This window comes from Paenibacillus sp. FSL K6-1330, assembly GCF_037976825.1.
GTDB lineage: Bacteria > Bacillota > Bacilli > Paenibacillales > Paenibacillaceae > Paenibacillus_AQ.
The window spans coordinates 145,001-260,343 of record NZ_CP150269.1; the positions used below are offsets into that span (position 1 = coordinate 145,001).

At 50.2% G+C, this 115,343-nt stretch carries 103 protein-coding genes, 9 tRNA genes, 1 rRNA gene and 1 pseudogene (2 of these 114 running past the window's edge); 89 read left to right on the forward strand and 25 right to left on the reverse strand.

The genetic code is table 11. From position 1 onward, the window contains the following. From NYE54_RS00685 to trxB, 28 genes are all read left to right on the forward strand, one after another. A 23S ribosomal RNA gene (locus tag NYE54_RS00685) occupies window positions 1-1,519 on the forward strand; it begins 1,410 nt to the left of the window's first position. An 81-nt stretch (window positions 1,520-1,600) separates the two neighbouring features. Beyond that, a tRNA-Ser gene (locus NYE54_RS00690) sits at window positions 1,601-1,692 on the forward strand. Between the two features lie 32 nt (window positions 1,693-1,724). Continuing rightward, a tRNA-Met gene (locus NYE54_RS00695) sits at window positions 1,725-1,801 on the forward strand. A 9-nt stretch (window positions 1,802-1,810) separates the two neighbouring features. Beyond that, window positions 1,811-1,886 (forward strand) — tRNA-Val (locus NYE54_RS00700). 26 nt (window positions 1,887-1,912) lie between these two features. After that, window positions 1,913-1,988 (forward strand) — tRNA-Thr (locus tag NYE54_RS00705). A gap of 13 nt (window positions 1,989-2,001) precedes the next feature. Next, window positions 2,002-2,078, forward strand: a tRNA-Asp gene (locus NYE54_RS00710). A gap of 93 nt (window positions 2,079-2,171) precedes the next feature. Next, window positions 2,172-2,244: transfer RNA gene (locus tag NYE54_RS00715), tRNA-Phe, on the forward strand. A 12-nt stretch (window positions 2,245-2,256) separates the two neighbouring features. Continuing rightward, window positions 2,257-2,342: transfer RNA gene (locus tag NYE54_RS00720), tRNA-Tyr, on the forward strand. Window positions 2,343-2,350: 8 nt separating this feature from the next. Then, window positions 2,351-2,423 (forward strand) — tRNA-Lys (locus NYE54_RS00725). A 151-nt stretch (window positions 2,424-2,574) separates the two neighbouring features. Then, window positions 2,575-3,789 carry a helix-turn-helix domain-containing protein gene (locus tag NYE54_RS00730; protein ID WP_339269298.1) on the forward strand — a complete coding sequence of 405 codons (1,215 nt, stop codon included), beginning with the start codon at window positions 2,575-2,577 and terminating at the stop codon, window positions 3,787-3,789. 108 nt (window positions 3,790-3,897) lie between these two features. Then, window positions 3,898-5,022 carry a sn-glycerol-3-phosphate ABC transporter ATP-binding protein UgpC gene (gene ugpC / locus NYE54_RS00735; RefSeq protein ID WP_076326126.1) on the forward strand — a complete coding sequence of 375 codons (1,125 nt, stop codon included), beginning with the start codon at window positions 3,898-3,900 and terminating at the stop codon, window positions 5,020-5,022. A 540-nt stretch (window positions 5,023-5,562) separates the two neighbouring features. Continuing rightward, window positions 5,563-6,501 carry an HPr(Ser) kinase/phosphatase gene (hprK, locus tag NYE54_RS00740; protein ID WP_076326127.1) on the forward strand — a complete coding sequence of 313 codons (939 nt, stop codon included), beginning with the start codon at window positions 5,563-5,565 and terminating at the stop codon, window positions 6,499-6,501. Between the two features lie 20 nt (window positions 6,502-6,521). Then, window positions 6,522-7,655: a prolipoprotein diacylglyceryl transferase gene (gene lgt / locus NYE54_RS00745; protein WP_339269301.1), complete on the forward strand. Its 1,134-nt coding sequence runs from the start codon at window positions 6,522-6,524 to the stop codon at window positions 7,653-7,655. Between the two features lie 7 nt (window positions 7,656-7,662). Next, window positions 7,663-8,313, forward strand: coding sequence for a pyrophosphatase PpaX (ppaX, locus tag NYE54_RS00750; RefSeq protein WP_339269303.1), 651 nt, complete (start codon window positions 7,663-7,665; stop codon window positions 8,311-8,313). A 13-nt stretch (window positions 8,314-8,326) separates the two neighbouring features. Continuing rightward, complete coding sequence (locus NYE54_RS00755; RefSeq protein WP_076326130.1) at window positions 8,327-8,833, forward strand: acyltransferase; 507 nt, start codon at window positions 8,327-8,329, stop codon at window positions 8,831-8,833. A 180-nt stretch (window positions 8,834-9,013) separates the two neighbouring features. Then, a complete protein-coding gene (locus tag NYE54_RS00760; RefSeq protein ID WP_339269305.1) occupies window positions 9,014-10,240 on the forward strand; it encodes an acyltransferase in 1,227 nt (408 codons plus the stop codon). A 342-nt stretch (window positions 10,241-10,582) separates the two neighbouring features. Beyond that, window positions 10,583-11,776: an ATP phosphoribosyltransferase regulatory subunit gene (locus tag NYE54_RS00765; protein ID WP_339269307.1), complete on the forward strand. Its 1,194-nt coding sequence runs from the start codon at window positions 10,583-10,585 to the stop codon at window positions 11,774-11,776. A gap of 53 nt (window positions 11,777-11,829) precedes the next feature. Next, a complete protein-coding gene (hisG, locus tag NYE54_RS00770) occupies window positions 11,830-12,477 on the forward strand; it encodes an ATP phosphoribosyltransferase (protein ID WP_076326133.1) in 648 nt (215 codons plus the stop codon). A gap of 123 nt (window positions 12,478-12,600) precedes the next feature. Beyond that, on the forward strand, window positions 12,601-13,884 hold the full coding sequence (gene hisD, locus NYE54_RS00775) for a histidinol dehydrogenase (protein ID WP_339273345.1): 1,284 nt from the start codon (window positions 12,601-12,603) through the stop codon (window positions 13,882-13,884). Window positions 13,885-13,945: 61 nt separating this feature from the next. Then, window positions 13,946-14,551, forward strand: a complete 606-nt coding sequence (gene hisB, locus NYE54_RS00780; protein WP_076326198.1) for an imidazoleglycerol-phosphate dehydratase HisB — start codon at window positions 13,946-13,948, stop codon at window positions 14,549-14,551. A 3-nt stretch (window positions 14,552-14,554) separates the two neighbouring features. Further along, a complete protein-coding gene (hisH, locus tag NYE54_RS00785) occupies window positions 14,555-15,163 on the forward strand; it encodes an imidazole glycerol phosphate synthase subunit HisH (RefSeq protein ID WP_076326134.1) in 609 nt (202 codons plus the stop codon). Between the two features lie 42 nt (window positions 15,164-15,205). Then, window positions 15,206-15,937, forward strand: coding sequence for a 1-(5-phosphoribosyl)-5-[(5-phosphoribosylamino)methylideneamino]imidazole-4-carboxamide isomerase (gene hisA, locus NYE54_RS00790; protein WP_339269310.1), 732 nt, complete (start codon window positions 15,206-15,208; stop codon window positions 15,935-15,937). A gap of 67 nt (window positions 15,938-16,004) precedes the next feature. After that, a complete protein-coding gene (gene hisF, locus NYE54_RS00795) occupies window positions 16,005-16,763 on the forward strand; it encodes an imidazole glycerol phosphate synthase subunit HisF (RefSeq protein WP_076326136.1) in 759 nt (252 codons plus the stop codon). Further along, window positions 16,760-17,461, forward strand: a complete 702-nt coding sequence (hisIE, locus tag NYE54_RS00800) for a bifunctional phosphoribosyl-AMP cyclohydrolase/phosphoribosyl-ATP diphosphatase HisIE (RefSeq protein ID WP_076326137.1) — start codon at window positions 16,760-16,762, stop codon at window positions 17,459-17,461. The genes hisF and hisIE overlap by 4 nt, the downstream gene beginning before the upstream one ends. Before the next feature lie 11 nt (window positions 17,462-17,472). Then, window positions 17,473-18,312, forward strand: coding sequence for a histidinol-phosphatase HisJ (hisJ, locus tag NYE54_RS00805; protein ID WP_339269313.1), 840 nt, complete (start codon window positions 17,473-17,475; stop codon window positions 18,310-18,312). A 170-nt stretch (window positions 18,313-18,482) separates the two neighbouring features. Beyond that, complete coding sequence (locus tag NYE54_RS00810; RefSeq protein ID WP_076326139.1) at window positions 18,483-19,433, forward strand: ribose-phosphate pyrophosphokinase; 951 nt, start codon at window positions 18,483-18,485, stop codon at window positions 19,431-19,433. 143 nt (window positions 19,434-19,576) lie between these two features. Next, window positions 19,577-21,259 (forward strand): tetratricopeptide repeat protein, encoded by a 1,683-nt coding sequence (locus NYE54_RS00815; protein ID WP_179090737.1) that lies wholly within the window; start codon window positions 19,577-19,579, stop codon window positions 21,257-21,259. Between the two features lie 111 nt (window positions 21,260-21,370). Next, window positions 21,371-22,324: a thioredoxin-disulfide reductase gene (gene trxB / locus NYE54_RS00820; protein WP_076326141.1), complete on the forward strand. Its 954-nt coding sequence runs from the start codon at window positions 21,371-21,373 to the stop codon at window positions 22,322-22,324. A gap of 126 nt (window positions 22,325-22,450) precedes the next feature. Here the strand turns inward: trxB and NYE54_RS00825 are convergent. Both NYE54_RS00825 and NYE54_RS00830 read right to left on the reverse strand, forming a co-directional pair. After that, a pseudogene (locus NYE54_RS00825) lies at window positions 22,451-22,567 on the reverse strand (spore coat protein); the annotation flags it as partial. 41 nt (window positions 22,568-22,608) lie between these two features. Further along, window positions 22,609-23,061, reverse strand: coding sequence for a GNAT family N-acetyltransferase (locus tag NYE54_RS00830; RefSeq protein ID WP_339269315.1), 453 nt, complete (start codon window positions 23,059-23,061; stop codon window positions 22,609-22,611). A 181-nt stretch (window positions 23,062-23,242) separates the two neighbouring features. Here NYE54_RS00830 and NYE54_RS00835 point away from each other — a divergent pair, with 181 nt between their 5' ends. From NYE54_RS00835 to NYE54_RS00900, 14 genes are all read left to right on the forward strand, one after another. Further along, entirely contained in the window at window positions 23,243-24,061 is an 819-nt protein-coding gene (locus NYE54_RS00835) for a helix-turn-helix domain-containing protein (RefSeq protein ID WP_339269317.1), read from the forward strand. A 119-nt stretch (window positions 24,062-24,180) separates the two neighbouring features. Further along, a complete protein-coding gene (locus NYE54_RS00840; RefSeq protein WP_339269318.1) occupies window positions 24,181-24,519 on the forward strand; it encodes a DUF2642 domain-containing protein in 339 nt (112 codons plus the stop codon). A 169-nt stretch (window positions 24,520-24,688) separates the two neighbouring features. Beyond that, window positions 24,689-25,465: an aminoglycoside 3'-phosphotransferase gene (locus NYE54_RS00845; RefSeq protein WP_339269320.1), complete on the forward strand. Its 777-nt coding sequence runs from the start codon at window positions 24,689-24,691 to the stop codon at window positions 25,463-25,465. A gap of 19 nt (window positions 25,466-25,484) precedes the next feature. Further along, complete coding sequence (locus NYE54_RS00850; protein WP_339269322.1) at window positions 25,485-25,979, forward strand: GNAT family N-acetyltransferase; 495 nt, start codon at window positions 25,485-25,487, stop codon at window positions 25,977-25,979. 43 nt (window positions 25,980-26,022) lie between these two features. Then, window positions 26,023-26,574: a GNAT family N-acetyltransferase gene (locus tag NYE54_RS00855; protein WP_339269324.1), complete on the forward strand. Its 552-nt coding sequence runs from the start codon at window positions 26,023-26,025 to the stop codon at window positions 26,572-26,574. Window positions 26,575-26,801: 227 nt separating this feature from the next. Beyond that, window positions 26,802-27,710 (forward strand): sugar ABC transporter permease, encoded by a 909-nt coding sequence (locus NYE54_RS00860; RefSeq protein ID WP_076326148.1) that lies wholly within the window; start codon window positions 26,802-26,804, stop codon window positions 27,708-27,710. 99 nt (window positions 27,711-27,809) lie between these two features. Continuing rightward, the gene (locus NYE54_RS00865; RefSeq protein WP_339269326.1) at window positions 27,810-28,631 is read left to right on the forward strand and encodes a carbohydrate ABC transporter permease; all 822 of its coding nucleotides are present in this window, start codon (window positions 27,810-27,812) and stop codon (window positions 28,629-28,631) included. 130 nt (window positions 28,632-28,761) lie between these two features. Further along, complete coding sequence (locus NYE54_RS00870) at window positions 28,762-30,123, forward strand: extracellular solute-binding protein (RefSeq protein WP_339269328.1); 1,362 nt, start codon at window positions 28,762-28,764, stop codon at window positions 30,121-30,123. A 116-nt stretch (window positions 30,124-30,239) separates the two neighbouring features. Next, a complete protein-coding gene (locus tag NYE54_RS00875; protein ID WP_339273347.1) occupies window positions 30,240-32,057 on the forward strand; it encodes a sensor histidine kinase in 1,818 nt (605 codons plus the stop codon). Then, window positions 32,026-33,630, forward strand: a complete 1,605-nt coding sequence (locus NYE54_RS00880) for a helix-turn-helix domain-containing protein (protein ID WP_339273348.1) — start codon at window positions 32,026-32,028, stop codon at window positions 33,628-33,630. The genes NYE54_RS00875 and NYE54_RS00880 overlap by 32 nt, the downstream gene beginning before the upstream one ends. 25 nt (window positions 33,631-33,655) lie before the next feature. Next, window positions 33,656-35,521, forward strand: coding sequence for a DUF2264 domain-containing protein (locus tag NYE54_RS00885; protein WP_339269330.1), 1,866 nt, complete (start codon window positions 33,656-33,658; stop codon window positions 35,519-35,521). Between the two features lie 30 nt (window positions 35,522-35,551). Next, on the forward strand, window positions 35,552-36,676 hold the full coding sequence (locus NYE54_RS00890; RefSeq protein ID WP_339273350.1) for a glycoside hydrolase family 88 protein: 1,125 nt from the start codon (window positions 35,552-35,554) through the stop codon (window positions 36,674-36,676). Window positions 36,677-36,883: 207 nt separating this feature from the next. Next, window positions 36,884-37,933: a peptidylprolyl isomerase gene (locus NYE54_RS00895; protein WP_339269331.1), complete on the forward strand. Its 1,050-nt coding sequence runs from the start codon at window positions 36,884-36,886 to the stop codon at window positions 37,931-37,933. Between the two features lie 38 nt (window positions 37,934-37,971). After that, window positions 37,972-42,306, forward strand: a complete 4,335-nt coding sequence (locus NYE54_RS00900; RefSeq protein ID WP_339269332.1) for an S-layer homology domain-containing protein — start codon at window positions 37,972-37,974, stop codon at window positions 42,304-42,306. 122 nt (window positions 42,307-42,428) lie between these two features. On the opposite strand, the gene NYE54_RS00905 is transcribed toward NYE54_RS00900, so the two are convergent. The 5 genes from NYE54_RS00905 to NYE54_RS00925 all read right to left on the reverse strand — a co-directional run bounded on the left by NYE54_RS00905 (window position 42,429) and on the right by NYE54_RS00925 (window position 47,253). After that, a complete protein-coding gene (locus tag NYE54_RS00905) occupies window positions 42,429-42,680 on the reverse strand; it encodes an HPr family phosphocarrier protein (protein WP_076326153.1) in 252 nt (83 codons plus the stop codon). Window positions 42,681-42,721: 41 nt separating this feature from the next. Further along, the gene (locus NYE54_RS00910; RefSeq protein WP_339269335.1) at window positions 42,722-44,143 is read right to left on the reverse strand and encodes an NAD-dependent malic enzyme; all 1,422 of its coding nucleotides are present in this window, start codon (window positions 44,141-44,143) and stop codon (window positions 42,722-42,724) included. A 36-nt stretch (window positions 44,144-44,179) separates the two neighbouring features. Further along, complete coding sequence (locus NYE54_RS00915) at window positions 44,180-45,706, reverse strand: tripartite tricarboxylate transporter permease (protein WP_339269337.1); 1,527 nt, start codon at window positions 45,704-45,706, stop codon at window positions 44,180-44,182. A gap of 18 nt (window positions 45,707-45,724) precedes the next feature. After that, window positions 45,725-46,180, reverse strand: coding sequence for a tripartite tricarboxylate transporter TctB family protein (locus NYE54_RS00920; RefSeq protein WP_339269339.1), 456 nt, complete (start codon window positions 46,178-46,180; stop codon window positions 45,725-45,727). Window positions 46,181-46,245: 65 nt separating this feature from the next. After that, window positions 46,246-47,253, reverse strand: a complete 1,008-nt coding sequence (locus tag NYE54_RS00925) for a tripartite tricarboxylate transporter substrate binding protein (protein WP_339269341.1) — start codon at window positions 47,251-47,253, stop codon at window positions 46,246-46,248. 258 nt (window positions 47,254-47,511) lie between these two features. Here NYE54_RS00925 and NYE54_RS00930 point away from each other — a divergent pair, with 258 nt between their 5' ends. From NYE54_RS00930 to NYE54_RS00995, 14 genes are all read left to right on the forward strand, one after another. After that, window positions 47,512-49,122, forward strand: coding sequence for a sensor histidine kinase (locus tag NYE54_RS00930; protein WP_339269343.1), 1,611 nt, complete (start codon window positions 47,512-47,514; stop codon window positions 49,120-49,122). Then, window positions 49,100-49,792, forward strand: a complete 693-nt coding sequence (locus tag NYE54_RS00935; protein WP_339269345.1) for a response regulator — start codon at window positions 49,100-49,102, stop codon at window positions 49,790-49,792. Before NYE54_RS00930 ends, NYE54_RS00935 begins: the two co-directional genes overlap by 23 nt. Before the next feature lie 103 nt (window positions 49,793-49,895). Further along, entirely contained in the window at window positions 49,896-50,555 is a 660-nt protein-coding gene (locus NYE54_RS00940; RefSeq protein ID WP_339269347.1) for an HAD family hydrolase, read from the forward strand. Window positions 50,556-50,639: 84 nt separating this feature from the next. Then, window positions 50,640-51,053 carry a hypothetical protein gene (locus NYE54_RS00945; RefSeq protein ID WP_076326161.1) on the forward strand — a complete coding sequence of 138 codons (414 nt, stop codon included), beginning with the start codon at window positions 50,640-50,642 and terminating at the stop codon, window positions 51,051-51,053. Window positions 51,054-51,368: 315 nt separating this feature from the next. Next, the gene (locus NYE54_RS00950; RefSeq protein ID WP_339269349.1) at window positions 51,369-52,475 is read left to right on the forward strand and encodes a VanZ family protein; all 1,107 of its coding nucleotides are present in this window, start codon (window positions 51,369-51,371) and stop codon (window positions 52,473-52,475) included. Further along, window positions 52,475-53,197 carry a hypothetical protein gene (locus NYE54_RS00955; RefSeq protein ID WP_339269351.1) on the forward strand — a complete coding sequence of 241 codons (723 nt, stop codon included), beginning with the start codon at window positions 52,475-52,477 and terminating at the stop codon, window positions 53,195-53,197. The genes NYE54_RS00950 and NYE54_RS00955 overlap by 1 nt, the downstream gene beginning before the upstream one ends. 45 nt (window positions 53,198-53,242) lie before the next feature. Next, window positions 53,243-53,719 carry a hypothetical protein gene (locus NYE54_RS00960; protein WP_339269352.1) on the forward strand — a complete coding sequence of 159 codons (477 nt, stop codon included), beginning with the start codon at window positions 53,243-53,245 and terminating at the stop codon, window positions 53,717-53,719. Between the two features lie 186 nt (window positions 53,720-53,905). After that, the gene (locus tag NYE54_RS00965; RefSeq protein ID WP_076326164.1) at window positions 53,906-54,367 is read left to right on the forward strand and encodes an NUDIX domain-containing protein; all 462 of its coding nucleotides are present in this window, start codon (window positions 53,906-53,908) and stop codon (window positions 54,365-54,367) included. Between the two features lie 66 nt (window positions 54,368-54,433). Further along, window positions 54,434-54,637, forward strand: coding sequence for a DUF4177 domain-containing protein (locus NYE54_RS00970; RefSeq protein ID WP_006207549.1), 204 nt, complete (start codon window positions 54,434-54,436; stop codon window positions 54,635-54,637). Between the two features lie 26 nt (window positions 54,638-54,663). Next, a complete protein-coding gene (locus tag NYE54_RS00975) occupies window positions 54,664-55,413 on the forward strand; it encodes a DUF3891 family protein (RefSeq protein ID WP_076326166.1) in 750 nt (249 codons plus the stop codon). Window positions 55,414-55,521: 108 nt separating this feature from the next. Beyond that, the gene (locus NYE54_RS00980) at window positions 55,522-55,698 is read left to right on the forward strand and encodes a hypothetical protein (protein ID WP_009595674.1); all 177 of its coding nucleotides are present in this window, start codon (window positions 55,522-55,524) and stop codon (window positions 55,696-55,698) included. Window positions 55,699-55,761: 63 nt separating this feature from the next. Beyond that, window positions 55,762-56,571: a DUF368 domain-containing protein gene (locus NYE54_RS00985; protein ID WP_076326167.1), complete on the forward strand. Its 810-nt coding sequence runs from the start codon at window positions 55,762-55,764 to the stop codon at window positions 56,569-56,571. Window positions 56,572-56,839: 268 nt separating this feature from the next. Further along, a complete protein-coding gene (locus tag NYE54_RS00990) occupies window positions 56,840-57,034 on the forward strand; it encodes a hypothetical protein (protein WP_098741325.1) in 195 nt (64 codons plus the stop codon). A gap of 261 nt (window positions 57,035-57,295) precedes the next feature. After that, window positions 57,296-58,291, forward strand: coding sequence for a serine hydrolase domain-containing protein (locus NYE54_RS00995; RefSeq protein WP_339269356.1), 996 nt, complete (start codon window positions 57,296-57,298; stop codon window positions 58,289-58,291). An 88-nt stretch (window positions 58,292-58,379) separates the two neighbouring features. On the opposite strand, the gene NYE54_RS01000 is transcribed toward NYE54_RS00995, so the two are convergent. The 8 genes from NYE54_RS01000 to NYE54_RS01035 form a co-directional block, all read right to left on the reverse strand. Further along, window positions 58,380-58,832, reverse strand: coding sequence for a hypothetical protein (locus tag NYE54_RS01000; protein WP_076326170.1), 453 nt, complete (start codon window positions 58,830-58,832; stop codon window positions 58,380-58,382). A gap of 59 nt (window positions 58,833-58,891) precedes the next feature. Next, window positions 58,892-59,581, reverse strand: coding sequence for a hypothetical protein (locus tag NYE54_RS01005; RefSeq protein WP_339269359.1), 690 nt, complete (start codon window positions 59,579-59,581; stop codon window positions 58,892-58,894). Further along, window positions 59,574-60,452 (reverse strand): ABC transporter ATP-binding protein, encoded by an 879-nt coding sequence (locus NYE54_RS01010; RefSeq protein WP_339269361.1) that lies wholly within the window; start codon window positions 60,450-60,452, stop codon window positions 59,574-59,576. The genes NYE54_RS01005 and NYE54_RS01010 overlap by 8 nt, the downstream gene beginning before the upstream one ends. Window positions 60,453-60,464: 12 nt before the next feature. Further along, window positions 60,465-60,827, reverse strand: a complete 363-nt coding sequence (locus NYE54_RS01015; protein ID WP_076326172.1) for a GntR family transcriptional regulator — start codon at window positions 60,825-60,827, stop codon at window positions 60,465-60,467. A gap of 172 nt (window positions 60,828-60,999) precedes the next feature. Continuing rightward, a complete protein-coding gene (locus NYE54_RS01020; RefSeq protein WP_339269364.1) occupies window positions 61,000-61,611 on the reverse strand; it encodes a response regulator transcription factor in 612 nt (203 codons plus the stop codon). Next, window positions 61,544-62,776 (reverse strand): sensor histidine kinase, encoded by a 1,233-nt coding sequence (locus tag NYE54_RS01025; protein ID WP_339269366.1) that lies wholly within the window; start codon window positions 62,774-62,776, stop codon window positions 61,544-61,546. The genes NYE54_RS01020 and NYE54_RS01025 overlap by 68 nt, the downstream gene beginning before the upstream one ends. A 20-nt stretch (window positions 62,777-62,796) precedes the next feature. Next, on the reverse strand, window positions 62,797-63,543 hold the full coding sequence (locus NYE54_RS01030) for an ABC transporter permease (protein ID WP_339269368.1): 747 nt from the start codon (window positions 63,541-63,543) through the stop codon (window positions 62,797-62,799). Between the two features lie 2 nt (window positions 63,544-63,545). Continuing rightward, window positions 63,546-64,469, reverse strand: a complete 924-nt coding sequence (locus NYE54_RS01035; protein WP_339269370.1) for an ABC transporter ATP-binding protein — start codon at window positions 64,467-64,469, stop codon at window positions 63,546-63,548. A gap of 311 nt (window positions 64,470-64,780) precedes the next feature. On the opposite strand from NYE54_RS01035, the gene NYE54_RS01040 reads away from it, so the two are divergent. The 8 genes from NYE54_RS01040 to NYE54_RS01075 all read left to right on the forward strand — a co-directional run bounded on the left by NYE54_RS01040 (window position 64,781) and on the right by NYE54_RS01075 (window position 72,921). Then, window positions 64,781-65,731 (forward strand): ROK family glucokinase, encoded by a 951-nt coding sequence (locus NYE54_RS01040; protein ID WP_076326177.1) that lies wholly within the window; start codon window positions 64,781-64,783, stop codon window positions 65,729-65,731. A 52-nt stretch (window positions 65,732-65,783) separates the two neighbouring features. After that, window positions 65,784-66,692 carry an RNase adapter RapZ gene (rapZ, locus tag NYE54_RS01045; protein WP_076326178.1) on the forward strand — a complete coding sequence of 303 codons (909 nt, stop codon included), beginning with the start codon at window positions 65,784-65,786 and terminating at the stop codon, window positions 66,690-66,692. 57 nt (window positions 66,693-66,749) lie between these two features. After that, window positions 66,750-67,691 carry a YvcK family protein gene (locus NYE54_RS01050; protein ID WP_174819264.1) on the forward strand — a complete coding sequence of 314 codons (942 nt, stop codon included), beginning with the start codon at window positions 66,750-66,752 and terminating at the stop codon, window positions 67,689-67,691. Between the two features lie 5 nt (window positions 67,692-67,696). Then, window positions 67,697-68,626 carry a DNA-binding protein WhiA gene (gene whiA / locus NYE54_RS01055; protein WP_076326180.1) on the forward strand — a complete coding sequence of 310 codons (930 nt, stop codon included), beginning with the start codon at window positions 67,697-67,699 and terminating at the stop codon, window positions 68,624-68,626. Window positions 68,627-68,728: 102 nt separating this feature from the next. Continuing rightward, window positions 68,729-68,998: an HPr family phosphocarrier protein gene (locus tag NYE54_RS01060; protein WP_006207570.1), complete on the forward strand. Its 270-nt coding sequence runs from the start codon at window positions 68,729-68,731 to the stop codon at window positions 68,996-68,998. Window positions 68,999-69,351: 353 nt separating this feature from the next. Then, window positions 69,352-71,118: an ABC transporter ATP-binding protein gene (locus tag NYE54_RS01065; RefSeq protein WP_339273352.1), complete on the forward strand. Its 1,767-nt coding sequence runs from the start codon at window positions 69,352-69,354 to the stop codon at window positions 71,116-71,118. Window positions 71,119-71,164: 46 nt separating this feature from the next. Continuing rightward, a complete protein-coding gene (locus NYE54_RS01070) occupies window positions 71,165-71,845 on the forward strand; it encodes a response regulator transcription factor (protein WP_339269372.1) in 681 nt (226 codons plus the stop codon). After that, on the forward strand, window positions 71,845-72,921 hold the full coding sequence (locus NYE54_RS01075; RefSeq protein WP_339269374.1) for a HAMP domain-containing sensor histidine kinase: 1,077 nt from the start codon (window positions 71,845-71,847) through the stop codon (window positions 72,919-72,921). The genes NYE54_RS01070 and NYE54_RS01075 overlap by 1 nt, the downstream gene beginning before the upstream one ends. A 1,124-nt stretch (window positions 72,922-74,045) precedes the next feature. Here the strand turns inward: NYE54_RS01075 and NYE54_RS01080 are convergent. Beyond that, on the reverse strand, window positions 74,046-74,774 hold the full coding sequence (locus NYE54_RS01080; RefSeq protein WP_076326183.1) for an amino acid ABC transporter ATP-binding protein: 729 nt from the start codon (window positions 74,772-74,774) through the stop codon (window positions 74,046-74,048). Next, a complete protein-coding gene (locus NYE54_RS01085) occupies window positions 74,767-76,155 on the reverse strand; it encodes an amino acid ABC transporter substrate-binding protein/permease (protein WP_339273354.1) in 1,389 nt (462 codons plus the stop codon). Before NYE54_RS01085 ends, NYE54_RS01080 begins: the two co-directional genes overlap by 8 nt. A gap of 322 nt (window positions 76,156-76,477) precedes the next feature. Here NYE54_RS01085 and NYE54_RS01090 point away from each other — a divergent pair, with 322 nt between their 5' ends. The 7 genes from NYE54_RS01090 to NYE54_RS01120 all read left to right on the forward strand — a co-directional run bounded on the left by NYE54_RS01090 (window position 76,478) and on the right by NYE54_RS01120 (window position 83,076). After that, window positions 76,478-77,239: an SIMPL domain-containing protein gene (locus NYE54_RS01090; RefSeq protein WP_076326185.1), complete on the forward strand. Its 762-nt coding sequence runs from the start codon at window positions 76,478-76,480 to the stop codon at window positions 77,237-77,239. A 404-nt stretch (window positions 77,240-77,643) separates the two neighbouring features. Beyond that, on the forward strand, window positions 77,644-78,615 hold the full coding sequence (locus tag NYE54_RS01095) for an ABC transporter ATP-binding protein (RefSeq protein WP_076326186.1): 972 nt from the start codon (window positions 77,644-77,646) through the stop codon (window positions 78,613-78,615). Next, on the forward strand, window positions 78,612-79,460 hold the full coding sequence (locus NYE54_RS01100; protein WP_339269376.1) for an ABC transporter permease: 849 nt from the start codon (window positions 78,612-78,614) through the stop codon (window positions 79,458-79,460). The genes NYE54_RS01095 and NYE54_RS01100 overlap by 4 nt, the downstream gene beginning before the upstream one ends. 45 nt (window positions 79,461-79,505) lie before the next feature. After that, window positions 79,506-80,267: an ABC transporter permease gene (locus NYE54_RS01105; RefSeq protein WP_179090738.1), complete on the forward strand. Its 762-nt coding sequence runs from the start codon at window positions 79,506-79,508 to the stop codon at window positions 80,265-80,267. Window positions 80,268-80,327: 60 nt separating this feature from the next. Continuing rightward, the gene (locus NYE54_RS01110; RefSeq protein WP_339269377.1) at window positions 80,328-81,380 is read left to right on the forward strand and encodes a spermidine/putrescine ABC transporter substrate-binding protein; all 1,053 of its coding nucleotides are present in this window, start codon (window positions 80,328-80,330) and stop codon (window positions 81,378-81,380) included. A 229-nt stretch (window positions 81,381-81,609) separates the two neighbouring features. Then, window positions 81,610-81,807 carry a hypothetical protein gene (locus NYE54_RS01115; RefSeq protein ID WP_339269378.1) on the forward strand — a complete coding sequence of 66 codons (198 nt, stop codon included), beginning with the start codon at window positions 81,610-81,612 and terminating at the stop codon, window positions 81,805-81,807. Window positions 81,808-82,002: 195 nt separating this feature from the next. Beyond that, window positions 82,003-83,076, forward strand: a complete 1,074-nt coding sequence (locus NYE54_RS01120) for a DUF4163 domain-containing protein (protein WP_339269380.1) — start codon at window positions 82,003-82,005, stop codon at window positions 83,074-83,076. Window positions 83,077-83,236: 160 nt separating this feature from the next. Here NYE54_RS01120 and NYE54_RS01125 read toward each other — a convergent pair whose 3' ends face one another. The 3 genes from NYE54_RS01125 to NYE54_RS01135 all read right to left on the reverse strand — a co-directional run bounded on the left by NYE54_RS01125 (window position 83,237) and on the right by NYE54_RS01135 (window position 84,454). Further along, window positions 83,237-83,482, reverse strand: coding sequence for a hypothetical protein (locus NYE54_RS01125; protein ID WP_339269382.1), 246 nt, complete (start codon window positions 83,480-83,482; stop codon window positions 83,237-83,239). A gap of 139 nt (window positions 83,483-83,621) precedes the next feature. Beyond that, window positions 83,622-84,218 carry an ATP-dependent Clp endopeptidase proteolytic subunit ClpP gene (clpP, locus tag NYE54_RS01130; protein ID WP_006207581.1) on the reverse strand — a complete coding sequence of 199 codons (597 nt, stop codon included), beginning with the start codon at window positions 84,216-84,218 and terminating at the stop codon, window positions 83,622-83,624. A 161-nt stretch (window positions 84,219-84,379) separates the two neighbouring features. Further along, window positions 84,380-84,454: transfer RNA gene (locus NYE54_RS01135), tRNA-Arg, on the reverse strand. Window positions 84,455-84,824: 370 nt separating this feature from the next. Here NYE54_RS01135 and NYE54_RS01140 point away from each other — a divergent pair. The 13 genes from NYE54_RS01140 (at window position 84,825) to NYE54_RS01200 (ending at window position 103,247) form a co-directional block, all read left to right on the forward strand. After that, window positions 84,825-85,868: a sugar-binding domain-containing protein gene (locus NYE54_RS01140; RefSeq protein WP_339269384.1), complete on the forward strand. Its 1,044-nt coding sequence runs from the start codon at window positions 84,825-84,827 to the stop codon at window positions 85,866-85,868. Window positions 85,869-85,967: 99 nt separating this feature from the next. Continuing rightward, on the forward strand, window positions 85,968-86,972 hold the full coding sequence (gap, locus tag NYE54_RS01145) for a type I glyceraldehyde-3-phosphate dehydrogenase (RefSeq protein WP_098741346.1): 1,005 nt from the start codon (window positions 85,968-85,970) through the stop codon (window positions 86,970-86,972). A 194-nt stretch (window positions 86,973-87,166) separates the two neighbouring features. Next, window positions 87,167-88,348 carry a phosphoglycerate kinase gene (locus tag NYE54_RS01150; protein ID WP_339269386.1) on the forward strand — a complete coding sequence of 394 codons (1,182 nt, stop codon included), beginning with the start codon at window positions 87,167-87,169 and terminating at the stop codon, window positions 88,346-88,348. Window positions 88,349-88,424: 76 nt separating this feature from the next. Continuing rightward, on the forward strand, window positions 88,425-89,177 hold the full coding sequence (gene tpiA, locus NYE54_RS01155) for a triose-phosphate isomerase (protein WP_213646118.1): 753 nt from the start codon (window positions 88,425-88,427) through the stop codon (window positions 89,175-89,177). Then, window positions 89,178-90,722, forward strand: coding sequence for a 2,3-bisphosphoglycerate-independent phosphoglycerate mutase (gpmI, locus tag NYE54_RS01160; protein WP_100539594.1), 1,545 nt, complete (start codon window positions 89,178-89,180; stop codon window positions 90,720-90,722). A gap of 48 nt (window positions 90,723-90,770) precedes the next feature. Next, window positions 90,771-92,060: a phosphopyruvate hydratase gene (eno, locus tag NYE54_RS01165; protein ID WP_071219501.1), complete on the forward strand. Its 1,290-nt coding sequence runs from the start codon at window positions 90,771-90,773 to the stop codon at window positions 92,058-92,060. Between the two features lie 641 nt (window positions 92,061-92,701). Continuing rightward, window positions 92,702-94,552, forward strand: a complete 1,851-nt coding sequence (locus NYE54_RS01170; RefSeq protein WP_339269389.1) for an S-layer homology domain-containing protein — start codon at window positions 92,702-92,704, stop codon at window positions 94,550-94,552. A 301-nt stretch (window positions 94,553-94,853) separates the two neighbouring features. Continuing rightward, window positions 94,854-96,638, forward strand: coding sequence for a histidine kinase (locus tag NYE54_RS01175; protein ID WP_339269391.1), 1,785 nt, complete (start codon window positions 94,854-94,856; stop codon window positions 96,636-96,638). A gap of 73 nt (window positions 96,639-96,711) precedes the next feature. Next, window positions 96,712-97,518, forward strand: a complete 807-nt coding sequence (locus NYE54_RS01180; RefSeq protein ID WP_339269393.1) for a response regulator — start codon at window positions 96,712-96,714, stop codon at window positions 97,516-97,518. Between the two features lie 156 nt (window positions 97,519-97,674). After that, window positions 97,675-99,006, forward strand: coding sequence for an extracellular solute-binding protein (locus NYE54_RS01185; RefSeq protein WP_339269395.1), 1,332 nt, complete (start codon window positions 97,675-97,677; stop codon window positions 99,004-99,006). A gap of 211 nt (window positions 99,007-99,217) precedes the next feature. Further along, a complete protein-coding gene (locus NYE54_RS01190) occupies window positions 99,218-100,099 on the forward strand; it encodes a sugar ABC transporter permease (protein ID WP_009593631.1) in 882 nt (293 codons plus the stop codon). A 12-nt stretch (window positions 100,100-100,111) separates the two neighbouring features. Beyond that, a complete protein-coding gene (locus NYE54_RS01195; RefSeq protein ID WP_076322663.1) occupies window positions 100,112-100,939 on the forward strand; it encodes a carbohydrate ABC transporter permease in 828 nt (275 codons plus the stop codon). 52 nt (window positions 100,940-100,991) lie between these two features. Beyond that, a complete protein-coding gene (locus NYE54_RS01200; RefSeq protein WP_339269398.1) occupies window positions 100,992-103,247 on the forward strand; it encodes an FAD-dependent oxidoreductase in 2,256 nt (751 codons plus the stop codon). Window positions 103,248-103,474: 227 nt separating this feature from the next. Here NYE54_RS01200 and NYE54_RS01205 read toward each other — a convergent pair whose 3' ends face one another. Beyond that, window positions 103,475-104,359, reverse strand: a complete 885-nt coding sequence (locus NYE54_RS01205; RefSeq protein WP_339269400.1) for a LysR family transcriptional regulator — start codon at window positions 104,357-104,359, stop codon at window positions 103,475-103,477. A gap of 109 nt (window positions 104,360-104,468) precedes the next feature. Between NYE54_RS01205 and aroC the strand changes: the two genes are divergently transcribed. Beyond that, window positions 104,469-105,527, forward strand: a complete 1,059-nt coding sequence (gene aroC / locus NYE54_RS01210; protein WP_076322659.1) for a chorismate synthase — start codon at window positions 104,469-104,471, stop codon at window positions 105,525-105,527. A 506-nt stretch (window positions 105,528-106,033) separates the two neighbouring features. Here the strand turns inward: aroC and NYE54_RS01215 are convergent. From NYE54_RS01215 to NYE54_RS01225, 3 genes are all read right to left on the reverse strand, one after another. Then, window positions 106,034-107,158: an NADH:flavin oxidoreductase gene (locus NYE54_RS01215; protein ID WP_339269403.1), complete on the reverse strand. Its 1,125-nt coding sequence runs from the start codon at window positions 107,156-107,158 to the stop codon at window positions 106,034-106,036. Window positions 107,159-107,275: 117 nt separating this feature from the next. Next, window positions 107,276-107,587: a helix-turn-helix transcriptional regulator gene (locus NYE54_RS01220; RefSeq protein WP_076322657.1), complete on the reverse strand. Its 312-nt coding sequence runs from the start codon at window positions 107,585-107,587 to the stop codon at window positions 107,276-107,278. A gap of 120 nt (window positions 107,588-107,707) precedes the next feature. Beyond that, a complete protein-coding gene (locus tag NYE54_RS01225; RefSeq protein ID WP_339269405.1) occupies window positions 107,708-109,228 on the reverse strand; it encodes a flavocytochrome c in 1,521 nt (506 codons plus the stop codon). 403 nt (window positions 109,229-109,631) lie between these two features. Here NYE54_RS01225 and NYE54_RS01230 point away from each other — a divergent pair, with 403 nt between their 5' ends. Both NYE54_RS01230 and NYE54_RS01235 read left to right on the forward strand, forming a co-directional pair. Next, window positions 109,632-110,198 (forward strand): TetR-like C-terminal domain-containing protein, encoded by a 567-nt coding sequence (locus NYE54_RS01230; protein WP_339269407.1) that lies wholly within the window; start codon window positions 109,632-109,634, stop codon window positions 110,196-110,198. Between the two features lie 112 nt (window positions 110,199-110,310). Beyond that, window positions 110,311-112,080: an oleate hydratase gene (locus NYE54_RS01235; RefSeq protein ID WP_339269409.1), complete on the forward strand. Its 1,770-nt coding sequence runs from the start codon at window positions 110,311-110,313 to the stop codon at window positions 112,078-112,080. A gap of 132 nt (window positions 112,081-112,212) precedes the next feature. On the opposite strand, the gene NYE54_RS01240 is transcribed toward NYE54_RS01235, so the two are convergent. After that, on the reverse strand, window positions 112,213-112,431 hold the full coding sequence (locus NYE54_RS01240) for a helix-hairpin-helix domain-containing protein (protein ID WP_339269411.1): 219 nt from the start codon (window positions 112,429-112,431) through the stop codon (window positions 112,213-112,215). A gap of 313 nt (window positions 112,432-112,744) precedes the next feature. Here NYE54_RS01240 and NYE54_RS01245 point away from each other — a divergent pair, with 313 nt between their 5' ends. Then, window positions 112,745-113,779 carry an iron-siderophore ABC transporter substrate-binding protein gene (locus NYE54_RS01245; RefSeq protein WP_339269413.1) on the forward strand — a complete coding sequence of 345 codons (1,035 nt, stop codon included), beginning with the start codon at window positions 112,745-112,747 and terminating at the stop codon, window positions 113,777-113,779. Window positions 113,780-113,889: 110 nt separating this feature from the next. Continuing rightward, a protein-coding gene (gene fhuB, locus NYE54_RS01250) for a Fe(3+)-hydroxamate ABC transporter permease FhuB (RefSeq protein WP_339269415.1) crosses the window boundary here: on the forward strand, window positions 113,890-115,343 show its 5' portion. 538 nt of this gene lie beyond the right edge of the window; the window shows 1,454 of its 1,992 coding nt (coding positions 1-1,454); it begins with the start codon at window positions 113,890-113,892; the stop codon falls past the right edge of the window.

Sequence of the window (115,343 nt, forward strand, 5' to 3'; positions counted from 1 at the left end):
AGGCGTAATCGAAGGACAACAGGTTGAAATTCCTGTACCACCGTAAACCGTTATGAACGATGGGGTGACGCAGGAGGGTAGTGACGCGGACTGATGGATGTCCGTCCAAGCAGTGAGGCTGATGTGTAGGCAAATCCGCACATCAATAAGGCTGGGCTGTGATGGGGAGTGAAAATTATAGTAGCGAAGGTCATGATCTCACACTGCCAAGAAAAGCCTCTAGTCAGGTGAAGGTGCCCGTACCGCAAACCGACACAGGTAGGCGAGAAGAGAATTCTAAGGCGCGCGGAAGAACTCTCGTTAAGGAACTCGGCAAAATGACCCCGTAACTTCGGGAGAAGGGGTGCCTCGGTAGGGTGAATAGCCCGAGGGGGCCGCAGTGAAAAGGCCCAAGCGACTGTTTAGCAAAAACACAGGTCTGTGCGAAGCCGTAAGGCGAAGTATACGGGCTGACGCCTGCCCGGTGCTGGAAGGTTAAGGGGAGCGGTTAGGGAGTAATCCCGAAGCTGTGAACCGAAGCCCCAGTAAACGGCGGCCGTAACTATAACGGTCCTAAGGTAGCGAAATTCCTTGTCAGGTAAATTCTGACCCGCACGAATGGCGTAACGACTTGGGCGCTGTCTCAACGAGAGATCCGGTGAAATTTTAATACCTGTGAAGATGCAGGTTACCCGCGACAAGACGGAAAGACCCCATGGAGCTTTACTGCAGCTTGATATTGGATTTGGGTACGATCTGTACAGGATAGGTGGGAGCCTTTGAAGCATGAGCGCCAGCTTGTGTGGAGGCGACGTTGGGATACCACCCTGATCGTATCTAGGTTCTAACCTGGTACCGTAATCCGGTGCGGGGACAGTGTCAGGCGGGCAGTTTGACTGGGGCGGTCGCCTCCTAAAGAGTAACGGAGGCGCCCCAAGGTTCCCTCAGAATGGTTGGAAATCATTCGAAGAGTGCAAAGGCATAAGGGAGCTTGACTGCGAGACCTACAAGTCGAGCAGGGACGAAAGTCGGGCTTAGTGATCCGGTGGTACCGCATGGAAGGGCCATCGCTCAACGGATAAAAGCTACCCTGGGGATAACAGGCTTATCTCCCCCAAGAGTCCACATCGACGGGGAGGTTTGGCACCTCGATGTCGGCTCATCGCATCCTGGGGCTGAAGTAGGTCCCAAGGGTTGGGCTGTTCGCCCATTAAAGCGGTACGCGAGCTGGGTTCAGAACGTCGTGAGACAGTTCGGTCCCTATCTGTCGTGGGCGTAGGAAATTTGAGAGGAGCTGTCCTTAGTACGAGAGGACCGGGATGGACGTACCGCTGGTGCACCAGTTGTTCCGCCAGGAGCATGGCTGGGTAGCTACGTACGGAAGGGATAAGCGCTGAAAGCATCTAAGCGTGAAGCCCCCCTCAAGATGAGATTTCCCAACTAGTAAGACCCCTTGAAGACCACGAGGTAGATAGGTTGGAGGTGGAAGTGCAGCAATGCATGGAGCTGACCAATACTAATCGGTCGAGGGCTTATCCAAAACATATTTCAATGTGTTGCAAATTCGTTTCGTATCTAGTTTTCAGGGAATCAATCTCTGTAACTGCATACAAGTTATGATGGAGAGATACCCAAGTGGCTATAAGGGGACCCTCTGCTAAGGGGTTAGACTGCGTAAGCGGTGCGAGGGTTCGAATCCCTCTCTCTCCGCCATTTGAATAACTTGAACGCAAATAGGTTTATATGGCGGTGTAGCTCAGCTGGCTAGAGCGTACGGTTCATACCCGTGAGGTCGGGGGTTCGATCCCCTCCGCCGCTACCATACATACCTGGAGGCTTAGCTCAGCTGGGAGAGCATCTGCCTTACAAGCAGAGGGTCGGGGGTTCGAACCCCTCAGCCTCCACCATGTACTTATTTTTATTACCTTACCATGCCGGTGTAGCTCAATTGGTAGAGCAACTGACTTGTAATCAGTAGGTTGGGGGTTCAAGTCCTCTCGCCGGCACCATCTTTAATAATGTGGAACTGTGGTGTAGAGGCCTAACATGCCTGCCTGTCACGCAGGAGATCGCGGGTTCGAATCCCGTCAGTTCCGCCATTATTAATCTTAAGGAATAAAAATGGTCGGTTTTCCACAGATTAAAGTGGGCAGGATTGCATTCCGCACTTTATTTTTATGTCATTTATGTAAGGCTCGGTAGCTCAGTCGGTAGAGCAGAGGACTGAAAATCCTCGTGTCGGCGGTTCGATTCCGTCCCGAGCCACCTTTATATCCTGGAGGATTAGCGAAGTGGCCAAACGCAGCAGACTGTAAATCTGTTCTCGTCCGAGTTCGGTGGTTCGAATCCATCATCCTCCACCAGTAAATAAGAGCCATTAGCTCAGTTGGTAGAGCACCTGACTTTTAATCAGGGTGTCGAAGGTTCGAGTCCTTCATGGCTCATCCGAAGAGTCGTCAACGTTGTTGACGGCTCTTTTTGTGTTGTTTTTAAGCAGTTTTTCTCCAATGTAACTGGACTTAGAGAGAAGGCATTGTCGCTTGCACTGGGTGTTATGCTAAAATAAGAAAAAACGATAAAGTGGTGGAGTCATCAATGGTGGAGATGGAGCACATCGTTCAGAAACTAGAGCAGACCTTGGGTACCTCACTCGGTTTAAAAACATTGAATGCTCAGGAAGCAGCATGGTTAACAAAACTAATAGCGACCTCACCGCCATTCGGTGATCGGATGGGTCATGAGGAAAGAGCCCAGGGGACTAGTAGCCGTGAAGAAAACAGAACCTCACACCAATCACGAAGGGTTCACGGCGCCTATGTGCACAAGGACCTTGGTGAGATTTGGATTCCTGTGAATCAACAGGATCCTAGTCGGGTAATTGTAGCGAATCAGAGTGCTTTGACGGAGTCCGAGATTGGGCTTATAACTCTACTATTGTCGAGCCTTCAGGATACGACACCAGGGGTAGTGTCCAAGAGTGCCGGTAAGGTTGAAGAAGAACGACGCGCCCAACAGTTGGGTGGTTGGTTAAAGGAACGCCTGCAAGCCGGTGAACTGCTTGCTGAATTACCAGAGGAAATGTGGATTCGGACAAGCTTGACGGAGGACATGGTTCCCTTTCTTCTTATTCATGAGAGCGAGCACGCCCCTACTCCAAGTTATAAGGCACTGCATCGGTTATTGCGCAGCTATTTTGGCGGGGACATCATTCTGGTGCCACTGCTTGATAAGGAATGGATTATCCTAGCGAACCAGGAATTGCTGGACGGTATAACGACGGATGATAAAGATGATGCTTCGGTGGAAGGCGATCAAGATTTACTCTCCTTATTCTGCATGGGGCTCTACGAGCTGATTTCAACGGAATGGGTGGGGGATTTCCATATCTCGGCGATACCGGCAGTTAATGCCCTGCATGCTCTGCCACAGACCGTTAGCATGTTAAGAGAGACCATGACCATCGGCCGTACATTCCAGGTAAAGGAACATATCCATCTGTCGACCGGGCTTCATCTGGAGCGCCTGGTCTATAGCATTCCCGAGTACCAACGCAATCAATTTCTGCGAGAGTACGCTGCCGGACATACCGATTTATTCGAGGATAGTGAGACCTTGTCAACGCTGGAGTCTTTTTTCGAATTGGATTGTAACGTGAGCGAGACGGCCAAGCACCTATATATTCACCGTAACACGCTGCTATACCGCCTGGATAAGATCAAACAGGAGACGGGGCTTGATGTTCGCAGCTTCAGTGATGCGGTTTTAGTGAAAATAACGCTTCTATTGTATAAAGTGACGAAAAGGAAATAGGTTTTTTGTGCAGATTGTGTATAGCAAGTCAGGTGCCTATGGGGTAATATAAGATTATAAATTAATTGTATTCGATTTCATAACATTCATATGAGGGGGCAAATGCACATGGCTGGTGTACGCTTAGAGCATATTTACAAAAAGTATGCAGGTGCGGATAAAGCAACTGTAATTGACGTTAATTTGGATATTAAAGATAAAGAATTCTTGGTACTGGTAGGTCCTTCCGGTTGCGGTAAGTCCACGACACTGCGTATGATCGCAGGTCTTGAGGAAATTTCTGAGGGTAAACTTTACATTGGCGACCGCGTTGTTAACGATGTAGCACCTAAAGATCGTGACATCGCGATGGTATTCCAATCCTACGCCTTGTATCCACATATGAACGTATATCAGAACATGGCATTCGGTTTGAAACTCCGTAAAGTGAAGAAAGACGAAATCGATAAACGTGTACGTGAAGCAGCAAAAATCCTGGATATCGAGCATTTGCTCGAGCGTAAACCAAAGGCTCTGTCCGGTGGTCAGCGTCAGCGTGTTGCCTTGGGTCGTGCGATTGTCCGTGATCCACAAGTCTTCTTGATGGATGAGCCACTTTCCAACTTGGATGCGAAACTCCGCGGTCAGATGCGTGCCGAAATTACAAAGCTGGTTAAGCGCCTTGAAACCACTTGTATCTATGTAACGCATGACCAAACAGAAGCTATGACGATGGGTGACCGTATCGTTGTTATGCAAGACGGCATTATTCAACAAGCGGATTCCCCAGAGCAACTGTACAACAATCCGAACAACCTGTTCGTTGCTGGTTTCATCGGTTCCCCAACCATGAACTTCATCAACGGTAAATTGTCCGAGCAAAACGGTGGCGTATACTTCACTTCCCAGGGCTTGAACGTTCAAGTACCAGGTGGTAAAGCGCAATTGCTCAAAAACAAATCCATGATTGGCAAAGAAGTAATCATGGGTGTTCGTCCGGAAGATATTCATGAAGAGCCCGTCTTCCTGGAAGCTTCCCCGAACACAATCTTCACTGCAAAAGTTGACGTAACCGAGAACCTTGGTCACGAAATGCTCTTGTACCTGAGCGGCTTGGGCACCGATACGGTTATCGGCCGTGTAGACGGGCGTTCGACTACTCGCGAAAGCGACAATGTGAAATTGGCACTCGACATGAACAAAGTTCATATCTTTGATAAAGAGTCTGAATTGAACGTATTGCTCGAAGACTAATCTTCAGCAATCGGGATCTCTTGAAAACCGCCCTCTCAAGGGGCGGTTTTTTTAGGAGAAAAATACATAAATCCAGGTAGTATTCACTCCTAGAGAGGGTTTAAGGTGTTTCTCGCAGAAGGTAGTAGATGCATTCAAAGGAATAGCAGATATATAAAGCAGTAAACCCAGATACTGGAGAAGAATGGAGTTTATAATGCCTTTCGTGATAAAACATTACATTTATATTATTCAAGTTATAGTACGTAATCGTAGTGTCGGTTCACCCCAATATAAGCCTAATGTCGCGATTGAATAGCCGGTTAGAATTGCATTCATTGGTTTTTTTCGATAAGATAAGCACAAAGCAAGGCATACATAAGTATGGGACATACGGGATGTTGAAGCATATTTCATGTGAATTGCCAGATCGCTGATAAGGCTTATACAGATTATCTACTTTAGATAATATCGAATATGGAATATATCATCCAATACGGGCCGCGTACATGACGGTTGCGTTGTGATGTCAACATACAATGGAAGAAGAGGGGTAAGACCATGGCCAAGAAAGTGAAGGTATCCGAGCTGGTCCAGCAGTTTCAGCTGGAGGTCATCGCAGGTGAGGAAGGCTTAAAACGTCAGATTACAACGGACGATCTGAATCGCCCGGGATTGGAAATGGCCGGTTATTTTGAATACCATCCGCGGGAACGGGTCCAGCTACTGGGCCGCACGGAGTTGGCTTTCTTCGGAATGCTGAAGCCGGAAGAGCGTAAAGAGCGGATGCGCAGCCTGTGTACGGAAGAAACACCTTGCATTGTAGTTACTCGTTCCTTGGAAGTGCCGGAGGAACTGGTGGAACTCGGGAACGAAAGAGGTTTGCCTGTACTGCGCAGCAGTATGGCGACAACCATTCTGACAAGCCGATTCACAAGCTTCCTGGAGCGTAAACTTGCACCAACTACAACCATCCACGGGGTATTGTGCGATGTTTATGGCGTGGGGATGCTGATCACAGGTTCAAGCGGTATCGGGAAGAGTGAGACGGCATTGGAGCTCGTCAAACGCGGACACCGGTTGATTGCGGATGATGCGGTGGAGATACGTCAGACATCGGATTTTCAGCTTCACGGAACGGCGCCGGAGTTGATTCGCCATCTTCTGGAGATTCGCGGAGTTGGTATTATTAATGTCATGACGTTATTCGGTGCAGGAGCCGTTCGGAACAATAAACGGATTACGCTTGTTGTTCGATTGGAAGCTTGGCAGCAGGATAAACAGTATGATCGTCTGGGATTAGATGAAGAAACAACACGAATTATTGAGACAGACATCCCTCTGGTCACCATTCCGGTTCGTCCAGGACGTAACCTTGCGGTTATTATTGAGGTAGCAGCTATGAACTACAGATTGAAACAAATGGGACTGAATGCTGCGCTGCAGTTTACGAACAAACTGACAGCTACGATCGCTGAAGATATGGACGATTTGGACTAGGACTAGGGAGGTTATAAAAGATGCAAACATTGCTCATCGATCCGGTGGCGTTCTCCATCGGATCGCTGCGTGTTCATTGGTATGGCTTGATTTTGGGGTTGGGAGCTTTAGCGGGGCTGTTACTGGCCATTCGCGAGGGGAAGCGTTTTGGCATTCCGCAGGAATTTTTTATGGATTTGCTCTTGCTTGGTGTTCCTTCCGCAATCATTGGTGCGCGTATTTATTATGTAGCTTTTAAATGGGAAGATTATAAAGACAACTTCCTGGATGTGTTCAAAATATGGAACGGCGGGATTGCCATATTCGGTGCCCTTATTGGTGCCATTATCTGTGCGTTAATCTTTGTTCGCCGGAAAGGCTATTCATTCTGGCGGATTGCCGATATCTGCGCTCCGTCCCTGTTGGCTGGTCAGATCATTGGACGCTGGGGGAACTTCGTTAACCAGGAGGCCTATGGCGGTCCTGTAAGTGAATCCTTTTTACGCGGACAGCTGCACCTGCCTGATTTCATCGTGAATCAAATGAATGTACAAGGTGTATTCCATCATCCTACCTTCTTATATGAATCGCTATGGAACTTGGTGGGTATTGTCATATTGCTTATCCTCCGCAGACAGAAATTCCTGCGCGCAGGCGAACTCTTCATCGGATATTTCATCTGGTATTCCATCGGCCGATTCTTCATTGAAGCGGTGCGTACGGACAGCTTGGCGTTCCAAGGCGCAACCGGACTTGCCGACTTCATTAACAATACGCTGTGGGCACCGATGACTTGGATGGGCTTTGAACTGGGCCATCTGGATCCGGCTTACGGCAATATTCGGATTTCTCAGCTGCTGTCGGTGTTCTTCGTCATTGCAGGCATCGTATTGATCGTTGTACGCCGCGTAACAGGCCGCGCCAATGTGCGTTATTTGGACCCCATCGTGTCAACGAAGATCGGAGCAGGGCCAACGCCTGAAGCTGACCTTCAGACGGATAAAGCCGTGAAGTCATCTGCGCAGGCACCTGTTAAGCAGGATAAACTGGCAGCAGATCCAGTAGAGAAGGATGATACAAGCTCTCTAATCCAAACCCAGGAGACGGAAGTCAAATCGTCCCGAGTAGAAGATACTCCGGCAATAAAACCAGATACGGAGGACAAAAAGGAGTAGTTGCAGCATGATAGAAACCGTACTGTTTGATTTAGACGGAACCATTATTGATACGAATGAATTGATTATCTCGTCGTTTCTGCATGTCTTCGAGGCTCAAGCACCGGGACCGTTAACCAGGGAGCAGATCATTCCACATATGGGAACCACGCTGGAACAGCAGCTGCAGGCTTTCTCGGGAGGCGTTGAGGATGTTAGTCCGTTTGTCAAAGCCTACCGTTCCTTCAACACGCTTCATCATGATGAGATGGTTAGACCGTTCCCTCATGTAAATGAGGTCGTGGAGCGCCTTCATCGTCACGGGCTTTCGCTTGGGATTGTAACAACTAAGATTCGTCCTTCTACGATGATGACTTTGGAAAAGTACGATCTCGAGCGATTCATGTCGACGATTGTTACGGTGAACGACGTCGAGCATCCGAAACCGCATCCTGAGCCCGTTCTGACAGCAATTGAGCGGCTGGGCGCCAATCCGGCTACGACATTGATGATCGGGGACAGTCCGGTCGACATTCAGTCCGCCAAGGCGGCGGGTGTGAAGGCCGCAGCTGTAGCTTGGTCCCTGAAGGGTGAGCAGAAGCTGATGGAGTATGGTCCGGATTATGTTTTAAAGGATATGAAAGACCTGTATGAAATCGTAGGACTTCAAGAGGAATAGGAGTTTTGGCAGCATGGCCAGAAAGGTTACCCGTTATCCTGTAGAAGGGCCCAACGCGCTATGGCAAATCTACCGCACCGTGAGCCCGTTTAAGGGCGTCAAGAACTTCATCTTTATCCAGTTGGCCCGCTATTGCCCTATCCTGCCCTTGAAGAACTGGATATACCGCCATATGCTCGGGATGAAGGTGGGAAGACATACTGCGTTTGGATTGATGGTCATGGTGGATGTGTTTTTTCCGGAGAAAATATCTATCGGCGAGAATTCGGTGATCGGCTACAATACAACGATTCTTGCCCATGAGTATCTAATAAAGGAATATCGTCTGGGTGAAGTGCGGATCGGGGAGAATGTGCTCATCGGCGCGAACACCACGATTTTGCCTGGCGTAACGATCGGAGATGGAGCGGTTGTTGCTGCAGGGTCTGTCGTACATAAAGATGTGGCACCGGGTGTTTTTGTAGGCGGCAATCCATTGCGAGAGCTGAAGAGGACATCGACGGAAAGTGAGTCAATTTGAGGTAATGTGACAAGTTAGGTTCTCAAGCTACCTGAATTATTGTAGAATGAGTATAGGATAACATGACACAAAGCGATTCCATAGTCCCCGGGGTATGATGGCCTTGAGGGACTTTTTTGCCCGCCCATCCCTTTTCATTGACTCTATGAAAATACTTGAATCAAGGAGGCGACGCCTGACATGAGTGCAACGCTGAACAAGAAGGAAAGGCTGCCGCAGCTCGATATTTATCGTGCGCTGGCCATCCTGGGCGTGCTTCACGTTCATGCGACTTCATTTGCAACAGTGGATGCGATTGATTCGCGATTCTATTATATTATTAATTTTTTGAATATTTTCTTTAAATACGGTACACCCTCGTTTATATTCCTAAGCAGCTTCGTGCTGTTCTATAACTATGCGGACCGGCCGCTGACCAAAGATCTAATCAAAAACTTCTACAAACGGCGGCTCTTGTACATTTTGCTGCCTTATGTGTTGTTCTCGATCATCTATTTCTTTGTGCGGATGTATCAGAACGGGCTGCTCAACAGCTCATTTGATCTATGGGCACAGATGCCTCTTTTCTTTGAACGTTTAATTCGGGGGCAGAACTATACGCACTTATATTTTGTATTTATCAGTTTGCAGTTCTATATCTTGTTCCCGATCTTCCTTAAGCTGTTCAAATCGTCACGGTTTCTCGTACGGTGGGCGGTTCCCATCGGGTTCCTGCTTCAATGGGGCTTTATCATATGGAATAAATACGAGCTGCACTACACGTTTAAAGGAAGCCTGGCCATCTCGTATTTAGCCTATTATATGCTGGGTGCTTATCTGGCGATGAATTACGACAAATTCAAGGGCTGGCTTACGTCATCCTGGAAAAAGCAGACTTCAGGTCAAAGAGCAGGTACGGTCGTGTTATGGGCCGGTTGGCTTGCGATGGCACTGACACATGTGCAGATTTGGTACAATCAGAGATTGCACGGTGCCAAATACGACTCCCTGTTGTACGAGCTGTTATGGAATCTGCACACGGTTTTCTCCGCGATTGTGCTGATGCAGCTGGCCAGCTGGCTGTATAACAGCGGTTGGAAACTCATCGTGAAGGTGCTGACGCGGATTGGCGAGTTGTCCTTCGCGATCTATCTGGTGCATCCGCTCTGGCTGTTCCTATACCGGGAGTACGATCTCAAGCTGAATCCGGTAACCGATGATTATCTCATCTGGATTTATGGTGGCATGGTTACTGCGCTGATTGTCAGTGCACTGGTGGTACAAACGGTGTTCCGGTGGATTCCAGGCTCCTGGATGCTGCTTGGCAGCGTTCCGCGATCATTGAAGCCATCATCCAAAGCACCGAAAGCACCAACGCAGAGAAAAGATACCGTTACAGGCGACAGCAAAAAATCGGTGGATCTATAACCATAGCAGGCATACTTTTTTCTTATTTATCATTATGAAGCAAAGCCGTCCGGCAATCGGACGGTTTTTTTGTATTATGCGTGGCTCTGGACATAGCAGAGATTCACCCCTAGATAAGCAAGCCACTCCAGCATGTTCTTGTGTTACAATTATACCCAGAAGTTAAGCAGATTCTTTGGCGGCTAAGGCGGATTACAACGGAGAACGATACATAGCAGGACGCATTTATGATGCATTGACGATCAGGCAGGGTTCATGGTAATATAGCCAATATCCTTTAATTTATTAGCAAGGTACTACTTTACCATAGTAAAGACTTTTCTGAATTTGAGGTGGAGCGTCATGTCTAAACCGAAAGGCTTCGAAAAACCGGCAGGTGTTCGTGATTACCTCCCTCATGCGGTCACCAAGCTGCGCCGGATTGAACGTGAAGTGCTGGCATGTATGGACCGCTGGGGATACCGGCAGATTATGACACCAACGATGGAATATTACGATACGGTAGGCGTGGCAAGCTCTACGTCGGACCAAAAACTGTTTAAATTATTGAATAAGCGCGGAACGACGATGGTGCTGCGGTCCGATCTGACTGCTCCCATAGCACGGGTTATGTCGTCGCTGCTGAAGGATGAGCCATTACCGGTGCGTTTGTCTTACCATGCGAATGTGTTTCGCGCAATCGAAGAAGAGGCGGGCCGGGAGGCTGAATTCTTCCAGACGGGTGTAGAGCTTGTAGGCGACGATACGCCGGAGGCTGATGCTGAAGTGATTGCACTGGCCATCGAGTCTCTGAAGGCGGCAGGCGTGGAGAAATTCAAAATCGCGATGGGGCATATGGGTTACCTTAATGGCCTGCTCCAGGAGGTGCTGCCTGAGCGGACGGAGGATCAAGAGAGCCTAAAGCAGGACCTGCTAAACCGCGACTATGTCGGATACCGAAATACCATTGCCAGTCTGCGGCTTACGGAGACACAGCAGGATCAGCTGGAAGGAATCCTGAAGCTGCGCGGGGGGCGGGAGATTGCCGGGCAGGCACTTGAGATTAGCAGCAATGATCTCGCAAGAGCTTCTATTGAGCACCTGTGCAGAGTATGGGAGGTGCTGGAGGCATACGACGTCTCCAGGCATGTTCTGTTTGATCTGACGATGCTCGGAGACTTCTCCTATTACACCGGCATGACGTTTGAAGGCTATGCTGCTGAGCTAGGTTCACCCGTTGCGAGCGGCGGTCGTTATGACAAGCTGCTGCAGCAGTTTGGCCGTGCCGTTCCGGCAACCGGCTTTGCGCTTAAGACCAATCGCATATTGGATGGGGTGCAGGGAGAAGAGATTACGGAGGAGCTGCCCGTTCTGATCCGTTACACGGCTTCCTATCGCAAAGAAGGTTTGGCGAAAGCGTCAGAATTGCGGGCACAGGGTCATACCGTCATCACCTCGATTATGCCGGACTCGGCGAATGTCCGAGATGAGGGGGTACCCGTTGTATCCGGCAGTTTGCTTAATAGAGGCTATCGGGAGATCATTACCCTTCGATAGAACGCTGATATATCACTCTATTTTATTTAGGTTAAGGTCAGGAGGAGTTGAACGTGGCGGAAACGTTGAAAGTAGCGATGCCCAAAGGGCGTATATATAAAAAAGCATCCGCGCTGTTTCGTTCAGCCGGACTTCCGATTCCCCTCGATGTGGATGAGACGCGCAAGCTGGTCATTCCCTTGCCGGAGGCAGGAATGGAATTTATTCTGGCGAAGCCGGTGGATGTGCCGACTTATGTGGAATACGGTGTCGCGGATATCGGAATCGTTGGCAAAGATGTGCTGATGGAAGAGAACAAAGACGTCTATGAGCTGCTCGATCTCGGTATCGCAAGGTGCCGGATGTCGGTTATCGGCTTACCGGACTGGAAGCCGGGCATACGTCAGCGGGTTGCCACCAAATATCCGAATGTAGCTTCGCAGTATTTCCGTGAACAAGGCCAGCAGGTTGAAGTTGTTAAGCTGAACGGTTCCATCGAGCTTGCACCGCTTATCGGCTTAGCCGACCGGATCGTGGATATGGTGGAAACGGGCCAAACGCTCAAGGAGAACGGACTTATAGAGATGACCAGCATTTTTGAAATTACAAGTCGCCTGATTGCCAATCGCGTCAGCTATCGGATGAAGAATGATGAAATTCAGGCATTGTGTGATCGGCTGCAAATGGTCATTATGTCTGAGGGAGCGAATATACAGCGCTAAGAAACGAAGTATAAACAAAGATGAGCATGGATAGATCGGACATATAGATTGTCGATTCGTAAGAAACGCTATGCATGTATGAGGTCAAATGTGATGCAAGCAGCGGGATTGGGGGAGATGAAGGTGAAGGTTGTATCAGCACGGGACTTTCAGCTGAAACGGGAAAATGATTATGGCACACCAGAGCAGAATGAAGTCGTGAAGGCGATTGTGCGGGATATTCGGTCTGAAGGAGATGTTGCCTTATTGCGGCATACCGAGCAATTGGACCGCGTCCGTCTTAAGGCAGATCAGCTTCGCGTAACGGATGAAGAGCTCCAGGAGGCTTATCATCATGTGGAGTCTTCGTTCGTGAAGGCGATTCAGGCCGCGGCGAATAATATTCGCGCTTTCCATGTGAAGCAGAAGCGTAATTCCTGGATGGATCTTCAAGCCGACGGCAGCATCTTGGGACAGATCATTCGTCCGTTGAAGCGTGTGGGTGTATATGTGCCCGGCGGGAAGGCAGCCTATCCTTCGTCCGTGCTGATGAACGTCATCCCGGCGCAGGTGGCAGGCGTGCCCGAGATTGTCATGGTCACCCCCCCGGCTACCGGCGGGAAGGATGGGATTAATCCCTATATCCTGGTCGCCGCAGCCGAGGCTGGCGTTACGGAGATCTACCGCGTAGGAGGAGCTCAGGCGATTGCGGCGTTGGCCTACGGTACGGAGAGCATCTCCCCCGTTGATAAAATCTGCGGTCCCGGCAATATTTACGTTGCGCTGGCCAAGCGAGAAGTGTACGGGGCGGTCAATATTGACAGCCTGGCCGGTCCGAGCGAGATTGCGGTATTGGCCGATGACAGCGCAGATGCTTCGTATATTGCGGCGGATTTGCTCTCCCAAGCAGAGCATGACGAGATGGCATCCGCCATTCTCGTGACGCCTTCACGCAAGCTGGGCGAGGCCGTTGCCACTGAAGTGCAGCGGCAGCTTGAACTTCTGCCGCGGCGTGACATCGCCCGCGCCTCCGTGGACACTTACGGCGCGGTGATCATCACGGAATCCCTTAGAGAAGGGATTGAAGTTATTAACCGTTTGGCGCCGGAGCATCTGGAAATCGTGACGGAGGAGCCGATGGCGATTGTGGGCCAGATCGAGAACGCGGGTGCGATCTTCCTCGGGCCATATAGCTCAGAGCCGGTAGGTGATTATTTTGCAGGACCGAATCATATCATCCCGACGAATGGGACGGCTCGGTTCGCATCGCCGGTTGATCTGGACGATTTCATTAAGAAATCAAGCTTGATCTACTACAGCAAGGAAGCCCTGCTGCGCGATGGCGAGCAGATTATGGAGCTGGCTCGGCGCGAAGGGCTTGAAGGCCATGCCCGGGCGATCGAGATTCGGCTTGAACAGGAGCGTTAAGCATCAAAGAGGAACATGAATGATTCGTTCATACTAGATACGTTTAGAGGAGGCAATCAACGTGAGCAGTTTGGATGCAGCAGCAAGATCAGCCGGCGTGAGCCGTAAAACCAATGAGACCGATATTGCCCTGGATTTCAATGTCGATGGAACCGGGATCTCGGAATTGGAAACCGATGTGCCGTTTCTGAATCATATGCTTGATTTGTTTACGAAGCATGGGCAATTTGATCTTCGCGTCAAGGCGAAGGGAGATATTGAGATCGATGACCACCACACGGTGGAGGATATCGGGATTTGCCTGGGGCAGACGTTCCGCGAGGCGCTGGGCGATAAAAAAGGGATTAAGCGGTACGCCAGCGTGTTTGTACCGATGGATGAGGCGCTTGCTCAAGTCGTTGTAGATATCAGCAACCGTCCGCATTTTGAGTATCGGGCCGAGTATCCTTCGCAGCAGGTAGGCTCTTTTGATACTGAGCTTGTCCATGAATTTCTGTGGAAGTTGGCGCTGGAGGCGCGGATCACGCTGCATGTCATCGTTCATTACGGACACAATACCCACCATATGGTTGAAGCGGTATTTAAGGCGCTCGGCCGTGCATTGGATGAGGCGACTACCGTGGATCCGCGGGTGACCGGCGTGCCATCCACGAAGGGAGTGCTCTAATCGATGGCGATTGCAATCGTGGATTACGGCATGGGCAATCTGCACAGCGTCAGCAAAGCAGTGGAGCGGCTTGGATATAAGCCGCTCGTCACCGGGGAGCGAGAGGAGATTCTGGCGGCGGATGGCATCATTCTGCCTGGGGTCGGCGCGTTCGGCGATGCTATGGAGCAGCTGCGCGAAACCTCGCTGGACTCGGTCATGAAGGAAGCAGCGGAATCGGGGAAGCCGCTGCTGGGGATTTGCCTCGGCATGCAGCTCCTGTTCAGCCGGAGCGAGGAGCATGGCAAGTTTGAAGGGTTGGATATTTTGCCCGGATCGGTTGTACGGTTTACGGGTGGTGACTACAAGGTGCCGCATATGGGCTGGAATTCATTGCAGTTCGAGAAGCGGGAGCATCCGCTGTTTGCGGGACTTGAGGAAGGTCATGTGTATTTTGTCCACTCGTATCATGTTCTTCCTGAGGTTCAGGCTGACTTGCTGGCGGTTACCGATTACGGTCAGCCAGTGACAGCCATCGTGGGCCGCGATTCGGTGTATGGCATGCAGTTCCATCCCGAGAAGAGCGGGGAGCTTGGGATGAGCCTGCTTCGCAATTTCTTGGCTTTAACGTAATGTAAGGTGATCAAATAGACCAGAAGGAAAGTGGGAATGGGGATGTCCTCTTTTATCATATATCCGGCGATCGATATTCGCGGCGGCAAATGCGTCAGGCTCGTGCAAGGCGATTATAATCAAGAAACGGTATACAATGACAATCCGCTCGAGGTAGCCAAATCGTGGGAAGAGCAGGGCGGCACCTTTATTCATCTCGTGGATTTGGACGGAGCGAAGACAGGCCATCCGGTGAATGACGATATCATCGGGAAGATCGCAGCAAGCGTTCAGGTTCCGGTTCAGGTAGGCGGAGGTTTGCGCACGCTGGCGGATGTGGAGCGGCTGCTGTCGCTTGGCGTCAGCCGGGTTATCATCGGTACGGCAGCGATTGAAGATCGTGTCTTTACGGAAGAGGTGCTGGGCAAGTACGGGGATAAGGTGGCCATTGGGATCGACGCGCGCAACGGATACGTCGCAACTAGGGGCTGGTTGGAAACGTCGGAGGTTCAAGCCGAGGTGTTGGCTAAGGAGCTGGCAGCCAAAGGAGCGGAAACCTTTATCTTTACCGATATTTCCCGGGACGGGATGATGCAGGGGCCTAATGTGGAGGGGATTGTCTCGCTGGCGAAAGCCAGCGGCCGCTCGGTCATCGCTTCGGGCGGCGTGACGAAGCTGGACGATTTGCTGGCGCTCAGCGCGCACAGCGGCGAAGGTGTAGGCGGAGCGATCGTAGGCAAGGCGCTGTATACAGGCAATATTGACCTGAACGAGGCAATTACGAGAATCAAATAGGTCTGACTTAGGGTCCGTTCAAATAAGCGGTTGATCGATAGAGTTCATAGGGGAAGAGGGGAAAGGTATGCTGGCAAAACGGATCATACCTTGCCTGGACGTGAAGGACGGCCGGGTGGTGAAGGGTGTAAATTTTGTGAATCTCCGCGATGCGGGCGATCCCGTGGAATTGGCGGCGCTCTATGACCGGGAAGGCGCAGACGAGTTAGTCTTTCTGGATATTTCAGCATCGGTCGAAGGGCGGGCGACGATGGAGGAAGTCGTGCGGAAAACGGCAGGGGAAATTGCCATCCCTTTTACCGTGGGTGGAGGCATTTCGTCCGTTGAGGATATGAAGCGGATTCTGCGGGCAGGCGCGGATAAGATCGGGATGAATACGGCAGCGGTCAAGCAGCCGGAGCTGATCTCAGCCGGGGCACGCAAATTCGGCTCCCAATGCATCGTTGTGGCCATCGATGCCAAGTACAACGAAGCGTGGGGGGAATGGGAAGTATACACGCACGGCGGACGTACGCCTTCCGGCATCAAAGCGCTGGATTGGGTGAAGCAGGCGGAAAGCCTGGGTGCAGGCGAGATTCTGTTGACCAGCATGGATGCGGACGGGACGAAGGATGGGTTCGATCTATCACTTACCTCTGCCGTATCTTCAATGGTGCAGATCCCGGTCATCGCGTCCGGCGGTGCTGGCAAAGAGGATCACTTCTATGACGTGTTCACCACAGGCAAGGCGGATGCGGGTCTTGCCGCAACGATTTTCCATTATAAAGAGATCTCGATTCCTCATCTGAAGTTGCATCTTAGTCAAAAAGGAGTGGATATACGATGAGCGAAGATATGTTGAAGGATTTATCCCTGGAGCAGGTCAGCGAGCATATCCGTTGGGATGCCTCGGGCCTGGTGCCGGCGATTGTACAGGATGCACAGAGCAAGCAGGTGCTGATGATGGCTTATATGAATCGGGAGTCTCTTCGCTTGACGCTGGAAAGCGGCGAAACTTGGTTCTGGAGCCGTTCGCGCGAGGAGCTGTGGCATAAGGGGGCAACTTCCGGGAACGTCCAGACGGTCGTATCCATGACGTACGACTGTGATGGAGACACCCTCTTGCTGCTGGTGGATCCGAAGGGACCTGCTTGTCATACCGGACAAACAACCTGCTTCTACAATGAGATTACGGTTCAGGGGCAGAAGAGCGGGACTGCGAATAACCGTGCAGCTGCAGAGAGCGGGCGGTTTGCGGTTCTTGCCGAGCTGGAAGAAGTCATTGCCCAGCGTGAAGTGGAGCGGCCTGAAGGGGCTTATACGACTTACCTCTTTGATAAAGGGGTAGACAAAATTCTGAAGAAGGTGGGCGAAGAAGCTTCGGAAACGATCATCGCCGCCAAAAATAAAGACAACGCCGAGCTTAAGCTTGAAATCAGCGATCTGATCTATCACCTACTGGTACTTCTCCAGGAGCGCAAGCTCCCACTGGATGAGATCATGGATGAGCTGAGTCGCCGCCACGAACGGCCACGCCGCGATTAGGAGGTCTACCGATGCATATTGATTACCATACCCACCATGCCCGGTGCGGACATGCCGAGGGGCAGCTGGAGGAGTATGTACGGCGCGCCATTGAACTCGGGATGGATCAATTGGGCTTGTCGGATCATATGCCTTTGATTCACGTCAACCCGGAAACCTATTATCCGGAAATGGCCATGCCGATGGACGAGCTGCCGCGTTACGTGGAAGAGTGCCTGCAGCTGAAGGAACGCTACAAAGGACAGATTGACATTCGGATCGGTCTCGAAGGCGATTATATCGAGGGATACGAAGAACAGATTGAGCGGATTGTGAAGGACTATCCGTGGGATTATGTTATCGGCTCCGTACACTTTCTGGGTGAGTGGGATATTACGGATTACCGTCAGACCCAAGGCTGGGAGGACAAGGATCCGCTTGAGGTTTATCAGCAATATTATGATGCAGTGCAGAAAGCCGCCGCGACCGGCTTCTATGATATCATGGGCCATCTGGACGTGATCAAGCGGTTCGGTTATGGACCAGGCCCCGAACAGAAGCCGGACGTGATCGCTCTGGAACAAGCCGCGCTTGCGGCTGTGGCCCAAAGCGGGAAAGCCATGGAGCTGAATGCCTCCGGATTATCAAAGGCCTGTGAGGAAATGTTTCCGAGCCGCCGCATGCTGGAGGAAGCGATTAAGCTTGGCGTTCCGTTGACTTTAGGGTCGGATGCCCATCAGCCGAGGAAGCTGGGCGAGCATCTGGACCAGGCCAGAACACTGCTATCGGAGCTTGGCGTTCGGGAGATCGCGACCTTCCGTAACCGGAAGCGGGAGATGGTGCTTTTGAATGTTGAGGGAAACAATGTATAATAAAGATAAGCACTAATTGCAAACAGGTTTATTGCAGACGGCTGTTTTCTACTTCTAGAGACCCTTCTTCGAAGAGGTTGATGGAGGCGGGAACGGCCTGATTTGACGATAACGCTTTCAACGAGATCGTTGCATCAGCCATTATCAACCACTCTCGTCAGGAGGTCCTCATGTATCGTTCATTACGATTGTTCGCCGGAACTTCCAATCCGGCGCTTGCTGCAAATATCAGTAAGCAGTTGGGAGTTGAACCGGGAAAGATCAAGATTTCCCGCTTTCAGAGTGGCGAAGTTTATGTGCACTTTGAAGAGAGCATCCGCAATTGCGATGTTTTTCTGCTGCAGTCCTTTTCTCACCCTATCAATGAAATGTTCGTAGAGCTGCTGGTGATGATTGATGCCGCGAAGCGTGCTTCCGCCAGAACGATCAATATCATTGTGCCTTATTACGGTTATGCCAGACAGGAACGAAAGGCAGCACCGCGTGAGCCGATTTCGGCCAAAATGGTAGCCGATGTGCTGACCACAGCCGGGGCCAACCGCGTGATAACGATTGATCTGCATGCCCCTGCTATTCAGGGTTTCTTCAATATACCGGTGGATCATCTGACTGCGCTCGATCTGATTACGGAATATTTGAAGACCAAGAAAATTGAGAACCCGGTCATCGTATCCCCCGATGCCGGGCGGGCGAAGACAGCCGAGAAACTTGCGAGCCGCCTAGGATCGCCGTTTGCCATGATGATCAAGCAGCGTCCTGCCCATAACGAAGCCGTTATCACCCATGTCATTGGGGACGTGGCGGGGCGTACGCCGATTATTATCGAGGACTTGATTGATACAGGAACCACCATCGTACAAGTGGTCGAAGGTCTGAAGGAACGGGGAGCTAATGATGCCATTGTTTGTGCAACCCATGGGCTCTTCTCCGGTGAAGCACTAAGCCGTCTGGACCATGCTCATATCGAGGAAATCGTGGTCACAGACTCCATCGTGCTCCCGGATCATCACTGCAAGATGCGGCTTAAGGTGTTGTCTGTTGCGCCCATGTTGGCCCAGGCAACCCACATTATTACCGAGGGCGGCTCGATCGCCACTTTATTCAAAGACGCCGGTGTGTAAACTGGTGTCTTTTTTCTGCAAATGACGTTGAAACTTGTGTTATACTGTTGTGGATAGAGGAGCAAGTTAAAGGAGGTGCCTTGCTTTTCGTGAATGGTTATCCATATGGGTCAAGTGACCCCCACAATGTTATATCTATCGAGATGAATGCCAATTTCTTCTTCGATCGCGCGGTTCGTTCGCTTGATCGTTTCCAATATGACAGGGCTCTGAAATATTTTCGCAAAGCTGTTGAATATGAACCGGATAATCCGGTGAATCATTGCAATATGGCGGGTATATTATCAGAGACGGGAGATTATAAAGCTTCCAACGATGTGCTGGCTCACATTTTGGAGCAAGTTGACCCGTTGATGACGGAGTGCTACTTCTACATGGCGAACAATTACGCCAATATGGAACAGTTCGAGCAGGCGGAAGAAGCGCTTGTTACTTATCTGGAGGAAGACCCCAGTGGTCAGTTTCTGGATGAGGCCGAGGAGATGATGGAGCTGCTTCATTATGAGCTGAATCGTCCTGCCAAGCTGAACCGGATCAAGAGTCGTGAAGGCGTGGTTGAGCATGAGCATGCCCGGGCACTGCTTGAGGAAGGAAAATTCGCACAAGCGGTCAAGCTGTTGGAGGAAATCGTCAAGGATTATCCGGATTTTCTGGCTGCGCGCAACAATCTGGCTTTGGCCTATTATTATATGGGGCGCTTTGATACTGCGAAGCGTACCATTGGCGAGGTGTTGGATCAGGAACCAGGCAATCTGCACGGTTTATGCAATCTGGCTATCTTCTTTCAGCATGAAGGAAATCAGGAGCAGCGTGACCGATTGATGGACATGCTAACGGTGACGGTTCCTTTTCATCAGGAGCATGTGTTTAAGCTGGCGACAACGATGGGAATACTGGGGCAGCACGAAATTGCCTACGGTCATTTTCGCCGGTTGTTGAAGGAAGAGGAGTTTAGCGGAGATCCTAGTCTGTATCATTATACGGCCGTTGCGGCATGCAACAGCGGTTATTATGACAGGGCCGAGAAATATTGGCGGCAAGCATTGAAGCTGGACGGAGATTCGGTGATTCCGAATTTCTATCTGGCGCAGCTGCAGAAGCGTAAAGAGACCGGTACGGACCAGATGAAGGTGAGTTACCACTATCACCTTCCGTTTGAAGAGCAGTTCAAACGCTGGGAGCATGACGGCGACAAATTGACGGAGGAAGCGAAACAGAATCCGCTGATTCGTTCTTCGTTCTTCTGGGCGCTCCGGCATGGCGATCCCCATACCAAGCTGCAGGTGATCCGGACGCTGGAATTGATTGCCGATGAAGAGGTGCAGCATGCGTTGCAATCGTTCCTACAGGAACCGGGAGAGGATGCGGAGCTGAAAGATGCCGCCCGCCTGGTACTCCAGCAGATGGAGGCCGCAAGCAATCGGCTGAAGGAACGCCGCGACGATCGCGATCTATCCAGTAGCAAGACCCGTGAGGTGCTGCCGGATTGGCTGCCTTCCTGGAAGGCGGTGCTGGAGAAGGCAGAGCAGACCATGGACATGCGGGTAGACCCTTTTTGGAAAAAAGAGATGGAGAATCTCTGGTCCGAGTTCCTGAGCCGGCTGTACCCTGATATTCCGAACATTCGGAATGTGGAGGGCTGGGCAGCGGCATTGGAATATCTGACGGCCAAGAAGCGTGGACGAACCCTAACCTATGAACAGGTGGCTGTCCGTTACGGTATTTCGCCATCAACGGTGAGTCGTTACGCACGTCAAATGGATAGCGTATGTGAAACGAAAGCACAGCCGGATGATAATTTCCGGCCATTTACGGAAAACATTTAAGTAAGAACCCATATTCGGATACTTAGGAGACCTTGGTACATGAAGATTCCATAAGTCCTGAATAGGATGTAACACGTAACAGAAATCGACACCTTAAAGGAGGCCGTATCTATGTACAAATCAATCGTAATCGGAACAGGACCTGCCGGATTGACGGCAGCCATCTACTTGGCACGCGCGAACTTGAAGCCGCTCGTTATCGAGGGAATGCAGCCGGGCGGTCAGCTTACGACAACGACGGAGGTTGAGAACTTCCCTGGATTTCCGCAAGGAATCATGGGTCCCGAGCTGATGGATAATATGCGTCAACAAGCGGAGCGCTTCGGTGCAGAGTTCAAGAGTGCCTGGGTCGAATCCGTTGATTTCTCCGAGCGTCCGTTCAAGGTGAATGTCGAGGGCATGGGCGAGCTTCTGGCTGAGTCCGTTATTATATCGACGGGAGCTTCCGCGAAGTATCTCGGAATTCCGGGAGAGCAGGAGAACGTTGGTCGCGGCGTAAGTACATGCGCCACATGCGACGGGTTCTTCTTCCGCGGGAAAAAGATCATTGTCATCGGCGGCGGCGACTCCGCGATGGAGGAAGCCAGCTTCTTGACGCGTTTTGCTTCCAGCGTAACGGTAGTGAACCGCCGGACCGAGCTGCGTGCATCCAAGATCATGCAGGATCGTGCACGTGAGAATGAGAAGATCCAGTGGGCTCTGGACCGTACGCCGGTTGAGGTGGTTACCAGCGAAACCGGTGTTAAAGGCCTGAAGGTCCGCAACAACGAGACCGGAGAAGACGAACTGATTGAAGCGGAAGGCGTATTCGTGGCTATCGGCCATACACCGAACACGGGCTTCCTTGGCAATCAGATTACGACCGATCCGACTGGTTACATCCTGGTTAAACCGGGAACGACGGAGACGAACATTCCGGGCGTATTCGCTTGCGGCGATGTCCAGGATACCCGTTACCGCCAAGCTATTACGGCTGCAGGCACAGGCTGTATGGCCGCTATGGACTGCGAGAAATATCTCGAGGGTCATATGGTGCATGACTGGAGCGAAACGCTGAATAAATAATCCCCGATTTTTTGAGGGATGATATGTAAAATAGAAAAAGCCTCTGGGCTATACGGCTGACGGTTTTGCGAGACTATCTCGTAAAAACCTGTGCTTGTGTAGCCCGGGGCTTTTTTTGCTGGGAGGTTACAGGCTCAATGCCTTGTTGGCATTGTTCATATCATTCTCCAGCAGCTGCTCCAAATTGTAAGACGGATACAGACCGCGTACATACATGAAATAGAAGATCTTCCCGTGCAGCTCTCACCGGATGGAGGAAGGGTGCATCTGCCCAGCCCCGAGCCTTATAAATCTTGCGCCAACCGCACCATGTCACGCAGTCGCATGCCGTTCTCATAGATTTCCTCATCATAATGGCGAACAAAAAAGTCCCGATCGATGCTTGTCATCCGAAATCCGCATTTCTGATACAGCGCCAGCTGCGCCACGCCAGTGCTTCCTGTGCCCACTTCAATTGTTGCATATCCGAGTTCCCGTGCCTGCCCGATGGCATGATTCACAAGCTGTTTGCCATAGCCCTGGCCGTGCAGATTCTCTCTTACCGCAACGTTAACCAGCTCGATCGTATCGGGCCTTGTAGGCAGCAGGACGTAGACCCCGATCTGATGCGAGTCCTCTTCAGCCACATAGCAATGACCGCGCTTTACATAGTCATCAACCAGCCTTAACGATGGATCCGCAAGCAGCAGCAGGTCCATAGGGGGTTTTTCATGAGTATTCAGCTTTCTAATGTTCACGAGCGTTCTCCTTATATCTATAGTGATTTTAAAACAGGTTTATTGTAACATGCCTGGGCACGGAATTCCTGGATTTGGATGATTTCAACTGACGGTTGAATTCTTCCGGGATTCAAAAACCAGGTTATTGTATGCCTTACGCAACGCCCCTACAATGAAGTTATATAGGAGCGTGATCCATATGAGAGACATGTTAGCCAAAAATATTAATCGTTACCGCAAAGAAAGGGGGCTCACCCAGGAGGGATTGGCTCACAAACTGGGCGTTACCTTCCAGGCGGTATCCAAATGGGAAACGGGACAGACCATGCCCGATATCGCGCTGCTTCCGGAGCTGTCCCGGCTGCTGAACGTCAGCATCGATAAGTTGTTTGGTTATTCTGGGGCGGGCAAGCCAATCAGCATATATGAAGAGGAGTACAAAACACCGGAGTACTATTGGGGCACGGAGCCGAACGCGGCCTGTTACCAGGTGCTTGAAATGATCCCGCCCACAAGAAGGGTAAAGCTGCTGGATATCGGGTGCGGGGAAGGGAAGGATGCCGTGTTTTTTGCCCGTAACGGCTATGAGGTCACAGCATTCGACATATCGGATGCGGGGATCGAGAAAACGAAGCGATTGGCTGATAACATCGGAGTACACGTGAATGTATTCAAGGCGGATATTTCGGACTACCGTCTAGACTCGGAGTTTGACGTGTTGTATTCCAGCGGCGTTCTGCATTATATCAGACCCGAATATCGTGAAGAGATCTTTACTAATTATAAAAAATTCACGTCGGCAGGGGGATTTCATTGCCTGAATGTGTTCGTACAAAAGCCGTTCATAACGCCTCCTCCCGAGGATGAGCCGTACGCTTACGACTGGAAATCCGGGGAGCTTATGATGCATTATCACGATTGGTTGATTCACAGCTGCCCGGAGGTCATTTTTGATTGCAATTCGTCAGGTATACCGCACCGGCATGCGATGAGTAAGTTGATTGCACAGAAGGCGTAAAGGAAAGCGAGTTAGGCTGCTTTCTAACTTTTTCGTACAAATATGAGGATGGTTAACATAGCGGCCCCTTCCCAAACATACATAAGGGTGTAGATTAATATTGGCATGGGAGGTTTTTCATGAACAACCATAACCATTTTGGTTATCCAGCGCCGCCTGCGGGTTATGCACCGGGTTACTATGCTTATCCCCCGCCCCAACCGATACCACTGTATTACGCGCCTCGTACCTCGGCAATTCCGCAGCCAGCCCATTACGCAACGTTGGTTGAACCGGTATTTATTGAACATCTGCTCCGGCATAAAGGAGCCAAGGTAGTCATCGTGACTACCGCGGGGAAAGTCGATGGGATTTTGTCCGCAGTTGCGGTGGACCATCTCCAATTGACGGTTGGGGATAATAAGGCACTGCACATTCGTCTGGCCGAGGTGGTGTACTTCGAGGGAGTTCCGTTCTGATAAATAGGTGGGCAAAAATAGTTTAAATAAAAAATTACCGGCTGGAAGGGAAGGATTAGGCCAGCAAATCGCCAATTCATACAGTACAGATCCGAAGGCGTTCCGATGGGGACGTCTTTATTCTATTGAACTGAGACCGACCGATTGGACGGGTCGGTATGGAGGAACGATGAAAAAAGTACGCATTCCATTCGACATAAAAACGCTGCCTGTTAGCTTGCAGCCCTATATCCAGACAGCTGCCGTCTATGACAGCAGCTCCTCGGAACAGGCTAAAACCCTGTACATCGAGGGAGCGAACCAACCGATGTTTTTGAAGATAACGAAACGAGATGAACTTAAGAGAGAAGGGTTGATGTCGGATTATTTACACGGAAAAGGCCTGGCTCCCAAGGTGCTGGCCTATGAGCAGCATGGCGATAACGATTACCTGCTGACCGTCGCCCTGCAAGGGGATGATGGGGTGTCCAGGGGACATCTGGAAGATCCGAAGAGACTGGCTGCCGTGTTCGGGGAGAGTTTGCGTTATCTCCATTCTATATCTGCTGCCGATTGTCCCTTTCCGAATCGAACAGCTGAACTTGTCCAGGAGTATCAGGAAGGCATCATGAACAAAATGGGAGATATCAAAGGGTTTCCGGGCGGAAGAGAACAGGCTCTATTATGCCTTGAGAAGCTGCAGGGAACGGCTGATCATGATGTGCTGCTCCACGGCGATTATTGTCTGCCGAATTTGATTATGAGAGATTTCCAGCTTGAAGGTTTTATCGATCTGGGTTATGGCGGGATCGGAGACCTTCATTACGACCTCTATTGGGGAATTTGGACGCTTCGATATAACCTGGGAAGCGATGACTACCAGGATATTTTTCTCGACCATTACGGCCGCAACGATTTTGATCGGGAGAGATTGGCGCTATGGACCGCATTGACGGATAGTATCTAGGGTGGGAAGGAAGATGCACATGAATTTATACCATATTCGAGTCGCTGGCCGGGAGGATGAATCCTTTTTGCGGGAGATGCTGTATGAGTCTCTGTATGTGCCCGAGGGAGAGGAGCCTTTTAGCCGAGACATACTCGAAGAGCCGTTCATGAAAAAATACGTGGACGACTGGGGGCGAGCGGGCGATTTAGGCTATATTGCCGTGAATGCCACAGGGAAGCCGATAGGCTCGATTACGATCCGTCATTTTGATGAAGAGAACAAAGGGTTCGGTTATGTGAGTGATGACATTCCCGAGCTGGGCATGGCGCTGCTGCCGGAATCCCGCAGGCAAGGGCTTGGAACGGCCCTGATGAAGGAATTGTTCAGAGGAATGAAGGAGCAGGGGATTCAGAAGGTATCGTTAAGCGTCGCTCCCGAGAACACGGCCGCTATGAAATTATATGAGCGTTTCGGATTTCAGGAGGTAGGCGTAAGCGGAACATCTATCACGATGGTTGCGGATGTAATCTGAAACACGAGAATTGGTGATTTAATAATGAAGATGGGGGATCACGATGCTGGTGTACGGGGCTGGACCGATTACGGTTCGTGAGCTGGAGGAGAAAGATGAATTATCTTTAGTTTCTTGGTTGTCGAATCCGGATGTGCTGCAGTATTATGAGGGACGGGATAATCCTCATGACGTGGAGCGGGTGCGGGAGCATTTCTATGTCGATGATGATGAGACCCGCTGTATTATTGAGTATGAGGGGAAACCGATCGGGTATATCCAGTTTTATCTTTTGGATGAGGAGACGTTAGGCGAGTATGGGTATAACGGGAGTGATGCAGACTGCAGAACATTCGCCACGGATCAATTTATCGGGGAGCCGGATTATTGGAATCGAGGCATCGGTACGAGGCTCGTGACTTCCATGGTGGAGTATCTCGTGTTTCAGAGGCAGGCTGACCGGATCGTGATGGACCCGCAGGCTTGGAATGAACGGGCGATTGCTTGTTACGAGAAGTGCGGCTTTCGGAAGATCAGGCTGCTGGAGAAGCATGAACAGCATGAAGGAGAACTGCGGGACTGCTGGATTATTGAGTATCGGGCTGAGCGTAATTAAATATATTTGGATATAGAGGGATGGGCCAGCCTGGCTCATCCTTTTTTGTTCCGCGCAAACGCGCAAAAAGTAAAATTCGTTCCAAAATGCACATTTCTCTTTCTTATAAGCGGCAGGCGACTTTTTTACAATGGAGGTATCCAGATTCTACGTTCAACAGCATCGGTCTCAAATAGAGATACAAGTGAAATGTGGTGCTAAGCAAAAATGCCCAGGAGGAGAGACGTATGAAACGAACAAACAAATCTGCCCATCTTAGCATGGCAGCGAAGGAGCAAATTGCCGGATATTTATTTGTTGCTCCTTTAATGCTTGGGCTGTTTATTTTGACATTAATCCCTGTCATTGGGTCTTTGCTGCTAAGTTTCACGAATTGGAACTTCGTAGCCGGGATGGGTGCAATCAAATTTGCAGGACTGAGTAATTTCGTCACCCTATTCAAGGACAGTGCTTTTATGCAAAGTTTGGTTAACAATCTGGTCTTCATTATTACCGTTCCTGTTACCATGATTTTGGCCTTGGTACTTTCGGTACTGATTGACCGGCAGGTCTATCTTAAGGGTGCCTTTAAGGTTATTTACTTTCTTCCCTATATTTCAAGCATTGTTGCTGTCGCCATGGTGTGGCAGGTTCTATTCCACCCATCTCTTGGCCCGGTGAATAAGTCGCTGATGTCCCTGGGTATAGATAATCCGCCGAAATGGCTTGCGGATATCGATTTTGCGCTGCCGTCCCTGATGATGATTCAGGTGTGGATCCTATTAGGGTACAACATCATCATCTATATTGCCGGATTACAGTCCATCCCAAGAGACCTGTATGAAGCTGCCGAGATTGATGGAGCGAATGCATGGGTGAAATTCCGCAGTATTACGCTGCCGTGCATATCGCCGACCACCTTTTTCTTATTAGTGACCGGGATCATCGGCACCTTCAAGATTTTTGATCTGATCCAAGTTCTAACACAGGGCGGACCGGCTAATTCGACAACCGTCATCGTATATGAATTATACGATACAGCCTTCAATCAGCTGAAGACAGGTTATGCCTCCAGTATGGCTTTGATCCTGTTCCTGATCTGTCTGCTGATCACGGGTGCACAGATGCTAGCTCAGAAGAAGTGGGTCAACTATTAGAGGTTGTTCAAAAAGTCATCCTTTGATCACGAAGCAGCACATGAAGCTTAATCGATATCGAATATTGAATTTAGCCGGGCATGAGAGGAGAGGTATCCCATGAAATTAAATATATCCAAATTGATTTGGACGATCGTTATGGCCTTCATCGGTATTCTGTTTATTCTTCCGTTTGTATGGATGTTGTCAACCTCCTTTAAACCGGAGATGGATGTGTTCAAATTTCCGATTGAATGGATTCCGAAAAATTGGAATGCCGTAGAGAACTACCAGACGGTATGGAGCGGACAGTTCGTACGTTATTATTGGAACTCCATTTATATCACGATCGCTACGACCGTCATTAATGTGTTTGTATGCGCACTTGCAGCCTATGGCTTCTCCAAGCTGCGTTTTCGCGGCAGAGATGCCATGTTTGTGCTTGTTCTGGCTTTGTACATGGTTCCGCCGCAGGCTTCGCTGGTACCGCAGTTCTTATTGTTCAATTGGATGAATCTGATTGATACTCATGCGGGTCTGATCCTGTTGAACAGCTTCAGTATTATTGGGGCATTCATGTTGAAACAATTTTTCATGGGCGTAAACAATGAATATATCGAGTCCGGCAAAATGGATGGGGCGGGTCACTTCCGAACCTTCTGGCAGATTGCTCTTCCGCTTATCCGTCCGGGTGTCGCTACTTATGCGATTCTCCGGTTCATCTGGACATGGAACGACTATCAGTATCCATTAATTTTCTTGAAGTCCAAAGATCTGTTTACGATCCAGCTCGGCATCCGACTCTTTGGGGACCAATACGGGGATGTATATTCCCTCATGATGGCTGGCGCCGTATCGGCCATATTGCCTCTGCTTATCATTTTTGCGATTGGTCAGAAGCAGGTTATCGAGGGCATTTCGCTTGGCGGAGTCAAGGGCTGATAAAAAGTCAAAATAGTTTGGCTTCCGTAAAAATAGGGAACTACGCTAAAAGATCGATCATGATAGGATGATTTTGTAAGCACTTACTTCTATGAATAACGGGAAGCAGTTACTTTCGAGGAGGGTCAATATGAAAATCAAGAGATTATCGGCGATGTTGTTGAGCTTATCCTTTGCGCTTGTTGTTTCGGCTTGCGGAGGTGGAGGCAGCACGACGTCTGATTCGGCCGCTCAAGGCAGCGCGGACGCAGGCAAGGAAGCAGCACCTGATCAAATTGTGTTGAAACTAAGCACGTGGCAGACAGATGCAAAAGCGCAATGGAGCAAGATTATACCCGAGTTTGAGAAGAAGCATCCAAACATCAAGGTGGAGCTAGATCTCCTGAACGAGAAGGGCGATTCGCTGGCATCCATGCAAAAACTGGACCTGATGGCCGCTTCAAATGACCGGTTGGATATCGTCGAGCTTCCTTATACGAATTATTCGCAGCGGGCAGACATCGGACTTTTTGAACCGCTCGAGAGCTACATAGAACAAGATGGCTACCAATACGATGATGAATACTTGGTGGATACCAGAGTCAACGGCAAAATTTACGCACTGCCATCCTCCATGCAGCGCTGGTTCGTCATTATGAACAAAGCGATGTTGGAGGAAGCGGGTCTGCCGATCCCAACGGACTGGACGTGGAAAGAGTTTGAGGGTTACGCGAAGAAGCTGACCAAGGGGGACGGTGTCGAGAAACGATATGGCGCTTACCTGCACAATTGGCCGGATTACTTCCAGCTGCAATTGATGAGCAAGCCGTCTGATAATACGTTTCTTAAAGGCGATGGAACATCCAATGCCAAGGACCCACTGCTGAAAGCTAATCTGGAAATGATGAAGCGAATGATGTATGAGGATAAGAGTGCGAACCCGTACGAAGATATTATTTCGCAAAAGCTGGCTTACCGTAATCAATATTTCAACGGGCTTGCTGCTATGCTCCCTATGGGCGATTGGATGGTGGCGGAGTCTGGGGGAACGGACGCCATTCCGGCTACCTTCGAAACCGTATTTGCACCTCTGCCTAAACTGGAAGGGGAAAGCAAACATTACTCCCCGGTACAACCGACATATATGGCAGTGGCAGCAAAATCCGAAAATAAGGAGGCCGCTTATCAATTCGTCAGATGGTATACGTCCGAAGGTCTCGAAATCGGGGGAAGAGTATTCTCCGGCTGGGCCAAGTCGGATACGGATAAGCTGATCGATACAATTGTAGGCTCCTCGAAAGATCCATCGAAGATCGATGTGGAGTCACTGAAATATACGATTAATAACACGGTGCCAGGATCAGCTCCCGTGCCTGTAAAATATGCCGAGGAAGCAAAGAATGTTGTGATTCCAGAAGCAGAGCTGTATATTCTGAATAAGCATGATCTGGACAAAACGATCGACAGCATCGATCAGAAGATTACCGAGGTTGTGAATAGTAATAAAAATTAGGCTGAGTTCGCAAGAACGTGATATGCCTAATGCATTAACAGGATACGAGGATGGTTAAGGGGAAAACTCAGGTTTTCCCTATTCCAATTCATTAAGATTTGAGGACTGCATCTGTGATGATTCCCAAATTTTCATTGCGAAAAAAATTAATCTGGTCAGCACTGTTATGTTTTCTGCTCCCCCTGGGCGGAATATATTGGGTTACCAATTATTTAACCAAGGATCTTCTGCTGGATAGGGCCATTGTGAGCTCTGAGGATGCACTAAAAGCGGTTCAATCCGATGTGAATAGCGTTCTGGATCAAACATTGGAGCTGTCCAACATGGTGCTGACGAACTCGGAGATCAGACAGCAAATTATGTCCAGGCAGAAGCAGGGCACGCAGGAATACAAGAATGAGATCCTTGTAAACTACAGCCGCTTGATCCGGCTGCTCGATGAGCTCTTTAGGCAGCATGATGATTATTATGTCACCATCCTTGGAAAGAACGATTTTACATATACCAATTATTCTCACAACGACTTTAATCCAGCCATTTTATACAAGCAGCCGTGGTTTGCGGAGCTAAACCAAATTCCCTCGTTCTCAACCTATTGGGTGGGATTGCAGGACAATTATTTTCATACTGCCGATAAGGATGGTTCTTATCTGGTTACGATCGGGCGACCGATAAGAACCTCCTCCAATAGCATCATCGGTTATGTCATCATCAGCGTGAATGAACGTAAAATCCGCAACCATCTTCAGAGCGGCTCTAATTCAGACCAGGATATGATGCTGTTGGATGAGGAGGGCGTGGTCATCTCTCACTCCGATCCGTCCCTAATCGGAAGCAGAATGACCTGGTGGAATCAGGATGAACGTGCAAGAACGATTGAAATGGACGGCCAGGAATATGTATACGCCGAGCAGTCCATTCGCCCGAATACTTGGAATCTGGTCAGCTTAATCCCATTATCATCGGCCGTCTCCAAGTATAAACAGATTTTATTAATCAGTTTTGGGCTGCAGGTGCTTTTCTTTACCTTATTCTGTATCCTTTTGATGGTGTTGATTTCGGCCTTTACGAAGCCGATGAGGGAACTGAGCGGCTTCATAACCCGCATTGGCCGGGGACAGCTGGATATCCGCTCGGGGATACGCGGCAACAATGAGGTGACTCAGCTTGCACGGACGATTGATCATATGCTGGACAGGATCGAATCCAATATTGAGCAAATTACCGTGGAACAGGCCAAGAAGCGAAAGGCCGAGCTGGAGATGCTGCAGGCTCAGATCAACCCGCACTTTATGTTTAATCTTCTGAATTCCATCCGGCTTAACATACTGATCAAAGGGGATAAAGAGAACGCCGAATTGATTGCTTCCTTGTCTTCCCTGCTGCGAATGACGATTAACCGCGATAATGAATTTATTCCACTTCATGAAGAGGTGCAGACGGTTCATCACTATATCCGGCTCATGAATTTCCGGCATGCCAACCAGGTGAGACTAGAGGTGAATTACGAGGCAGGCTGCGAGCAAGCGTTAGTTCCGCGCTTCATGATTCAACCAATAATTGAAAACGCTATTATTCATGGCTATGAGCAGTTTGCCGGGGTCATCTTCATTGAGGCGGTCCATATCACTGAAAAAGGAGCTAACGACATCAGCATCACGGTCCGTGACAACGGGATCGGTATGAGTGAGGCTGCGCTTCAAGAGCTGCGTGCCAATGTGGACTCGGTTCAGGGAGCAGCAGCACCTGCCAAAAAGGGATTTTCCGGCATTGGTGTCAAGAATGTATTTCAGCGCCTTCGTCTGATCTACGGAACGAACGCCCAACTGGAGATTCACAGTGAGCAGGACATTGGAACAAACATCACGTTAAAGTTTCCATTCGAGGTGGAGAGAGGTGAGCATGGTGTTGACAGCGATTCTGGTGGACGATGATTATCCTGTTGTACGCTATTTGTCACAAAGCATTGCGTGGAGAGAGCTGGGTGTTGAATTGATCGGTTGTTACTCGAACGGCTTGGAGGCTTGGGAGGATGCACAGCTTAAGCAGCCTGACATTATTATTACGGATATCGGAATGCCCAAGATGAATGGCCTGGAGATGCTTGAAAAGTTCAACTCAGTGAATCCCTTGTTTCGAGCTGTCATTTTATCCTGTCATAACGAGTTCCATTATGCGCAACAAGCTATGAAGCTGAAAGTGAGTGATTATATTCTAAAAGAGAGTTTGGATGTAGAGCAGCTGCAGCAGCTGCTGCATAACATCGCCGTTGATCTGAGCAAGGAGAAGCACAAAGCGGCAGAAGTGATGATGTATATGCAGAAGGAATCGCTCAATCGGTCCGCGCTAAAAGATCAATTGCTGAAGGATACCCTGTACCAGTTATCCTGGACAAAGGAAGCATGGATTAAGCATGCCCGGTTAAATGGTGTCGACCTTCAGGCCAGATATTACTTGCCTTTCGTTGTCTCTATCGACCGCATGCCCGAAGTTTCAAAGACCCGCAAAATGAACGATTATACGATTGCATTCGCGGTCGAAAATGTGCTGCAGGAAGTGCTCGATTCAATGCACCGCAGCGTTATTTTTCATTACAGCAACAAAGAACTGGTTGTTTTCATCTGTTGCGAGGACCCTGTTAAGGAACAGCAGATACTCTACTATTCCCTGCAGCGGGCGATAACGGCCATGAAACAATATTTGAAAATATCAGTTACCTGCCTATTGGGACGGGAAGCCGCAGCACCTGAAGAGCTTCGGCTTATATTAATGCCCATGCTCAAGGAATGGAGCCATCGCTTCTATCTGGAGGAATCCAGCATCTGCCGGTACGAGAAGGCGTCCTTCACCAGCGGAGATATGTATGGAGAGTATGCCGTATTCTTCTCGCGGATCAATGACATGCTGGCCTTGAATCGGCCTGAGCACGTAGAGGAGATTGTAAAGGAATGGGCGGCATGGGTGGAGACAAACCGGTTCCCTCCTGCAGATGTGAAAGAATGGGTGCTGCAGCTGCTCATGGATTTACAGATGAAAACGAAAGTGACATTACAGGTTCAGGACAGCATAACCGAAGAGAAGCTGTATGACGCGATCAACGATATTCATTCCATGGAGCATCTGCGGAGCTGGATCATGGCATATCTGACGGAGCTCTCCCGCAGATTAAGCGTATTATCCATCCGCTCTAAGCGTTCTGAGATCATCCAGGCACAGAAATATGTGATTCAGCACGTGACCGAGAAATTGACGCTTGAAGAGATGGCGGGTTATTTAAATTTGAACTCAAGCTATTTCAGCCGCTTGTTTAAACGTGAAACGAACCAGAATTTTATCGAATATGTCAATATGGTCAAACTCCAGAAGGCGAAGCAGCTGCTTCAACAGTCTAATAAGACTGTCGAGGAGATATCGGACTATCTGGGTTATGCCAACAAGAGCTATTTTATCAAATTGTTCAAACGGGAAATAGGCATGACGCCGAGCGAGTTTACGTCTTGGAGTTAATAATCGATAGGAGGAGAGTGAGATCATGGAACAGATACAAGGATCGCTACAAGGCCTTCCACTTCGCACCAAAGCTGATCTGCAGAAGGCCGTCCTGGACACGCTGGAGCCTTTGAAGCAGCGATTCACATCGGGATATGCTGGACTAACGCTTGGATCTACAGCAGCCCTATATAGTGACGCCATTGCACTTATGGAGGCTTTTGCCAGGCCCTTATGGGGATTAATTCCTCATGCCAGTGGAGGCGGCGAATCGGATTTATGGCCCCTGTATCTGAAAGGCATCGTGAATGGTACGGACCCGAAGCATGCCGAATATTGGGGAGAGTTTACGACACAGGATCAGCGTATGGTCGAGCAGGCGGTATTCGGATTTGGACTGGCGCTTGCTCCGCATAAGCTGTGGGAGCCATTGCAGGAGCAGGAGAAGCAGCAGTTGTACCGGTGGCTCAATCAGATCAATCTCGTGGATCATTCCAATCCGAACAATTGGCTGATGTTTACGGTGCTTGTAAATATGGGCTTCAAGAAGGTGGGCATGCCTTACAATCAAGCCATTATGGATGAGTATCTCGATATGATCGATACTTACTATTTAGGCGATGGATGGTATTCGGACGGCAAGACAGATCAGCGGGATTATTATATTCCGTTTGGGATGCACTTCTATACGCTGATCTACGCGAAGCTGATGGAGCAGGATGATCCTGAGCGTGCACGGATTTATAGGGAGCGGGCGAAGACGTTTGCCGAGCAATTCATTTATTGGTTCGCCGAGGATGGAAGCAGTCTGCCCTTTGGTCGAAGCCAAACCTATCGCTTCGCGCAGGTCTCCTTCTGGTGCGCGCTCGTATACGCTGGCGTGGAGCCCTTCTCCCTTGGCGTAATCAAAGGAATCATTATGAGGCATTTGCGGTGGTGGTTCGCCCAGCCTATCTTTACGTCAGATGGCTTGCTAAGTATCGGATACGCGTACCCCAATTTGATCATGGGGGAGAGCTACAATGCGCCGGGATCACCATACTGGGCGTTTAAGTCATTTCTCATATTGGATTTGCCGGATGATCATCCGTTCTGGATGGTGGAAGAGGAACCCCTGCCAAGCTTGAAATCAGTGTCAGCCCAGCCTCATGCCAGAATGTTGATTTGCAAACCGGAGGATGATGGACATATAACAGCCCTGGCTTCCGGTCAGATGGCTAACTTTGATATGGCGCACAGTGCAGCCAAATATGCAAAATTCGCCTATTCTACGCGATTTGGTTTCAGTGTTCCCAAAGGGTATTATGGCCTCGGACAGGGGGCTTACGATTCGATGCTTGCTCTAAGCGAATGCGATGAGCATTATCGTGTACGCCGCTTTTGCGAGGAGTTCCGCATCGAAGAACAGCATGTTTACTCCAGATGGCTTCCTTGGCATGATGTCGAAGTGCGGACATGGCTGGTTCCTGCCGGACTGTGGCATGTACGGATTCACCATATTCGTTCCAACCGCTGTCTGACTGCGGCTGAGGGCGGATTTGCCGTGGGAAGGATGACGAATTTTGCCCTCAGCGAGACCGAAGCGGTCAAAGCGGAACCTGAGCGGGTGGCTGCGATGATGCCGGGCGGAATCAGTGGAATCGTCAATGTGCAAGGATACGGCGGTGCGGTCATGGTTTACCCGGAAGCCAATACCAACCTGCTTAAGCCAAGAACAATGATTCCAACGCTAACCGTCCAGCTGGAGCCGGGCGAACATGTTTTGATATCAGCCGTATACGGAGCTTCAAACCGCGAGGAGAATCGGAGGCGCTACGACCTCCCTCCGATTGTAGAGTACACACTCGAAGGAAACATCGTGGTTACGGATGCCGAGAACGGAAGCGTCCTTTTTCGTTTGGACATATAGCACAAGAACAGGAGCAAGAGGAGGATGAACATGTGGAAGGGTGCAATTGAAGATGCCATTCAGAAAATCAAGCAAAACATTAGGAAGCATCCGGGGAAATTGCCGCACATTATCGAGGGCCAGCGATACGAGTGGGGCGATAATAACGACTGGATCGAAGGATTCTATGTAGGGATGATGTGGCTTGCATACGAGTATGGGCACGATCCCTACTATAAGGAGGCGGCCGAGTCTTATTTGACCAATTTCAAAGATCGGCTGGATCGGCACGTGGCATTGGATCATCATGACATCGGCTTTCTATATTCACTGTCTGCGGTAGCGCAGTGGCGTGTAACGGAGAGCGAAACTGCTCGTATGACGGCACTCCAGGCGGCGGACACCTTGCTGGCACGGTGGCGCCCCCAAATGGAAATCATACAGGCATGGGGGGCAGCGAATGATCCGGAGAACGGGGGACGGATCATCATCGATTGTCTGCTGAATCTCCCGTTATTATTTTGGGCTCATGAGCAGACAGGGGAAACAAAGTATTATGATGTTGCCATGAAGCATGCCTTGCAGAGCCAGAAATTTCTGGTGCGTGGGGACGGGTCCTCCTACCATACGTTCTATTTTGACGTTAACAATGGAAATGCGCTTCGGGGCGGTACGCATCAAGGGTACCAAGACGGATCGACCTGGACACGGGGTCAGGCTTGGGGGATATACGGTTTTGCACTGGCTTACAGATATACGAAGCATGAGGCATTTTTGGATACGGCCAAGCGTCTTGCCCGATATTTTATCGAACGTTTGGCTGAGGATGGGGTTGTCTATTGGGACTTCGATGTGCCAATTGATGAGGGCACACCGCGCGACAGCTCCGCATCGGCTGTCGCAGCGTGCGGATTGCTAGAACTTTTGGAACTTATGGAAGACCGTGATCCGGACAGGATGCTGTTCGAGAGTGCCTTGAACCGCAGCATGAGCGCATTGGTGGAGCATTATTCAACGATGGACCTGCCCGATGCGGAGGGGCTGTTGAAGCACGGATCCTATCATGTCAGGGGGGACCGGGCACCGGATGATTATATGATCTGGGGAGATTATTTTTATTTGGAGGCGCTGGTCCGGCTTGAACAAGGAATTAAAGGCTATTGGTACGAATCTTAAAGCGAGATATGTAACGGGTATAGACCTCTGTCGGCGATCTGCTGGCAGAGGTTTTTTGTGTATCTGACGAACGGGACGAGGCAGCGGAATCAAAGAGGTAAAAATCGTGTGGCATCCGTCAAATTTGTTCATTATATCTGTTTTTTAACTTTCCTATAATAAGGTTGATCTAAAATGTAAGTGCTTACAAAAGAACGGAGGGAGATTATGTTTGGGAAAAGGCCTATAGCCCGCACGTTAATACTCCTATTGTTTAGCCTTGTTGTGGGAACCGCGATTATTGCCGTTGTCCTAAACATGGAGATGCGGGCTTCAGCGGATGAAGTCGTTCTCACCATTGATGATGAGCCCGTTACGGTTCAGGAGTTCCAATTTTTTTTACGGCAAAATAAAGCATGGACTACTAGCTACTTCAAGCAGAAACACAATGCCGATTATAATGAAGACTTTTGGACTTCTGCTTATAAGGGAGAAACACCGCTTGATTATGCCAGGCAAAAAACGGTGCAGGATGTAACACGCATAAAAACCGAACAGAGCCTGATGAAGCAGCACGGGATCATCCAGGATGTATCCTATGCGTCCTTCTTAAGGCATCTGGCAGCGGAGAATGAAACCAGGCAACAGAAAATTCGGGAAGGGCAGCCGATATATGGTCCTCAGCAGTATGGTGCCGATTCGTTTTACTCCTATACGCAGAGCATGAATTATCAAAGATTAATCGATACGTTGGTTAAGCAAACAAGGAATTCGCTTGGCGATAAGGAGCTGAAGGCCCTTTATGAAGAGGTCAAACCCGAATATTTTCATCTGGGGCATGCGTTCGTTTATGAAAAAGTAACGGCCTCAGGCACGGAGTCCTCCCGTACCCTAAATACCCTTCAGGAGCTTGTACTCTCTGAGAAGTTTAGTGTCGAGGAAGCTATCGCAAGGTTGAGCCCCTCAGGCGTTGAGGTGCAGAAAGACACGCTGGATATAGACACCAAATCCAAAGACGATGATGCAGCGCGTTATCTACACGATGTGCTGACGTCTACTCAGCCGGGTGAGTTTACCGCTATTCAACAAGATGCGGAAGGCTCTATGATGTTCAGGCTTCTCGATACCAGGGATAAAGGCTATGCGCCGTATGAGCAGGTTAAAGCTTCCCTGGTTCAACTATACATTCAGAAGCAGCTGGAACAGCAGGTAAGTCAGAAGTTACACAATGCTAACATTCGGATCAACGAGGAGGTGCTGAGGTCGATTTCGTTCTAATTCTGATAACCAAAAGATTGTGTCAGGAGGATGATGTAATGAATCATGGGAAAAGAAACAGCAAGCGAAGGTTGCTCACCGTTTGTCTTAGCATGATATTGGCGGTTTCCCTGGGAATTCCCGATCTGCACGGGAATCGGGTAAGTGCGGCTGAATCCTTGGAGGCAGCGGCTTCTGCCCGAGCTGCATCGGGAACGGTCTACTATGTCAGCGCGGACGGGGATGATGCCAATGATGGAAAGTCAGAGAGCCAGTCCTGGAGAACGCTCGAGAAAGTGAATAACATGAGCTATGCGCCCGGTGATCGAATTTTATTTAAAGCCGGGGATGTGTGGAATGGATCACTCAAGCTTCGGGGAATATCCGGTACGGCGGATGCACCGATCGTATTCAGCAGTTATGGCAATATTAAGGGGCTTGGCCGACCGGTTATTAACGGGAATGGCACAACCACCACCGAGAGATCTGCGATTATAGAGAACTACAAGGGCGTTACGGATAAGACGATGTCGGCCACCATCGATGTAGTGGACGGCAGCTATCTGGAGTTCTCCAATTTTGAGCTGACCAACTACCATCCGGATATCATCTCGCAACGAGCGGGCATCAATATCCGCACAGCCTCTACCACGGTATCGGAATGGGAAGCGAATCCTCACATGGGGATTGTCGTCAAGAATAATTATATTCATGACGTGAACGGCAATCCAAAGGGCTGGAAAATCGGAAGTGGCGGAATCCTGATTCTCGGTAATATTACGGACGTTCTCGTTGAGGGCAACATCGTGAAGCGGGTGGATATTGAAGGGATACGTAACGCCGGACTTTATAAAGAAGGCGATATTAAAGCCAATTTCCCAAGAGTCTTCAAAGATATTATTTTCAGAAACAATTATGTAGAAGAAGTCCAGGGCGATGGCTTTGTGATGAGCAACGTCGGCGAGAATGGCCGAATGGAATATAACACCGTAGTCAAACACTCAGCCAAAGACGTGGGGAATGTCAACTACGCGGGACTTTGGGTCATCGCTGTCAAGGATATGGTCATGCAGTATAACGAAGTGTACGGCGGGGTGTACGGGTATAACGACGGCCAGGCCTTTGACGTGGACATGTTCTCGGAAGGAGCGCTATACCAGTACAACTACAGTCACAGCAATCGCGGGGGCTTTATGCTCTTTATGGACGGTTCAACGAATTCCGTGGCCCGGTACAATATCAGCGTGAATGACGGAGACGGCAGATATCTGCTGCATTATTTGCCGAAACAGGCACAGTATGCACCTCTAATTCATAACAATACATTTTTTACAGACGAGAATATCTCCACCAAAATCTTTAACACTTCGGGCAAGTATGCACGGCTCTATAACAACATCTTCTATTCCAAGGCAGATACGCCTATGGGTGCCATCTCCTTCTCCGGCGGGGAGATCAAGAACAATATTTTCTATCCGGGAACGGGGATTAAGGGTACTGCATTCCCGGGTGCAGTCGTAGAGGACAATATCTTTGAAAGCCCGAAGCTCGCCAGACCGGGTGAAGAACCGAAAGATATCATTCAGGCAGATGCGAGCCTCTTCGATGCGGAGAAGCTAAATGGTTATAAGCTGTTATCGGATTCGCCTGCCATTAATGCAGGACTGGATGTGAGCGTACACACCCCTTCGGTATGGGGCAAGGCAGATAAAGACTTTTACGATAATCCCCTGACTGACGGTAAAGCGGATATCGGTGCGCATGAATATTCGGGTGATGCACCAGCTAATCGGGTACCTGAAGTACTGCCCATGGCGATGAAACTGAATCAGGACAAGCTGGACTTGTATGCCCAGCAGGCGGGCCAAACGTTAGCAGTTGAATTCACACCCAAGGACGCATGGTTCAAGGGGATAAAGTGGTCCAGCAGCAATCCGCGAGTCGCGGCAGTAGATGCGAAGGGTTTCATCACTCCACTGAGCCCGGGGAAAGCGAGCATCAGGGCCGAAAGCACGTTCAATACTGCCATTTATGCGGAGACGCAGGTTACGGTTCATCCGCCATCCATGCTGAAGTCGTATCAAGTCGGGGCAGATCAAGCGGAGATATCGGAGTCTCATCCTTCCGTACAGCTTCGAGTCGACGGCGTGACAGAGGAAGGCATTACTCTGAAACATGCGCCTTATTACAAAGTTCAATTCAGGACGGACCAGGATCGGGTCACCTTGGATCAGGAAACCGGAATTCTAACGGCAAATGGTGATGTCTCCGGTATGGATGCGATAGAAGTCACGGCTGATGTCGAAGAATACAGCGACATTCAGTATTCACAGAGTTTTGAAGCGGGCTGGGGAGACTTCGTGTCGGAGACCGGAACGCCAATTGAGACAGGGGTCATCTCTGATCAAGTAGCGTATCAAGGAGAACGAAGCGCCTTATTTGTAAAAGGGAATGGCAGCAATGCGATACAGAAGCTGTTCGGATCACCGCAGCAAGGCATTGTTACCATGATGTTGTATGACGATGGCTCCAAATCGGGGAATACCCGAGTTGTTGCCCATGTCGGAAACGCAAGAAGCCAGCTGCTTGCCGGTATGGGCGTGCTGTATGATGGGAACCCGAACTATGGTTCCCAGGACTATTATTCCGTGAGGGCAAGCGGTGTTTCAACGGCTTGGGAAAAAACGAGCATTAAGCGTAGTAAAGGCTGGCATGAACTGAAATGGGACTATACCTCGGGAACCGAATTAAACATGTACATCGATGGTCATCTGGTGAAAACGACAAACGTGATCACCCATTTCGACCGGATTGTGCTTGGCTTCCTGTGGGACAGCGCGAACGGCCGTACCTTTGCCTTTGACAATATCAAGTATGCTTCGACGGATGACAAGGTGACGAAACCGGCTGAGAAACTCACGCTGTCTGTACATCAGAAAGTGGATAGAGCTGCCTTGAACCAGGCGATTACCGTCGCCCAAAGCGTATATGATCCGGCCGTGGAAGGAACTGAGCCCGGACAATATCCAGCAGGTTCGAAACTCCAGTTATTCGATGCCATCGAAGCTGCTGAGGCAGTGCTTAACCAAGCAAATGCGCTGCAGGATGAAATCGACGCTGCCGTCACTGTACTTCAAGCGGCTGTGGCAGCATTCCAGTCCTTAGTGATCGTGGACCCGGGAGCTCCAGTGGATAAAAGTCGTTTAAACGAAGCGATTACCGTGGCCAAATCGGTGTACGCCGAGGCTGTGGAGGGAGTAGAGCCTGGACAATATCCGCCGGAGGCCATGCTGCTGTTCCATCATGCGATTCAGGCGGCAGAAGACGTGATGATGAATGAGGATGTGACGCAAGCGGACGTCCAGGCGGCCATCAGCGCCATAGACGGGGCCCTTGCAGAGTTTAAAGGGAGCATGATTCCAGGAAGTAAAGTCCCTTCTTGGTTAGGAGGCATACTCACAGCGGAAAATGTCTCTGCCACCAGTATTCATCTTCATTGGTCAGGTGAGGTTCAGGCAGATCAAGTTGAAGGCTATACAATTTCTCGGAATGGGGTCGAATTAGCCAATGTAACCGGGTCAGTATACCGTTATCATGTCACAGGGCTAAGTCCTGACAGCATATACAGCTTCAAGGTTGAAGCAGGCAGTAAGGATAAGTGGAGCCATGACGGGCCAAGTATTACCGTCAGAACAGCCGCACTCGTAACGGAGCCTGGCGGCGGTTCATCGGATGGAGGGACATCGTCAATCACCCCATCCCCAACCGTTCCGAAGACCGGGAACCCGGAGGAGGAGTCCAAGGAAGCTGAAGAAGATAATAAGGGAGAGGTTGAGAAACCGAGCCCTCCGAAGCTGGAGGTGCATCTTCAGGATATTGATAAACACTGGGCTTCAAAGGCGATTGAGAAGGCCGTTGAGCTTGGTTGGGTACAGGGATATAAAGATCATACCTTCCGTCCCAACGCCAAGATTACACGTGCCGAGTTTGCAGTGTTGTTAGGAAGGGCGCTGGGATTGGGCCAGGGCCAGCAGGGGACAATAAGCTTCGAAGATGCGGACGGGATTCCTGCTTGGGCGAAAGCATTTGTTACAGGGGTTGTTAAAGCCGGAATCATGAATGGTTATGAGGATCAGACCTTCAGGCCGGCCCAAGAGCTGACCCGGCTGGAGATGACTGTCATGATCGCCAGAGCAAAGAAGCTTCCATTAGACCCTCAAGCGAAAATTTCCTTTGCCGATGCAGATCAAATCCCTGCGTGGGCTCAGCCTTACGTAGCAGCAGCTGTTGAAGCGAAACTGATCCAAGGCAGAGGCCAGGGGGTGTTCGCTCCACAGGCTCATGCTACCCGCGCTGAATCTGTCAGTTTGATTGTTGCAATCCTCGGTGAGTAAGCCATAGCCGAGCGAACATGCAAAGAGCAAGAGAGTACGGTTCCTGTTAGGACCGTGCACTCCTGCTCTTTTTCTTCGGACTCATATCGTACGGCCTAAGCTCGATTTCGGTTGCTCGACTCTTAGGGAGCCTCTTTCAGCTGCAGCTGCAGATGGTGCTTGGCGAATACTTCCCGCATGGCAGCTTTCGCCTCCATTTGGTCCGGACCATAAACGTAGAGAAGGTATGTTTGGTTGCGGTACAGTGTCATGCTTAGACCCAGTATGCTTTTTGCGTCGATATATTGATCCGGCCCAAGGACGAGTACGATGCTTGATGAGAAATCATTCGCCCTCATATTAATGTCCACGATGGCTCGTATGCTGCTCCCCATTCCTGAACCCTCCCCGTTTCATGGAATCGTAATCGTCATCTTTAGCGGTATTCCCTTGGAATACGGCGCGCGACCCCGGTTCGGATGGCTGCCTGGATGACAAGGTCCCGGATGCCGTTGACGACTTGCTGGTTGAATACGCTCGGGATGATGTAATGCCGGCTCCGTTCCTTGTCCGTGACCGTCGAAGCGATCGCTTCGGCTGCGGCGAGTTTCATCTCCTCATTGATGGCGGAGGCTCTGCAGTCCAGGGCGCCGCGGAAAATACCGGGAAAACATAACACGTTGTTAATCTGGTTCGGATAATCCGATCTTCCCGTTGCAATGACGCCCGCGATATCCTCGGCCTCCTCCGGCAGAATCTCCGGGATCGGATTGGCCATCGCGAAGACGATAGGATGCTCTGCCATCGCCTGAACATCCTCTCTCTTCAGGATTCCGCCGGCAGACAAACCAATAAACACGTCGGCGCCATGGATGACGTCTTGAAGTGATCCGGAACGCCGTTCGGGGTTGGTGTTGCTGGCGTACCATTGCCACATGGGATGGTCATACGTCTGATCGGCGGTCAGCGAGCCGAGGCGATCGACGCCGATGATGTTCTTCACGCCAGCCGACATCAGGATCTTGCTGCAGGCAACGCCCGCGGCGCCAATGCCGCAGACGACAACCTTCAGATTCTCCACGGATTTACCGACGACCTTCAGCGCATTGATCAAGGCTGCATACAAGACGACAGCCGTTCCGTGCTGGTCGTCATGGAACACCGGGATGTCCAATTCCTCGCGCAGGCGCTGCTCAATCTCAAAGCATCGCGGCGAGGAGATATCCTCCAGATTGATACCGCCAAACGCGGGAGCGATCGCTTTGATCGCCGTAATGATGCCCTCGGTATCCTGCGTATCCAGGCAGATCGGGAAGGAGTCTACGTCCGCCAGCTGCTTGAAGAGCATCGACTTGCCTTCCATCACCGGCATGGCCGCATAAGGGCCGATATTGCCAAGTCCCAGGACGGCGCTGCCATCGGAGATAACGGCCACGGTGTTACGTTTGACGGTGAGCGTAAAGGCTTTACGCGGTTCTTCGTGGATCGCCATGCATACGCGAGCAACATCCGGCGTATACACGCGGGAGAGGTCGTCGCGGTTCTGGATCGGCGCTTTCAGCTTGGTTTCAATCTTTCCTCCAAGATGTAGCAGGAAGGTGCGATCAGATAGATGCAGCAGCTGAACGCCGGACATGCTGCGAATGCGCTCGGCAATAATGTCGATGTCGATAGTGTCGATCACGGTGATGGTGACGTCGCGAATCGTGGTATGCTTGCTCGTCTGAATGACGTCAATGGCCACGATGTCGCCGCCAGCCTCAAAGATGGCGGCCGTTACTTGACCGAAGCTGGCTTCTTCCGTATTCATTTCAATTCTAGCGATGACACTTTTCCCGCCTAGTTTGCTGGTATTCATGACTGCCTCCTTGAGCTATCGATATACGTATGATGGTTAGCCTTCTTCGTTCACGACAACTTCCTTGCCTCTTCGCTTGAGCAGAATCGGAACGACAATCCAGAGCAGGGCGATGATGAGAAATGCCAGTGACATCGGCTTCTGCAGGAAGATCATAAAGTCGCCGTTGGACGTGGTCAGCGCCCGGCGCATATTGTTCTCGATCATGGGACCCAGCACGAGTCCGAGCACCAGTGGCGCGAGCGGAAAGTCATTGCGGGCCAGCAGGAAGCCGGCAATGCCGCAGATGAGCAGCAGGACCAGGTCGAAGATCTGCGCTTGCACGGCGTAAACGCCGAAGATGGAGATGGCAATGATGATTGGAATGAGATATTTGGCCGGGATCTGGATGACCTTGGCAAATACTTTGACCAGCGGCATGTTCAGTATGAGCAGAAGCAGGTTGCCGATGAGCATACTCGCAATCAGTCCCCACGCAACTTGAGGATGCTCCTCGAACAGCAGCGGGCCTGGCTGGATGTTGTACATGATGAGCGCCCCCATCAGGATGGCCGTTGTCCCGGAACCGGGAATACCCAGCGTCAGCAACGGGATCATGGCGCCTCCGGAAGCCGCGTTGTTAGCCGACTCGGGAGCAGCAACGCCAGCGATGTTGCCTTTGCCGAAGGATTCTGGATGCTTGCTGACCTTTTTCTCAACGATATAACTGAAGAAGGAAGCAAGCGTTGCGCCGGCGCCCGGCAAAATACCGATAAAGAAGCCGAGGATCGAGCCTCGGGCAATCGGTCCCGCGCTATCCTTCAGGTCTTTACGTGTCGGCAGGATGCGACCGATCTTGGAAGTTGGACCTGCTGCGTAGTCTCTCTCCAAGATGGATTTAAACACTTCGCCAAGGGCAAACAAACCGACGGCGATCGTTAGAAATTCCAGTCCGGAGTACAGGATAGGGATATCAAAGGTGAACCGGGCAACGCCGGATACGGTATCCATGCCGATGGTAGCGAGCAGCAGACCGAATACGGTCATGATGAGTGCCTTGGTGATCGATTTGCCTGCAAGCCCGCTTACTGCACAGAGTCCCAGCAGCATGAGCGAGAAATAATCGGCCGGGCCGAATTTAATCGCTACATTGGATAAAGGCTCCGCCAGCGCGATCAATGCCACAAGCGCGAAGAGCCCGGCTGCGAAAGAGCCGATCGCAGCGATGGACAAGGCCGGGCCTGCTCTGCCTTGCTTCGCCATCTGGTAGCCGTCCAGCGTCGTCACGACAGACGAGGACTCTCCGGGCGTATTGAGCAGGATCGAAGTTGTAGATCCGCCATACATGGCTCCATAATAGACGCCTGCAAGCAGAATGATTGAACTGGTTGCTGCCGCTTCCGCCGGCAAGCCGCTAGTCATGGAGGCGGTGACGGGAATCAGAAGCGCGACGCCGCTCATCGGACCGATGCCGGGCAGTACGCCGACCGAAGTGCCGATCAGCACGCCTATAAAGGCGAAGAGCAGATTATGCCACTGCAAGGCGGTCATAAAGCCATCCGCCAAATAATCCAGAACGTTCATAGTAGATTCCTCCCATGCTCATGATAGCCAAGACGGGAAGCCCGGCATGGAGCCTTCCAGCAAGACAACAAAGATGACGTACACGCCGCCGGAGAACAGTGCGGAGATTAGAATGGATTTCAGCCACTTGCCTCGTTCCAGCGTCTGAAACGCAAACAGGAGGAACAGGAAGGTGCCGATGATATATCCGATGAATTCCAGGAAATAGGCATAGAGAAAGGCTGCCGCAAAAATCATGAAGAAGCGTTTATAGTCCAGCCTCTCCACATGGTTCTCCGTCGGCTTGGCTTTCAGGGCTTCATAAAACAAACGAATGCTCAGTAGCACAAGCGCTAACCCAAGACCGAACGGGAATATGTTAGGGCCGACGGTGCTCCCGTATGCGGATGCGCTGATCTTGGCGCTCTGCCACATAAAGCCGACGCCAAGGAGCAGAAATACGATACTGGCATAGCGGTCAAACGTTCTGTTCAAAGTTGACACCTCCTCAAGGATGAAAAGGGAGAGGGGAGCTGCACTGTTCCCTCAAATTCCAAGGCTTACTTCTGCATGCCTAGCGCTGTGAGCAGCTCCTGCACGTCTTGCTCCTGTTCTTCAAGGAATGCCTTGAAGTCAGCGGCGTTTCGGTATTCGCTTGCCCAGTCGTTGGCAACCAGCTCTTTTTGCCACACTTCGTTCTCGGAGAGCCCCTTCAGCGTTTTGTCCCAGAAGGCCAGCTGCTCTTCCGACAGTTCCTTCGGACCGAATACACCACGCCAGATGGTGAATTCGGCATCCAGACCCAGCTCCTTCAGAGTCGGTACATCTGCAAAGTCTCCGCCCAGGCGTTCGCTTGAGGTAACGGCCAGGATTTTGATCTTGCCTGCTTTCAGGTAGCTCCCGAGCGAAGAAATGTCCGTGCCGATCGCGTCGGCATTGTTGCCGAGGAGGGCCGCGATGGCCTCGCCGCCGCCATCATAGGATAAATACTTCACGGTTCTCGGATCCACACCGGATTTGAATGCAGGCAGAACGCTGATCAAGTGGTCCATCGAACCCGGAGCGGAACCACCCGCAAGTGTGACGGAAGTCGGATCGGCTTTGATCGCGTCGACCAGCGATTGCAGGTCGGTGAATTTGGAGTTTGCCGGTACGGCAATCGCTCCGAAGTCTTTGGTCATCTGGGCGAGCGGCGTCACGTCCTTGTAGCCGAACGGGCTGTTCCCTTCTTTTTTCAAGTTGTTGATGAGGATTGGCGGAGAGCTGACGAACAGCTTGTAGGGATCTTTGTTGTCTTTTGCCACGTATTCTGCGAGAAACACGGTCCCGCCGCCGCCGGGCTTGTTCTCAACCGTCATGGTTTGTTCGATGAGCTTTGTTTCCGTAAGTACTTTGGTGAGGGAACGTGCGGTTTTGTCCCATCCACCGCCGGCGCCAGAAGGCGCGGTCACGATAAATGGTTTTTTCGGATATTCGCCGGCGCTGCTTCCGGTGCTGTTGCAGGCTGTCAGGCTCATGGCCAGGACAAGTGCAGCGGTTATGATTTTTATGCCGTTTCGTTTAAGCATGGATAAGTTCCTCCTTATCGTTGTGCGAGAGTTCGCAATACTTGTAAGCGCTTACCTGATTGAAGTTCCTTCATATTATCATCGAGCGTCTGGCTTGAACAGAATTGCGACATAAGTTGAAAAAACATCATTTCGCTAATTTTGTTCATAAAATTTACGACCGATTTTTTCCAGAGACTATTGTCACATGTGTGATCTAGAATACAATAGGAAAATCAGAGCTGCGCTTATGGCGACAATGTGTATGGAGGAATATGAATGCGTTTACAGACGAGATTGATTCTGCTTATAGGCACCCTGTTGTTCGCCGTCATTGTCGCCCTCACCTTCAGTTTTGAGCGGTTGCTCATCACAACGCTGGAGAAGAGTATCGGCGCTTCGGCATTAAAGCTGGCGAAGGCCGTGGCGGAAATGGACGTTATTCAGAATGCGTTCGAGGAAGAGAACCCGTCAGCCATCATTCAGCCTGTGGTAGAGGAAATTCGGTTGGAGACGGATGCGGAATATATCGTCATCGGTAACCGTGAAGGAATTCGGTATGCGCATCCTCTCGCCGATCGGATCGGCAAAGAGATGGTCGGTGGCGACAACGGCCCGGTATTGAAGGGCATGAGCATCATATCGAAGGCGATTGGCTCCATGGGACCCTCGCTCCGGGGGAAGACGCCGATCTACAATGATAAGAACGAAATTATTGGTATCGTATCGGTTGGCATTCTAATGAAAGATATCGAGATATCAGCACAATCGTACCGAAATCGTGTCCTGTTCTTTGCAGGAATTTCGTTAATCCTGGGATGCGGCGGCGCTATATGGATATCGTCCAGTGTCAAGCGATCCATTCACGGGCTGGAGCCCAAGGAAATCGGTTTATTGTATCAAGAGAAACGCGCGATTCTGGAAACGATTCATGAAGGCATTATTGCCGTCAATCGAGAGGGCATCGTAACCTTGGCCAATCATACAGCCATGATGCTGATCGATCCAAAGGAGCGTAGGGTGATCACCGGGCAGTATGTTCAGGATGTCATCCCGGGCACCAGGCTGCTGGAGGTGATGCAGTCCGGGGTAGCAGAGAAGGATCAAGAGATGGTCATTAACGATCACGCGGTTGTGGTCAACCGGCTGCCTATCTATGATCATGAGCATCGGATTGTGGGGGCGGTCTCCAGTTTTCGGAACAAATCCGAGCTGCTGCGCCTGACCGAAGAGCTTACGCAGGTGAAGAGGTATACGGAAGCGCTGCGCGCGCAGACGCATGAATATTCCAATAAGCTGTATACGATTTACGGACTGATTCAGCTGGAATCGTATCAGGAGGCCATGGATCTGATTACGCATGAGACGGATGTGCATCAGAACCTGATACAATTCCTGCTGCAGGAAATTCCCGATCCGATCATTGGCGGCATTCTCATTGGAAAGTTCAATCGAGGAAGCGAGTTAAAGGTGAAGGTTGAGATTGACCGGAGCAGTTCTTTTAAAGACATTCCCGGTCATATTAGCCGAAACCAGCTAGTTGCCATTATTGGAAATTTGATCGACAACGCCATGGAGGCGGCATTGGGGTCCAAACCGGAGAACAGATGGGTAAGCGTAAAGTTACATGACAAGGGCAATCAATTAATGATCGAAGTATCCGACAGCGGGTCCGGTATAGCCGAGGCTGGAACGGATCGTCTGTTTGAGCGGGGCTATTCCACCAAGGGGGAACGCAATCGAGGATTTGGCCTATCGATCGTCAACGGGACAGTACAGCAATTACACGGTACGATTGTGTGCCATAACTCGCCTGCGGGCGGTGCGGTGTTTACGGTCAAGATTCCAAAAACAGGGGGGAATATCCATGATACGGGTCGTAATCATTGAAGATGATGTGCGCATTGCCAGCATTAATCAACGGTTCGTAGAGAAGGTAGAGGGCTTTGAGGTCGTCGGCATTGCAACGGATCGGGTCCAGGCGCATGAGCAGCTGGATATTCTGGCGCCTGATCTGGTGCTGCTGGATTTGTATTTTCCCGATATGTCGGGATTGGATCTGCTGCAGCATATACAGCGGGGATACCCGAATACCGATGTTATTATCATAACGGCAGCCAAGGAATTCGATACGGTGCGGGAGGCGATTCGCGGCGGAGTGTACGATTTTATGATCAAGCCGGTGGTCTTCGACCGTTTCCAGGAGAAGCTGAAAGCCTACCGGAAATATTACGAGCAGATGAAGCAGCTCGGCGGAGCAAATAAGCAGATTGATCAACAGGGCATCGACCAGCTGTTATGGCGTGCCGGTGAACGGATGGAGAGGGAAGCGTATTTTCCAAAAGGCATCGATAAATTGACGAGCGAGAAAATCCTGTCCTACATCGAGGAGTCCGAGGACGTGTGGACCGCGGAGGAGCTTGGAAAACGTGGCGGCTTCAGCCGAACGACGGCCAGAAGATACCTGGAGTACTTCGTGGAGAAGGGCGTCCTCGTGGCGGATATTTCATATGGCACGGTAGGCAGGCCGGAACGGGTATACCGGAAAGCGGAGGATTAGATAACCGGATGCGAGACTGGGATATTCCGCCTAGACTTGCAGCTGCATATCGCTTGGATCCTTTCCTTGGATTCGAAATTCATAGAAAGGAGGGAGTGACGCGATGATTACCACCGTTGTTTTTGATTTGGACGGGACGCTGCTTGACCGCGACACGTCATTGGTACATTTCGTTCAAGATCAGTATGATCGTCTAGCGCTCCATGGAGGTTTAGTTGTGGGCAGAGATGAGTACGTAAGACGGTTTGTCGAGCTTGATCGTAGAGGTTATGTATGGAAGGATGAGGTGTATCGGCAGCTAACCAAGGAGTTTGCGCTCCCCGTGGGTTGGGAAGCTCTGCTGCGGGATTACATGTCGGGGTTTCAACAACATTGCGTCGGTTTCCCCCATTTGCATGAAATGTTAGCTTACTTGAGGAGTAAAGGGATAAAGCTCGGACTGATCTCCAATGGGTACGGCGATTTTCAATACAGCAATATCAGGGGACTTGGCATTGAGCCTTATTTTGATATTATCGCGTTTTCGGAGTGGGAAGGTTTACGTAAGCCGGATCCTAGGATTTTTCTCCATACATTACATCGGCTTGAATCAAAGGCCGAAGAATCGATCTATGTTGGAGACCATCCGGACAATGACGTAACCGCAAGCCGGCGTATCGGCATGAAGGGCATCTGGAAGCGGGATCCCTATTATGATCAGGACTTCGCCAAGGATGGGGAGATTACCGATTTGCTTGAGATTATCGATTATTTGAAAAATTGAACAACCATTTCATTCTTTTACTCGTTATCATTTATATAAGCCGAATCGAGATAACCGGTTGTTCTGCGTGAGGAGGGTGTCCCCGTGAATCGAAATAAAACCATGACCTTTATAGGCAAGGGTGAGAAGTGGAAAGCGACTTATGCTATTACCCATCAGGATAAGGTCAATACGAAGTTTACCGTGTTTCAGGATTCGCTTGGCGGAAAGTTGAAGCTGCAGTACTTAGGAAAGGAACTCCTCGACCATGGCAAGGTAGACTATCGGCTAGAAGATATGACGGGCCACTCCATGGAGGGCAGAATTGTCGTGGGGATCGATCATGCTGCCATGAAGGAAACCAAGGGGAAGCTGGATTTTGAGCATCTGCTCGATATGATGAACCCAAACAAGGTTCTAACCCTAAAGATTGAGTGGAACGGGCACCGTGAAGAGTTTACGCTGGAGCTTCCCCGGAAGATCGGCTTTGGAAAAGTGGTCCGTAAGCGGAAGGAATAGCGGGACTTCATGGAAGCAGGACAGGGGCCGACTCTCCCATCATCACTTACGCGTAAGGCGGGTATGACAACCATATTACTCCAATGATATTGCATCAAATGCTTTTTTTTGCATATGGTGATCCTGCCCACACTGCTGGTGTGGGTTATTCGGTTTTCGGTTTTGGAGTATAGCTATAACCCCCAGGTTAACAGCAGGGCCGATTATGACGCGGGGGTGCCTTTTTTAAACGCATTTTAAACGAAGGAATCCCCGTCATTTAAACTTGATCCTGTAACCTATAAGTAGAACATCACAGAGGGAGTGAACGAAAGCATGCTGGAATCCTACCTGTTTCCAATATCTTATGCATTTTTAACCTTTCCCATAGCGGCTTTGCTGTGCGCAGTTCCCTTTCTGATTGTGCAGTATCGCAAATATGGTTATTTTAATAAATTCCGGGGATTTCTGCTGTATTTATTTCTGCTCTACATGATGAACGCAGTGTATCTGGTGCTCCTTCCTTTGCCTGCCTCGCGGCATAATGCTCCAATGAATGTTGCCTCGGTCATGCAGTGGATTCCTCTGAACTTTATCCAAGACATATTGAAGGAGACCAAGGTGGTATGGGGCGAGCCTTCGACTTACATGCATCTATTCAAGGAAAGAGCCTTCTTGCAGGTCGTATTTAACGTATTTCTCGTGGTTCCGTTCGGCATGTTCCTGCGTTATTATGCTCGGGCATCTTGGGTTACGTGTTTGGTGGCCTCATTCGGATTATCGCTGTTCTTTGAGGTGACCCAGGTGACCGGTATTTACGGCATCTATGATCACCCTTACCGGTTGTTTGATGTGGATGATCTGCTGTTGAATACCATGGGTGGAATGATCGGATTCGTGCTCGCGGATTGGATGAAAAATCACCTGCCTCGCCTCGATCGGCTGGATGAGAAGGTGGATCTGTCGCAGAAACGGGTCAGTTATACGCGCCGGGCGATCGCTTTCGGTATTGATGCAGGGGTCGTGCTGCCGATGATTGGCGTGTTGACGGTGCTGAATGTGAAGGGTGCGTATTTTATTGTCGTGATTTTATATCATATCGTGCTGCCGTATATGATGCAGGGACAGACGCTGGGCAAGTGGATTGTCCGGGTCCAGATTCGTGGAGCAGAGGAACATCTGAAGTTGAAGGAAGTGATCATCCGTAACGGACTGCTGTATGTGGTCTGGGGTGGATTTCATGCCTTGCTTATTCCCGTTAATATTTTGGGTTCGCAAATCCTGGCTGCCATGTATGCGCTGGGGGTATTGCTTCTGGATGGTGTTGTGTTTATCCATGTGCTGTTATGTCTCATCTATCGTGATCGAGTGCTGCTGCATGAAGCCAAGAGCGGAACGAGGCTGGCTATCGTAGAGAATAAACCATTAAATAAGACTGATTAATGTTGGTTACCACAGGGTTTATTATTTGTTATAATGTGGAAAACGGGTTCGTCGAGGGGGAGATACAACTGAAAGGCAAAATCCTCTCCATTTCCGCAATCATCGTAGGGTTGCTGTTTATTTCCAACCAACATCTGGGCTATTCATTCGGAGATGATCTGTTCCGCTGGGCAGGGATCTCACCATGGACTCAGGAAGGTAATTATGGTCTTCATCTGCCTGTTATAGCAGGTCTTATTTTGTTGGTAGCTGGCATCCTATGGGTGGCACGGATTTATCGTCCACGTTATCCGAAGATTATGAGCCGATTATTAATCGGCTGTATCGCATGGATCGTTATTTTTCCATTTATATCAGAGTTTGTTATGTATGTGGTGAATTATAATTCGAGCGGAACATCTACCGTGTCCTATTCCAGGAAAGACAGCAAGTGTGATTATCGCACAGAGAACGATGCTATTCGGGCGCACTGCCAGCTTCATATTTACAGCTATGGTAACGAGCAGCAGGTTATAGTACGGCCGTTAAGCGTTGATATTGGCGGGAGGATGGTTGATTTCGAGTCTAAGGAGGTTACGGTTCGGCCACGAGGTCGGATACAGATTAGCGAAACCTTTGAGGGTTTCTTGGAACAGCCTGACTCTTCCTACAGTATGTCGGGGGGAACCAACGAGCCGGGCATCGAGCTGATCGTGGATGGCAGAAGCAAACAGGTGAAATAGCCATCCGGTTCTTCAGAATAATGACTCTGAATTGTGGGGTTAACCATGGTCGATATTCATCGTGCGGGTCGGCTTATGAAAATACCGCTGATCACGCTGCTGTTGCTGGTGATGTGTTCATCGCCAGCTGCAGTTGCTTCCTGGGCATACTCATTTGTCGTCAATGATGGGAAGGTTTTTGTCGTGTCAGAGAACCGCGTGGATGAGTCCACGCTTGGAGACGTGGTGGGGAAGGTCACCTACCATACGGATCAGGAAGGGACCTACGGCGGCAACTTCTCTAATATTTACCCAAAGGGAACGAAATACTATGCCATCCAAGGAATCGCTCCTGAATCCGCCATCGCGGTTGAGACGCAGGAAGGTTATGTCATGGCTCGTTATGAGGGTGAGTATGGCGGATCCCGTGTTCCGTGGGAAGTCATCAAGAATTGGATTGCGGCGGGGCTGATCCTGCTAGTCGTTGTGTGGGTGGCGGCCGTTGTTCGAAAGAAGCGGGCAAGTGGCTCATATAGGCGCTAGCTGCTTCGGGAGCTAAGCAGACTTATTCACGATGTGCAATAACAGCCGGTATTCTTTGAGCATGCTCATTGGACACCGGCTTGTTATATTCATGTATCATTGCGGATTGCAGGTTGACCTATGGAGGATTTATATTTGCTACAATAGAAAATAGAACTAGAAACCGATACGATAAGGAGACAGCTCATGAAACCGATACGAAACTCGGCCAAGGCCGTTATTATGCGGAATCATCAAATCCTTCTAACGAAAAACGTAGACCATTTGGGGGATTTCTATCTGTTCCCAGGCGGTGGACAAGAAAAGGGGGAAACCTTGGTGCAGGCGGTGATCAGAGAGTGCCAGGAGGAAATCGGGCGTAAGGTGGAAGTTCGTGATCTCCTGCATGTCCGTGAATACATAGGGTCCAATCATGAATTTGCGGAATGGGATTCCGATGTGCACCAAGTGGAGTTTTATTTTGAGTGCAGCTTGGCGGATGCAGGGGATAGCTTTCTTGGCCATAACCCGGATGAATACCAGGTGGGTGTGGAATGGATCGATCTGTCCGCATTGGATGAGATTCGAGTATACCCTCGATCCCTGGTCAAGCCACTTCAGGATAAGGCTGCACACCCCGTAGTTTGCTATGTTGGCGATACGAACTGATTTTATCTACAGAAAATCTTGAAGTTTGTGGTCAAAAATTCAATGGGATGATGGAGGATGCCGAATATGGATCAATGGGAATACAAAACGCTGAAATACAAAACCGGAGGATTCCTTGGAGGCAAGGTGAACGAAGAGGAATTTGAGGATTTATTAAACAGTTACGGAATTGACGGCTGGGAATTGATCTCGTGCTTTGATACGAGTGTGCATCAAGGCCAGTCCAGAGACATCATTGCCGTAATGAAGCGAAGAGCTTATCTGGGGTGAGGGATAAATAAAGGGGAGACGATATTATGATCATTCGCGAGACAGAGGATGCTTTTGTGATGACGGCCCAGGACGACCATGGCCGATTCTCGGGCGATGTAGCCCGGGGCTTCCGGCGAGAGCTGTTTATGGATGAGTCTGTATTGAAAGAAGTACTGCTGGCTATAACCGAGCATGACCGCGCTTGGCTTCGGATGGATGACACGCCGATCTGGAATGACGAGAGCCGGACTCCATACACTTTTATCGATTATCCGGTCCTGCCGAAAATGCTAATGTATACAAAGGGTGTTGATGAGATCGAAGCGATGAGTCCTTATGCAGGGTATCTCTGCAGCCTTCATTTTGCGTCATTTATGAAAGAGGCGACGGAAGCGCCGCTGGTGGAATTCTACCATGAGGAGTTGGCTCGGCAAAAACGACTAAGTGATCAGTTTCAATTTCCCGATGAAGATGTCGTTAACAGACAGTTTGGCCTGCTGCAGCTGTGCGATGATATCTCGCTCTATGTAAACATGAATGCACCTGGTGTTTCCAAGGATCAGGAGCATCCTTGGTTCAAAGAGGGCTTCGATATGTCGATCGATGGGGAAAGGGTCATAGCGGCCTGGGCAAGCGAGCATGAGATTCGATTGCGACCGTTTCTGTTCGAACAGGCATGGTCGGCTTCGGTGAAGTGGAAATATGTGCTGAAGGCGAAGATTGATGAACTTGGAGTGGCCAAGGCATTTGATGGTGCGGCGTGGACGGAGCAGACGGTTACTTTTGTACCGTAAGTTCATTCATATAAACGATCATACTTCATCAGCAAAAATATGATATGATCACCACAGTAGGCTGCAGACTGGATAGATTTGATTCTGTAGGAATGTAGAGGATGAACAATGAAGAAAAAGGAATTTTTGATCGTTGCGCTGCTTAATTTTTTGGCTGCGATAGCGTTCTTGGTGGTCGTTTTCATTACGGATCGAAGCTCTTGGCAATGGGGATTTGGAATCGTTTCACTGTTGTTTGCGATTGGTGGAGTAGGGAATTTGGTATTGCATGCCAAGAACAAGTAAAACCTCCTTCGCAGGGCTATCACGATAAGATTCACTTTGTAAGGTAGGAGGATTATGATTTTGATGGAATGGAAGAACCTTTATCGGGGTGTGCTGATGGGAGTCAGTGACCTAATTCCAGGTATAAGCGGCGGCACTATTGCTGTCGTGCTGGGTATCTATGATCGTTTGCTGGCGGCTATCAGTGGATTTTTCAGCAGGGAATGGAAGAAGCAGCTGGGCTTTTTGATTCCACTTGGCGTTGGAATTGGAGCAGCTCTATTGTTGCTGAGCCGCGTGATTGAATACCTGCTGGCAAGCTATTATGAGCCTACCCAGTTTTTCTTTACAGGATTGATTTTAGGGGTGTTGCCTCTTATTCTGCGTAAAGCGGAGGCGAGAACCAAATTCAAAGCCGTGCATGTGGTCGTGTTGATTGTGGCAGCCGGTTTATTGGCTTCGACGGCCTTTCTCAGAACGGATGCCACATCCGATCCGATAACCGTCCTGACCTGGTCCAACGGGATCGGACTGTTCTTATCCGGCTGGTTGGCCAGCATGGCGATGCTGCTGCCTGGCATTAGCGGGTCGTTTGTACTTCTCCTTCTGGGTGTGTATTCTACTGCCATTTCAGCTCTATCCTCATTAAATTTAGGGATTATAGCTGTTATTGGGGCGGGAGTGGTGATTGGCTTCGTGGTTAGCAGCCGGTTGATTCGGTACCTGCTGGACCGTTTCCCACATATGACGTATGCCGTTATTATTGGATTGATATTAGGATCTATTGTTATCGTGTTTCCGGGTATTCCATCCGGAACGGGTATGATGGCTACCAGTATAGGAACCTTGCTGCTGGGGCTGATCGTAGCGGTGTTCATGGGTAGAAAAGAATAAGAATGAAATATAAAACAGGGAGCCGAGGCTTCCTGTTTTTAGGTTGCACTGAGCAACTTTGCTCTGAAGGAGCGAAGGGGTGAGATGGCATATGAATGATTTATGCCTTTACTTGTTATCGCATTTATGTGACAATATTCACAAATGGTTTAACATTAAAAAAGTATTCATGAATAGGATCCGTGAGGATTCCGTTCATAAGATATGTTAAATGATAAAGCAATGCATAGATGTCGATGTTGTCTTTCCAAGTAAAGGAGCGTTATTCATGAGGAATAATGGGATTTGTGTCAGCTGCGGCGGCGAGGTATACCCTGCCTCTAACAGATGCGCTCAATGCGGAATGCTGCAGACGTCCGGTCCAACCAAGCACACATTCATGCTGCAGGTCGCTTCGATGATTGGGGCCGGCTTGCTTATTTTTGCGGTCCCGGTGATCCTGCTGCTGATGTGGAGACATTAGGGTAGAAGCGAATATACATTTTACAATCCCCCCACATAAAGACTGTGATCGAAGCGTTCATCAAGTGATGAAATTCGACATGGTTGGCAGGAAGGGGTTTTTGTGCTTGGAGCAGCGAAAGACCTAAATGGGCTTCCCCCTGGAGCTTCAACCGGCATTCCGGACATAAGGGGGAATATTTTATTATACTGGTTGTGTACCGAGACCCTCATCCAGAATGATGTTAAAATACCCCTAATCAGATAAAGGGTGGGATTCGTGATGATACATAAAATGAAGGAATTTGCTGCTGGCATTCGTTTTTCGGGAGCTGTGCTCGTAACAGATGAAAATGACAACGTCGTATGGGATGGTGCCTTCGGTTATTCCAACCGGGCCGATCACATCCCGAATCAAACAGACACCAGGTTTGGCATTGCCTCAGGCTGTAAGCTGTTCACCGCTATTGCGGTTTGTCAGCTTATCGAACAGGGCAAGCTGTCGCTGGACAGCAAGCTAAGCGATTGTTTGGATATCCCACTGCCTAATTTTAGCCCGGAGATTACCGTTTTTCATTTGTTGAGCCACAGCTCGGGTATTCCGGATTATTTTGATGAAGAGGTCATGGATGATTTTGAGGATCTGTGGAAAACGGTTCCCATGTATACACTCCGGAACGGAAGGGACTTTCTACCGCTATTCCAGAGTGAACGAATGAAATTTCAGCCCGGCGAGAGATTTCATTATAACAATGCAGGCTTTGTATTACTCGGTCTGATCGTTGAACAACATGCTGGAATACCGTTTCGCGACTATGTCCAGCAGTTTGTATTTGAGCCGTGCGGCATGCAGGATTCGGGATATTTCCCGCTGGATCGTCTGCCCGCGAATACGGCTTACGGGTATATTGATGAGGAAGACGGCACGTGGAGAACGAACCAGTATGCTATCCCGATTCAGGGTTATGCCGATGGCGGGGCGTATGTGACGGCATCGGACATGATCAAGTTATGGAGGTCGCTTATGAACAATACGCTGCTCACCGCATCCATGACGGAGAAGCTGCTGGCTTCACATAACTTGAATTATGGGCTTGGCGTGTGGATTACCAAGAAAAATGAGGATGTGTTTAAATACCATGTCATGGGCTATGATCCGGGTGTGAATTTTCGGTCTGCTTATTACCCGGCCACCGGTCATACCCTTGTAGTGGCTTCCAATGCCGGTGGTGGCGCTTTTGAAATGATGCAGTTTATCGAGGAAGAATGGTTGAAGTGATCATAATCTACATGAAACAGCCCCGGGCCTTAAATAGGCCAGGGGTTGTTGTTCTGTTGATCCCAAATCAAGCGGGTGCTGAGTTGACTTACGATTCAGCTTTGAAGTACCGATTCGCCGCGGGTCTGAACATAAATATCAAGGCCGCAACAACGGCGATCATATGAAGGGTACGGCTGGAGGCAAATAGTATGGAAATATTGTCTGCTTGAGCAAAGGCGTCCCTAAGGGAACCGCCTGTAATGAGCCATTTGATAGGGTCAATGATTAGGGAGAGAGTGCCAAACCCGCCTAAAAACAAAGCTAATGCGATACGCGCCCAATTCTTTCCCCGAAGCATTCTGATCATGATGTAGACAAGGACAGCGAACATCGTCGTTCGTGCGGCAACTTGAATGAGAATACCGACAATTCCAGCACTCGTTAGGCTGGATATCGAATCGATGACAGCCAGGATCATTTCAAATACCCCTGCACCGATAGCAATTATCCATAACAGAAAGGACTGGAACACCTCAAGGGGGGCAGCATCCTTTTTCAAGATCCATCATTCCTTTCGAGCTAGAGTGATCCAATAACTCGTTGTTAGGGGAAACAATATTAAGCGATGGTGCGTCTGACCGTGAACCACCAGCCTCCTGCAAGCAGAACGAGGGAGATGATCAGCGTGAGTCCGAGTCCTTGCAGCAGCGAATCGTTGAAGAGAAGGGCCAGCAAGCCATCAGCCAGCGTATGCCGGAGTGAAGGAATGGATGTAAAGATAGGGATTGCCGCAATAAATACCACCCAGACCACCCAGCCCATTACATGACGCAGACCGGAAAACAGCAGATTCAGTAATGAAATAAGAAGCAGGTAAACACCGAATTGATAGAAGAACATGCCAACGATGCCAAATTGATTCCATCCAAAGATTTCAAGGATGTTGAAGGTATCCTCATATTGTCGTATAAATCCGTTCTCCACCTGAAGCCAGATGATATTGAGGACAGCAAAGATGGCGGACCATATGGAGTAAACCAGAAGCATACCAATATAATATTCTTTTCGTGTAGCTCCTAAATTCATTACCCGCCGGAACAAGCCTGCCGGGAGCACACTGCCTACAAATATCAGGAACACGGTGAGGATGTTAGCCGCAGACACCTGCGTATTCTCCGAACTGTCTCCAAGAGACAGGCTTATGATCACATTTGCAATCAAACTAATCGCAACGGTGCCGAGCATCACCAAGAGATAAGGTCGAAGCTGAAGAAATGAAGCCCTCATGAGTGCGGTGGTCTTATTCAATGGATTGCCCTCCTTCGATTAAATAGGAGAAAAACTTTTGCAGTGGTAAACCGTCAATAGCAATACCAAGCTTGTTGGCTTGTGAACGGTCTGCCTCATGAATGGCTCCATATATCGCGGTTAAGGAACCTTTACCGTAAGATTCTTTATATATCACGTGACGATCCTTCGTAAATTGTTCGATTTGTTCCTGGTTCCCTGTCAACAGATGAGAATTGGCGCGGATATGGTCAACATCGTCATGCAATAACATAGCGCCGGAATCCATGATATAGACTCTCTCAACGACGGTTGCGATCTCATCAATCAGATGGGTCGAGAGCAGGATGGTCCGGGGATGATTGGCATAATCCTCAACCAGAACGCGATAAAATCTCTCTCGCATGAGCACATCCAATCCCAGCACCGGTTCATCAAATACGGTGATCGGGGCCCGGCTAGCCAAACCGATGATGTTTCCGACCAGGGATTCCATTCCCCGTGAAAGCTGGCGGATTTTTTTGTCCGGGTTTAGCTTGAATGTCTTTAGCAGGCTCTGGGCATAGTCCCAGTCCCAGTCCTCGTGAAAGGCCGATGCCAAGCGCAGCACTTCAATCACCTTGGCACCGCCGAAGAACAAATTTTTCTCTCTTACGTAGCAAATTCCCTTTGGGGTTTCTCCACTCTTAAGCGTTACCCCCGAAACCTGAATACTGCCATAGTCGGGAAAAGATCCGCCGGTCATCATATTAAGCAGTGTGGTCTTTCCGGCGCCATTGCGGCCCAGCAAGCCGTAGATCGTATTCTCTTCCAGCTGGAGCTCCAGATTTCGGACCGCTTCCGTACGCCCGTAACTCTTGCTCAGGTTGGAACAGGTAAGTATTGCGTTCATCCTGCTCATCTCCTATCTCTTTTGTTTGATCATTTCAATAACATCCTCGGTGGTCAATTCAAGCTTTTCTGCCTCATCAAGCAGCTTCAATACGAGTTCGTTGTAAAACCGATCCTGTCGCTTGGTCAATATGATCTGTTTGGCATCTGCAGCAACAAACATGCCCAGCCCCCTTTTCTTGTACAAAATCCCTTCATTGACAAGTAGGGCAATGCCTTTTACAGCTGTTGCGGGATTGACCTGAAAAGTACTCGCGAACTGCGACATTGAGATAATCTGATCATCCGCTTGGTATGTCCCGTTCAATATGTCATCTTCAATCATATCTGCGATTTGCTGAAAAATCGGCTGTCCTTCGTCAAACCTGGAATTCATGATATCACCCTGTCGGTATGTTAGTCTTGTAACATACTATAATGCCTGATGGAAGGATGTGTCAATCAAAAAGAAAAAAACAGACCCAAATGGGCCTGTTTGTGCTGTGAAATACAAAGGACCCCGTCTCTTCAAGACGAGGGTAAGGGGTGTGATCAAGCTGCAAGGAATGCTATATCCAGCCCTTCTCTTCGGCCATCGAGATGGCCTCAATCCGGTTCTTGGCACTGAGCTTGCTTAAAATCTCAGACATATAGTTGCGGACAGTCCCATAGGACAAGTGAAGCTTCGACGCAATTTCATTGGAGCTGTTGCCGTCTGCAGCCAACCGCAGCACTTCCCGTTCGCGTTCGGTCAGCGGATTGGCACCTGCACCTGAAAGCGTACCGAATACGAGCTCAGGGGAGACCTCCCGCCGCCCATCCATTACCCGGCGGATGGCTTCTGCCAGCCGTTCACTGGGCTCGTCCTTAAGCAGGTATCCCTGAACTCCCGCCTGCACGGCCCGCTCGAAATAACCGGGTCTAGCAAAGGTCGTAAGTATGATGACTCGGCTGGCATAACCACGCAGCTTAACTTCCTCCGCTACTTCGAGACCGCTGCGCGCAGGCATTTCGATATCGAGCAGGCATACATCGGGTTGATGCAAGCCAATCAGGGATAGAGCTTCATCGCCGTCGCCGGCTTGACCAATCACATCAATATCGTCTTCAAAATCAAGCAAGGAAGCCAGAGCGCCTCGCAGCATTCGTTGATCCTCGGCGATCAGCACTTTGATGCTCATGGGTTGTGTCCTCCTTCCGGTTCTTGATGATGATCGGAACACGAATTTCTATTATCGTGCCTTGCTGGTCGGAGCTGGCCTCTACGGTGCCCCCGATAAGGGAAAGCCGCTCCACCATGCCTTTCAGGCCATTACTGTTGGATGAAGAAGATGAATCTTCTTCTTTGCATTGAAGACCAACTCCATTGTCGGCCACCTCAAGACGCCACTCATTGTCAAGCGACTCGAGGGCAATCCGGCACTGGCTTGCCTGACTATGCTTCACCACATTGGTCACGGCTTCCCGCAAGCAGAGGCTCAGAATATTGTGGGCCAGGTCGGATATTCCCTCCAGCTTCGGGTTACCGGTGCAGATAAACCGGATATCGGCACTCTCCAGAATGATCTGGGCCTCTACCAATTCCTCGGGCAAGGTGGCGGTCCGCATATCGGACACCAGCTCACGTACTTGGCGCAGCGCGGCACGAGAGGTGTTCTGAATCTCCCGGGCTTCCAATTGGGCCTTCTCTGGATTCTTCATTGCCAGCTTCTCGACAAGCTGGCTCTTCAACGTGATGAGGGAGAGGGTATGGCCTAAGGTGTCATGAAGATCCCTGGCGATACGCATCCGCTCTTCGCCTTTAATCAGATTGCGAATCTGCTCGTTAGCCTGCGCGAGCTCCTTCTCCAACTCCTGCCGCCGGTTCAATGAGCGGATACCGAAGGGTGAAAATAGCATGATGAGAAAGAAAGGAATCATAAATACCAGATCCCTCCAGCCCAGCAAGCTCGCATTTTTGATTAAAGGAACGGTCTCGATGATGCCGAACAATACGAGGGAGATCGTGAAATTACGCCGATCGGTATACCAGCCGATGAAATTGGCCGTAAAGAAGCCCATGTACATGTAGGTTGGGTGGTACCACATGCAGAGAATGAAAATGATGGACATCTGAACGCCCAGCCACGCAAAGAAACGAGGGGTTCCCGCGGCGAAGTAGAGCTGGCGGTACGTGACGAGAAACAAGGCAATAAGCGTAAAGCCGATCCCCATCTTCCATCCTTGTTCGCTCATCATGTTGATCACGGGCAGGCATATATAAATGAGCCATAAATAGGGGAAAAGCCCCAATTGCGTTGGAAACACCTCAAACCCTGCAGATTTCGCGTCGTTCAATTTTTTCATGAAGCCATCATCCTATCCCCTTAATCGGCTTGTTGTTTTTTCCGAATATAGGTGGATAGTAACATAAATACTACCAAATATCCTGCCAAAACCATGAAATTATCCAAGCCCGGCGCTTCTCCGCGCACGATCGACCAGGCACCTCCGCCAAAATGGTAGGAGGGCATCCACTTGCCGATAGCTTGCATGATAGAAGGCATCGCCTCGATCGGGAACCACATCCCGCCCGTTACGGCCAGGCCTAAGTAGATGCCGTTGCTGACGCCACTTGCTGTATCGACCCGTTTCATGGAGCCAATCAGGGTGCCGATAGCCAGGAACGGGACGGACGCGATCAGAATCCACAATCCGCTGAGCAGCCATTGTCCGAGGGTGAGGGAGACGCCGTTAATCAGGTAGCCGGCTACGAATATCACGATGATACAGAGCAGATGCATGACTGTCTGCACAAACATTTTGCCAAAGAAATACACGCTGCCGGGAAGTGGCGTTACCCGCATATATACAGCCCAGCCCTGGACTCGCTCTTGCACGAGGCGAATGCCGAGCGACATGATGGCGGTGCCCATGACACTGAAGGATGCCATCGACATCAGATAATGCGCCTGCCATTGTCCCGTATCGGCGGCCCCCGTATTCACGACCCGGGTAAAGATGAAATAGAACAGAATCGGCATAGCGAGCGACCAGAAAATATAATACGGATTGCGCACCATCCGGAGCAGCTCCATCTTGCACTGTATAGCCAGCAGTTTCCAGGTTGTCATGATTATACGGCCTCCCCTTGATTCATCGTTAATTGCTCAAATGCTTCATCCAGGCTTCCTTGATCGATGCGGATATCACGTACGGCCAGCCCGGCCCGAAACAGAACTGCTAGTGCCGTGTCCGTATTATCCGTTACGGCGTTCAGCCGACCGTTCAGTTCATATACATCCGTTACGCCGGGGACCTCATGAAGCAGCTCCTTGACCTGCTGGTGATCCGCATCGACGATAAAGGAGAGCGACCTTCGGGTCAGCTTAGCCTTAATAGCTTCTGGCGTGCCGTCTGCAGCAACCTGACCCTGGTGGAACAGCAGAATGCGGTCAGCCATATCGTCCGCCTCTTGCAGGTAGTGGGTGGTGAACAGAATCGTCTTGCCCTGATCGGCAAGCTTGCGTACCGTCTGCCAGAATAACCGGCGTGCCGATGTATCCAGGCCGACCGTTGGTTCATCGAAGAATAACAGCTCGGGGTTCCCCGCAATCGCCAGTGCAAAGCTGAGCTTGCGTTTTTGGCCTCCGGACATTTTGATAGCCCATTTGTTAAGTTCCTCTGTTGTGAGCCCGCTAAGCAGGGCGATGTCTGGAAGCGCCAGCGCATTCGGATAATAGCCGCGAATGAGATTGATGATTTCACGCGTGCGGAGCCCGTCCATGACGCTCACCTCTTGAAGCATGGCGCCGATCTTCTCGCGGACCTTCAAGTCCTTCGGGCTTTGACCGAACAAGAGGACCTCGCCTTCGCTGGCGTCTTTAAGACCAAGCATCATGGAGATGGCGGTTGATTTACCTGCTCCGTTTGGCCCGAGAATGGCCGTGATAGATCCTTTTTCTATAGTAAACGACACTTGGTTGACTGCTTTTTTGCTTCCGAACATTTTGGTTACCTGCCGTAGTTCCGCAATAGGTTCATGGATTGGTTTTGACATGGTATTGCTCCTTTCGTAATCGAAATGATCTGAATTCATCATACGAAAGCGAGGGAATGCCCGTTAGTAAAGGATGTCATCACTTCGGAGTGACATTTGTCATGTGCGAACTGCTAAAGATTAGAGGAGGTTTGATTATGAACAAATAAGGGCGGTTTCAAGCTTAGTTGTATGCGCTTACATACGCGCGATTAAAGGACTGCTTACGGCTTTCTGTTACGTTGTCTTCTCTTGACCGCAGGAGTGCCTTCAATTATAGTGGGTACAGTAGGAGCAATCTATAATATAGAAGGAAAAAGGTGGCTTGAAACATGTCTGAGAACATCTACGTCGGTGTCGATCTGGGCGGAACAGCAATTAAAGTTGGAATTTGCAATGAAGAAGGGCATCTTCTGCATAAGTATGAGGGGCCGACGGAAACAGCCAAAGGCGTTGACACGGTTATTGACAACATTGAGAAATATGTGCGTCACATTGTAGAAGAATCGCCATACAGCTGGGATCAACTTGCTGGCGTGGGAGCTGGATTCGCCGGATTTACGAATATTCGTGAAGGCATCATAATTTTGGCACCGAATGTAGGATTTAAAGATGTACCGATTCGCGCACTGCTTGAAGAGCGTCTCGGCAAGCCCGTCAAAATAGACAACGACGCCAATGTAGCTGCATTGGGTGAAGCTTGGAGCGGCTCAGGCCGCGGCGTTGAGAACTGCGTATGCTATACATTGGGTACCGGTGTCGGCGGAGGCATTATTATTAACGGCAAAATTTATCAGGGGTTTGGCGGCATGGCTGGCGAGCTTGGACATATCTCGGTTGTGCCGGACTTGGAAGCGATTCAATGCGGATGCGGTGAAATGGGCTGTCTCGAGACGGTTTCGTCGGCAACCGGCATTATCCGCATGGCGAAGGATGCCGTAGAGCGTGGCGACCGTACTTCCCTTGCCCATGTAGAGAGCATTGCGGCGAAGGAAGTGTTTGACGCTGCAAAGGCAGGCGATGAAGTTGCCGTTCGGATCGTGAATCGCGCAGCTTATTACCTGGGCAAATCCATGGCTGCCGTTGCGGCCGTGTTGAATCCCGAAGCCTTTATTATCGGCGGCGGCGTATCCAAAGCCGGCGACATTCTGTTTAATGAAGTTCGTGCTGTATTTGCGAAGCTGACACCAGAGCCGCTTCAACGAGGTGTACGCATCGTTCCGGCTGAGCTCGGCAATGATGCCGGCGTTGTAGGCGCTGCTGGTCTGCATTTGCGTTCGTAGTCATTAATCACCATACATCGTCTGATCTAAACTTATAAGGGAGGGAAAGCTGATGCTGGAAGCAGCCAACCGCGGCAGCAACACATCATCCATGGCCACCCTGATCATCATCACCGGGATGTCGGGAGCAGGTAAGACCTTGGCCGTACAAAGTCTGGAGGATCTTGGATTCTTTTGCGTCGATAACCTGCCTCCGGTGCTCATTCCCAAATTCGCGGAGCTGATCGAACAATCCAAGGGGAAGATCGGCAAGGTTGCATTGGTCATCGACCTGCGTGGCCGCGAATTTTTCACGGCTCTATCAGAGTCTCTGAGTTACATCAAGGATCACTTTACCATCCATTGCGAGATTCTGTTCCTGGATGCAACGGATTCCGTGCTTGTTCAACGCTATAAGGAAAGCCGTCGTCGCCATCCCCTCGCTCCGGAAGGCATGCCGCTTGACGGTATAAGGTTGGAGCGCAAAATGCTGGATGAGCTGAAGAATTCGGCCACTCAGGTGATCGATACCAGCAATATGAAGCCTGTGCGATTGAAGGAGAAGATTATCTCACGCTTCACACATCTGGAGAGCAGCACGTTATCGGTAAATATTACATCCTTTGGGTTTAAATACGGTATTCCGATTGACGCTGATCTGGTGTTTGATGTGCGCTTTCTGCCCAACCCGCACTATATTGAGCAGCTGCGTCCAAATACCGGCCAGAACAGTGATGTATATGAATATGTGATGAAATGGCCGGAGACACAGGCTTTCTTAACCAAACTGCTCGATATGCTGCATTTCTTGATCCCGCAGTATCGGAAGGAAGGAAAAAGCCAGGTTATTATCGGCATTGGCTGTACCGGCGGGAAGCATCGCTCCGTTGCGATAGCGGAATACCTTGGCAAAATGCTGGGCGTTAGCGAAACGGAGACGGTATCGGTGAGTCACCGTGATTCTGATCGGGATCGGCATTAATTAAGGGAAGTGATAAATGTGGCTGTGCAAGCTAAAAAGCGTCCCCGTATCGTGGTGATGGGTGGAGGAACCGGGCTGTCCGTCATGCTGCGGGGACTCAAGGAAAAGCCGCTTGATATTACGGCCATCGTTACCGTCGCTGATGATGGGGGAAGCTCCGGCATACTGCGTAGCGAATTGCAGATGCCGCCCCCGGGAGATATTCGAAATGTACTTACAGCGCTTGCCGATGTGGAGCCGCTGTTATCCGATATATTGAAATACCGTTTTAAGAATGGCTCGGGACTGGCCGGGCACAGCCTCGGCAATTTAATCTTGGCTGCCATGACGGATTTGCACGGTGATTTTGTCACGGCAGTCAAGGAGATGAGCCGGGTTTTTGTTGTTCGTGGACAAGTGCTGCCTGCGGCGGGTGAAGCTGTTATTTTGCATGCGGAGATGGAGGACGGTTCCATTGTGACCGGTGAATCCAAAATCCCGGAGGCTGGACAGCGCATTAAGCGGATCTTTCTGGAGCCGGAGCATGTCGAGCCGCTGCCGGAGGCGCTGGAGGCAATTCAGCAGGCCGATGCAATTCTGATCGGTCCGGGAAGCCTGTATACCAGTATTTTGCCCAATTTGCTTGTTCCCAAGCTTGCTGAGGCTATCGTATCCTCTGAGGCGATCAAAATGTTCGTGTGCAATGTGATGACGCAGCCTGGAGAAACCGATAATTATACAGTCAGTGATCATTTGCAGGCCGTTTACGACCATATTGGTCTTCATCTGTTCGATTATGTTATTGTAAATGATGGAGAAATCCCGCCTCAGGTTCAGGATAAGTACGCCCAGAAGGGTGCTAAGCCCGTGTTCCTGGATCGTGATGAGGTGACGAGCAGAGGGTACAAACTCATTGCAGATAAGCTTGTGCTATTTAGAACATACTTAAGGCATGACGCTGACAAGCTGAGCAACCATATTTTTCAGCTGGTACAGGATTGGATTACACGAAAGGGGTGAGTACCTTGTCCTTTGCGGCACAGACGAAGAAAGAACTGACAATGATCGAAAGCCAGAACTGCTGTGAAAAAGCCGAGCTGTCCGCGCTCATTCGGATGAATGGTTCTGTTCAACTTTCGAACAAAAAGGTAATCCTGGATATTTCAACGGAAAATGCCGCGATTGCAAGACGTATTTATTCCTTAATTAAGAGGCATTTCCAGGCGCATACTGAACTTTTGGTGCGTAAAAAAATGCGTTTGAAGAAGAATAACGTATATATCGTTCGTATTCCCGCCCAGGTTCAGGAGATACTTAAAGAACTGTGCATCGTTTCCGAAGGCTTTCTGTTTCAATCGCGGATTGATAAACAAATCGTTCGCAAAAATTGCTGTAAACGCGCCTATTTGCGCGGTGCCTTTATGGCTGGCGGATCCGTGAACAATCCGGAGGGGTCTTCGTACCATCTCGAAATTGCCTCAATGTATGAAGAGCACTGCCAGTCCCTGGTGGATCTGGCGAATGAATTTCATCTGAACGCACGTTGTATCGAGCGGAAGAAAGGATTTATCTTCTACATTAAGGAAGGCGAGAAAATTATCGAATTCCTTAATCTAATCGGTGCCCACCAGGCATTGTTCAAGTTCGAGGATGTTCGTATTATGCGGGACATGCGTAACTCGGTAAACCGGATCGTGAACTGCGAGACCGCCAACCTGAACAAAACGATCGGCGCTGCCGTCCGTCAAATTGAGAACATCAAGCTGCTCCAAAAGGAAATGGGTCTTGAGAATTTGCCTGATAAACTTCGGGAAGTGGCGGAAATAAGGCTAGCTCATCCGGACATGAATCTCAAGGAAGTCGGCGAGCTTCTTAAAGGAACCGTCAGCAAATCCGGCGTCAATCACCGTCTGCGCAAAATCGACGAATTGGCCGAAAAGATTCGGAATGGGTAAGAATTTTTTCTTCTAGTGTCCTGTATGGTAAAATGGTATAATATTATAAAATGTCAATCGCGCTTTCAATGCAGCAGATTTATTAGATAGGGGGTAATTTTCATGACAAAGCACCCGGTAGTCGTTCGGTTAAAGACGGGTCTTCACGCCAGACCGGCCGCGCTGTTCGTTCAGGAAGCGAATAAATATTCATCTGAAATCTTCGTTGAAAAAGATGATAAAAAAGTAAATGCCAAAAGTATCATGGGAATTATGAGCCTTGCGATCAGCTCTGGTACGGAAGTTTACATTAGTGCTGAGGGAGCCGACGCTGAGCAAGCGGTTACTTCACTCGTGAACTTGGTGAGCAAAGAGGAACTCGAGAACCAATAAGGGCAACCGTGATTGAAGTTTAAGAAAAGTCTTGTTACTGCAAGGCTTTTTTTGCTATCAAGCTCTGGTATTGCTGGGATTCTCGCTTGATTCTACGTACATAAGAATAGGTTTTAAGAGTAGGGGCGGAGACATCCGCCTTTTTCAATTTTGGGGCCCCCAACAAAGGATTTGGAATAAACATCGTAGCATAAGCTCCACTTTGTGGGGTTATTTTACGTTGTTTTCATAAAATTAAGCCTTCGTTTAACTTCAGTTTAACTTGTTGATATATTCTTTCCTTACAGATGGTAAATAGGGATGGAAGGGAAGAGAAACCGATGAGAGAAACGGATCATACTTCTATACAAGAAATGACGCAGGAAAAGTCGGCCGGCAGCAATAAAGCAGGTTCGCAGGCCTTCTTCCGGCTGTTGAAAGAAACGAAACCTCCGATGCTGCTGCTGATTGGAGCGATCCTGCTGAGTGTGGTATCAACCCTGATCGGACTAGTCATTCCGATGTTTACAAAGAGCCTGGTGGATGGCTTTTCCTTAACGGATATGAATCGTTCCCATATCATCGGGCTTGGCATTGCGTTTGTGTTGCAGACGATTGCCTCGGGGGTCTCGATTTTCCTGCTGAGTTATACGGGACAGAAGATGGTGGCTGCCCTTAGGGATCGGCTGTGGAAAAAGCTGCTTGTGCTGCCGATTCGCTACTTCGATCATAACCGTTCAGGGGAATCGGTTAGCCGGATGACGAATGATACAGGAGTGATCAAAAGTCTCATATCGGACCATGTGGCCGGATTCTTCAGCGGGATCATTTCTATTGTCGGTTCCATTGGGGTGCTCCTCTATTTAAACTGGAAGATGACGCTGACGATGTTTATCGTCATTCCGATTGCAGCGCTGATTCTTGTGCCGCTTGGCAAGAAAATGTATAAAATATCGCTTGGCATGCAAGATGAGACAGCTACGTTTACCGCGAATATCAGTCAGGTGTTGTCCGAGATTCGCTTGGTTAAAGCTTCTAATGCTGAGGACAGAGAGTATGAGAATGGGCATAAAGGGATTACCAATCTGCTGAATTTCGGGATCAAGGAAGGTGTGGTATCCGCCTGGATCGCGCCGCTGATGTCCTTCGTGCTGATGATGCTGCTGGTGGTGGTCATCGGGTATGGCGGACTTCAGGTATCCACAGGGGCGCTGACCGCTGGGGAGCTGGTTGCGTTTATCCTGTATCTGATTCAGATCGTGATGCCGATGACGCAGTTAACGACGTTTTTTACCCAGTTTCAGAAGGCTAAAGGAGCAACGGAGCGAATATTGGAAACGCTGGATGCAGAGGAAGAGTCCATTTCGGCCGGTACTGATGTGGTGAACGCGAATCAGCGGATGTCCATCGAGAATCTTTCGTTTGGTTACAAGCCGGATGAGCTGGTGCTGCATGATATCAGCTTTAAGATGGAGCCGGGCACGGTCACGGCCGTGGTTGGACCGAGTGGCGGAGGCAAAACGACGCTGTTCTCCATGCTGGAGCGTTTTTACCTTCCGCAAAAAGGGCAGATCCGATTGGGCAAGACGGCGATCGATACGTTCTCTTTACGCTCATGGCGCGGATTGATCGGCTATGTTTCACAGGATAGTCCAATGATTGCGGGAACCATTCGTGACAACTTATGTTATGGGATGGACCGGGAGGTTAGCGATGGTGAGATCCGAAGAGCGGCAGAAATGGCCTATGCGGATGGATTTATCGACGAGCTGCCTCATGGCTTTGATACGGATGTGGGCGAACGGGGCGTGAAGCTTTCGGGCGGACAGCGGCAGCGGGTTGCCATCGCCAGAGCCCTGCTGCGGGATCCCAAGATTCTGATGCTGGACGAAGCCACTTCCAGTCTGGATAGTCGTTCCGAGATTGAAGTGCAGAAGGCGCTCAAGAACCTCATGGCTGGACGGACGACGATTATTATCGCGCACCGGTTATCCACGGTGGTGGGAGCGAATCAGATTATTTTCATTGAAAAAGGAACGGTAACCGGACGGGGAACGCATGATGAATTGATTGAGCAGCATGATATGTATAGGGAATTTGCCGTGCAGCAGCTGCAAATGAATGAAACGATCGAGGCCTAAGGCCTAAGGGCGCCTTGAAGATGCTGGGGAAGAAGGGATGGCAACCATGGCAAAAATATTGGTAGTGGACGATGACCCGAACATCCGCGAACTCATAAAGGTGTTCCTGGAGGAAGCGGGAATGGAAGAGGTGTTCGAAGCTTCGGATGGCGTCGAGGCCTTGTCCGTCATGGACCAGACATCCGTCGATCTGGTCGTGATGGATATCATGATGCCGAATATGGACGGATGGGAGTTATGCCGGGAGATCCGGAGGAACACCGGTATTCCGGTGCTGATGCTGACGGCCAAAGGGGAGACGAGACAGATCGTGAAGGGCTTTGAGCTGGGCACCGACGATTATCTGGTGAAGCCCTTCGAGCCCGCAGAGCTCGTCGTGCGCGTCAAAGCGCTGCTGAAGCGGTATCAGGTAGCCGCATCGCAGACGGTGACCGTCGGCAAGCTGCAGATGAACCGCAGAACCTATGAGGTCAAGGCGGGTGATGAGGTTTTTACCCTGCCGCTGAAGGAGTTTGAGCTTCTCTTCAAGCTGGCCAGCTACCCGGGGAGCACGTTGATGCGTGATCGGTTGATCGAAGAGATATGGGGCTATGACTTTGAAGGGAACGAACGGACGCTGGACGTCCACGTGAATCGGCTGCGGGAGCGGTTCCCGGAGGAGAAGTACCGGTTCAGGATTCGGACGGTGCGCGGGCTGGGATATCGCCTGGAAGCAGGTGAGGGCTGATGAAAAAAACGCCTAAAATCTTGTGGAAGATCGTTCGAGAAACGCTTCAGACGATTTTGGTTTTCGCGGTCTTGGGAGCGTCATGGACGGCGGCGACTTATGTGACTCGGTTTGTTTACACCTGGACGGGAACCCCGCCGTGGGATTATGCCATCCAACTGATCGACTTGTTTGTCGGCGTGATCATTTTCTTCCTGTGCATGCTGGTCGTGGGCATGTTCTTCAAGCACCGGCAAATGGCCATGCTGAATTCCATTACGGATGCCATGCGACGGATATCGCAGGGGGACTTCAATGTAAAGATGAACGAAAATGAATGGCGCGGGGAGTTCAAGATGATCGCGAGCAGCATTAACGACATGGCCGGCGAATTGGGGCGGATGGAGACCATGCGTCAGGATTTCATCTCTAATGTGTCCCATGAAATCCAATCCCCACTTACTTCGATTCGGGGGTTTGCCCGAGCGCTCCGAAGTCCCCGCCTCACGGAGGAGAAGAGAGCCCGTTATCTGGAGATCATCGAAGGAGAGAGCCGCCGCTTGTCGCAGTTGAGTGACAATCTGTTGAAGCTGTCGTCCCTGGAAGGAGAGCAGCCGGCATTCGAAAGGGCCCGCTACCGGCTCGACGGGCAGCTGCGTGCGGTCGTCTTGGCGAATGAACCGCAATGGCTGGCGAAGCGGATTCAGGTGGATCTGGACCTAGCTGAGGTAGAGATTGAGGCAACGGAGGATCTCCTGAGTCAAGTATGGAACAATTTGCTGCACAACAGCATTAAATTCACGCCCGAAGACGGCATGATCACGATCGTGCTGAAAGCAGGAGAAGACGGGGCCGAGGTTACGATGACGGATTCGGGAGTCGGGATGTCGGAGTCGGATCAGCTGCATATATTCGAACGCTTTTACAAAGCGGACAAATCGCGCAATCGCGCCGCTGGCGGCAGTGGGCTGGGATTATCCATCGTGAAGCGGATCGTCGATATTCATCAAGGGAAGATAACGGTCCAATCCGAGCTTGGGAAGGGATCGAAATTTACGGTGATGGTACCCTATAAGCGATCTCTGGATACGAAGTAATGATTGTGCAGTGAAGGTTTGACATTAAAATTGTACGTGAAGCTGTGACATGAAGTTGGATATGAAGTTTAGATGGGCTTGGATATGAAGAATAGATGGGTTTAATGAAGTACGTGGGGAGCTGACATAAAAAGGACGCTGATCGTGTGACTCTCCTCTAGGAAGGCGGGAAGGTATAGAGGATTAGGACTGTTTCGGGGATGTTCTCAAGAAGATACTAAAGGTGTGAGGAGATGGCTGCTTACCCGCCATATCTGGAACAACTTGAACCGGATATGTCCATAGAACAGTAGAACAGGAGTAAGGGCTATGGTCGCCCCTACTCCTGTTTAAGCTGTGCGTGATGCGATATGGACAAACTCACCGAGTCGGGTTAAAGCAGGTGAATTAGCTAAAACGGTTGCGAATTTGGCGGACACCAAGGACCTTATTTGCCGAATTAAGCGCCGTATCCTAAAATAACGGACTCCAGATCCGTTATTTTAGGATTTGTTTAGGTAAATGCCACCTTTTGGAAGGAATAACGGATCCTTGGTCCGGAAGTTTCCGGAAAACCGCCATTTTCCCTCAAATAAGGTACTCTCGGTCCGTTAGCTCCACTAAAGCACCGTGCAGCCATCGCACGACCACCGCAGTCGACTCTAATTTTAATGCACATGCCATTATTAGCCGTATGATAACCGGTTAGTCTCACCCTAACGGGCTATCCTGAAGGGTCGCTGGTTACTGCATGAATCTAGTCGACAGCCCTCCAAGCCTGCCCCGGACCACACACCGTGCGCACAGGGAGCAGTGAGCACAGGGAGCAGTACGCCAGGGAGCAGTACGCACACAGGGAGCAGTACGCACAGAGAGCAGTACACACAGGGAGCAGGACAGACAGAGAGCAGTGAGCACAGGGAGCAGAACGCACAGAGAGCAGTGAGCACAGGGAGCAGTACGCCAGGGAGCAGAACGCACAGGGAACAGTACGCACAGAGAGCAGTACGCACACAAAGAGCAGAACGCACAGAGAGCAGTGAGCACAGGGAGCAGCGAGCACAGGGAGCAGAACGCCAGGGAGCAGCCCCAAGGTACATGTAGCTACACGGCAGCGGTTTGTTAAAGAAAGGTTAGCTGCGTGATTACAGCACCTTTTCCAAAAAGCTAATCGTCCGCTCATGCTTCGGTCTGCCGAACACTTCCTCTGGCGGGCCTTCCTCTACGATGTATCCGCCATCCATGAAGATCACCCGGTCCGCAACCTCGCGGGCAAAACCCATCTCGTGCGTGACAATCATCATCGTCATGCCTTCGCGCGCCAGATCCTTCATGACGCCGAGCACTTCGCCGACCATCTCGGGGTCCAGCGCCGATGTCGGCTCGTCAAACAGCATGATGTCCGGATTCATCGCCAGCGCCCGGGCGATCGCCACACGCTGCTTCTGACCGCCCGACAGCTGGCTCGGGAAGGCCTCCGCTTTATCGGAGAGGCCTACTTGCTCCAGAAGCTTTAGCCCCGTGGCACGAGCCTCGGATGCGTTCTGCTTGCCCAGCTCGACCGGGGCAAATGTAATGTTCTTCAGCACGTTGAAGTGGGGGAACAGATTAAAATGCTGGAACACCATGCCGATGTTCTGGCGCGCCTTGTTGATGTCTGTTTTAGGGTCATTGATATCCTTGTCATGCACGAATACCCTGCCTGCCGTAATGTCCTCCAGACGATTGATGCAGCGTAGGAAGGTGCTTTTACCGGAGCCCGAAGGCCCGATGACACAGACAACTTCGCCTTCCTGGACCTGCATGTTAATGCCCTTCAGCACCTCATTCGTGCCAAAGTTCTTCTTCAGTCCTTCTACGCGGATTTTATCCATGACGCACCTTCCCTTCCAGACGGCCCGAAATTTTGGTCAGAATCGTGATCACGACCAGATACATGATGGCGACCACGAGCCAGATATCAAACGAAGCGAACGTTCTTGCAATGATGATTTTCCCGGATTGGGTCAGTTCGACCAGACCGATTACCGACAGGATCGATGTATCCTTGAGCGTGATCACGAGCTGGTTAATAAAGGTCGGAATCATTACTTTGATCGCTTGGGGAATGATGATTTTCATCATGGCTTTGCGGTATGGCAGACCGAGCGAGCGGGCAGCCTCCAGCTGTCCAGGGTCAATGGATTGGATACCGCCCCGGATAATTTCCGTTACATAAGCACCGGCATTCAGGCTAAGTGTCAGGACCGCTGCCACGACCGGCGACATCGTGAAGCCGAGTGCCTGCGGAATACCAAAGTAGATGAAGAAGGCAAGGACTAGCAGCGGTATGCCGCGGAAAATGTCCACGAATACGGTTGCGATGCCTCGGAGCCATTTATTGCGTCCGACCTTCATAAAGCCGAATATCAACCCTAAGAAAAACGCGAAGAACAGCGATACGAGGGTCAGCAGCAGCGTATTGCCAAGGCCCTTCAGCAGCGAAGGCAGCGACTCCACGATCAGCCCCCAACGGCTTTGAGTCGCCGCGCTTACGGCATTTTCGCCAATGTATTTTGCCTTAATGCGATCGTACTCACCACTGGCCCTCAGGTTGATCAAGCCGGCATTGAATTTCTCCAGAAGCTCTTGGTTCTTCCCCTTGGCAACGGCAAATCCGTAGGAGGCGCCAGGCACCATATCCGTGACGATCTTCAGTCCATTGTTCTGTTCGACTCCATAAGCCAGCACAGGGAAATCGTCAAAACAGGCAACGGAATTACCGGTCCTGACATCGTCATACATCTGGGCCGAATCGTCAAAAGGCACGATGGTGAATCCGTACTTGGAGGAGATAGATTCAGCAAAGCTGTAACCCTCCGTACCCGTTTTGACGGCGACTTTTTTCCCTTTTAAATCCTCATACCCTTTGATGGACTCCTGATCCTGGCGAATGGCCATGACCACACCTGAGTCAAAATAAGGATCGGAGAAGTCGAATTTCTGCTTCCGCTCATCCGTGATGCTCATGCCGGCAATGACTCCGTCCACCTGGTTGGCTTCCAGCGCCTGAACCGCCGCATTGAAACCGAGCGGCTTGACTTCATATTTGAAGTTCTGATCTTTCGCGATCGCATCCAGAAGATCCATGTCGATACCGACAAAATTGCCGCTAGCATCCTGGAATTCAAACGGGGCAAACGTAATGTCTGTTCCGATCTGATAGGTTTTACCGGAGGCTGGCTCTGCCGCGGCGCTTGCCGCCCCGTATGGCATGCCCGCTGCCATGAGTATCAGCAGTGACATGAACGCGTATAACATCCGGAATGATTTCATAGTGACCTCCTCTTTTTAACACCGATGTAGTTAGTTACCCATGAAGGCTTCCTTATTAAACAGTTGCCGTCATCTTCATTGGGTATCTTATTGTGCTGATCCACCAATCATGCCTAGATATACCAATTAACAGGGGCGTATCAACAAAGTTAAAGAAAAATCTCAAAACACTTCGTTCCGGATGCAACATTTACCAATGCCCTCACGTTAGAAGGGTAAGGCAAGCATGGCAGCGATGCCAATATAAAGGAGGCTGACAATAATGAAAAGATGGGTCAAACAAGTAGGTTCCATCATGATTGCAGGTGCACTGTTGACTGGCAGTACGGCAGTAGTAGGATTGAGCGGGGCAACCGAGGTGCATGCGGCGGAGGCAGCACAGCAAAACCTTCTTACCGTACTCGGTAAAGGCGAGATCTCGGTGAAGCCAGATATCGTATATCTTTCCATTGGGGCTGAATCGTATGCGGAAACCGCAAAATCCGCACAGAAGAGCAATGCGCAGAAAATGGATAAGATTACGAAGATGCTGAAAGAAACATGGAAGATCGATGACAAGGATATCAAAACCGAACAGTTCTATGTACAGCCTAACTATACGTACTCTGATGATAATGGACGTAAAGTGAAGAATTACAGTGCTTATCATTCCCTGGAAGTCACTCTTCGCGACTTGAGCAAAGTCGGCGATCTGCTCGATGCAGCCTCTGATGCCGGTGCCAATTCCATTGGCAACGCCCGTTTCTCGGTCGAAAACCGTGATGCTTTTGAAGCCCAAGTGATAGATAAAGCCGTGGCAAATGCGGACCTGAAAGCTCAAGCGATGGCAAAAGCCTCCAAGCGTCAGCTGGGTATCGTGCTTAACATTGTGGAAGGTTCTGTGGGTATAGATAACATCTACGGCCTCGAAAAAATGGCGATGGAAGCACAGTCCGTTGCAGCGGACGCGGGTGCCAACACATCCGTGAAGCCGGGCGAGATCAAAATCTCGACGCAGCTGTACGTGCAATATGAGCTGAAATAGTAACTGTTTTCGACTCAGAATACTAAAAACCGTTCATCCGGGTCTTTATCGGTGGACGGTTTTTTGTGCATCCCTTTTCGAAAAATGAAATACCATTATCCGGTCCTGTATCCGTGCCTTCCCTAGATGAAATACACAGAAAAGTGTTGTGTATGGGGGGAAAACGAGGTATAGTGAATATGCGAAAAACTGAACTTTATTTAAACGTTAAAGCCATACCCATGGATATGGCTTTTTTTTTTCTTAGTAGAGATTTCTAGACGCTTCCACCCTTAAGAAACGGATTCTGCCAACCTGAGAACGATAGGCAGTATGACCGTTTCTTCTTAGTGGGGAACGTTTTTGTGCATACTGGTTAGCAGGAATGTACACATGGAATAGGTCACATTTTGAAGAAGGGGTTGATGCATGTGATTGAACTTGTCCAGATCGAGAAGCATTTTCAGGGACAAGCGGTCGTGCATCCGCTGTCGCTCTCCATTAAAGAGGGGGAATTCCTGACTTTGCTGGGCCCCAGCGGCTGCGGCAAAACGACGATTCTCCGAATGATAGCAGGATTCGAACAGCCGACCGAAGGACAGGTCTGGCTGGCGGGTCAGAATGTGACGGAAATGCCTGCGAACAAGCGGGACTTGAATCTGGTATTCCAACACTATGCTCTGTTTCCGCATATGACCGTAGAAGATAATATTGCTTTTGGGTTGAAAATGAAAAAAATGCCGCGTCAGCTCATCAAAGAGCGGGTGGACGAGGCCGTTGCCATGACACAGCTGACCGCCCTGCGGGAACGCTTTCCGCACCAACTGTCCGGCGGACAGCAGCAACGCGTGGCCATCGCCCGCGCCATCGCTAACAAGCCGAAGGTGCTGCTGCTGGATGAACCACTGGGCGCATTGGATCTGCAGCTCCGCAAAAATCTGCAGTCTGAGCTCAAGCATTTGCAGCGGACGCTCGGGATTACGTTTGTCTATGTAACGCACGACCAAGAGGAAGCCATGATGCTCTCCGACCGGATCGTTATCATGAACCACGGACGGGTAGAACAAATCGGTACGCCGCGCGAGATCTATGCGAAACCGCAAACGCTGTTTGCTGCCACGTTTGTAGGGGAGAATAACGTCTTTTCCTCGCCCGAAGGTCTTTTTGCAGTGCGGCCGGAGAAACTCATTCCGCAGCGGGAGTCGGGTGCCAGGAAGAACGGCGTGATTGAGGATGTACAGTACCTCGGCAGTGTTCATAAGCTTCTGGTCCAATTGGATGATGAACCGATGAAGGTCACGATTGCCCTGGATATCTCGGATGACCATCCTTGGGAGGTTGGTGAACGAGTCGGGGTGAACTGGAACACCAAGGATGAGGTGATCATCGGGCCATGAGGAAATCAAGGTTCCTATTGACTCCGGTGCTGCTGTGGCTATCCCTGTTCCTGATCGTTCCGATGCTAATTGTGGTCGGCATCTCCCTGCTCTCGCGGGATTCGCTGGGGAATATCGTTTTTTCCTTCAGTCTCGAAGGCTATAAAACCTTTTTTGATCCATTATATTTGGGAATTTACTGGGATACCCTGGTATTGTCGCTGCTGACTACGGTGATTTGCTTGTTAGTCAGCTATCCTTTGGCCTATTATATAGCCAACGCTTCCCCGCGTATCCAAACCTGGGGATTAATTCTAATCACCGTCCCGTTCTGGATTAACTTTCTGATCCGCACTTATGCCTGGGTTCTGCTGCTACGAACGCAAGGCGTGGTGAACAGCCTGCTGCTGTGGATGGGTTGGATCGACGAGCCGATTCAGATGCTGTATACGTATGGCGCCGTACTTCTCGGCATGGTCTATAATTTCATTCCCTTCATGGTGCTGCCGATTTACGTGGCCCTGGAGCAGATGGATAAGCGTCTGATAGATGCGGCCAGCGATCTGGGCGCTTCTAGATGGAAGGCATTCCGCCACATTACCTTGCCGCAGAGCAAATCCGGTATCATGACGGGAGCGGTTTTGGTCTATGTCTCGACTTCCGGGATGTTTGTAGTTACGGATATTTTGGGAGGCGCGAAGTCCTCCATGATCAGTAATGTTATTCAACAGCAGTTCCTGGGTGCGCGCAACTGGCCCTTTGGAGCGGCGTTGTCGGTGATCTTTGTGATCACGTCCCTGGTGCTGATCCTGCTCTTTAACCGGGCGATGCAAGCCCGCCATCAACGCGTAGGGGAGGGGAGATAAGTGAAGAAGAAGAATCACCCGCTGCTCGGGATTCACTCTTTCCTTATGATGGCTTTCATCTATGTACCGATCATCATGATCATCATCTATTCCTTTAACAACACGCGGCTTAGCGGCAACTGGGAAGGATTTACGTTAGATTGGTATGTGTCGCTATTCGAGAACCGGCACGTGATGGAAGCGCTGATGAACAGTTTGACGGTGGCGGTCATATCAACGATCGTTTCCACCCTGCTTGGAACCGCAGCGGCGCTCTCGCTTCGGAGTATGGGGCGCAGAGGTCGCAGCGGCATGAATGGGCTGCTGTATCTGCCCGTCATTATCCCGGATATTATTATGGGGCTGTCGCTGCTGGTGCTGTTCAGTCAACTGAACATGCCGCTTGGCAAGACGACGGTGATTATCGCACATATAACGTTCAGCCTATCGTATGTGTATGTCGTTGTGACAGCCAGACTGTCGGGCATGGGCAAACAGCTGGATGAGGCGGCCCAGGATTTGGGGGCTACGCCTTGGCAGACGTTCCGGCATGTTACATTGCCGCAGATTGCTCCGGGCATTATCTCCGGCGCCTTGATTGCTTTTACGCTGTCATTGGATGATTTTATGGTCAGTTTTTTTGTCGCCGGCCCAAGCTCAACGACGCTGCCGATCTATATTTACGCTCAGGTGAAGCGCGGCATCTCGCCAGAGATTAACGCGCTGTGTACGCTGCTCATTCTAGTCAGCATCACGCTGATTCTGTTAGCCCAATATATTCTTAACCGCGGCAATGGGCAAAAGAAACATAAAACATTACCGATCTAAGCTGAGATGAACGCTTTTTTCGAAATAAAACATGCAAGTGGAAAGAGAGGAGATATTGAATTGAAAAAATCAAGATGGACCCGCCTGCTGACGGCAGGCATGGTTGCGGTATTGTCTGTGGGACTCTTGGCCGGTTGCGGATCGGATAAGGAGACGCTCCACATTTACAGCTGGGCGGATAACTTTGATCCTGAGGTGCTGAAGGACTTCGAAGCGAAGTTCGACGTGAAGGTAACCTACGACAATTACGCAAACAATGAAGACCTGCTGGCTAAAATCAATGCTGGTGGCAGTGGATATGACCTCATTCAGCCGTCCGATTATATGGTGAAAACGATGATTGAATCGGAGCTGCTTGAGCCGCTTGATATGAATAATATCCCGAACTTCGTCAATCTTACGGATACTTTCAAAGACCCTTCCTATGACCCGGGCAATAAATATTCGATCGTCTACACGTCCGGTGTAACGGGAATTGCATATAACAAGAAGTATGTGAAGGACCAAATCAACAGCTGGGAAGACCTCTGGAACCCGGAATACAAGGGCAAAGTTCTGCTTCTGGATGACAACCGTGAAATGATCGGCATGGCGCTGAAGAAGCAAGGGAAATCCAACAGCAGCACGGATGAAGCGGAAATCACCGCAGCTACGGATGACCTGAAGACCTTGCTGCCGAATGTGCTTGCGTTTGATACGGATAACATCAAGCAGAAGATGATCCAAGAAGAAGGCTGGATTGCTACGGTCTGGTCCGGAGATGCGGCCTTCATTGCAGCGGAGAATCCGGATGTGGCGTATGTCGTGCCAGAAGAAGGGGCTACCATCTTCTCTGATAACTACGCGATTCCTAAGGGAGCCAAGAATAAAGAGCTGGCCGAGAAATTCATTAACTTCATGATGGAGCCTGAGGTCAGCGCCAAAAACTATGAATTCATCGGATACAGCAATCCGAACACCAAAGCGATGGAATTCCATAGCGAGGAATACCGCGCCAATACGATGATCAACCTGACAGATGAAGAGCTGGGCCGTACCGAATGGCTCGATAATGTCGGTGACTCGCTCTCGATCTATGATCGTTTATGGACCGAGCTGAAGAGCGGTCGTTAATTATAACAAGCATTTTCATATTTTTGTAATAAAAAGTCTGTCCCATTGGGGCAGGCTCTTTTTTTTGTTAGCAAAGAATAGGCCCTAAGGCCTGGAATAGGAAAAAATGTCCGATTTATGCGAATCGAACCACAACTTCGGGGCCCGTTTCGTTGTTATATATAAGGGAGGACGCAAATGATTTAAACCAGGTTTCTATGCGTTTAAATCAGGAAAAGGAGAAATCGGCTTGAGCGATGTGATGGGCTTGCTGGTTCTTGCAGGAATCGTAGCGGGCGTTGCAGCGGTGTTGTTTCTGAACTTCTTCAGGAAAAGCGCTCTGCATCTGGTGTTATTGAGTATTCACAGTGCGCTTGTCGGTATCGGATTATTTCTATTAAGTTATGCAATCCGGTGCAGCGAAATCTTGTTGTTTATGGGTGCATGAGCTCTCTTATTCGGTGTATTTCTAAGCTTAAAAGCATTCATGCAGAAAGATTAGATGAACGTATAGGTCCTACGGCATGGAATCAAAATTGTCATTGGCGTTGTTACCAATACATTGAAAGCTTTCCTTATAATGATTAAGGGTAATAGATTAACAACAAACGGAAACTTAATTTAACAAAGGTGGAGTTCTGATATGAATCCTAAATTACGTGTATGTGCATCATTAATTGCAACTAGCGTCCTGCTTGGTGGTCTGGGTTTGAGCGGACAGGTCATCGATGCAAGCGCCGCTAAGGCGCCCGTTTCCGACAGCCAAAAATCGTCAAAGAATGAAGTTGTACTGAAATGGAATGGCAAGACCCTGTCACAGAAAGGTCTCGTGCTGCACGGGGTAACTTATGTACCGGCAAACGCTTTGCGGGACGGCCTGGGGATGCCTCTTAAATATGATGCAAAAAACCGTACGTATACACTGGGTAACGGTTATAACAAACTGAGTGCCATTGTATATGCTTCAACTGAAATCGGTATTCTGGTGAATGGTTCGTATGCCGGCGAGCCTGGCGGACAGATCATCAATGGTCGTCTGTATGTGCCATTCAAAACGATCAGCGAATATATGGGTGTTCAAGGACAATGGAATCCTTCCTTGAAAACACTCAGCATGACACCAAAGAAACAGAATGATATTACCATTAAATCGGTTGCGCTGAAGAAGAAGATTCAAGGCGTGGATGCCGTTGTGAATTATCCTGTAATCAGTGGACTCGATAATGCAGAGGTCCAAGCTGAAATCAACAAAGTTTTGAAAGAAAATGCTTCCGGCGTAATCACAGGTGCTGAAGGGAATGCTGAAGAATTCCCTCCTTCGGAATCCAATCTCTCCTACGAATTCAGTGGTGACTTTGTGGTTCATTACAACCAGAACGATATCCTGAGCATTACGACGTATGATTATTCTTATACCGGCGGCGCCCATGGGATGACCTTCCGTAAAAGCTTCACCTTCTCCTTGAAGGATGGCAAGCAAATGAAGCTGGGCGATTTCATCAACATGCAGGGCAAGAATAAACAGAAGCTGAACAACCTTGTGCTGAACACGATGAAAAAAGAAGGGGGCTACCTCGGCGGATTTGAGGGCGTGCCTGCGGATGCTGATTTTTATGTGAAGGATAATGCTGCGATGCTGTACTTCCAGCTTTATGAGTACACCGCGTATGCCTATGGATTCCCGGAATTTGAGCTGAACCTGAAAGAGTGGAAGTAAGAATATACGGTAAGCGGTTTGTGTAAACTGCAATCATTTATTTTCATACTATAGCTTGTCTAGAAACATTATGTTGTCCTGATGTAACGCTGTGCTGGAACCATTGGCGGAAAATCCCTTGATCACGAAGGAGTGGAGCGCATACTCCCGCTTCCTATGATCAGGGGATTTTCGCGTTTATCGAGAGGCTTGCCTCGATGACAATTTGCATGTTTTGTACATTTTGCACACTGCTTCTGCACGGTGCGTGGCTTTCCTTTATTCCCCTCCTTTCAAGGTAAGGCAGGCCTTTTAGGAGGGGCGCCTTACCGTCTTTAGGTTTTATTGAAAAAGTTGTCCCCTCCAGTGAGAGTATCCCCGGAGGAGCAACGCGTTCGCCTTTGAAATCGGGAAACAACCTATCCATTCATTCCAGTTTCCTGATTTCAACAGCGACCGAAGGGGATACTCTCACTCTCCCGAATTGAAGTTTTCAATAAATCCCCTTCAGAGAATAAGAAAGGGCAGGCACCAGATAACGGCGCCTGCCCTTTACTTCATTTCTTTTATAAGCCTTGCGGCGGTGTATTCTCTAATACTTGATCGATCAGGCCATATTCTTTGGCTTCGTCGGCCGTCATGAAGTAGTCGCGATCGGTATCCTTCTCGATGCGCTCCAGCGGTTGGCCAGTGCGATCAGACAGGATGCGGTTCAGCTTGTCACGCATTTTGAGAATGCGGCGAGCACGGATCTCAATATCCGTAGCTTGACCCTGTGCGCCGCCGAGCGGCTGGTGAATCATAATCTCGCTGTTAGGCAGACCGTAACGTTTGCCTTTAGCGCCTGCGTTGAGCAGGAATGCACCCATAGAAGCAGCCATGCCGACACAGATCGTCGAAACGTCCGGCTTAATGAACTGCATCGTATCGAATATCGCCATACCTGCGGTAATGGAACCGCCAGGACTGTTGATGTAAAGATGAATATCCTTCTCAGGATCCTCAGCCGACAAGAACAGCATTTGGGCAATGATGGAATTGGCGACCACGTCATTTACGTCGGAGCCGAGGAAGATAATGCGGTCTTTCAGCAATCTGGAATAGATGTCGTACGCCCGCTCACCGCGGTTGCTTTGTTCAACGACCATAGGTATAAAACTCACGTGGAAAACCTCCTCTTAAGTACCTCATATAAATACTGTTACCGTATTACCCACATGATAAACAATTTAAATCAAAAAGTCAAAGATAGTCAAACTATTGGGTAAAAAAAAGAGCCGTCATGGGCACTTTAGGGTAATCAGTATAGAGAATAAAGATAAAATGGCGCGCCCGCGAGGAATCGAACCTCGATCTCAGGCTCCGGAGGCCTACGTCATATCCATTGGACCACGGGCGCATAAGAAAAATGTCTATCGACGTACATTCAAAGAAGACAGACCGCGTTTAGCGGTAGTTTTTCTTGCGATATCAGGAAGCTGACTCCGCGAAGTTTATACTTTCTGATATCTAAAAAATTAGCAACGAAGTTGATTATACCGCATCTATTTCAAAAATACAATAGCAGACAAAACTTTGTTCCTATTATATAGACAAGCCTGTAGTTGGTCATAATGAATAAGAATGCTTGGGGTAGAGAAATATACTTTCGGACACTTGCAACCGGCAGGATTATTGGTTAGAATAAGGGTGGGACTTAAAAAGTTCAACTGGGACATTTTACGACCAGGTAGAGGAGAGCCGAGACGAAGTTTGCAGGAGTGGAATGCATGCGTAACCTATTAGAAATACAAGAGCAGCTTCTGCCGGATCTGATGGAAATTCTTAAACGAAGATATTCCATCCTTCATCAGATCAAGCTGTCCGGAATTGTTGGCCGAAGAACATTGGCTTCATCACTCTCGATGACCGAGCGTGTCCTCAGAGCAGAGACTGATCTTCTGAAAGCGCAGGGGCTAATCGAGATTGAAACGCTTGGCATGCGGATCAGCAGCTCAGGGATATGCTTGCTGGAGGAACTCGAACCGGTTATGAATGAGTTATTCGGACTGGTTGAACTGGAAGAGAAGATTCGTCAGGCTTACGGGCTTCGTAAAGTGGTCATTATTCCCGGTGACAGTGAGTTATCTCCGGAAGTCAAACGCGAGCTTGGCCGTGCCGGAGCAAGAACGCTGCTAAGCTTTGTAAAGGATGGAGATACGATCGCCGTAACAGGCGGCTCCACGCTCGCCGAAGTAGCAGAGCAGATGTCCTCTTTACCTGGTGGCGAACCGCTGACAAGCACTTGGTTTGTGCCTGCCCGGGGCGGTCTCGGGGAGAGTGTCGAGATTCAAGCGAACACCATTGCCTCCAAGATGGCAAAGCGTGTGGGGGCTGAGTACCGATTACTTCATGTACCAGATCTGCTAGGCGAAGATGCCTACCAGTCTTTGGTGCAAGATCAGCATATCCAGGAAATTGTGGATGTGATCAGGCGCTGCCGAGTCATTATTCACGGCATCGGAGATGCCATGGAAATGGCAAGAAGGCGGAAGCTGGATGAAAACTCTATTCAGAACTTGCAGGCAGATGGCGCGATTGCGGAATCCTTTGGCTACTACTTTAGTGAAGATGGTGAAGTTGTCCACAAAATGCTTACCCTTGGGCTTCGGCTTGAGGATATTATGCAGACAGAGACGATCATCGGCATTGCTGGAGGGCAAGGCAAGGGCAAGGCGATTCACGCGGTGCTAAAATTCGGACATGAGGATATTCTCGTTACCGATGAAGCAGCTGCACTGGAAGTCGAGAAGGAGATTGACGCCGGTATTTGAATCCACGGGCGTACAACTGATTTTTCATTATTGTTGTCTTGATTGGCTTAACGGCCAATCTTGAATATATAAATTTTACAAATATGGAGGGAACTACTCATGGTTAAAGTAGGTATTAACGGTTTTGGACGTATTGGACGTAACGTGTTCCGCGCTGCGCTGAACAACAGCGAAGTTGAAATCGTGGCAATCAACGATTTGACGGACGTAAAAACGCTGGCACACCTTTTGAAATATGACACAACTCACGGAAGACTTAATGCAACAGTTGAAGCTAAAGAAGGCGCACTCGTTGTAAACGGCCGTGAAGTGAAAGTATTCGCTGAGCGTAACCCAGAAGCATTGCCTTGGGCTGAGTATGGCGTTGAAATCGTTGTAGAATCCACTGGTATTTTCACAGCGAAAGACAAAGCTTCCGCTCACTTGAAAGGCGGCGCTAAGAAAGTTATCATCTCCGCTCCAGCAACTGACGAAGATATCACCATCGTTATGGGCGTTAACGAAGACAAATACGATGCAGCTAACCATACTGTAATCTCCAACGCTTCTTGTACAACCAACTGCTTGGCTCCTTTTGCTAAAGTTCTTGACGAGAAGTTCGGTATCGTTAAAGGTATGATGACTACGGTTCACTCCTACACGAATGACCAGCAAGTGCTTGATCTTCCGCACAAAGATCTGCGTCGTGCTCGTGCAGCTGCTGAAAACATCATTCCATCCACAACAGGTGCTGCTAAAGCGGTTAGCCTCGTTCTGCCACAATTGAAAGGTAAATTGAACGGTATGGCTATGCGTGTACCTACGAAGAACGTTTCTGTAACGGACCTCGTAGTTGAGCTGTCCAAAAACGTAACACTTGAAGATGTAAACGGAGCTCTGAAAGCAGCTGCTGAAGGCCCGCTCAAAGGCATCTTGAACTACTCCGAAGAGCCGCTTGTATCCAGCGACTACAATGGCGACCCAGCTTCTTCCACTATCGATTCGCTCTCCACTATGGTAGTTGGCGACAACATGGTGAAAGTTGTTTCTTGGTATGACAACGAGTGGGGCTACTCCAACCGTGTCGTTGACCTCGCTGCTTACATCGCAAGCAAAGGTCTGTAATTGATCTAGCCATACAATCGAAGAGGAGTTCCGTTTCACGGGTCTCCTCTTTGGTTCATGGTTTTTCCTTGTTTTCATGCCAGAGCACTGGGAAGAATAGACAAGATCCGGGCGCTGGTTAGCGATAGAGAGAGAAACGAGAGCAACTGCATGCTGTCGGTGAGGAGAATAGTTTTCTTAGGAGGAACGTGGAGATGAACAAGAAAAGTGTACGTGATGTAGAAGTAAGTGGCAAACGGGTGTTTGTCCGCGTCGATTTCAATGTACCGCTCGAAGATGGTAAAATTACAGACGACACTCGTATTCGCGAGACTTTGCCGACCATTAAATATTTGGTAGAGCAAGGAGCGAAAGTCATCCTGGCCAGCCACATGGGCCGTCCAAAAGGAGAGGTCGTTGAATCTTTGCGCCTGACTCCGGCAAGTCAGCGTCTGTCCGAGCTGCTCGGTAAACCGGTAGCCAAGGCGGATGAAGCGGTAGGAGAAGCGGTTAAAGCGCAGATAGAGAAGCTGCAAAACGGCGATGTGCTCGTGCTTGAAAATGTTCGTTTTTACCCTGGTGAAGAGAAGAATGATCCGGAACTTGCGAAGCAATTCGCTGAGCTTGCTGATCTGTTCGTGAATGACGCGTTTGGTGCTGCTCACCGTGCGCACGCTTCGACAGAAGGTATCGCTCATCATCTCCCGGCAGTATCAGGATTGTTGATGGAGAAAGAGCTGTCCGTTCTCGGCAAAGCCCTTTCGAATCCGGACCGTCCTTTTACCGCCATCATCGGTGGATCGAAGGTTAAGGACAAAATCGACGTGATCGACAACCTGCTTACGCTTGCTGACAATGTCATCATCGGCGGTGGACTTGCTTACACGTTCTTCAAAGCTCAAGGCCATGAAATCGGTCAATCTCTGCTTGATAAAGATAAGCTTGATGTTGCACTTGGTTTCATCGAGAAAGCTAAAGAGCTGGGCAAAAACTTCTACCTGCCGGAAGATATCGTCGTTACGGACGAGTTCAGTGCAGATGCGAATACTAAGATCGTTGATATCGACGGCATTCCTGCCGATTGGGAAGGCGTTGACATCGGTCCTAAGACTCGCGCCAAGTATGCAGAAGTGATCAAGAACTCCAAACTTGTCGTGTGGAACGGTCCTATGGGCGTATTCGAAATCGCTCCGTTCAGCAACGGTACTCGTGAAGTGGCACAAGCCTGTGCGGATACGGAAGCTTACACGATTATCGGCGGCGGCGACTCGGCTGCAGCTGCGGAGAAATTCGGCCTTGCCGACAAGATGAATCACATCTCGACAGGCGGCGGTGCATCTCTTGAGTTCATGGAAGGCAAAGCACTTCCTGGTGTTGTGGCATTGAACGATAAATAGAATTAGGCACATTGGATAGCAAGTGGATGAAGAAGTTTGGACCCCGATTCTTCGGGGGAATAAAGGAGTGAATCGTGTGAGAACACCTATCATAGCTGGTAATTGGAAAATGTTCAAAACTGTTCCGGAAGCAACTTCATTTATTGAAGATGTGAAAGGCAAAGCGGAAGTAGAAGGCGTGGAAAGCGTGATCTGCGCGCCATTTACCAATCTTCCTGCATTGGTTGAAGCGGCCAAGGGCACGAACATCAAAATCGGTGCACAAAACCTTCATTTTGAAGATAATGGCGCCTTTACTGGTGAAATCAGCGGTTTGATGCTGAAAGATTTGGGCGTGGACTATGTCATTATTGGACATTCCGAGCGTCGTCAGTACTTTGCTGAAACGGATGAGATCGTGAACAAAAAGGTACATGCGGCATTCCGTCATGGTCTTCTTCCAATCGTATGCGTTGGCGAAAAGCTGGAAGAACGCGAAGCTGGCCAAACCAAAGACGTGTGCAAGGTACAAACAGAAGCTGCGTTCGCAGGTGTTCCGGCTGATCAAGCGATTCATGTTGTTATTGCTTATGAGCCAATCTGGGCGATCGGAACGGGCAAATCCTCTACGGCAGAGGACGCGAACGAAGTTATCGCATACATCCGTGAACTCGTTAAAGGGCTGTATGGTGAAACCGTTGCAGACCAAGTTCGCATTCAATACGGCGGTAGCGTGAAGCCTGAAAATGTAGCGGAGTATATGGGACAAAGTGACATCGACGGCGCGCTCGTTGGTGGTGCAAGTCTACAACCGGCTTCCTACATCGCACTCGTTGAGGGGGCGAAGTAAATGTCTGCTCCAAAACCTGTAGCTCTGATCATCATGGACGGTTTCGGTCTTCGGAACACCGAGGTGGGCAATGCGGTCGCACAAGCGAACAAGCCTAACTACGACCGGTATTTGAAGCAGTACCCGAACACCACGTTGACCGCTTGCGGTGAAGCCGTAGGCTTGCCGGAAGGTCAAATGGGGAACTCCGAAGTGGGTCACTTGAACATCGGCGCAGGCCGGATTGTGTATCAGGACTTGACCCGTATCACGAAGTCGATTCGTGAAGGAGAGTTCTTCGAGAACGAAACGTTGGTGGAAGCCGTTCGCGCTGCCAAGAACAACAACAAGAAGCTGCATCTGTACGGACTGGTATCCGACGGCGGCGTTCACAGTCATATTGAGCATATGTTCGCCATGCTGGATCTTTGCAAAAAGGAAGATTTCCATGACGTATACATCCATGGCTTCATGGATGGACGCGACGTGGCACCGGACAGCGGCAAGCAGTTCGTTAAGGATCTGATTGCGAAGATTGAAGAAGTGGGCGTTGGCCAAATCGCTACGCTTTCCGGTCGTTATTATGCGATGGACCGCGACAAGCGTTGGGATCGTGTCGAGAAAGCTTACCGTGCCATGGTGTATGGCGAAGGACCTAAATATACGGATCCGCTGAAAGCCATCACTGAATCTTACGAGAAATCGGTTTACGATGAATTCGTTGAACCGACCGTAATGGTGAATGGTGAAGGCGAGCCGGTTAGTCTGGTGGAGAGCGGAGATTCCGTCATCTTCCTGAACTACCGTCCTGACCGTGCGATTCAGCTGTCCCAGGTGTTTACGAATAATGATTTCCGTGGCTTTGAACGTGGACCGAAGTTCCCGCAAAACTTGCATTTTGTCTGCTTGACGCTGTTCAGCGAGACGGTGGAAGGCTTCGTCGCCTACAAACCGAAGAATCTCGACAACACGCTAGGCGAAGTGCTGGTTCAGCACAACAAGAAGCAGCTTCGTATTGCGGAAACCGAAAAGTATCCACACGTCACGTTCTTCTTCAGCGGTGGACGCGATGTTGAGCTTCCAGGCGAAACACGCGTACTGATCAACTCGCCGAAAGTGGCGACGTACGATCTGAAACCGGAGATGAGCGCTTATGAAGTGGCGGATGCTTGTGTGAGAGAAATCGAAGCGGATAAGCATGATGCGATTATTTTGAACTTCGCGAACCCGGACATGGTAGGCCATTCCGGTATGCTGGAGCCGACGATTAAAGCCGTTGAGACGACGGATGAGTGTGTCGGTAAGGTCGTTGAGGCTGTTTTAGCAAAAGGCGGGGTTGTTCTGATCACCGCTGACCACGGAAATGCGGACATGGTATTTGATGAGAATGGACGTCCATTCACCGCCCATACCACGAACCCGGTTCCGTTCATCGTAACGGATGAGAATGTAACGCTGCGTGAAGGCGGTATTCTCGCCGACATCGCGCCAACGATTCTCGATCTGATGGGGCTGCCGAAGCCGGACGAAATGACGGGAACCTCCATGATTGCAGCACGTAAATAAGTAGTTCATAATGGAACATAAACATAACATTAAAAGGAGACTATACACATGACTATTATTTCTGATGTATATGCACGCGAAGTCCTTGACTCCCGCGGCAATCCAACCGTAGAGGTTGAAGTATACCTGGAATCCGGTGCAATCGGTCGCGCGATCGTTCCATCCGGTGCTTCCACTGGCGTTCACGAAGCCGTTGAGCTTCGCGACGACGACAAATCCCGTTACCTGGGCAAAGGCGTTCTGAAAGCCGTTGAGAACGTGAACGAAATTATCGCTCCTGAAGTGATCGGCATGGACGCTCTGGACCAGCTCGGCATCGACAAGCTGATGATCGCTTTGGACGGTACGCCAAACAAAGGCAAACTGGGCGCGAACGCAATTCTGGCCGTATCCATGGCTGTAGCTCGCGCTGCTGCTGATGCATTGGATCTTCCATTGTACGTTTACCTTGGCGGATTCAACGCCAAACAACTTCCAGTACCTATGATGAACATCGTGAACGGTGGCGCTCACGCGGACAACAACGTTGACGTTCAAGAGTTCATGGTATTGCCTGTTGGCGCTCCTAGCTTCAAAGAAGCGCTTCGCATGGGTGCTGAAATCTTCCACAACTTGAAATCCGTTCTGAAGGGCAAAGGCCTGAACACGGCGGTTGGTGACGAAGGCGGCTTCGCTCCTAACTTCACATCCAACGAAGATGCACTGTCTTCCATCATCGAAGCGATCGAAAAAGCCGGCTACAAGCCAGGCGAAGATGTATTGCTGGGTATGGACGTTGCTTCCACCGAGTTCTTCAAAGATGGCAAGTATGTTCTGGAAGGCGAAGGCAAATCCTTCACGCCGGCAGAATTCGTGGACTTGCTCGCTTCTTGGGTAGACAAATACCCGATCGTAACCATCGAAGACGGATGCTCCGAGGACGATTGGGAAGGTTGGAAATTGCTCACCGAGAAATTGGGTAACAAAATTCAACTCGTGGGTGACGACCTGTTCGTTACCAACACCGAGCGTCTGGAAAAAGGTATCAACGAAGGCATCGGTAACTCCATCCTGATCAAAGTTAACCAAATCGGTACATTGACTGAAACATTCGATGCGATCGAAATGGCAAAACGCGCAGGATACACGGCTGTAATCTCCCACCGTTCCGGTGAGTCCGAGGACAGCACGATCGCTGATATCGCAGTAGCTACGAACGCAGGTCAGATCAAAACGGGTGCTCCTTCCCGTACAGACCGTGTGGCAAAATACAACCAATTGCTTCGCATCGAAGATCAATTGGGTGAACTTGCTCAATACAACGGCTTGAAGTCGTTCTACAACTTGAAGCGCAAATAATTGAAATAATAGAAAGCCCAGCTCCTGCTTTTGGGGGAGCTGGGCTTTTTTGCATTAACTTGAGGGATGTCTGGGGGAGGGAGTGGCTGCACACTCTGATATGGTGCTGTGGGACGGTGCGTATATCGGTTCCGGTCGCTGTTAAAATCGGGAAGCAGGAATGAAATAGGTTTAAGGAAGCTTCCCGATTTTAAAGGCGAACGCGTTGCTCCTCCACCCGATATACGCACCTGAGCAGGGGAGAGGTGTGCAGCCTCTTGGGGGCATCTCGTAGGAGTGCAAAGAAAGCCCAGCTCATGTTAGGTTACATGAGCTGGGCTTTTGAGTGTGGGAGGGGGAGAAAGGGAAGGGCGGCTCTCTGTTATCGTGACGTGGGGTCGTGCGAATATCGGCTCCGGTCGCTGTTAAACTCGGGAAGCAGGAATGAAATAGGTTTAAGGAAGCTTCCCGATTTTAAAGGCGAACGCGTTGCTCCTCCACCGATATTCGCACCTGAGCGGGGAAGAGGTGTGGAGCTACCATGATACTCTAGTAGATCTAAACGCCTATCTTTTTTATAGTTCAAGTTTCCTATATTTGCCGTTATAATGATGAAGACGGAAGTTATAGGAAAAATACTACAAGTAAGGTGGCTTGAATCTATGACACGATCACTCCAACGATCGAGAAAATGGCCGATTTTTCCTGCGGCTATGCTCGTCGCAGCAGTCTTATGGGCCCCCGATGCCCATGCAGCTGACGTTCAGCAGCTGACGGGAGAACGGACGAAGCAGGATATCCTGAATAAATGGCAGCAGTTCAAACCGATGGATACTGGCACATCCTATATGGGGCCTGAACGAATTTACATGGAATCGCCAAGCGTCGCCGTACCCTATAAGGCAGGGACGATAAAACCGGAATATATCGAGGACGGCATTCGGGCCGTCAACTTTGTAAGATACCTATCCGGCCTGCCGGATGACGTGACAGCCAACCCTTCGCTTGCAGGGCAGCAGCAGGCGACAGCGCTTGTGAACGCCCTGCATCAAAAGCTGAACCATTATCCAACCATGCCGGCGGGCATGGACGATTCGCTGTACGCTTCAGCGAAGGAAGGCGCGAGGACAAGCAACCTTTACGGCGGCAGCCCGACCTTTTATGACAATGTCCTTGGTTATATGGCGGATAGCGGGGCTACGAATATCGACCGCGTCGGACACCGCCGGTGGATTATCAATCCGGAGATGAAACAGACCATGTTCGGAATGGTACATACATCCAACAACGTTGCCTATGCGTCGATGTACGCGATGGACAAGGGCCGCGCAGCTTCCGAAGTTCAATATGATTACATCTCCTGGCCGTCTGCAGGATATTTTCCGGAAGAGGTTTTTAAGACAAACGATCCATGGTCGGTGTCGTTGAACCCGCAAAAGTATGACCGGACCAGAACGGATCAGATTCAAGTGAAATTGACCCGTGTGAGGGACGGGAAAGAGTGGAGCTTTGACAAGAGCGACAACGATAAATCGGGCAAATATTTCAATGTGCAGACCAGCTATTACGGCGTGCCGTTTGCCGTCATTTTTAGGCCTGACAGCATAGGCGATTTTGCGCCGGACGATGCCTTCACCGTTCAGATCACGGGGCTATATACCGCTTCCGGAAGCACGGCACAGGTTGAGCTCACCACGACGTTTTTCAAAATGATGCCTGGTTTATTGGCCCGCTACGATATTCAGCTCCAAAAGGGGCAAACCCTTCAAATGGGCCTCACTGGCGGACTTCAGACCAGTGGCAATACGTTCAAGAGCGGAGATAACCGGATCGTTGAGATAGATGCAAACGGCAAGGTCAAAGCCGTAGGCAAGGGATCGACATGGATCTCTGCCAATGATTATCTGGGGGCGAGAAGCCTGGTCTACGTTAACGTGAATGATGGTCCGGCTAATGGCAAAGTGAGCAACTGGGCTCAAGCGGATTACATGAAGGCAAAAGCGAATGGCATTATCGGCTGGTCGTTTGACCGATCCTACCAGCAGCCGATCACCAGAGTGGAGTTTACGGAGATGGCGGTACATATGATCGAAACCATGCTGGGACAGGATCTTTATATGGATGTCTCTGGCGTTAAGACCCCATTTAAGGACGTCGATGATTGGACCGTGACGTGGGCAAGCCAAAACGGCATCATCAACGGCACATCGCCGCAATCCTTCTCGCCGCGAGCGACCATCACCAGAGAACAGGCTGCCGCGCTGATCCTTCAGGTGTATGCCAAGACAAATGAATTGAAAGGCAGACCGGCGTCAACCGGATCAGCTGCGGCTTCGCTGTTCGCGGACGATAGCAACATCTCGCCATGGGCGAAGGAACAAGTATACCAAGCGATAAACCTCTCTTTAATGAACGGCATGGCCAAGAATCAGTTCAACCCGAAAGGCGAGCTCACCTTCGAGCAGACGTATGTGCTGCTGTTAAATTGCTTTGAAATGCTGATGGAAAAGTAAGTTTTTTAAATCCGATATCAAACGTGGCCCGCATGATCGAGAGTGGCTGACCTCGACGTTAGCGGGCGTGATCGTTAACGCGCTTGAGCACGAAATGTGTTGATGCAGTAGATGAAGGCCAAGCTCTTTCCGGAGAGTTTGGTCTTTTTGTCTGATAAAAATAGAACAAATCTACACATCCACTGCGCTTGCCCTTGGCATCGACCGCACATATCCATGCAATTTCAGGCATTCCCATTCTCAAGCGAACCGGTGCTGATATAATTGAAGAACAAGCGAGCGAAAAGGAGAGTGCGGGAGGGTGCTGAACCGAATACGATTCCTGTTTCCACACAAGCTGAAATACCGTCTGTTTGCCGCGTTCGTTCTGGTCATACTGCTGCCTTTCGGCATTTTGAATTTGTACAACTACCAGCGGATCGAGACCTTGGTCCAGGAGAAAATCAGCCAGCAGAGCCACAGCCAGCTGGAGCAGATGTATCGAACGCTTGAGGATCAGTTGAGCGTGGCCTTTAAAACGCTGATCTTTCTAGAGCAGGATTCGACGGTGGCCTCCGTGCTGACCCATCCCGGGCAGCGACAAGGACTCGAGAACAAAAACCTGATGGAGGAAAAGTTCAAAAATTTGAACAACAGCTTTTTCCTGTATAATCCGTCGGTCTACTTCACGATTCTCGATTTTCATGGTAACGCTTACACTTCATATTCTCCCAGGGAGGCCCTCGATTACAGAAAGCTGCGGGACAACCCTGGATTTGATAGGGAACAGATGGAGGGCGTGTCGTATCACTGGGTTTCGAGCGATGCGAATTACGTACTGAGGGATATCTCCACGAGCCCTTACCTGCTGTCGCTGTACGCTTACATGGAAACTCCCCGCAACAAGCCGTACGGCATGGCCCGGATCAGCATCGATTACTCCTTTTGGTTTCAATCTGTAATGAAGCAGTCGACGCTGCGACAGGAATATTTTTTGATTACGAGCGCCGGCGAGAACGTATCCCAATCGATCCTGAACAGCAGTCTGACAAGCGAGGTGAAAGCCAGGATTGCAGCCGAGCCTAGGCAGAAGTATTTTATCGACAAAGCTTCGAACACCCTGGTGAATTATATTTACGTGGAGTCGCTGGACTGGTATATCGTGAACCGGATTCCGCTGACGGTGCTTTTTAACGAGATTGAGGAACTGAAGCGCCAATATTTTATGACCTTTTTCCTGCTGACCGGCGCGTTTCTTATCATGACCTTCATCATTGCAGCCACGATTACCCGGCCGTTATCTCATTTGCAGAATAAGATGAAGGCGGTTGTCCGCAAAAATCTGAAAATCCGACTGCCCGAGCGTAAGTTTCGAGGTGAGATTCTGGAATTGACGCAGACGTTTAATTCCATGCTCGACGACATGGATGTGCTGATTCAGCGATTGAAGGCCGAGGAAAGGCAGAAGGAAGCGGTGCATTTTCATATGCTGCTGGCCCAGATGAACCCGCATTTTCTGCTCAACACGCTAAATACGGTCAAGTGGATTGCCATCCGTCATGGAAATGACGATATCACCAATATCACCCTGTCTCTCGGCAAACTGCTGGAGGCGAGTCTGAATACGGAGAAAGATCTGGTGCACCTGAAGGATGAAATCGAGCTGGTGCAGGCCTATGTGCATATTCAGCAGGTGCGTTACAATCACCGTTTTGAGGTGACCTTTGCGTATGATGAGGACATTCTCTATGCGCTTGTGCCAAAGCTTTGTCTGCAGCCGCTCGTGGAGAATGCCATCCTGCACGGAATCGGGCCGCTGCCGGAGCAGGAGGGCCTCATTGAAATTACGGTTATCCGGGAGGGGCCGAACCGGCTGGCGGTTGAGATCAAGGACAACGGCGTCGGCATGGAGCAGTCCCGGCAGGCGAACGGGATGCGTAAACGGCCGGGCATCGGTCTTAGCAATGTACAGGAGCTGCTTCGGCTGCTGTTTAAAGAAGAGGGCAGCATGGAGATTATTTCTTCGGAGCTGGGAACGAGGATTCGGTTCTCTATCCCATTGTTAATCTCAACACCCTATCAGAATGAACACTTGATTTCATCATAACGGGCAGATTATTCGGCGCTTCGGCCTGTGCGGGCTGGAACGGGATTTTAAAAGCTACGAGGAGGGGAGACCTATGTGGAAGGTGCTGCTGGTGGAGGATGAGGTGTTCGTGCGAGAGTCCGTACGGGAGATCATCGCGTGGGAGGAGCTTGGATTCAAGGTGGCGGGAGAGGCAGGCAACGGTGCCGAGGCGCTGGAGATGATCCGGAGCAACCCGCCCGATCTCGTGCTGACTGATATCGTGATGCCGGAGATGGACGGCGTGGAGCTCCTCCGCAGAACCCGGGAAGAGGGGTACGCCTCGCGGTTCGTGATGCTGACCTGCATGAGTGATTTCGAGTATGTCCGGCAGGCGATGGAATATGGTGCATCCAACTATATCTTGAAGCTGTCAATGAGCGTGAATACGCTGCGGGAAACGCTGCACAAAATGAACGTCGAGCTGGCGAAGAATAACCCGAACCCGAGCCAACCTGTTCCGATTCCGGTCGTGCCCACGGAGACGATGCCGTCACAGCCGGCACATCATCCCTCCCCAAGGGAAATTACGTCGCACCCGGAAGTACAGAAGATACTGCAGTATATCCATGAGCACTACGAGCAGGACATTACGGTGAAATCGATGTCTGGCTACGTGATGATGGGCGAAAATTACGTCAGCGCGCTCTTCAAGAAAAAGACCGGACGCACCTTGATTCATTATTTGCACCAGGTCCGGGTGGATAAAGCCATCGCGTATTTGCTTCAAACCGACCTCCCTGTTCACGAGATCAGCCTTCGGGTGGGGTTCGTGAACGACAATTATTTTATTAAAATCTTTAAGCGATTGACCGGATTCACGCCGAGTAAATACAGACAACATAGCAAAGACCTCAAATAGAACGATTCTATGCAAGACATAGGATTCGCCGAAACAGGAATTCCATCATTTTGTTCCATCATCTGAATGGATATGTAGCTTAAAAGCGGCTCCCGTTCCCTGCTACGATGAGAGGGCATCATCAAAACCATTATGATTTTCTGGGAGGTCTCTAATATGAAAAATAAAAAGGGATGGGCGATGCTTCTCATCGGTATCATGCTATTGGGTCTTCTCGCCGGTTGCGGTGGTAAGGAACCGTCATCCGCAAGTGAGGGACAAGGAACGGACAATTCGAAAGCGCCTTCATCGGGCGAACCGATCAAACTAACCATGTGGGGCGGCGTACCGCCGGAAGCGGGACCGCAAGAAGTCATTGATGCATGGAATGCTGAGCATCCGGATGTTCAAGTCGAATATGTGCGCTACGTCAATGACGATGACGGAAACCTGAAGCTCGATACTGCCATGATTACGGGCCAGGATGTAGACCTGTTCGTAAATTACACGCTTTCCCAAACGTCCAAACGGGTGGAGTCCAACCTAGCCTTGGATCTGAGCCAATTCAACGATTACAATATTGACGAGAAAATGGGACCTGACGCCGAAGGCTGGAAAATCAACGGGAAGTATTATGGAATGCCGACCACGAAGAGTGCGTTCTTCGTCGCGCTGAACAAGGAAGCCCTCGATGCAGCGGGCCTGCCCGTTCCGAAGGATTGGACGTGGGATGAACTGCGCGAATATGCCAAGAAACTCAAAGTCGGTAATAACTACGGGTTTATTCAAAATATGGAGCCTTTCGTCGATCCGATTGATTCGGTGTTATCGCAAGAGGGGTATACCAAGGCGGACGGAACTTCGAATCTGGACCACCCGCTGGTCAAAAAATGGCTGGAAACGCTGAAGGTCATGATGAAGGAAGACAAGACCACGCCGCCGCTCGGAGAGCAGCTGACTTCCAAAATGCCGGTGGAGCAAGTGTTCTTGAGCGGAGAAGTGCCTATGTTGAATATCGGGGCCTGGCTCCTGCGAAGCTCGAACAACTTTACCGATTTCCCGCGCGACTTCACCATCGCATTCGCACAAGTGCCGAGACTGACGGACAGTGCAGACAATTACGTGACAAGGGGCGGTCTCGGGGATTACATCTCCATTAATGCCAAATCCAAAAAGCAAGCGGAAGCTTGGGAATTCCTGAAGTGGTATGCGGACGGAGGCATGGCTCCTATGGCTGCTGGCGGAAGATTGCCTGCATCGAAGGACGCCAATCAGGAAGAAGCGTTAAACAGCCTGCTCGGGGATAAGAAAGACACGTATGACCTGGATTCCCTGATGCATGTCATGTTCGAAGACAAAACGCCTACGTATGTAAGGAGCTTGCCGCAAGAGGTAATGGATATGCGCGCCCAGGAGTACGAGAAGTATTTCCTGGACGCACAATCGCTGGATCAAACTCTAGAAGCCATGGTAAACCGGCATAATACGTTATTAAAAGAGGGCAAATAAGAGGTTATCAGCACTAATAGAAGGGGACTATCGCTTCAGCGGTGGTCCCCTTTTTTGCTTGAGATAATAGAACAAATCTACGGAGCCGCCAAAAATCACGACCCTGCAATTGCATACTTCTGTAGCATAAATTCGAAGGTTTTGTTCCTTATCCCCGCTTGGTCCCGACTGCTATGCTTGAGATGAAAAAGACCAAGAGGAGTGGGGCTATGTGAAAACATCCTGGATGAAACGGCAACAGTATCTCGGCTATCTGTTTATCGGTCCGAACATGGTCGGCGTGATGCTGTTTTTTATTGTGCCAGCCTTGTATTCGTTCTATCTCATGTTTACGGATTACAAATTTATGAGCTCGGACACGAAGTTCGTGGGTCTGGCCAATATTCAAAAAATGCTGGGCGACGAGGTCTTCTACATTTCGATCAAAAATACGTTGTTCTTTCTGTTATCCGTTCCTATATCGATTGGACTGGCTTTTATCGTCGCCGTAGTTTTGAACCGCTCGGTGTATTTAAAAAAGCTGCTCCGCGCCTTATATTTCATGCCTTACATCACCAGCGGCGTCGCCGTGGCCTTTGTGTGGATGCTGCTGTTCCATCCGAATAACGGCCCGATCAACGGAATCCTCAAGTCGTTCGGCATTACCAATCCCCCGGGATGGCTGTCCACCATGGATTCCTCTATGTATGCCATCGACATCATCTGGATCTGGTTTATGCTCGGCTATAACATGATCATCTACCTAGCCGCTCTGCAAGAGGTTTCGACTGAACTGCTGGAGGCCGCCAAAATCGACGGGGCCCGCGCCTGGCAAACGGTTCGCAGCATCTTGTGGCCGCTCGTCAGCCCTACAACCTTCCTTCTGCTGATTACCGGGCTCATCATGACCATCAAGCAATTCGGGATCATTCAAGCCATTACGCAAGGGGGCCCGGGCAACAGCACCACCGTGCTGTCCCTGTTCATTTACCAAAACGCCTTCCGTTACTACGAAATGGGTTATGCATCCGCGATCTCCTGGGCGCTGTTCTTGATCATCATGATCTTCACTGTCATTCAATGGATCGGTCAGAAGCGCTGGGTTCACTATTAAGGAGGAAGGAATATGACCAAAGCTTTATATACTAAAATAATCATCACGCTCATTATGCTGTTCTTCAGCGTAATTATGATCGTTCCTTTCCTCTGGATGATCAGCACTTCGTTCAAGATGCCGGCGGAAGTGTTCCAATACCCGATTAAGTGGATTCCCGCCCAATTCATGTGGGATCATCATGTGAAAGTGTGGACAGGAGCGAACAGCTTTGGCCAATACTACCTGAACTCGCTAAAAGTCGCCTTGATCAGCACCGTCGGAGCGGTACTGCTGTCCGCTTTAGCCGCTTACGGCTTTGCCCGGATCGAGTTTAAGGGACGGAATGCTATGTTCATGATCTATCTGTCGATGATGATGGTCCCTCCCCAGGTCTTGTTTGTACCGAAGTTCATCATGTTCGACTGGGTCGGTATCTACAACACGCATTGGGCCCTTATATTGCCGGGCGTATTCACGATTTTCGGGGTGTTCATGATGCGGCAGTTCTTCCTCTCCGTACCGCATGAAATTTCGGAGGCTGCCTTTATCGACGGAGCAGGACATTTCCGCATTTTTTCGCGGATCATTCTGCCGATGGCGAAGCCTTCGCTGGCTACGCTGGCCATTATCGATTTCTCCTGGCACTGGAACGATTACGAGAACGCTTTGGTGTTTTTGATCGATCAGGATCTGTATACCGTTCCGCTGGGACTGCAAAATTTCATTCTGGAAAATACGGTGGATTATAACGGCATGATGGCGGCGGCGACCGCAGGCATCATTCCGATGATTCTCGTGTTCCTGATCGGTCAGAAATATATCATTCAGGGCGTGGCGAGCTCGGCTGTAAAAGGATAGCCCAGAATCCAGGTCCACACATGAGCTGGACAAAAATGAAAGGAGTCGAAGCATGAGAAACGAAACGGCAGTAAGCGACATTACGGTGATTGGCGGCGGTTTGGCAGGGGTATGCGCGGCGGTGGCAGCCGCTAGACTCGGACAGAAGGTAGCACTCGTGCAGAACCGTCCCGTGCTGGGGGGCAACTCCAGCAGCGAGGTGCGGGTATGGGTTTGCGGCGCGACGGCCCACGGGATCAACCGCTATGCCCGGGAAACCGGCATTATGGGCGAGATGTTCGTGGAGAACCAGTACCGGAATCCGGACGGCAATCCGTATCTATGGGATTTGATCGTGCTGGAGACCGTACGGGCCGAGCCGAATATAACCTTGTTCTTGAATACGGACGTGCATGAGGTTGAAGCGGATGGTGATTCTGACGCGCGGCAGATCCGATCGGTTACCGGTTGGATGATGGGCTCGGAGCGGCGCATCCGGTTTGAGAGTCCCGTGTTCCTGGATTGCACGGGGGACGGGCTGGTCGGCTTTCTGGCGGGAGCGAAATACCGGATCGGGCGGGAAGCCCGCAGCGAATACGGGGAGGAATGGGCGCCGGAAACGGCGGACGATGTGACGCTCGGCAGCACGCTGCTGTTCTACACCAAGGACGCCGGACATCCGGTGAAATTCGTGCCGCCCGTTTTTGCGAAGGATATTACGCAGACGCCGATCCCGATCAAGCGGGTCATCCGCAGCGGCGACTCGGGCTGCCATTACTGGTGGATCGAATGGGGCGGGGAGCTCGATACCGTGCATGACAATGAGCGGATCCGCGATGAGCTGTGGTCGGTCATTTACGGCATATGGGACTATATCAAAAATTCCGGCAAATTCGATGCCGTCAATATGACGCTGGAGTGGGTCGGCGCCCAGCCGGGCAAGCGGGAATACCGCCGGTTTGTCGGCGACTATGTGCTCACGCAGAACGATATCATGGCCCAGGAGCCGTTCGAGGACCGGGTGGCCTTCGGCGGCTGGTCGATCGATCTGCATCCGCCGCAGGGCATGTACGCCGAAGAGAGCGGCTCGAAGCATATGCATGCGGACGGGAATTACCATATCCCGTACCGCAGCCTGTATTCGGCAAACGTGACCAACCTGTTGTTCGCCGGGCGCAACATCAGCGCCACCCATGTGGCCTTTGGCACCACGCGGGTGATGGCGACCTGCGCCGTCCTGGGCGAAGCGGCCGGCACGGCTGCGGCGCTGTGCGTCCAGCACGGCATTACGCCGCGCGAGCTGTCGCGCAGCCGGAGCGGGGAGCTTCAGCAGACGCTGCTGAAGCAGGATGCCTCCGTGCTTGGGGTGGTGAACCGCGATCCGCGGGATCTGGCACGAAGCGCCAAGATCAGCGCATCGTCCCACCTGTCCAGGATTGCGATCGAGGAGGCGGAGGCCTCTTATGCGCTGGAACGGGACATCGCCGTGCTGATGCCGGTCGATCCGCGTCTGAGCGGAGAACTGGAATGGCTGATCGATGCGAAGCGGGATACTCAACTGACCGTAGAAATTTGGAGCACCGGGAAAAAGGAGAATTACGTGCCCGCCAAGCTGGAGAGCCGGACGGAGATCCAGGTGAAGGCAGGAACGCAGCAGTGGGCAGCCATGCCCGTTGATTGGCAGCCGGGAGAAGCGCAGAATGCGTTTGTCATCGTTCGTCGCAATCCGGATCTCTCCCTGTATCTGTCCTCCCGGACCGTCAGCGGATGTCTTGCTTTTGAACGCGGTGCTGCCTCGCAGGTGTCCAAGGAGCTCGAGGACCATGACGACAACCAGCGCGTTGTCGAGTGGAGCATGAAAAAATGGGTTCGCCGAATGTTTTGCCTGAGAATGACCGGCATCACGGATGCTTATCATCCCGAGCATGTCATTGACGGCTATAAACGTCCGTTCGGCGGTCCGCATATGTGGGTATCGGAGCGCATCGCAGACGGGGAGACGCCTTGGTTGAAGCTGGAATGGGAAGAGGCGCGGACGATTCGTGAGATTCACCTCATTTTCAACGATGACGTTAATGAAGATCTGATCAATCTGCACCATCATCGTACGCCTTTCGATATCATCCCTGAGCTGGTCTGTGCCTATAGATTAGAGGCGCTGGATTCGGAAGGGAATTGGATTACGCTTGACTTGGAGGCGCATAACCGCCGCCGGAAGAGAGTCCACCGTTTGGAGGAGCCCGTTCAGAGCACGGCGCTTCGGTTGGTGGTGGAAAGCACGAACGGCTCGGATTATGCCGAGGTTATTGAAGTGAGGGTTTACTGTTAGTAAAAAATAAAAGCTGGCTCCTGTATTCATCAGGTGCCAGCTTTATTTCGCTTGTGAATTTCGACGAGCCCTCAAAAGGCTGACCGTGGCTCATGGGCATTTCGGTCCGTCTTGAAATAACCGCTTAGTAAGAGGTCACCGAACAGGATCATAAAGGTGGCTTGCTGTAGGCAAGATCATGTATTCATAAGGTTGATGATGCTAATCTTCTTTCGGCGGAAAGATCGTCAATTCTGCTGCAGCATCTCCAAAAATGCCCCTGCAGCAAGCGAGGGCGACACCTGCTTCCGAACAGCGACACCAATATATCGATCCGGTAACGGCATTTCTGTTCGAAGCTCTAGCAAGGAACCGTCCGAGATGCGGGACGCGACAAAGGCTCGCGGCAAGAATGCTGTTCCATAACCGCGCTCGGCAAATTCCGCTAACATGTCCAGGCTGTTCAACTCGAAGTCGGCTTCCACTTCCACTCCTTGTGACCGGAACCACCCTTCGATGAAGGAGCGTGTCGAGCTGCCGGGGGATAGCATTAAGAGGGGGAGCTCCGCCAACTGTTCTGTCCGAAGGGGCTCTCGCGCCCATTCTGCGAAGGCCGTTCCGATCACAGCGCAATAAGGGGAGTCATGCGAGTCGATGATCTTGATCTCTTCATCCGATACGGGCAGGTGAACAAAGCCGAGATCCAATGAGCCTTTCTTTAAGCGTTCCAAAATGCTGCTTGTCCGCTCCTGTGACAGCTGAATACGGATGTCGGGATAGCGGACATGGAATCGGTCGAGCAAGGCGAGGAGAAAGTCCTTGAGGATTGCCCCATTCGCGCCAATCCTCAGCCTGCCTTCGCTGAACTGCTGTAGCCTTTTCAAGCGGTGCTCGGCTGAATCAAGTTCATCGAATGCTTGCCTTACATGCTGATACAAGGCCTGACCTTCTTGCGTTAAGCGGACACCCTTGGATAACCGGTCGAACAGCCCTACACCGAGTGCTTCTTCCAACTGCTTGATGGCGTAACTCACAGAAGGCTGTGTCATATGGAGGTTTTGCGCAGCTTTCGTCAGATTGGAAGTCTCTGCCGCATGCAGGAACACTCGATACCATTCCGTGTTTGCGATCATTTGTTATCAATCCTCTCTATGGGAACTCTTCGATATTGCGATTTCATTTATTTCAAATATACCTCTAAACTGAAGGAGAAGGAATCGAAAGTATTCGGGAGGTATGGACATGGCAGGGAGTACGTTTGGAGAGCGGTTAAAAATGACTACGTTCGGGGAGTCACACGGAGAAGCAGTGGGCGTCATTTTGGAAGGCGTCACACCGGGCGTTGAGCTGGACGAGGCCTACATTCAGATTCAGATGGATCGAAGAAGACCCGGGCAATCCTCAGTTACAACTCCTCGCAAGGAATACGATAAGATACGAATTTTATCCGGTCTTTTCGAGGGGCGAACGACGGGAACGCCACTGTGCATCATGCTTAATAACACCGACATGCGCCCGTCGGCATACGACACAATCAAATCGGCCTACCGGCCCGGGCATGCGGATTTCACTTATGAAAAGAAATACAAGATCCGCGACTATCGCGGCAGCGGAAGAGCTTCGGGAAGGGAGACAGCTGCGCGAGTGGCTGCCGGAGCCGTGGCGCGCAAGCTTTTAGAACGTCGGGGCGTCTCCATCATGGCTTATACGACGGAGATTGGTGGCATCCGATGTGAGCAATTCGACGCCGATGCTATCGAACAAAATGCCGTTCGCGCGTGCGATCCTGAAGCAGCCGTTCGCATGATCGAGATGATCGAACGACTGGCAGAAGAAGGCGACAGCTGCGGGGGGATCGTCGAATGTCGAATTAGCGGCATTGCCGCAGGACTGGGGGAGCCCGTATTCGACAAGCTTGACGCTGAGTTAGCGAAGGCAATGTTATCTGTTGGCGCGATTAAGGGCATTGAATTCGGGACGGGCTTCCAAGCGGCCTCTATGCGGGGAAGCGAACATAACGATCAGATGGACGCAGGAGGGTTCCGGACGAACCATGCCGGCGGGATCATCGGTGGTATCAGCACTGGGGCGGACATCGTGTTTCGAGTCGTCGTAAAGCCGACTTCATCCATTTCTATCCCTCAACAGACTGTCGATGTGGACGGCAACGAACGGGAGATTGCGACGATCGGCAGGCACGATCCATGCATCTGTCCCCGCGTCGTACCCGTGATCGAAGCGATGGCTTGCATGGTAATCGAGGATCATTACAAGCGTCAAGCCGCCCTGCAAGACGAATAGCCGTCTGGATGAAGCCGATCGGAGAGTATCAGCTGTGTCTCATTTCAGCTATCGGGTATTTCTGGCTGTATGTTTCGCCAGGTCAATTCTTCGGAAAACGGTCCGTTGAATGGAGCTAGAAGTGGCGGTCCCATGAGCGGCAGGCTGTCCAGGTCAGCGGTAAGAGCAAATTATTATACAGCAAAAAACCGGAAGAGACTGAAGTCTTCTTCCGGTTTTTTGATTTAAGAGATAAGAAAGTATAGACATCCGAGGCTTAGCATCCTTATCTCGCAAGAAAAACTTCCGCTACATGCGGTCTGTCTACTGTGAAAGTACGTCGATCGACGTTTTTCTTATAGATATAGAATTTATAAGTTATCAGCGGAGCTGATGAAATTCTATATCGCAAGAAAACCTACCTTTGAATCGCGGTCGCTCGTCCTTGAATTGGCCTCGATAGAGGTTTTCTTATATTTAAAGATCCAATGCGGCTATAAGTCCCGGGGGGTGGGACTGAAATCGCATTAAACCAGGGTTTTCAAGGAATCCGGCGTGAATGGTGCCAACTCGTCGAAACGTCCGTTTCGAACCTTAGCAGCCCACTCTGGATCAGCCAGCAGGGCACGGCCTACGGCAACCAGGTCAAATTCATGCTCCTCAAGGCGGTTCAGCAGCTCTTCAAGGTCCTTCTGGCCGGCACCCTTACCTTGGGTGAAGAGGCTTGTAAATACTTCATCGAGGCCGACAGAACCAACGGTGATAACCGTTTTCCCTGTCAGTTTCTTGGCCCATCCAGCAAAGTTCAGGTCAGAACCTTCGAATTCAGGCTCCCAGAAGCGGCGGGTCGAGCAGTGGAATATATCGACCCCGGCGTCAGACAGCGCGGTTAACAACTGATCCAGCTTTTCAGGCGTATCCGCCAGCTTTGCTTCATATTGGGTCGTCTTCCATTGGGATAAGCGGATAGCAACCGGGAAGTCCGGACCCACCGCCTCACGTACGGCTTTCACCACTTCGACCGCAAAGCGGGCGCGCTTCAGCATGTCACCTCCGTATTCATCGGTACGCTGGTTCGTTCTCTCCCAGAGGAATTGGTCGATCAGGTATCCGTGGGCACCATGGATTTCTACTCCGTCAAAGCCAATGCGCTTGGCATTCGCGGCCGCATCGGCATAAGCTTGAATGACCTGCTCGATCTCATCCTTGGTCATCGGCTTCGTGACGACGTTGCCGTCCAGGTCAAGTCCGGATGGTCCGATGGGAAGTGCCTCCGGATTTGGCTCGGCGCCTATTGGTCTAGTCATGCCGATATGCCAAATTTGCGGCATGATCTTACCGCCGATTTCATGGACCTGACGGACCACCTCGGCCCAGCCGTTCAATGCGGCTTCACCATGGAAGTTAGGCACATTGGGGCTATCGGTAGCCGCTGGATGGTTAATCAGTGTTCCTTCGGTAATGATCAATCCGACGCCATTCTCCGCACGCCGGCGGTAGTAAGCGGCCACATCCGGGCCTGGAACGCCGTTAGGGGAGAACCCGCGCGTCATAGGGGCCATCACCACGCGGGACGAAAGAGTAAGGTTACCGATGGTAAATGGCTCGAATAGGGACGCTGTAGAACGGACATTTTGATTTTGGTTGGTCATGTATGGAATCCTCCAATATGTTTAATATGCTTTTCTGTATTTTCATAAAAATAGATATATATGATAAAAAGAAAGAGCTTTTAAGCTTAATCTTCAATTTCACTTTGCTTTTTAAGCCTAAAGCTCTTTCTTGAGTTGTTCGATAAAACGCTGAATGCCTTCCTCATTCCGTCTGTAATATGTCCACTGGCCCGCTCGATGGGATTCCAGTAGACCGGCCTTTTGCAATTTTACCAGGTAGCCAGAAACGACCGACTGAGCGAGTCCTGTTTTATCCGAAATGGAGCCCACGCAGATACCGCCCTGAAAATCACATTTCGAAGGCATGTGATCCTGCGGAGCAAAATGTTCCTCCGGATGCTTCAGCCACTCCAGGATTTTAAACCGGGACTCGTTTGATAGTGCTTTGATGGTTTGTAAGGTATCCATATGCTTATTATATCTATTTTTATAGAAATGTAAATATGGTTTTTAAAAAGATGGCTATCGGAAGATCAAAACAAGGCCAAGCGTTTGTTGTTTTGCCGTATGAAGGATGCAGACTACAGCTTACCGTGCTCCCACAAATTCAGCTGATTTGATGCCGGCTTGGCGGCCGAAAATAATGATCTCGGCAACAGAGTTGCCACCGATCCGGTTTTGACCGTGCAATCCGCCTGTTAGTTCACCGGCTGCAAACAATCCTGGAATAGGCTTGCCGTCTTTATCCAAAACTTCCGTGTTCGTGTTGATTTTTACGCCGCCCATGGTGTAGTGAATACCGGGGGCGATTTGGATGGCGTGGTATGGCGCTTCGGACAAGTCGTTATCCATGCCTGTCGTTCTGTCGAATTCGGTATCTTTATTGTTCTTCACCGCACTGTTCCATGTATCCAGTGTGACTTTAAGCTGATCAGCTGGGACGCCCATTTCTTTGGCTAAAGACTCGATCGAATCACCGTGAATGACAAAGCCCATTTTCTCATATTGCTGAATCGCTTTGACGCGGGATTTTACCCCGGAATCGAACACAAGATAAGCCGATTTTTCAGGAAGCTTATTGATGGCGGCGGTGACGTTGTCCCGAGTATCCAGCTCGTTTGTGAAACGTTTGCCTTGGCTGGTCACGAGGATGGCTCCTTCTCCCCGAACGGCCTCCCCGATGAGATAAGATTTCTCCTGCTGCACCGTAGGGTGAACCTGGATTTGATCCATATCGACCGTTGTACCGCCGAGCTTTTCAATCATGGTGATGCCGTCACCGGTGCTGCCTTCCTGGTTGGTGGTCACGTACCCTTTCAGATCGGACCGAACTTCGGAAATCATGTCCATATTGGCTCCGAAACCGCCGGTTGTTACAACGACGGCATCTGCTGCAATGTTTTTCTCATCATTCTCGTTGAAGATGACTTTGACGCCGTTTACCTTGCCGTCTTTTTCCGTAATATCCGTTACCTTGGCATTGACGAATAGCGGAATTTCTTGTTCTTGTACATTTTTTACCAGTCCGTTGACAAGGTATTGTCCTACTGCTGAGCCGTCCTCAGGACGGTGCGTGCGTTTTTCGTTCATGCCGCCCGTAATGGTGATATTGTTCAACCGAATCCCAATGGAATCCAGCCAATCGATCGCGCTTGCCGAGTTGTCAACGAAGAAACGAAGCATGTCTTTGTCGTTGGTTCCATGACCGCCCTTTAAAGTCTCTTCATAAAATAAATCGTTGTTGTCCTTAATGCCCTGTTCTTGTTGGAACTTGGTTTCGGAAGCATTCATGCCCGAAGATGATTTTATGGTATTCCCGCCGGCAATCGGCATTTTTTCAAAAATGACCGGATTCATGCCTTTTTCTTTTGCCTCAAGAGCAGCAGACATACCGGCTCCGCCTGCACCGACGATGATGATATCATACTTTTCTTTGAGCTGATCGATCGGCGTATAACCGGTTTGGGACGCACCCGAAACGGCTGTCTCTTGGTCTTCTTCTTTTTTCGCGTTGTCCTGACTCTGATCCTGGTTCCCGCTGCCGCATCCCGCGATAGCAAGCATGAAAGAGAGAATGAGTATAAGCGTTGCTGCAAACTTCCTTTTCACTGTGTAACCCTCCATTTTCTCTATATCTATTTAGTTGACCCTAAAGAGCCAATCGAAAAAGGAGGTCGTAACGAAGGAAAGCGAGAAGTGAAAAGGAACGTGAGCGTGACCTTTACTCTTCGAATCTCAGATCTTCCCTGGTTGCCTCCCTCCGGTCGGCCTCGTCAGGTCCACTTCATTGTAATATAGAGCAATCAATTATGTGGTGAATTATTTCACAATGTGTATTGGGTCTTATTTATTACGATGCCACCCGGGCTACGATCTCTTGACTTCCTGCGTGTTTCCAATTTATTTTGCCTCATAAGGATACCGCTTTTTCGCGTTGAGTTCCTTTATAATGAAGATATATAATCTGATCATTGCCTGTGTGGATGATTACGCTCTTGATTGGAGGGGTTTTATGGCACAAACAACAAAAAAAGCGCTTGCCCTATCGCTAAAAAAAATGCTTGAGAAAAAAACGCTTGATAAGATAACCGTTATTGATATTGTTGAGGACTGCGAAGTAAATCGCCAAACGTTTTATTATCATTTCAAGGATATTTATGATCTTGTGGAGTGGATTTGCACAAGTGAGGCTACCATAGCGTTGGATGGCAAGAAAACATATGACACGTGGCAGCAGGGCCTATTGCAAATATTTGAGTATGTGCTGAAAAACAAGGCGTTTGTGACGAGTGTCTATCATTCGATTAAACGAGAGCAACTGGAAAGGTACCTATTTAACGTAACCTATAATCTTTTGATAGGAGTTATCGAGGAAAAGGCCGTTACGATGTCGATCAGGGATGATGATAAGTCGTTTATCGCTGACTTTTATAAATATGCGTTTGTAGGATTGATGCTGGATTGGATTGCTAAAGGGATGAAGGAAGAGCCCGCTGCGATTGTGGACCGGCTAAGCATTTTGATTCAAGGAGATATTTTTTTCGCGCTTGAAAAGTTTAAATCGCACCACGATCATTAGACAATATTAGGCTTTTGTCGAAAGTTTCGACATTAGGCGGACATTGTCTATAGGAGACCTCCGAATATTTTCTTATGATGAAGTTGCTAGAATCAATTCGGAGGTGACTGGAATGTATTATAGCAATGGAAATTATGAAGCGTTTGCCCGTCCGGAAAAACCGGTCGATGTCGACAAAAAATCAGCATATCTGGTTGGAGCCGGTTTAGGCTCTCTGGCAGCTGCGTGCTTCCTTGTGCGCGACGGCCAAATGAAGGGAGAACGGGTTCACATTCTGGAGGAGCTTAGTCTTCCCGGAGGTGCCTGCGACGGAATTCATGACAGCGATAAAGGTTTTATTATTCGCGGTGGACGGGAAATGGAAGATCATTTTGAATGCTTGTGGGATTTGTTCCGTACTATTCCGTCTCTTGAAATTGAAGGCGCATCGGTTTTGGATGAGTTTTACTGGCTGAACAAGAAAGATCCAAACTATTCTCTAATGAGAGCCACGGTTAACCGAGGCGAGGATGCCCATACGGATGGAAAATTTGCTCTGAGTGAAAAAGCTTCGCTGGAAATCGTGAAGTTATTCTTTACTCGAAACGAAGATTTGTATGATAAGCAAATTACCGATGTATTCACGGAGGATTTCTTTGCCTCGAATTTCTGGCTTTACTGGAGAACGATGTTTGCCTTTGAAGATTGGCACAGCGCTTTGGAGATGAAGCTTTACATTCAAAGATTCATTCACCATATTGGCGGACTGCCTGATTTTTCGGCGTTAAAATTTACGAAATATAATCAATATGAGTCATTGATTCTGCCAATGATGAAATATTTGCAGTCGCATGGCGTTCATTTCCAATATGATACAACGGTCACGAATGTAGTATTTGATATTCAAGGTAATAAGAAGGTTGCCAAGCAAATTGTATGTCGCCGTGCTGGCAATGAGGAATATATCGATTTAACGGAAGATGATTTGGTGTTTGTGACAAATGGCAGCTGCACGGAAAATTCTTCTTCGGGCGACCATCATCGTGCGGCTGAATTCAATCGTTCCGCAGGCGGCTGCTGGGAGCTCTGGAGAAATATCGCCAAGCAGGATCCATCCTTTGGGCGCCCCGATAAATTCTGCACGAATACGGAAGCGACGAACTGGGAATCGGCAACCGTTACGACACTTGATGACAGAATTCCGCCCTATATTGAAAAAGTTTGTCAGCGCGACCCGTTCAGCGGAAAGGTCGTTACCGGCGGCATCGTGTCCGTAAAGGATTCCAAGTGGCTCATGAGTTACACTTTAAATCGTCAACCGCATTTCAAAGAGCAGCCGAAAGATCAGCTTGTGGTATGGGTATATGGATTATTCACCGATGTTCCGGGCGATTACATCAAGAAGCCGATGAGAGAATGTACCGGCGAGGAAATTACGATGGAGTGGCTGTACCATCTGGGTGTGCCGGAGCATGAAATTGCTGACATGGCTGCCAACTCTGCCCGCTGCATCCCGACCATGATGCCTTACATTACGGCATTCTTCATGCCGAGAACAGAAGGAGACCGGCCAAAAGTAGTTCCGGATGGTTGCGTCAACTTCGCGTTTATCGGACAGTTTGCCGACACGGTTCGCGACACCGTATTTACAACCGAATATTCGGTTAGAACGGCAATGGAGGCTGTGTACACCTTATTAAACGTAGACCGCGGCGTACCCGAAGTGTTCGGCTCCTGCTACGATGTCCGTGTACTGCTGGACTCCACTTCCAAAATGATGGACGGTAAAAAACTAACCGATTTGAAGCTTCCGTTGATCATGAACTTAATAGAAAAGCAGGCTTTGAAAAAAGTTTCCGGAACCGTCATCGAAGATATGTTGAAACGCTATAACATCATATAGTCGAAGTCCCATTGTCAAAGATGATATGGAACATCAATGAGCGCACCAATCCAAGATTGGTGTGCTGTATGGAAAAAAACAAACACGATAGATCCCTGGCCTTTATGGCCTTTGGAGACCTATCGTGTTTATTTATTCTTTGAAGGAAAGGCCCTTCTCGGCAAGAGCTTCGCGCAGTATTCTGATCGCTTTGGGCCCTACCCCGTGAAGCGCCAGCAGTTCTTTCTCGGATGCTTGGGTGAGGTCGGCAAGCTGATGATAGCCTGCAGCGATTAGGGCTCGACGTGCAGGTTTACCGGCCTTAACGGGAAAATCGCTCTCTGCAGCCGGAGTGGGGGTTTTGTCACGCATGCAGATCCCTCTCTTTTCGGTTGTTTTGTTAAAGCGGATATAAGGCACCAGACTGAATGGTAGACGCTAAGTTTGTAGGAATAATTTAGTAAGATTATGTTATACATCTCATGTTCTGTAAAGAACGAATTCCATACTCATGGCAGAAAAGGCAGATTCATGGAGGGTTCAGGCAATCTTCATAAATTCTATTGACAATCTTAATGAGAATAATTATCATTGTGCTGAGTGTTGATAATGATAATTGTTCTCAATAATTATTATTAGTAAACAATATCTACAATACATAGAGGGTATGAGGGGGAGAAATTCAATGCGCAGTATGAAGGGTCTCGTGTTTATCGTATTGATTTTTGCATTGGTTTTAGCCGGTTGTGGCGGAGGCGCGGCATCCAATGATGGAGGCGGCTCTACCGCAGCGCAGAATTCGGATCAAGGGGCCGCACAGGGTGGGGATAACACCGAGGCCACGCCGGAGACCCGAACCATTAAGCACGCCCTGGGCGAAACGGAAATCACTGGCGTTCCTAAGCGTATTGTCGCACTGGAATGGCTTTACGCGGAGGATGTCCTTGCGCTCGGCGTTCAGCCCGTCGGCATTGCAGATATTGAGGGGATGAACCAATGGGTAAACATTCCGGTGGAGATCGGTTCGGACGTGACCGATGTCGGCACTCGTCAAGAGCCGAATCTCGAGCTTATCGCTTCCTTGAAGCCGGACCTGATCATCGGTTTGAAATCGAATCTTGAAGCTGGCTATGATACTTACAACAGCATCGCGCCAACATTGGTATTCGATCCTTATCCGGTTGAGGGACAAGGGGACCAATATGAAGAGATGGTTAATACCTTCAATACGATTGCTGACGTGCTTGGCAAAAAAGACGAAGCTGCAAAAGTACTTAGCGACCTGGATCAAACCTATGCCGACGCCAAAGCCAAGCTTGAAGCTGCCGGTATGACGGAAAAACCATTTGCGCTGGCGATGGGGTACAGTAACCAGAATGCGGTGACGTTCCGGATTTCGACGGACAATTCCCTGGCCGTCAAAATTTTGGAGCACATCGGGTTAACCAATGCCCATAAGCCTAATCAATTTGAGGTATATGGATTTACCACTGGGGACGTAGAGGCATTGCCTGCCCTTCAGGATGCGAATTTCCTGCATATAATTCAGGATAGCGATAACGTCATCGAGAACCAATTGAAGGACAATCCGGTATGGAAAGGTCTGAACTTTGTTAAAGAAGACCGCGTGTATGCACTTGGCGGTGACATGTGGCCATACGGCGGCCCATTGTCTGCCCAAACCATGGCCCAGAAGACAGCTGATCTGCTCACAAAATGAGTCTCGGTAAGAAACTGGCACAAGGCTCCGCGCCGGTGAGCATCCATCCAGCCCCACCCGTTTCCTCAGGTAGGGGCTGGAAGCCGTTATGGATGCTGGTTGGAGGCCTTGTGGCTCTGTTATTTCTCACATTTATCAGCTTGACGCAAGGGCTAGCGGATATATCCGTCAAAACGGTGGTCCAAGCCTTGGTGTCTCCGCAGGATATTGCAGATCATCATCTCATCCGCAGCGTGCGTCTTCCTCGAACAGTGATGGGCCTATTATCAGGCGCGGCCTTGGCGGTGTCGGGTGTGCTCATGCAGACCGTCACGCGCAACCCGCTGGCATCGGAGACAACGCTTGGCGTGAATGCCGGCGCTTATTTGGCCGTCGTGGCGGGGATGATCTTCTGGCCGGGACTGCTGCATCAGTATGCCCTTCCTTTGGCTGTCTCAGGGGGAACACTGGCGGCTGTAGCGGTCTATGCGCTGGCGGGAAAAACGCAGGGCTCCCCCTTGCGGATTGCATTGTCCGGGATGATCGTCACTCTGGTTCTATCCTCCGTTACGAGTGCGCTGGTGCTGCTGAACCAGCAAACGACGCAGGGGATTTTTCTGTGGGGCTCCGGCTCGCTAATTCAGAATGACTGGGATGGCGTAGCTTTTTCATGGCCGTGGATCATTGGCGGGCTGATCGTGCTGTGTTTAGCGGTACGCCAGTGGGACATTCTGACCCTCAATGAAGAGTCGGCACGTTCCCTTGGCCAAAAAGTCGGCACTACCCGCTTGCTTGCGATGGGGGCAGCCATTGTGCTGGCCTGCGTGACCGTGAGCGTGGTCGGTCCGATCGGCTTTATCGGGTTGGTCGCTCCTCATCTGGTCCGCCTGTCCGGCGTGATCCGGCATGCGGGGTTAATTCCGCTGGCTGCCTTATGGGGCTCTGCTCTGCTTGTCGGGGCCGACACGGTGGCCAGGATGTTCATAAACGCCTACGGTGAGCTTCCGGTCGGGGCCATTACGGCCATGATCGGAGCCCCGTGCCTCATCTGGCTTGCCATGCGGGTATCCCGCTCGTTGATCGGAGGGAGCGGGGCTTCCGGCGGATCAGCCATGGCGGTCACGAGCCTGCGCCGGATACCATATCCGGCCTTGGTAACACTGTTCAGCGTGCTGCTGGCGCTGGTATGGATATTCAGCCTGATGAGCGGCAGTCTGCGCATTCCCTTCACGGAAGTGCTGGCCGTGCTTACGGGAGGCGGCGAGTCGATGTATCGCCAGATTCTGCTGGAATTCCGCTTGCCGAGGCTGCTCACAGCCGGCTTGTCCGGCATGGCGCTGGCCGTCAGCGGCAGTCTTCTGCAGAATGCGGTCCGGAATCCGCTGGGAGATCCCCAGGTGATCGGAGTGACCAGCGGAGCCGGTGCGGGCGCACTGCTTCTGATGATAGGCTTTCCGCAATTGTCGGCTGGCTGGGTACCGGTCGGAGCGGTTCTCGGAGGGTTGGCTGCAGCCGCTTTGGTATACGCGGTGTCCTGGAAAAGAGGACTTCATCCGACGATTCTTACGCTGGTTGGAATTGCAGT

Coding starts and splice junctions, on each gene's coding strand:
- NYE54_RS00730 (WP_339269298.1), top strand. CDS start 2,575: ATGGTGGAGATGGAGCACATCGTTCAGAAACTAGAGCAGACCTTGGGT.
- ugpC (WP_076326126.1), top strand. CDS start 3,898: ATGGCTGGTGTACGCTTAGAGCATATTTACAAAAAGTATGCAGGTGCG.
- hprK (WP_076326127.1), top strand. CDS start 5,563: ATGGCCAAGAAAGTGAAGGTATCCGAGCTGGTCCAGCAGTTTCAGCTG.
- lgt (WP_339269301.1), top strand. CDS start 6,522: ATGCAAACATTGCTCATCGATCCGGTGGCGTTCTCCATCGGATCGCTG.
- ppaX (WP_339269303.1), top strand. CDS start 7,663: ATGATAGAAACCGTACTGTTTGATTTAGACGGAACCATTATTGATACG.
- NYE54_RS00755 (WP_076326130.1), top strand. CDS start 8,327: ATGGCCAGAAAGGTTACCCGTTATCCTGTAGAAGGGCCCAACGCGCTA.
- NYE54_RS00760 (WP_339269305.1), top strand. CDS start 9,014: ATGAGTGCAACGCTGAACAAGAAGGAAAGGCTGCCGCAGCTCGATATT.
- NYE54_RS00765 (WP_339269307.1), top strand. CDS start 10,583: ATGTCTAAACCGAAAGGCTTCGAAAAACCGGCAGGTGTTCGTGATTAC.
- hisH (WP_076326134.1), top strand. CDS start 14,555: ATGGCGATTGCAATCGTGGATTACGGCATGGGCAATCTGCACAGCGTC.
- hisA (WP_339269310.1), top strand. CDS start 15,206: ATGTCCTCTTTTATCATATATCCGGCGATCGATATTCGCGGCGGCAAA.
- hisF (WP_076326136.1), top strand. CDS start 16,005: ATGCTGGCAAAACGGATCATACCTTGCCTGGACGTGAAGGACGGCCGG.
- hisIE (WP_076326137.1), top strand. CDS start 16,760: ATGAGCGAAGATATGTTGAAGGATTTATCCCTGGAGCAGGTCAGCGAG.
- hisJ (WP_339269313.1), top strand. CDS start 17,473: ATGCATATTGATTACCATACCCACCATGCCCGGTGCGGACATGCCGAG.
- NYE54_RS00810 (WP_076326139.1), top strand. CDS start 18,483: ATGTATCGTTCATTACGATTGTTCGCCGGAACTTCCAATCCGGCGCTT.
- NYE54_RS00815 (WP_179090737.1), top strand. CDS start 19,577: ATGAATGCCAATTTCTTCTTCGATCGCGCGGTTCGTTCGCTTGATCGT.
- trxB (WP_076326141.1), top strand. CDS start 21,371: ATGTACAAATCAATCGTAATCGGAACAGGACCTGCCGGATTGACGGCA.
- NYE54_RS00835 (WP_339269317.1), top strand. CDS start 23,243: ATGAGAGACATGTTAGCCAAAAATATTAATCGTTACCGCAAAGAAAGG.
- NYE54_RS00840 (WP_339269318.1), top strand. CDS start 24,181: ATGAACAACCATAACCATTTTGGTTATCCAGCGCCGCCTGCGGGTTAT.
- NYE54_RS00845 (WP_339269320.1), top strand. CDS start 24,689: ATGAAAAAAGTACGCATTCCATTCGACATAAAAACGCTGCCTGTTAGC.
- NYE54_RS00850 (WP_339269322.1), top strand. CDS start 25,485: ATGAATTTATACCATATTCGAGTCGCTGGCCGGGAGGATGAATCCTTT.
- NYE54_RS00855 (WP_339269324.1), top strand. CDS start 26,023: ATGCTGGTGTACGGGGCTGGACCGATTACGGTTCGTGAGCTGGAGGAG.
- NYE54_RS00860 (WP_076326148.1), top strand. CDS start 26,802: ATGAAACGAACAAACAAATCTGCCCATCTTAGCATGGCAGCGAAGGAG.
- NYE54_RS00865 (WP_339269326.1), top strand. CDS start 27,810: ATGAAATTAAATATATCCAAATTGATTTGGACGATCGTTATGGCCTTC.
- NYE54_RS00870 (WP_339269328.1), top strand. CDS start 28,762: ATGAAAATCAAGAGATTATCGGCGATGTTGTTGAGCTTATCCTTTGCG.
- NYE54_RS00875 (WP_339273347.1), top strand. CDS start 30,240: ATGATTCCCAAATTTTCATTGCGAAAAAAATTAATCTGGTCAGCACTG.
- NYE54_RS00880 (WP_339273348.1), top strand. CDS start 32,026: ATGGTGTTGACAGCGATTCTGGTGGACGATGATTATCCTGTTGTACGC.
- NYE54_RS00885 (WP_339269330.1), top strand. CDS start 33,656: ATGGAACAGATACAAGGATCGCTACAAGGCCTTCCACTTCGCACCAAA.
- NYE54_RS00890 (WP_339273350.1), top strand. CDS start 35,552: ATGTGGAAGGGTGCAATTGAAGATGCCATTCAGAAAATCAAGCAAAAC.
- NYE54_RS00895 (WP_339269331.1), top strand. CDS start 36,884: ATGTTTGGGAAAAGGCCTATAGCCCGCACGTTAATACTCCTATTGTTT.
- NYE54_RS00900 (WP_339269332.1), top strand. CDS start 37,972: ATGAATCATGGGAAAAGAAACAGCAAGCGAAGGTTGCTCACCGTTTGT.
- NYE54_RS00905 (WP_076326153.1), bottom strand. CDS start 42,680: ATGGGGAGCAGCATACGAGCCATCGTGGACATTAATATGAGGGCGAAT.
- NYE54_RS00910 (WP_339269335.1), bottom strand. CDS start 44,143: ATGAATACCAGCAAACTAGGCGGGAAAAGTGTCATCGCTAGAATTGAA.
- NYE54_RS00915 (WP_339269337.1), bottom strand. CDS start 45,706: ATGAACGTTCTGGATTATTTGGCGGATGGCTTTATGACCGCCTTGCAG.
- NYE54_RS00925 (WP_339269341.1), bottom strand. CDS start 47,253: ATGCTTAAACGAAACGGCATAAAAATCATAACCGCTGCACTTGTCCTG.
- NYE54_RS00930 (WP_339269343.1), top strand. CDS start 47,512: ATGCGTTTACAGACGAGATTGATTCTGCTTATAGGCACCCTGTTGTTC.
- NYE54_RS00935 (WP_339269345.1), top strand. CDS start 49,100: ATGATACGGGTCGTAATCATTGAAGATGATGTGCGCATTGCCAGCATT.
- NYE54_RS00940 (WP_339269347.1), top strand. CDS start 49,896: ATGATTACCACCGTTGTTTTTGATTTGGACGGGACGCTGCTTGACCGC.
- NYE54_RS00950 (WP_339269349.1), top strand. CDS start 51,369: ATGCTGGAATCCTACCTGTTTCCAATATCTTATGCATTTTTAACCTTT.
- NYE54_RS00955 (WP_339269351.1), top strand. CDS start 52,475: ATGTTGGTTACCACAGGGTTTATTATTTGTTATAATGTGGAAAACGGG.
- NYE54_RS00960 (WP_339269352.1), top strand. CDS start 53,243: ATGGTCGATATTCATCGTGCGGGTCGGCTTATGAAAATACCGCTGATC.
- NYE54_RS00965 (WP_076326164.1), top strand. CDS start 53,906: ATGAAACCGATACGAAACTCGGCCAAGGCCGTTATTATGCGGAATCAT.
- NYE54_RS00970 (WP_006207549.1), top strand. CDS start 54,434: ATGGATCAATGGGAATACAAAACGCTGAAATACAAAACCGGAGGATTC.
- NYE54_RS00975 (WP_076326166.1), top strand. CDS start 54,664: ATGATCATTCGCGAGACAGAGGATGCTTTTGTGATGACGGCCCAGGAC.
- NYE54_RS00980 (WP_009595674.1), top strand. CDS start 55,522: ATGAAGAAAAAGGAATTTTTGATCGTTGCGCTGCTTAATTTTTTGGCT.
- NYE54_RS00985 (WP_076326167.1), top strand. CDS start 55,762: ATGGAATGGAAGAACCTTTATCGGGGTGTGCTGATGGGAGTCAGTGAC.
- NYE54_RS00990 (WP_098741325.1), top strand. CDS start 56,840: ATGAGGAATAATGGGATTTGTGTCAGCTGCGGCGGCGAGGTATACCCT.
- NYE54_RS00995 (WP_339269356.1), top strand. CDS start 57,296: ATGATACATAAAATGAAGGAATTTGCTGCTGGCATTCGTTTTTCGGGA.
- NYE54_RS01010 (WP_339269361.1), bottom strand. CDS start 60,452: ATGAACGCAATACTTACCTGTTCCAACCTGAGCAAGAGTTACGGGCGT.
- NYE54_RS01015 (WP_076326172.1), bottom strand. CDS start 60,827: ATGAATTCCAGGTTTGACGAAGGACAGCCGATTTTTCAGCAAATCGCA.
- NYE54_RS01020 (WP_339269364.1), bottom strand. CDS start 61,611: ATGAGCATCAAAGTGCTGATCGCCGAGGATCAACGAATGCTGCGAGGC.
- NYE54_RS01025 (WP_339269366.1), bottom strand. CDS start 62,776: ATGAAAAAATTGAACGACGCGAAATCTGCAGGGTTTGAGGTGTTTCCA.
- NYE54_RS01030 (WP_339269368.1), bottom strand. CDS start 63,543: ATGACAACCTGGAAACTGCTGGCTATACAGTGCAAGATGGAGCTGCTC.
- NYE54_RS01035 (WP_339269370.1), bottom strand. CDS start 64,469: ATGTCAAAACCAATCCATGAACCTATTGCGGAACTACGGCAGGTAACC.
- NYE54_RS01040 (WP_076326177.1), top strand. CDS start 64,781: ATGTCTGAGAACATCTACGTCGGTGTCGATCTGGGCGGAACAGCAATT.
- rapZ (WP_076326178.1), top strand. CDS start 65,784: ATGCTGGAAGCAGCCAACCGCGGCAGCAACACATCATCCATGGCCACC.
- NYE54_RS01050 (WP_174819264.1), top strand. CDS start 66,750: ATGGGTGGAGGAACCGGGCTGTCCGTCATGCTGCGGGGACTCAAGGAA.
- NYE54_RS01060 (WP_006207570.1), top strand. CDS start 68,729: ATGACAAAGCACCCGGTAGTCGTTCGGTTAAAGACGGGTCTTCACGCC.
- NYE54_RS01065 (WP_339273352.1), top strand. CDS start 69,352: ATGACGCAGGAAAAGTCGGCCGGCAGCAATAAAGCAGGTTCGCAGGCC.
- NYE54_RS01070 (WP_339269372.1), top strand. CDS start 71,165: ATGGCAAAAATATTGGTAGTGGACGATGACCCGAACATCCGCGAACTC.
- NYE54_RS01075 (WP_339269374.1), top strand. CDS start 71,845: ATGAAAAAAACGCCTAAAATCTTGTGGAAGATCGTTCGAGAAACGCTT.
- NYE54_RS01080 (WP_076326183.1), bottom strand. CDS start 74,774: ATGGATAAAATCCGCGTAGAAGGACTGAAGAAGAACTTTGGCACGAAT.
- NYE54_RS01085 (WP_339273354.1), bottom strand. CDS start 76,155: ATGCCATACGGGGCGGCAAGCGCCGCGGCAGAGCCAGCCTCCGGTAAA.
- NYE54_RS01090 (WP_076326185.1), top strand. CDS start 76,478: ATGAAAAGATGGGTCAAACAAGTAGGTTCCATCATGATTGCAGGTGCA.
- NYE54_RS01095 (WP_076326186.1), top strand. CDS start 77,644: ATGCATGTGATTGAACTTGTCCAGATCGAGAAGCATTTTCAGGGACAA.
- NYE54_RS01100 (WP_339269376.1), top strand. CDS start 78,612: ATGAGGAAATCAAGGTTCCTATTGACTCCGGTGCTGCTGTGGCTATCC.
- NYE54_RS01105 (WP_179090738.1), top strand. CDS start 79,506: ATGATGGCTTTCATCTATGTACCGATCATCATGATCATCATCTATTCC.
- NYE54_RS01120 (WP_339269380.1), top strand. CDS start 82,003: ATGAATCCTAAATTACGTGTATGTGCATCATTAATTGCAACTAGCGTC.
- NYE54_RS01125 (WP_339269382.1), bottom strand. CDS start 83,482: ATGGATAGGTTGTTTCCCGATTTCAAAGGCGAACGCGTTGCTCCTCCG.
- NYE54_RS01140 (WP_339269384.1), top strand. CDS start 84,825: ATGCGTAACCTATTAGAAATACAAGAGCAGCTTCTGCCGGATCTGATG.
- gap (WP_098741346.1), top strand. CDS start 85,968: ATGGTTAAAGTAGGTATTAACGGTTTTGGACGTATTGGACGTAACGTG.
- NYE54_RS01150 (WP_339269386.1), top strand. CDS start 87,167: ATGAACAAGAAAAGTGTACGTGATGTAGAAGTAAGTGGCAAACGGGTG.
- gpmI (WP_100539594.1), top strand. CDS start 89,178: ATGTCTGCTCCAAAACCTGTAGCTCTGATCATCATGGACGGTTTCGGT.
- eno (WP_071219501.1), top strand. CDS start 90,771: ATGACTATTATTTCTGATGTATATGCACGCGAAGTCCTTGACTCCCGC.
- NYE54_RS01170 (WP_339269389.1), top strand. CDS start 92,702: ATGACACGATCACTCCAACGATCGAGAAAATGGCCGATTTTTCCTGCG.
- NYE54_RS01180 (WP_339269393.1), top strand. CDS start 96,712: ATGTGGAAGGTGCTGCTGGTGGAGGATGAGGTGTTCGTGCGAGAGTCC.
- NYE54_RS01185 (WP_339269395.1), top strand. CDS start 97,675: ATGAAAAATAAAAAGGGATGGGCGATGCTTCTCATCGGTATCATGCTA.
- NYE54_RS01195 (WP_076322663.1), top strand. CDS start 100,112: ATGACCAAAGCTTTATATACTAAAATAATCATCACGCTCATTATGCTG.
- NYE54_RS01200 (WP_339269398.1), top strand. CDS start 100,992: ATGAGAAACGAAACGGCAGTAAGCGACATTACGGTGATTGGCGGCGGT.
- NYE54_RS01205 (WP_339269400.1), bottom strand. CDS start 104,359: ATGATCGCAAACACGGAATGGTATCGAGTGTTCCTGCATGCGGCAGAG.
- aroC (WP_076322659.1), top strand. CDS start 104,469: ATGGCAGGGAGTACGTTTGGAGAGCGGTTAAAAATGACTACGTTCGGG.
- NYE54_RS01215 (WP_339269403.1), bottom strand. CDS start 107,158: ATGACCAACCAAAATCAAAATGTCCGTTCTACAGCGTCCCTATTCGAG.
- NYE54_RS01220 (WP_076322657.1), bottom strand. CDS start 107,587: ATGGATACCTTACAAACCATCAAAGCACTATCAAACGAGTCCCGGTTT.
- NYE54_RS01230 (WP_339269407.1), top strand. CDS start 109,632: ATGGCACAAACAACAAAAAAAGCGCTTGCCCTATCGCTAAAAAAAATG.
- NYE54_RS01235 (WP_339269409.1), top strand. CDS start 110,311: ATGTATTATAGCAATGGAAATTATGAAGCGTTTGCCCGTCCGGAAAAA.
- NYE54_RS01240 (WP_339269411.1), bottom strand. CDS start 112,431: ATGCGTGACAAAACCCCCACTCCGGCTGCAGAGAGCGATTTTCCCGTT.
- NYE54_RS01245 (WP_339269413.1), top strand. CDS start 112,745: ATGCGCAGTATGAAGGGTCTCGTGTTTATCGTATTGATTTTTGCATTG.